105 protein-coding genes, 2 tRNA genes and 1 rRNA gene (1 of these 108 running past the window's edge) are annotated in these 96,166 nt (G+C 62.2%); 50 read left to right on the forward strand and 58 right to left on the reverse strand.

The window, feature by feature from the left end:
* From EA473_RS12895 to EA473_RS22315, 8 genes are all read right to left on the reverse strand, one after another.
* Positions 1-821, reverse strand: partial view of a DUF354 domain-containing protein gene (locus tag EA473_RS12895; protein WP_124196072.1) — the 5' portion only. 220 nt of this gene lie to the left of the window's left edge; the window shows 821 of its 1,041 coding nt (coding positions 1-821); it begins with the start codon at positions 819-821; its stop codon lies beyond the left edge, outside the window.
* A 173-nt stretch (positions 822-994) separates the two neighbouring features.
* Entirely contained in the window at positions 995-2,233 is a 1,239-nt protein-coding gene (locus EA473_RS12900) for a GNAT family N-acetyltransferase (RefSeq protein WP_124196073.1), read from the reverse strand.
* Positions 2,230-3,075: a polysaccharide deacetylase family protein gene (locus EA473_RS12905; protein WP_243645254.1), complete on the reverse strand. Its 846-nt coding sequence runs from the start codon at positions 3,073-3,075 to the stop codon at positions 2,230-2,232. The genes EA473_RS12900 and EA473_RS12905 overlap by 4 nt, the downstream gene beginning before the upstream one ends.
* Positions 3,068-4,123 (reverse strand): glycosyltransferase family 2 protein, encoded by a 1,056-nt coding sequence (locus EA473_RS12910; protein WP_124196074.1) that lies wholly within the window; start codon positions 4,121-4,123, stop codon positions 3,068-3,070. The genes EA473_RS12905 and EA473_RS12910 overlap by 8 nt, the downstream gene beginning before the upstream one ends.
* A complete protein-coding gene (locus tag EA473_RS12915; protein WP_124196075.1) occupies positions 4,123-5,466 on the reverse strand; it encodes a nucleotide sugar dehydrogenase in 1,344 nt (447 codons plus the stop codon). The genes EA473_RS12910 and EA473_RS12915 overlap by 1 nt, the downstream gene beginning before the upstream one ends.
* A gap of 558 nt (positions 5,467-6,024) precedes the next feature.
* Positions 6,025-6,098 (reverse strand) — tRNA-Lys (locus EA473_RS12920).
* An 80-nt stretch (positions 6,099-6,178) separates the two neighbouring features.
* Positions 6,179-6,880, reverse strand: coding sequence for a DUF7119 family protein (locus EA473_RS12925; protein WP_124196076.1), 702 nt, complete (start codon positions 6,878-6,880; stop codon positions 6,179-6,181).
* 35 nt (positions 6,881-6,915) lie between these two features.
* Positions 6,916-7,068 (reverse strand): hypothetical protein, encoded by a 153-nt coding sequence (locus tag EA473_RS22315; protein ID WP_165875285.1) that lies wholly within the window; start codon positions 7,066-7,068, stop codon positions 6,916-6,918.
* Between the two features lie 522 nt (positions 7,069-7,590).
* Here EA473_RS22315 and EA473_RS12930 point away from each other — a divergent pair.
* The 8 genes from EA473_RS12930 (at position 7,591) to EA473_RS12965 (ending at position 15,596) form a co-directional block, all read left to right on the forward strand.
* Positions 7,591-8,085 (forward strand): DUF892 family protein, encoded by a 495-nt coding sequence (locus EA473_RS12930; RefSeq protein WP_124196077.1) that lies wholly within the window; start codon positions 7,591-7,593, stop codon positions 8,083-8,085.
* Between the two features lie 405 nt (positions 8,086-8,490).
* Positions 8,491-9,951 (forward strand): sodium-dependent transporter, encoded by a 1,461-nt coding sequence (locus EA473_RS12935; RefSeq protein ID WP_124196078.1) that lies wholly within the window; start codon positions 8,491-8,493, stop codon positions 9,949-9,951.
* Complete coding sequence (locus tag EA473_RS12940; protein ID WP_124196079.1) at positions 9,951-10,268, forward strand: hypothetical protein; 318 nt, start codon at positions 9,951-9,953, stop codon at positions 10,266-10,268. Before EA473_RS12935 ends, EA473_RS12940 begins: the two co-directional genes overlap by 1 nt.
* 191 nt (positions 10,269-10,459) lie before the next feature.
* Entirely contained in the window at positions 10,460-10,936 is a 477-nt protein-coding gene (rimI, locus tag EA473_RS12945; RefSeq protein ID WP_124196080.1) for a ribosomal protein S18-alanine N-acetyltransferase, read from the forward strand.
* A gap of 76 nt (positions 10,937-11,012) precedes the next feature.
* Entirely contained in the window at positions 11,013-11,426 is a 414-nt protein-coding gene (locus tag EA473_RS12950; RefSeq protein WP_124196081.1) for a DUF5810 domain-containing protein, read from the forward strand.
* Between the two features lie 25 nt (positions 11,427-11,451).
* Positions 11,452-11,862, forward strand: coding sequence for a DUF5809 family protein (locus tag EA473_RS12955; RefSeq protein ID WP_124196082.1), 411 nt, complete (start codon positions 11,452-11,454; stop codon positions 11,860-11,862).
* An 85-nt stretch (positions 11,863-11,947) separates the two neighbouring features.
* Positions 11,948-12,571, forward strand: a complete 624-nt coding sequence (locus EA473_RS12960) for an NUDIX hydrolase (protein ID WP_124196083.1) — start codon at positions 11,948-11,950, stop codon at positions 12,569-12,571.
* Between the two features lie 283 nt (positions 12,572-12,854).
* The gene (locus EA473_RS12965; RefSeq protein WP_124196161.1) at positions 12,855-15,596 is read left to right on the forward strand and encodes a heavy metal translocating P-type ATPase; all 2,742 of its coding nucleotides are present in this window, start codon (positions 12,855-12,857) and stop codon (positions 15,594-15,596) included.
* Positions 15,597-15,744: 148 nt separating this feature from the next.
* Here the strand turns inward: EA473_RS12965 and EA473_RS12970 are convergent, their stop codons facing one another.
* Both EA473_RS12970 and EA473_RS12975 read right to left on the reverse strand, forming a co-directional pair.
* Positions 15,745-15,978 (reverse strand): preprotein translocase subunit TatA, encoded by a 234-nt coding sequence (locus EA473_RS12970; RefSeq protein WP_124196084.1) that lies wholly within the window; start codon positions 15,976-15,978, stop codon positions 15,745-15,747.
* Between the two features lie 39 nt (positions 15,979-16,017).
* Positions 16,018-16,773, reverse strand: coding sequence for an MBL fold metallo-hydrolase (locus EA473_RS12975; RefSeq protein ID WP_124196085.1), 756 nt, complete (start codon positions 16,771-16,773; stop codon positions 16,018-16,020).
* Between the two features lie 135 nt (positions 16,774-16,908).
* Between EA473_RS12975 and hisG the strand changes: the two genes are divergently transcribed.
* Positions 16,909-17,760: an ATP phosphoribosyltransferase gene (gene hisG / locus EA473_RS12980; protein WP_124196086.1), complete on the forward strand. Its 852-nt coding sequence runs from the start codon at positions 16,909-16,911 to the stop codon at positions 17,758-17,760.
* 103 nt (positions 17,761-17,863) lie between these two features.
* Here hisG and EA473_RS12985 read toward each other — a convergent pair whose 3' ends face one another.
* Together EA473_RS12985 and EA473_RS12990 are read right to left on the reverse strand one after the other, a co-directional pair.
* A complete protein-coding gene (locus tag EA473_RS12985) occupies positions 17,864-18,880 on the reverse strand; it encodes an ion channel (RefSeq protein ID WP_124196087.1) in 1,017 nt (338 codons plus the stop codon).
* Positions 18,881-19,146: 266 nt separating this feature from the next.
* Entirely contained in the window at positions 19,147-19,707 is a 561-nt protein-coding gene (locus EA473_RS12990; RefSeq protein ID WP_006671604.1) for a TATA-box-binding protein, read from the reverse strand.
* Positions 19,708-19,965: 258 nt separating this feature from the next.
* Between EA473_RS12990 and EA473_RS12995 the strand changes: the two genes are divergently transcribed.
* Positions 19,966-21,027, forward strand: a complete 1,062-nt coding sequence (locus tag EA473_RS12995) for a methyltransferase domain-containing protein (protein ID WP_124196162.1) — start codon at positions 19,966-19,968, stop codon at positions 21,025-21,027.
* Positions 21,028-21,144: 117 nt separating this feature from the next.
* Here EA473_RS12995 and EA473_RS13000 read toward each other — a convergent pair whose 3' ends face one another.
* The 3 genes from EA473_RS13000 to EA473_RS13010 all read right to left on the reverse strand — a co-directional run bounded on the left by EA473_RS13000 (position 21,145) and on the right by EA473_RS13010 (position 22,492).
* A complete protein-coding gene (locus EA473_RS13000; RefSeq protein WP_124196163.1) occupies positions 21,145-21,582 on the reverse strand; it encodes an acyl-CoA thioesterase in 438 nt (145 codons plus the stop codon).
* Positions 21,583-21,710: 128 nt separating this feature from the next.
* Complete coding sequence (locus EA473_RS13005; protein WP_124196088.1) at positions 21,711-22,199, reverse strand: hypothetical protein; 489 nt, start codon at positions 22,197-22,199, stop codon at positions 21,711-21,713.
* The gene (locus EA473_RS13010; RefSeq protein WP_124196089.1) at positions 22,199-22,492 is read right to left on the reverse strand and encodes a UPF0175 family protein; all 294 of its coding nucleotides are present in this window, start codon (positions 22,490-22,492) and stop codon (positions 22,199-22,201) included. Before EA473_RS13010 ends, EA473_RS13005 begins: the two co-directional genes overlap by 1 nt.
* A gap of 513 nt (positions 22,493-23,005) precedes the next feature.
* Between EA473_RS13010 and EA473_RS13015 the strand changes: the two genes are divergently transcribed.
* The 4 genes from EA473_RS13015 (at position 23,006) to EA473_RS13030 (ending at position 25,460) form a co-directional block, all read left to right on the forward strand.
* Positions 23,006-23,524 (forward strand): DUF7342 family protein, encoded by a 519-nt coding sequence (locus EA473_RS13015; protein ID WP_124196090.1) that lies wholly within the window; start codon positions 23,006-23,008, stop codon positions 23,522-23,524.
* Between the two features lie 88 nt (positions 23,525-23,612).
* Positions 23,613-23,957, forward strand: coding sequence for a hypothetical protein (locus tag EA473_RS13020; RefSeq protein WP_207890181.1), 345 nt, complete (start codon positions 23,613-23,615; stop codon positions 23,955-23,957).
* Between the two features lie 297 nt (positions 23,958-24,254).
* Positions 24,255-24,509, forward strand: coding sequence for a GNAT family N-acetyltransferase (locus tag EA473_RS13025; protein ID WP_279387664.1), 255 nt, complete (start codon positions 24,255-24,257; stop codon positions 24,507-24,509).
* Positions 24,510-24,632: 123 nt separating this feature from the next.
* Positions 24,633-25,460, forward strand: coding sequence for a 23S rRNA (uridine(2552)-2'-O)-methyltransferase (locus EA473_RS13030; RefSeq protein ID WP_124196092.1), 828 nt, complete (start codon positions 24,633-24,635; stop codon positions 25,458-25,460).
* Between the two features lie 115 nt (positions 25,461-25,575).
* Here EA473_RS13030 and EA473_RS13035 read toward each other — a convergent pair whose 3' ends face one another.
* Together EA473_RS13035 and EA473_RS13040 are read right to left on the reverse strand one after the other, a co-directional pair.
* Positions 25,576-25,752: a CopG family transcriptional regulator gene (locus EA473_RS13035; RefSeq protein WP_124196093.1), complete on the reverse strand. Its 177-nt coding sequence runs from the start codon at positions 25,750-25,752 to the stop codon at positions 25,576-25,578.
* Between the two features lie 95 nt (positions 25,753-25,847).
* Positions 25,848-28,181, reverse strand: a complete 2,334-nt coding sequence (locus EA473_RS13040) for a twin-arginine translocase subunit TatC (RefSeq protein ID WP_124196094.1) — start codon at positions 28,179-28,181, stop codon at positions 25,848-25,850.
* 151 nt (positions 28,182-28,332) lie between these two features.
* Between EA473_RS13040 and EA473_RS13045 the strand changes: the two genes are divergently transcribed.
* Entirely contained in the window at positions 28,333-29,481 is a 1,149-nt protein-coding gene (locus tag EA473_RS13045; RefSeq protein ID WP_243645255.1) for a twin-arginine translocase subunit TatC, read from the forward strand.
* Positions 29,482-29,627: 146 nt separating this feature from the next.
* Here EA473_RS13045 and EA473_RS13050 read toward each other — a convergent pair whose 3' ends face one another.
* The 3 genes from EA473_RS13050 to EA473_RS13060 form a co-directional block, all read right to left on the reverse strand.
* Positions 29,628-30,758: an ORC1-type DNA replication protein gene (locus EA473_RS13050; protein WP_124196095.1), complete on the reverse strand. Its 1,131-nt coding sequence runs from the start codon at positions 30,756-30,758 to the stop codon at positions 29,628-29,630.
* Positions 30,759-30,829: 71 nt separating this feature from the next.
* Entirely contained in the window at positions 30,830-30,997 is a 168-nt protein-coding gene (locus tag EA473_RS13055; protein WP_124196096.1) for a DUF1059 domain-containing protein, read from the reverse strand.
* 66 nt (positions 30,998-31,063) lie between these two features.
* Positions 31,064-33,226 carry a MutS-related protein gene (locus tag EA473_RS13060; RefSeq protein WP_124196097.1) on the reverse strand — a complete coding sequence of 721 codons (2,163 nt, stop codon included), beginning with the start codon at positions 33,224-33,226 and terminating at the stop codon, positions 31,064-31,066.
* Positions 33,227-33,307: 81 nt separating this feature from the next.
* Here EA473_RS13060 and EA473_RS13065 point away from each other — a divergent pair, with 81 nt between their 5' ends.
* Both EA473_RS13065 and EA473_RS13070 read left to right on the forward strand, forming a co-directional pair.
* Complete coding sequence (locus EA473_RS13065; RefSeq protein WP_243645256.1) at positions 33,308-35,014, forward strand: SagB/ThcOx family dehydrogenase; 1,707 nt, start codon at positions 33,308-33,310, stop codon at positions 35,012-35,014.
* Positions 35,015-35,160: 146 nt separating this feature from the next.
* Positions 35,161-35,385 (forward strand): hypothetical protein, encoded by a 225-nt coding sequence (locus EA473_RS13070; protein WP_124196098.1) that lies wholly within the window; start codon positions 35,161-35,163, stop codon positions 35,383-35,385.
* Positions 35,386-35,524: 139 nt separating this feature from the next.
* Here EA473_RS13070 and EA473_RS13075 read toward each other — a convergent pair whose 3' ends face one another.
* Positions 35,525-36,304, reverse strand: coding sequence for an MOSC domain-containing protein (locus EA473_RS13075; RefSeq protein WP_124196099.1), 780 nt, complete (start codon positions 36,302-36,304; stop codon positions 35,525-35,527).
* A gap of 295 nt (positions 36,305-36,599) precedes the next feature.
* Positions 36,600-37,463 carry a sulfurtransferase gene (locus tag EA473_RS13080; RefSeq protein ID WP_124196100.1) on the reverse strand — a complete coding sequence of 288 codons (864 nt, stop codon included), beginning with the start codon at positions 37,461-37,463 and terminating at the stop codon, positions 36,600-36,602.
* 282 nt (positions 37,464-37,745) lie between these two features.
* On the opposite strand from EA473_RS13080, the gene EA473_RS13085 reads away from it, so the two are divergent.
* Entirely contained in the window at positions 37,746-38,540 is a 795-nt protein-coding gene (locus EA473_RS13085) for a sulfurtransferase (protein WP_124196101.1), read from the forward strand.
* Between the two features lie 126 nt (positions 38,541-38,666).
* On the opposite strand, the gene EA473_RS13090 is transcribed toward EA473_RS13085, so the two are convergent.
* A complete protein-coding gene (locus EA473_RS13090; RefSeq protein ID WP_124196102.1) occupies positions 38,667-39,284 on the reverse strand; it encodes a metal-dependent hydrolase in 618 nt (205 codons plus the stop codon).
* A 338-nt stretch (positions 39,285-39,622) separates the two neighbouring features.
* On the opposite strand from EA473_RS13090, the gene EA473_RS23395 reads away from it, so the two are divergent.
* On the forward strand, positions 39,623-39,973 hold the full coding sequence (locus EA473_RS23395) for a DUF7344 domain-containing protein (RefSeq protein ID WP_449289216.1): 351 nt from the start codon (positions 39,623-39,625) through the stop codon (positions 39,971-39,973).
* Positions 39,974-40,218: 245 nt separating this feature from the next.
* On the opposite strand, the gene EA473_RS23245 is transcribed toward EA473_RS23395, so the two are convergent.
* The 11 genes from EA473_RS23245 to EA473_RS13145 form a co-directional block, all read right to left on the reverse strand.
* Complete coding sequence (locus EA473_RS23245) at positions 40,219-40,653, reverse strand: PAS domain-containing protein (RefSeq protein WP_124196167.1); 435 nt, start codon at positions 40,651-40,653, stop codon at positions 40,219-40,221.
* Positions 40,654-40,771: 118 nt separating this feature from the next.
* Complete coding sequence (locus EA473_RS13105; RefSeq protein WP_124196104.1) at positions 40,772-41,662, reverse strand: CPBP family intramembrane glutamic endopeptidase; 891 nt, start codon at positions 41,660-41,662, stop codon at positions 40,772-40,774.
* A gap of 90 nt (positions 41,663-41,752) precedes the next feature.
* Entirely contained in the window at positions 41,753-42,598 is an 846-nt protein-coding gene (locus EA473_RS13110) for a hypothetical protein (RefSeq protein ID WP_124196105.1), read from the reverse strand.
* A gap of 329 nt (positions 42,599-42,927) precedes the next feature.
* A complete protein-coding gene (locus EA473_RS13115; RefSeq protein ID WP_124196106.1) occupies positions 42,928-44,262 on the reverse strand; it encodes an MFS transporter in 1,335 nt (444 codons plus the stop codon).
* Between the two features lie 207 nt (positions 44,263-44,469).
* A complete protein-coding gene (locus tag EA473_RS13120; protein ID WP_124196107.1) occupies positions 44,470-44,691 on the reverse strand; it encodes a DUF7130 family rubredoxin-like protein in 222 nt (73 codons plus the stop codon).
* 79 nt (positions 44,692-44,770) lie between these two features.
* Positions 44,771-45,628 (reverse strand): hypothetical protein, encoded by an 858-nt coding sequence (locus EA473_RS13125; protein ID WP_124196108.1) that lies wholly within the window; start codon positions 45,626-45,628, stop codon positions 44,771-44,773.
* A 132-nt stretch (positions 45,629-45,760) separates the two neighbouring features.
* Complete coding sequence (gene panB / locus EA473_RS13130) at positions 45,761-46,594, reverse strand: 3-methyl-2-oxobutanoate hydroxymethyltransferase (protein WP_124196109.1); 834 nt, start codon at positions 46,592-46,594, stop codon at positions 45,761-45,763.
* A 140-nt stretch (positions 46,595-46,734) separates the two neighbouring features.
* Entirely contained in the window at positions 46,735-47,019 is a 285-nt protein-coding gene (locus EA473_RS13135; RefSeq protein ID WP_124196110.1) for a hypothetical protein, read from the reverse strand.
* An 88-nt stretch (positions 47,020-47,107) separates the two neighbouring features.
* Positions 47,108-47,230 (reverse strand): hypothetical protein, encoded by a 123-nt coding sequence (locus tag EA473_RS23075; protein WP_279387661.1) that lies wholly within the window; start codon positions 47,228-47,230, stop codon positions 47,108-47,110.
* A 325-nt stretch (positions 47,231-47,555) separates the two neighbouring features.
* Positions 47,556-49,079: a dihydrolipoyl dehydrogenase gene (locus EA473_RS13140; RefSeq protein ID WP_124196111.1), complete on the reverse strand. Its 1,524-nt coding sequence runs from the start codon at positions 49,077-49,079 to the stop codon at positions 47,556-47,558.
* Between the two features lie 261 nt (positions 49,080-49,340).
* The gene (locus EA473_RS13145; RefSeq protein WP_124196112.1) at positions 49,341-49,562 is read right to left on the reverse strand and encodes a type II toxin-antitoxin system HicB family antitoxin; all 222 of its coding nucleotides are present in this window, start codon (positions 49,560-49,562) and stop codon (positions 49,341-49,343) included.
* Positions 49,563-49,699: 137 nt separating this feature from the next.
* On the opposite strand from EA473_RS13145, the gene EA473_RS13150 reads away from it, so the two are divergent.
* Positions 49,700-51,082 carry a signal recognition particle protein Srp54 gene (locus tag EA473_RS13150; RefSeq protein ID WP_124196113.1) on the forward strand — a complete coding sequence of 461 codons (1,383 nt, stop codon included), beginning with the start codon at positions 49,700-49,702 and terminating at the stop codon, positions 51,080-51,082.
* 77 nt (positions 51,083-51,159) lie between these two features.
* On the forward strand, positions 51,160-52,122 hold the full coding sequence (locus tag EA473_RS13155; protein WP_124196114.1) for a hypothetical protein: 963 nt from the start codon (positions 51,160-51,162) through the stop codon (positions 52,120-52,122).
* Positions 52,123-52,313: 191 nt separating this feature from the next.
* On the opposite strand, the gene EA473_RS13160 is transcribed toward EA473_RS13155, so the two are convergent.
* Together EA473_RS13160 and EA473_RS13165 are read right to left on the reverse strand one after the other, a co-directional pair.
* Positions 52,314-52,727 carry an RNA-binding domain-containing protein gene (locus tag EA473_RS13160; RefSeq protein WP_124196115.1) on the reverse strand — a complete coding sequence of 138 codons (414 nt, stop codon included), beginning with the start codon at positions 52,725-52,727 and terminating at the stop codon, positions 52,314-52,316.
* Positions 52,724-53,371, reverse strand: coding sequence for an AAA family ATPase (locus EA473_RS13165; RefSeq protein WP_124196116.1), 648 nt, complete (start codon positions 53,369-53,371; stop codon positions 52,724-52,726). The genes EA473_RS13160 and EA473_RS13165 overlap by 4 nt, the downstream gene beginning before the upstream one ends.
* Before the next feature lie 147 nt (positions 53,372-53,518).
* Between EA473_RS13165 and EA473_RS22320 the strand changes: the two genes are divergently transcribed.
* From EA473_RS22320 to EA473_RS13215, 12 genes are all read left to right on the forward strand, one after another.
* Positions 53,519-53,659, forward strand: a complete 141-nt coding sequence (locus tag EA473_RS22320; protein WP_165875286.1) for a hypothetical protein — start codon at positions 53,519-53,521, stop codon at positions 53,657-53,659.
* 274 nt (positions 53,660-53,933) lie between these two features.
* Entirely contained in the window at positions 53,934-54,350 is a 417-nt protein-coding gene (locus EA473_RS13170; RefSeq protein WP_243645258.1) for a hypothetical protein, read from the forward strand.
* 204 nt (positions 54,351-54,554) lie between these two features.
* Positions 54,555-54,932 carry a YccF domain-containing protein gene (locus tag EA473_RS13175; RefSeq protein WP_124196117.1) on the forward strand — a complete coding sequence of 126 codons (378 nt, stop codon included), beginning with the start codon at positions 54,555-54,557 and terminating at the stop codon, positions 54,930-54,932.
* 136 nt (positions 54,933-55,068) lie between these two features.
* Positions 55,069-55,172: transfer RNA gene (locus tag EA473_RS13180), tRNA-Arg, on the forward strand.
* Between the two features lie 169 nt (positions 55,173-55,341).
* Entirely contained in the window at positions 55,342-55,581 is a 240-nt protein-coding gene (locus EA473_RS13185; protein ID WP_124196118.1) for a DUF7563 family protein, read from the forward strand.
* Positions 55,574-55,708, forward strand: a complete 135-nt coding sequence (locus EA473_RS23080; RefSeq protein WP_279387662.1) for a hypothetical protein — start codon at positions 55,574-55,576, stop codon at positions 55,706-55,708. The genes EA473_RS13185 and EA473_RS23080 overlap by 8 nt, the downstream gene beginning before the upstream one ends.
* A 225-nt stretch (positions 55,709-55,933) precedes the next feature.
* The gene (locus EA473_RS13190) at positions 55,934-56,449 is read left to right on the forward strand and encodes a hypothetical protein (RefSeq protein ID WP_124196119.1); all 516 of its coding nucleotides are present in this window, start codon (positions 55,934-55,936) and stop codon (positions 56,447-56,449) included.
* Positions 56,446-56,955, forward strand: coding sequence for a DUF488 domain-containing protein (locus EA473_RS13195; protein ID WP_124196120.1), 510 nt, complete (start codon positions 56,446-56,448; stop codon positions 56,953-56,955). Before EA473_RS13190 ends, EA473_RS13195 begins: the two co-directional genes overlap by 4 nt.
* Entirely contained in the window at positions 56,955-57,155 is a 201-nt protein-coding gene (locus EA473_RS13200) for a hypothetical protein (protein WP_124196121.1), read from the forward strand. The genes EA473_RS13195 and EA473_RS13200 overlap by 1 nt, the downstream gene beginning before the upstream one ends.
* Positions 57,152-58,771 carry a DUF7845 domain-containing protein gene (locus tag EA473_RS13205; RefSeq protein ID WP_124196122.1) on the forward strand — a complete coding sequence of 540 codons (1,620 nt, stop codon included), beginning with the start codon at positions 57,152-57,154 and terminating at the stop codon, positions 58,769-58,771. The genes EA473_RS13200 and EA473_RS13205 overlap by 4 nt, the downstream gene beginning before the upstream one ends.
* Before the next feature lie 336 nt (positions 58,772-59,107).
* Positions 59,108-59,662, forward strand: coding sequence for a hypothetical protein (locus tag EA473_RS13210; protein ID WP_124196123.1), 555 nt, complete (start codon positions 59,108-59,110; stop codon positions 59,660-59,662).
* 436 nt (positions 59,663-60,098) lie between these two features.
* Positions 60,099-60,353 carry a DUF7692 domain-containing protein gene (locus tag EA473_RS13215; RefSeq protein WP_124196124.1) on the forward strand — a complete coding sequence of 85 codons (255 nt, stop codon included), beginning with the start codon at positions 60,099-60,101 and terminating at the stop codon, positions 60,351-60,353.
* A gap of 9 nt (positions 60,354-60,362) precedes the next feature.
* On the opposite strand, the gene EA473_RS13220 is transcribed toward EA473_RS13215, so the two are convergent.
* The 7 genes from EA473_RS13220 to EA473_RS13245 form a co-directional block, all read right to left on the reverse strand.
* A complete protein-coding gene (locus tag EA473_RS13220) occupies positions 60,363-60,746 on the reverse strand; it encodes a hypothetical protein (RefSeq protein WP_124196125.1) in 384 nt (127 codons plus the stop codon).
* A gap of 166 nt (positions 60,747-60,912) precedes the next feature.
* Positions 60,913-62,094, reverse strand: coding sequence for a hypothetical protein (locus tag EA473_RS13225; RefSeq protein WP_124196126.1), 1,182 nt, complete (start codon positions 62,092-62,094; stop codon positions 60,913-60,915).
* The gene (locus EA473_RS13230; RefSeq protein ID WP_124196127.1) at positions 62,087-62,887 is read right to left on the reverse strand and encodes a hypothetical protein; all 801 of its coding nucleotides are present in this window, start codon (positions 62,885-62,887) and stop codon (positions 62,087-62,089) included. Before EA473_RS13230 ends, EA473_RS13225 begins: the two co-directional genes overlap by 8 nt.
* A complete protein-coding gene (locus tag EA473_RS13235; RefSeq protein WP_124196128.1) occupies positions 62,884-63,675 on the reverse strand; it encodes a hypothetical protein in 792 nt (263 codons plus the stop codon). The genes EA473_RS13230 and EA473_RS13235 overlap by 4 nt, the downstream gene beginning before the upstream one ends.
* A 29-nt stretch (positions 63,676-63,704) precedes the next feature.
* Positions 63,705-65,339, reverse strand: a complete 1,635-nt coding sequence (locus EA473_RS13240) for a hypothetical protein (RefSeq protein ID WP_124196129.1) — start codon at positions 65,337-65,339, stop codon at positions 63,705-63,707.
* 121 nt (positions 65,340-65,460) lie between these two features.
* The gene (locus tag EA473_RS23085; protein ID WP_279387663.1) at positions 65,461-65,586 is read right to left on the reverse strand and encodes a hypothetical protein; all 126 of its coding nucleotides are present in this window, start codon (positions 65,584-65,586) and stop codon (positions 65,461-65,463) included.
* A 13-nt stretch (positions 65,587-65,599) separates the two neighbouring features.
* A complete protein-coding gene (locus EA473_RS13245; protein WP_124196130.1) occupies positions 65,600-66,037 on the reverse strand; it encodes a hypothetical protein in 438 nt (145 codons plus the stop codon).
* A 113-nt stretch (positions 66,038-66,150) separates the two neighbouring features.
* Between EA473_RS13245 and EA473_RS13250 the strand changes: the two genes are divergently transcribed.
* From EA473_RS13250 to EA473_RS13260, 3 genes are all read left to right on the forward strand, one after another.
* Positions 66,151-66,336, forward strand: a complete 186-nt coding sequence (locus tag EA473_RS13250) for a hypothetical protein (protein WP_124196131.1) — start codon at positions 66,151-66,153, stop codon at positions 66,334-66,336.
* 245 nt (positions 66,337-66,581) lie between these two features.
* On the forward strand, positions 66,582-66,842 hold the full coding sequence (locus EA473_RS13255; RefSeq protein ID WP_124196132.1) for a DUF7386 family protein: 261 nt from the start codon (positions 66,582-66,584) through the stop codon (positions 66,840-66,842).
* A gap of 292 nt (positions 66,843-67,134) precedes the next feature.
* Positions 67,135-67,485: a winged helix-turn-helix domain-containing protein gene (locus EA473_RS13260; RefSeq protein WP_124196133.1), complete on the forward strand. Its 351-nt coding sequence runs from the start codon at positions 67,135-67,137 to the stop codon at positions 67,483-67,485.
* Between the two features lie 207 nt (positions 67,486-67,692).
* Here the strand turns inward: EA473_RS13260 and EA473_RS13265 are convergent, their stop codons facing one another.
* From EA473_RS13265 to EA473_RS13275, 3 genes are all read right to left on the reverse strand, one after another.
* Complete coding sequence (locus EA473_RS13265; protein WP_124196134.1) at positions 67,693-68,457, reverse strand: hypothetical protein; 765 nt, start codon at positions 68,455-68,457, stop codon at positions 67,693-67,695.
* A 326-nt stretch (positions 68,458-68,783) separates the two neighbouring features.
* Positions 68,784-69,239: a hypothetical protein gene (locus tag EA473_RS13270; RefSeq protein WP_124196135.1), complete on the reverse strand. Its 456-nt coding sequence runs from the start codon at positions 69,237-69,239 to the stop codon at positions 68,784-68,786.
* 55 nt (positions 69,240-69,294) lie between these two features.
* On the reverse strand, positions 69,295-69,555 hold the full coding sequence (locus tag EA473_RS13275; protein WP_124196136.1) for an ArsR family transcriptional regulator: 261 nt from the start codon (positions 69,553-69,555) through the stop codon (positions 69,295-69,297).
* Between the two features lie 588 nt (positions 69,556-70,143).
* Between EA473_RS13275 and EA473_RS22325 the strand changes: the two genes are divergently transcribed.
* From EA473_RS22325 to EA473_RS13290, 5 genes are all read left to right on the forward strand, one after another.
* Positions 70,144-70,314 carry a hypothetical protein gene (locus tag EA473_RS22325; protein WP_165875287.1) on the forward strand — a complete coding sequence of 57 codons (171 nt, stop codon included), beginning with the start codon at positions 70,144-70,146 and terminating at the stop codon, positions 70,312-70,314.
* Positions 70,315-70,429: 115 nt separating this feature from the next.
* The gene (locus EA473_RS13280) at positions 70,430-71,482 is read left to right on the forward strand and encodes a tyrosine-type recombinase/integrase (RefSeq protein WP_124196137.1); all 1,053 of its coding nucleotides are present in this window, start codon (positions 70,430-70,432) and stop codon (positions 71,480-71,482) included.
* 319 nt (positions 71,483-71,801) lie between these two features.
* Positions 71,802-72,041, forward strand: coding sequence for a DUF7563 family protein (locus tag EA473_RS22810; RefSeq protein WP_124196138.1), 240 nt, complete (start codon positions 71,802-71,804; stop codon positions 72,039-72,041).
* The gene (locus tag EA473_RS22330) at positions 72,025-72,168 is read left to right on the forward strand and encodes a hypothetical protein (RefSeq protein ID WP_165875281.1); all 144 of its coding nucleotides are present in this window, start codon (positions 72,025-72,027) and stop codon (positions 72,166-72,168) included. Before EA473_RS22810 ends, EA473_RS22330 begins: the two co-directional genes overlap by 17 nt.
* Before the next feature lie 545 nt (positions 72,169-72,713).
* On the forward strand, positions 72,714-72,923 hold the full coding sequence (locus tag EA473_RS13290) for a hypothetical protein (protein ID WP_124196139.1): 210 nt from the start codon (positions 72,714-72,716) through the stop codon (positions 72,921-72,923).
* Positions 72,924-73,202: 279 nt separating this feature from the next.
* Here EA473_RS13290 and EA473_RS13295 read toward each other — a convergent pair whose 3' ends face one another.
* Together EA473_RS13295 and EA473_RS22815 are read right to left on the reverse strand one after the other, a co-directional pair.
* The gene (locus EA473_RS13295) at positions 73,203-73,691 is read right to left on the reverse strand and encodes a hypothetical protein (protein WP_124196140.1); all 489 of its coding nucleotides are present in this window, start codon (positions 73,689-73,691) and stop codon (positions 73,203-73,205) included.
* A 1,507-nt stretch (positions 73,692-75,198) separates the two neighbouring features.
* Complete coding sequence (locus EA473_RS22815) at positions 75,199-75,438, reverse strand: hypothetical protein (RefSeq protein WP_243645259.1); 240 nt, start codon at positions 75,436-75,438, stop codon at positions 75,199-75,201.
* Between the two features lie 406 nt (positions 75,439-75,844).
* Between EA473_RS22815 and EA473_RS13305 the strand changes: the two genes are divergently transcribed.
* Positions 75,845-77,089, forward strand: a complete 1,245-nt coding sequence (locus EA473_RS13305) for a NosD domain-containing protein (RefSeq protein ID WP_124196141.1) — start codon at positions 75,845-75,847, stop codon at positions 77,087-77,089.
* A 480-nt stretch (positions 77,090-77,569) separates the two neighbouring features.
* Here the strand turns inward: EA473_RS13305 and EA473_RS13315 are convergent, their stop codons facing one another.
* Positions 77,570-77,875, reverse strand: a complete 306-nt coding sequence (locus EA473_RS13315) for a HalOD1 output domain-containing protein (protein ID WP_124196143.1) — start codon at positions 77,873-77,875, stop codon at positions 77,570-77,572.
* Positions 77,876-78,021: 146 nt separating this feature from the next.
* Positions 78,022-79,011 (reverse strand): aldo/keto reductase, encoded by a 990-nt coding sequence (locus tag EA473_RS13320; protein WP_124196144.1) that lies wholly within the window; start codon positions 79,009-79,011, stop codon positions 78,022-78,024.
* 152 nt (positions 79,012-79,163) lie between these two features.
* On the opposite strand from EA473_RS13320, the gene EA473_RS13325 reads away from it, so the two are divergent.
* Complete coding sequence (locus EA473_RS13325; protein WP_124196145.1) at positions 79,164-79,814, forward strand: HAD family hydrolase; 651 nt, start codon at positions 79,164-79,166, stop codon at positions 79,812-79,814.
* A 62-nt stretch (positions 79,815-79,876) separates the two neighbouring features.
* Here EA473_RS13325 and EA473_RS13330 read toward each other — a convergent pair whose 3' ends face one another.
* From EA473_RS13330 to EA473_RS13355, 6 genes are all read right to left on the reverse strand, one after another.
* A complete protein-coding gene (locus EA473_RS13330) occupies positions 79,877-80,185 on the reverse strand; it encodes a bacteriophage holin (protein WP_124196146.1) in 309 nt (102 codons plus the stop codon).
* A 276-nt stretch (positions 80,186-80,461) separates the two neighbouring features.
* On the reverse strand, positions 80,462-82,819 hold the full coding sequence (locus tag EA473_RS13335) for a DEAD/DEAH box helicase (protein ID WP_124196147.1): 2,358 nt from the start codon (positions 82,817-82,819) through the stop codon (positions 80,462-80,464).
* A gap of 246 nt (positions 82,820-83,065) precedes the next feature.
* Positions 83,066-83,347: a hypothetical protein gene (locus EA473_RS13340; protein WP_243645260.1), complete on the reverse strand. Its 282-nt coding sequence runs from the start codon at positions 83,345-83,347 to the stop codon at positions 83,066-83,068.
* A 170-nt stretch (positions 83,348-83,517) separates the two neighbouring features.
* Complete coding sequence (locus tag EA473_RS13345) at positions 83,518-84,126, reverse strand: hypothetical protein (protein ID WP_124196148.1); 609 nt, start codon at positions 84,124-84,126, stop codon at positions 83,518-83,520.
* Positions 84,127-84,288: 162 nt separating this feature from the next.
* The gene (locus tag EA473_RS13350) at positions 84,289-84,801 is read right to left on the reverse strand and encodes a PH domain-containing protein (RefSeq protein ID WP_124196149.1); all 513 of its coding nucleotides are present in this window, start codon (positions 84,799-84,801) and stop codon (positions 84,289-84,291) included.
* 247 nt (positions 84,802-85,048) lie between these two features.
* On the reverse strand, positions 85,049-85,738 hold the full coding sequence (locus tag EA473_RS13355) for a YqjF family protein (protein ID WP_124196150.1): 690 nt from the start codon (positions 85,736-85,738) through the stop codon (positions 85,049-85,051).
* Between the two features lie 251 nt (positions 85,739-85,989).
* Here EA473_RS13355 and lipA point away from each other — a divergent pair, with 251 nt between their 5' ends.
* The 6 genes from lipA to EA473_RS13385 all read left to right on the forward strand — a co-directional run bounded on the left by lipA (position 85,990) and on the right by EA473_RS13385 (position 93,988).
* Entirely contained in the window at positions 85,990-86,961 is a 972-nt protein-coding gene (gene lipA / locus EA473_RS13360) for a lipoyl synthase (RefSeq protein WP_124196151.1), read from the forward strand.
* A 332-nt stretch (positions 86,962-87,293) separates the two neighbouring features.
* The gene (gene pdhA, locus EA473_RS13365; protein WP_124196152.1) at positions 87,294-88,424 is read left to right on the forward strand and encodes a pyruvate dehydrogenase (acetyl-transferring) E1 component subunit alpha; all 1,131 of its coding nucleotides are present in this window, start codon (positions 87,294-87,296) and stop codon (positions 88,422-88,424) included.
* Between the two features lies 1 nt (position 88,425).
* The gene (locus tag EA473_RS13370) at positions 88,426-89,412 is read left to right on the forward strand and encodes an alpha-ketoacid dehydrogenase subunit beta (RefSeq protein WP_124196153.1); all 987 of its coding nucleotides are present in this window, start codon (positions 88,426-88,428) and stop codon (positions 89,410-89,412) included.
* Position 89,413: 1 nt separating this feature from the next.
* Positions 89,414-91,042 (forward strand): dihydrolipoamide acetyltransferase family protein, encoded by a 1,629-nt coding sequence (locus tag EA473_RS13375; RefSeq protein ID WP_124196154.1) that lies wholly within the window; start codon positions 89,414-89,416, stop codon positions 91,040-91,042.
* 135 nt (positions 91,043-91,177) lie between these two features.
* Complete coding sequence (gene lpdA / locus EA473_RS13380) at positions 91,178-92,665, forward strand: dihydrolipoyl dehydrogenase (RefSeq protein WP_124196155.1); 1,488 nt, start codon at positions 91,178-91,180, stop codon at positions 92,663-92,665.
* A gap of 156 nt (positions 92,666-92,821) precedes the next feature.
* Positions 92,822-93,988, forward strand: a complete 1,167-nt coding sequence (locus EA473_RS13385; RefSeq protein ID WP_165875288.1) for a multicopper oxidase domain-containing protein — start codon at positions 92,822-92,824, stop codon at positions 93,986-93,988.
* 187 nt (positions 93,989-94,175) lie between these two features.
* On the opposite strand, the gene EA473_RS13390 is transcribed toward EA473_RS13385, so the two are convergent.
* The gene (locus EA473_RS13390) at positions 94,176-94,466 is read right to left on the reverse strand and encodes a DUF7521 family protein (RefSeq protein WP_124196156.1); all 291 of its coding nucleotides are present in this window, start codon (positions 94,464-94,466) and stop codon (positions 94,176-94,178) included.
* Positions 94,463-94,840 carry a winged helix-turn-helix domain-containing protein gene (locus tag EA473_RS13395; protein ID WP_124196157.1) on the reverse strand — a complete coding sequence of 126 codons (378 nt, stop codon included), beginning with the start codon at positions 94,838-94,840 and terminating at the stop codon, positions 94,463-94,465. The genes EA473_RS13390 and EA473_RS13395 overlap by 4 nt, the downstream gene beginning before the upstream one ends.
* An 893-nt stretch (positions 94,841-95,733) precedes the next feature.
* Between EA473_RS13395 and EA473_RS13400 the strand changes: the two genes are divergently transcribed.
* Positions 95,734-96,166 (forward strand): 16S ribosomal RNA (locus tag EA473_RS13400); the annotation flags it as partial.

The following is a 96,166-nucleotide window of genomic DNA, read 5'->3' on the forward strand; positions in this document are numbered from 1 at the left end:
GGCGAGATGTACACCGCGGGCGTCCCGAGGACGGCGGATTCGCAGGCCATCGTTCCGCTCTCGCCGACGAAGAGGTCGGCGTAGTACATCAGATCGTGAATCTTGTGTACGGGAATGTCGACCCGATACTCCGCTAAGTGTCCGGGCGTCTCGGCTTCGGAAGTCAACAGCACCTCCGTGCCCGTCGACTCGAGGCGGTCGATGATCGATTTGGTATCCTCGATACCGGAGTAGCCGATATCGTGTGCTGCCTCCCAGGAGATCAACCGCACGATCACGAACGAGTCGCCGGGATCGACGTCCAGCGTCTCGAAGACGGATGGATCGGGAGAGAACTGATTCGGGTGCAGGTAGGCCAGTTCCTGATAGCCGGGATACCGGACCTGATTGCTCCCGAGGTCGTCCCAGAAGTACTCGTGCGTACACAGTCGGTCGACGAACGGAACGGACAGCTTTCGCTCGAGGGTTCCATGTTCGTTGTTCTGGAAGGTGAGCGTTGGGATCCCCAGCAGTTGCCCGACGTGGCCGAGCGCGACGCCGCCTTTCCCCAGCAACAGATCCGGCTGGAACTTCCTCGCGACGTTCAGGATGTTGTATTCCAGTTTCAACTGCCGCACCCATCCCTGCGGATACTTCGGATTCGTCGTTCTGTCGTCCATCACCAGTTCGTAGGCGAAATCGTAGCTCTCGAGGAGATCTATCGTGACGTCCTTGTCCTTGGCGACGATACAGATCTCAGCGTCTCGTGCGGTCATCTCCCTGATGTAGTTTTTGAACAGGTGGACGTGACCCGGGTGAAATACCTGAACGATGATCCTCATATACGTTGTAGACGTGATAAATATTACTTAGGAACTTCGATTCTATTATACCATCCTGCGGAGATAATAGTTAGTGTGTGTACGGTCAGCGTTTCTACGGTTTACTGTACGTCAGTACCGGCGTACCCGCCGCCTGATTGGAGTGTGCCGGTACATCGGTACAGCAATCCGTATCACACGACGTCGTACATGGAGACAACCGGCGGCATCACGCTGGCGACGGAATCATCCACATCTCTGTCGTGGTCGTTCCACATGACGACCTGTCGGTCGACCGATGCCCACTCCGGTCCCGGCTCACGCTGTGAAACCATCACGACCAGGTCGTACCCCCGAGCGGCGGTAAGGCGCTCCAGTTTCGAGACCAGTTGTCGGTAGATCGCGGGCGACGGCGCGAGGAGATCCAACACTCTCGCCTCTCGAACGCCGTCGGTTTCGTAGGGACCGACGACTGCGAAGCCAACGGGGTCCCCCTCCTCGAAGACGAGTAGCGCGTCGGCGTCAGGATACGCGAGCATGTGCTCGATATCTCGGCGTTCTCGGCGAAACGAGGGGCTGCCGGCACGGACGAACCGGGCGAGATCAGTCACCGCCGTAACAGTCTCTACGGAAAACGCGCCCGGATCGACGACGTCAACGTCGACAGCGGCTTCACTCGACTCGAGGTCGTGATCGTGATTCGGTGACACCACCGAAAGTCCGCCACTCCTCGATAACAACTGGCGACTCCCCGTTAAGACCGCCGCCGGCAGGGAGGCGTTACTGGCCTGTTCGACGAGGCGTGCGATCGCCGTCGCGTCCGCATGCACCTCGAGCCGTCTCCGGCCGGGCGTCGGCGTTTCGCCGAATATTTCGGAGACCACGACCGGCTGAGTGGGGGTTTGAAGAACTACCCAGTCGCCGACCGTCCCGATCGGTTCGGTCAGTCGTGACTCCGCCGGGAGCGCCCGATCGGCGTACGTCTCGAGGACGGTCGTGTAGGAGTGGACGAGCAGCTTCAGCGGTAAGACGCTGTAATTCCAGCCGCGGCGCACTTTCGTATCGAACGTGACGTTTCCCGTGTGGTTGTACGTCACGGAGACGCCCGCGGCGACGTTTCGAGAGTACGCTCCAGTTCGGGCCAGGAGTTTCGAGTAGAGTCCCTCGCCACGGTGATCTTCGCGAACGGCGGTGTCACCGAACACTGTCGCTCGAACCCGCTTGCCATCGACGACGAGTTCCTTCGGAAACACGCGCCGAAACGCGGCGAGGTCGTCGTCCGCGACGTAGTAGCAGTGGTCGTCGGGATCGAAGCCTGGGTACTGCTCGTACTTCCAGTCGAAAAGCCGCTCGTCGCCCCACCCGTCGAACGTCTCCTCGAGGAAGGCGTGTACGGCTCCACTGTCTACCGGTCCCGACTCAACGTCCGTCATGGGGTCTGACGCTCCGTGCGTGATCGCGCGTAGATTTCGTTCATCGTCACGAACTCGTAGCCGTCCGACCGGAGTCGCTCGAGGAGTCGACGAAGCAGCTGCTCCGACCGGGACATGTTCCGGTCGTAGATCGCCCGCTTGAGCCGCGGGATCCGGTCGTGGGAGTCGGTCCGGTAGATGTCGTGGAGGTGCGTGTTACAGACTACCACCGGCGGCAGCGAGGCGTACTCGAGATACGTCGCGAACGGCCGACCGAGCAGTTTCAGGTAGCTCAGTGAGATCGGGATCCGAGTTCCCGGCGTCGCCCCGATCGGAATCTCGAGAAGTTCCTCCGTTCCCGGCGCACGGTAGGGAGTCAGCGGGGCGTGGACGTTGTTGTACACGCCCGGCCGATACGACGGAAAGACACTCGAGTCGAACCGGAACCCCTCCTCCTCGAGGATGCGAAACTCCTCGGGTTCGATGTTGCCTTGCGGTGCCCTGTATCCGTCTGGTTCGTGTCCGAAGTGAGCCTCGAACGCCTCCTTTCCGTCCCGAATCTCGGTCCGGAACTCGTAGGATTTCGACGTATCGTGCTGGTAGGAGTGAAGGTGAAACTCACACTCGAGTCGGTCGGTGAGCGTGTCGATCACGTCGGGAAAGCGTTCGATCGTCCGGCCGACGGCGAAAAACGTCACCGGAACGTCGAGATCGTCGATCAGGTCGACGTAGTCGTCGACGTACTCGAACGTCAGGTGGTCGTAGCCGGGTTCGTCGAAGTACCAGTCGTTTTCCAGATCCAGCGTGAGACAGGCGATCCGGTCGGTACCGTCGCCGACCCGGGCGTCCGCGAACTCACTCACGGATCTGGACCTCCCTGTCCTCGTTTGCCTGCATGTCGAACAGCATCGCGAACAGCACGAACATGCTTCCGAGCGAAAACACCAGCAAGCTCGAGGATGCACGAACGAACAGCGGATCGCCGAACTGGACTTTCGCGAACAGCGACCAGACGCCACCTGCCAGTCCGAGAACGGTCGTGGCCACACCGAAGAGATAGAAAAACGCCAGCGGATGAAAGTCGAGAACGAGGTACTTGACCTTCAGCCGCCAGAGGAAGTCCCGAAGCAACAGCCACGACACCTTCCGGATGTACGTCGAATAGGTGATACTCGACTCCTCGTCGCCGTAGACTGCCGGCATCGCGACGTCGGCGACCCGCATTCCCTTCGCGTTTAGCTTCACGAGCAGGTCGTTGCAGTAGCCGTAGTACTCGTAGAGGTTCTCGACGCCGACGTTGGCCAGCGCGTAGTGAGAGATCGCCGTGTAGCCGTTCTGCGGGTCCATCAGCTTCCAGTAGCCGCTCGCGATCTTCGTCAGGAAGGTCAAAATCGCGTTGCCGACGAAACGAAACGTCGGCATCGCCGACCGAAACTCCCGGTAGAGCAACCGGTTCCCTTTGGCGTAGTCCGCATCGCCTTCGACGATCGGATCGAGCAGCCGGGACATCTGCGAGAGGTCCATCTGTCCGTCGCCGTCGACCGTCACCGTCACGTCCACCGCGTCCTCGAGGGCCGCCAGGTAGCCGGTTTTGATCGCGCCGCCGGCACCGCGGTTCTCGCGGTGCTGGATCGGGACGACGCGATCGATACGATCGTGTACCGTCGCCCGCCGCGAGAGCGCCGACGCTCCCCCGTCGGTCACGAGCGGCTCTCTGGGGTCCGCTTCGTCGGTAGCCTGATCACCCGCTCGAGCCGCCTCGAGCACTTCGTCCCACGTCCCGTCGGTCGAGCAGTCGTCGACGACGAAGATGGCGTCGACGTACGCCGGCATCTCCCGGATGACGTCGCCGATGAACCCCTCCTCGTTGTACGCCGGGACGACGACGCCGATCGAGTGGTCCCTGTACATTAGAGCCCTCGATAGACGAACCCGTGTTCGCTCGCCCGCGTTTCGAACGCGCCGTCGACGTCGATCAACACGGGATCGTCGTTCGCCTCGAACGCGATGTCGGCGAAACTCAACCCGTAGAACTCGTCGTGGACGGTTCCGAACACGATCCCGTCGACGCCAACCGCGGAGAACTCCTCGTGGACCTCGATTCCGAACTCCGCCTCGACGAGATCGTTCTCGGCGTGTGGATCGAACCCGGCGACGGAGACGCCGTACTCCTGAAGCGACTCGATTACGCCTCCGATTTTCGACGTTCTGATATCGGCGACGTTCGGCTTGTACGAAAGCCCCGCGACCAGCACGCGACTGTCCCGTAACACCTTTCCAGCCTCGTTGAGCGCCCGGATCGTCAGTTCAGCCACGTGGTCCGGGACGTACTCGTTGACCGATCGGGCCGTTCGGATCAACTCCGGTGTGAAGTCGTTCCGTTCGCTCTCGTAGATCAGGTAAAACGGATCCACGGGGATGCAGTGTCCGCCGACGAGGCCGGGTTCGTACTCGTGGAAGTTCCACTTCGTCCCGGCGGCCTCGAGGACTGCATCCGTCTCCAGTCCGAGCGTATCACAGGCGACGGCCAGTTCGTTGACCAGCGCGATGTTGAGGTCTCGCTGTGTGTTCTCGACGCACTTTGCGGCCTCGGCGGTTTCGATCGACGGTGCTCGATGGACGCCCGCGTCGACGACCGACTCGTAGAGCGCGGCCACGTCGGCGAGCGTGTTGTCGGTCAACGCGCTGACGATCTTGACGACGTTTCGCAGCCCGCGTTCGTCGTCGCCGGGCACCATCCGCTCGGGCGAGTAACCGACGCCGAACGTCTCCCCCGCCGTCAGCTCGGAGGTGTCTTCGATCGCCGGAACGAACACCTCTCGCGTCGCACCCGGGTAGACCGTCGACTCGAGGACCACCGTCGCTCCGGGCTGGAGGTGTCGACCGACGGTGCGACCGGCCGACGCGACGAGATCGAGGTTCGGATTCTCGAGGTCGTCGACCGGCGTCGGCACCGCGACGACGACGTACTCGGCGGTCGCGATCGCTTCCTCGTCGGACGTAAACTCGATACTACTCTGCCCGATCGCCTCGTCGCCGACGTCCCCGGTCGGATCGATGCCCGACTCGAGGGTATCGATCTTCTCCGGATCGATATCGTAGCCACGGACGTCGTGACCCTCGTCGTCGAACTCGTACGCCAGCGGAAGGCCGACGTAGCCGAGGCCGACGACCGATATCGACGCGTGGGCTGGTGACGTCTCCGGTTCGCGCTCGAGCAGCGTCTCGTGATGTGATCGTTCCTGATCCGTCATAGCTGTGTCACTGAATCGCTCCCGAAGCCGAGAGAGTCGAGATATATTCCGAAACAACCGATTTCGGGCCGGTCCACCGATCGAACGGTGCGCTGTCTTCCATTCCCGACAGTTTTATCCACACTGATCAGAAGATCATTCCGGAACACTCACTATATAACTATCGAATGAATCCGAATTATTATTTTACGATGGTAGAAGATATTTACCTCGTTCGAGCACGAACAGAGGTGGGAGCGATCTCGAAGAAGCCGACCCGGAGGTGGCTGCCCGTCCCGCAACGTCGACTGTCCGCTCTACTGGGTGGGTTGTCTACGCTCCGCTGGTCGGATTGCCTACGCCCTCCTGGTCGAGTCGTGGTTTGCACTCCCTCGAGACGGTCCAGTTGTTCCCCCGAAAACGGTCACGAGCGAAGTTTGCTCGTGGCAAAAGCGGGCCGGGTGCGATTTGAACATCCTCGGAAGGCGGTCGCTCACTGCGTTCGCGCTGCGACTTCCGGGCGTTCAAATCCCGCCGGTTCCGTTACCTGTCGCTCACGAATTGTTCGCGACAGGAAAGCGGGCCGGGCGCGATTTGAACACGCGACCGTCTGGTTAAAAGCCAGACGCTCTGCCGGACTGAGCTACCGGCCCCGTGGCTTCAACTATCGGTGAGTAGTGGTTAAACGTTTTCTTTCTCCCGCCAGCGGGACACCGATTCCGCTCGAGACGATCTACTCTTCCTCAAAGTACGCTTCGAGCGCTTCTGTGACGATCTCACCGGGATCGACGCCGTCGATAGACGCCCGTCGGCGGAGGTCGCGGTAGGTCGTCGGCGAGAGGGAAACCTCGAGTCGACCGAGTTCGACGCCGTACTCGGCCAGCGCTCGGCGGATCGAGGTGCCGTCGTTGATCGTGCTCGCGATGCTTCGGACCTCGCGAACGGTGAGTTCGCCGTCGATCGCGGCCCACGCGAGCAGGAGTCTTGCCTCGCCACCGACGCGGGCGATGTGTTTGGCAGCCGTCGGCGCGATCTGCCCGAGTGCCACCTGCTTGCGGACCGACCGCGGAAGATCGTGGACTCGCGCCCACTTCCGGATGAACGAGACCGTCGCACCGTCGCCCGCCCGTTCGGCTGCGGCCTTGTACGATCCCTCGCCCCGAACGAGCGCGGCACAGGCGGCCGCACCGCGAAGCATGTACAGGTGGTCGTCGTTGGTCGCTCCGTTCGCAAACTCGCCGACGGTTTTGGCGGCCTCGTCCAGACTCTCGGGGTCGTCCGGATCGAACTGAACGGCCCGGCGCGCTCGCGTCCCGGTGACCGATTCGTCTCCGCGAATAACCGGTGCGCCGACGGGGGACTCTCGATCCGTCGGAACCGACCGGTCGGGTTCGTCACGGCCGCGCGGGCGATCGTCGGGCCGGTTGTCAGTCATGGCTTTCGATAAGGGCCAGAGTATCAAAAAACTCGCTACCTGGTCGCGTCGCGCTCCTCGCGTTTCTCGGCGAGATGCTCCCAGATTTCCGTACAGCCAGCACCTTCCTCGAGGTCCTCGAGGTGAGCGTCGTCGCGTTCATCGTCCCGCTCGGTCGTCTTCGGTGAACACTCGGCCGAATCGGTCATTGCCCCCCGTTCACCCTCTATTTTCATAAGTCACTCTTCCGGCGCAAACAATACCCCTGCTCTGTCTTAACGGCTATCGCTGCCGCTATCTCTGACGGCAGTCCGGTTCCAGACCGTATCGCCTGCGTGCGATTTTGGGCGGTATACGCGTCACACGATCGAACCGCCGCTCGGAGAGCTTCAAAATGGGAATCGGACCGTCAACCGAGGTGTTTCGTCGGTCGCTCGCCGTCTCGTCCAGTAGCCGTCTTATCAGTTGTCACCGTCTGTAGGTTTCGCCGAGCACGTTCGTCGAATCGCTCGACTGTTCGGAACCGATACCTACCCGTCTCGTCCGCCCCATCGACAGGAGGTGTGCGGTTAGCGGAAAATATGGCCGGTAAGTAACACGGGGATTTCCGACTCACTGGGGATCTGTAGAGAGCGAATCGGACCTCGTCGCGGGGTCCGAATCGATGTGAGTGCACCTGCTTTCGCAGGCTCTCGGCTTTTTCGAGTCGCCGGTGAACGACAGTCCGGATCATGAGCATCGACACCATTCACGATCTGTTCGAGCACGGACTCGAGGACATCTATCACGCGGAACACCGGCTTCTGGAAGCACTGGAAGACCTCGAGGAGAACACCGAACGCGAGGAGATCGCGAACGCGTTCGCCGACCACCGCGAGGAAACCCAACACCAGATCGAGCGTCTCGAGGAGGTCTTCGAGATGTTCGGCGAGCCCCCGGAGAAAGAAGAGTGTGAAGGAATCGAGGGAATGATCGAGGAGTACGAGGAGTTCACGTCGATGGAGCCCGATCAGGCGGTTCTCGACTATCACAACATGGCCGCCGCGGAAAAGACCGAGCACTACGAAATCGCCGCGTACGGCAACCTCATTCCGCTTGCCGATCAGCTCGACATGAGCGAGGCCGCCGACCTCCTCGAAGAGAACCTCCGCGAGGAACAGGAAGCCCTGGAGGAACTCAAGGAACTGACCGAAGAGTTCGAAATCGACGCGATTCCGGCTGAGTAAGACGCATCGGTATCGCGTTTTACCGGTATTCACTCGGACGGGGTCGGTGATCACCCGTACCGACCGACAACGCATCGGTACTGGCCGACAACGCATCGGTACTGACCGACAACGGTCTGTATGAGCGTGCCCGCGGGCGATGATCCAGGTTGTGACCACGGGTACTGATCCCGACGTCGAGGGGGGCTGATACGGATTACTGTAACTGTGTACCGGAGCGACCGGCCGCAGTCCCGCGGTCGCTCCGGTAACGACTTACAGTAAACCGTATGACTGTTTGTTCGGTCACGGTCGTTGCGATCACCCGCTCGAACTCGAGTACCATCTCGGTAACTGAACGTTCCGTGCTGGCACGCACCAAACATATAGGTCCCTGCGAGTGGTGGATCGGCCAGTGATTCGACGATGGCAGACGTGCCAACGAAGACGGCTCGAGCCGAGTGGGGTACCCGCTTTGGGTTCCTGATGGCGATGATCGGCGCCATGGTCGGTGCCGGGAACATCTGGCGGTTCCCGTACGTGATGGGGAACAACGGGGGCGGGGCGTTCGTCCTCGCCTTTCTCGTCCTCCTGTTTCTCCTCGCGGTCCCGGGATTGATGGCGGAGGTCGCGCTGGGCCGGTACACGAACAAAGGCGTCATCGGGGCGTTCAGGGAGGTCGTCGGTCGCGGCGGGATGGTCGGATTCGGGATCGTCGTCTTGCTCGTGAACGTCGCGTTGATGTCGTACTACTCGCCGTTGATCGGCTGGACGCTTTATTATGCAATCCACTCGCTGTTGTTTACGTTCACGGCAGCGGGGTTCGAGGCCGAGACGTTCATGGAGAGTTTCTTCGCGAACCCGCCGTTGATGATCGCGCTTCACACGATCGTCATGGGGGCGATCGCGGCGGTCCTCGTCCTCGGAATCCGTCGCGGGGTCGAGCGCCTCGTCGTCTACGCTGTGCCGGCACTCGTCGTCGCACTCGTAATCATGACGATCCGCGGACTCACGCTCCCCGGTGCGAGCGAGGGGATCGCCTTCACCTTCGGTATCCAGTGGGAGTACCTGACCTTCAGCGATACCTGGATCGCCGCGCTCGGTCAGGCGCTGTTCTCGACCGGACTGGGGTGGGGAATCGCACTGACCGTCGGGAGTTACCTGCGGGAGTACGACGACGTCCCGCTGGGCGGAGGCGTCTTCACGGCGATCGGCGAGTCGAGTATCGGCATTCTCGCCGCGCTCGCAATCTTCCCGGTCGTCTTCGCCGTCGGCGTCGAACCCGACGCCGGTGCCGGACTCGCGTTTATCTCGCTCGTTCAGGTCTTCCCCGAGATCCCGCTTGGCGGAATCGTCGCGGTCGTCTTTTTCCTCGGATTTTTCCTCGCGACGTTCACCTCCGGACTGCTCATCACCGAAGTGAGTGTCACGACCGTCAGCGAGGAGACCCGGCTGAGCCGCACGCAGACGGTCCTCGGAATCTGTGGCGGCATCTGGTTGCTCGGCCTCCCCAGCGCCTACTCCGCGGACGTCCTCGATTTCCTCGATTTCGTCTTCGGGAACTGGGGACTGCCGCTTGCGACCCTCGCTATCATCGGCGTTATCGGGTGGATCCTCGGCCCCGAACGGCTCCGATTGCTCGCAGTCAACCGCAACGCCGGCATCTACGTCGGGAAGTGGTGGGATCCGGTGATCAAGTTCGTCATTCCTGCGGTCATGCTCTTTATCATGGGCTACTTCGCCTGGGAGAACTTCGGCGAACCCGAGATGATCGCCGGCATGTTCGTAATCGTCCTGTTCCCGATCGTCGGCTACGCGATCATGTCCGTCGTCGAGGGTCGCCACGGCGAACCCGATTCGGCCGGCGTGACGGGGGGTGACGACTGATGGCGCTCACCCCAGCGGTCCTCGGCATGCTCGCGTTCACGCTGCTCGCGTTCTGGGGCGTCGCGCTCTGGGCGCTCGCCAGGACCCTGCGCCAGGAGGGGCGCAAAGTCGACATACTGAAACAGCAAAACCGGATGGACACCTACTCGCCGAAGGCGCTCGCGGAGTTGCGCGAGTGGATCGAACAGAACCCGGACGATCCGCTCGTCGATACCGCTCGAGAACGGTACAACGAGTGCGTCGAAGTCCTTCGACAGACCGATACCCACTACTACGACTGGTCGGACGAGGAGATCGCACGCCTCGAGAGGGTTTGAGAGCTTGACGAGACGGATCGAGACAGTTTGGGCTTGACGAGACGCCTCGAGGGGTCGACGAGTGATGTGCGGAGGATCGAGAGGTCGACGAGTGATGTGCGGAGGAGAGGTTGACGAATAATATGAGGAGGTGTCGGTCGTGACCTCGATCGACGCGACCGCTTTTATCGTTGGACGACCAATCACGGGACGTGACGATACCGGCCTCGGAGGAGAACGGCGGCGGGGTGTCGATCCGACCTGCAGAGCGTGCGGATCTCCTCGCGGTCACGCACATCGAGAACGCGTCGTTCTCCCAGCCCTGGCCGTTCGACGCGTTCGAGCGGTTTCTCGGCGAGCCAGGATTTCTGGTCGCCGAGTACGAGGGCGACGTGGTCGGGTACGCCATCGCCGACGTCTCCCGGAACTTCGGACGCCGACTCGGTCACCTCAAAGACATCGCCGTCCATCCCGACCGCCGCGGGGTCGGCGTCGGATCCGCCCTCCTCACTCGAGCGATCGCCGTCGTGACGGCACAGGGTGCCGATTCGGTCAAACTCGAGGTTCGACGCTCGAACGACCGGGCCAAGCGCCTCTATCGGGAGTTCGGGTTCGAACCGCTCCGACGCGTCTCCGGGTACTACGAGGACGGCGAGGATGCGATCGTGATGCTCAACAAACTCGAGTGATGCTCCGGGCGAGCGGAGGTCTCGACCGCCACGAGAGTGCGGTGGCGTTTTACCGCTCCCGGTCGCAAGGGAGCGTATGGGATACGCCTGTCCGGTCTGTGACGTCGAACAGGCCGACGCCAGACACCTCGCGAACCACCTCGCGGTCACCGCCTCGCTCGGCCGCCGAGACCACCTCGAGTGGCTCGAAGAGCGTGCGCCCAACTGGGCGGAGTGTGGCCCGGACGAACTCGGCGAGATCGTCGCCGAGTACGCCCCCGAAACGGACGCGCCGACGTTCGAAGGAGAGGATCACGCTCACGGTCACGAACCGGGTCGTCCCGGTGGGTTCGAGGACGGTCTTGCTAGACAGACTCGCGGGAGCGGACGCGGGGAGTTGACCGGTGAAGCCGCCGGCGTCCTCGAGGAGGCCCGGGAGCTAACGCGGCGGATGCACGACGACGAGAGCGACGGACGGAACGAAAACGCGTCGCGGAACGAAAACGCGTAACTGTTCGACGGGCGATGGGGTCGATATGCAGACGGTTGGTACGTTCGAGTTCGAGTCGGTCGCGGAGGCTCGCGACGCCTACGAGTCGGTCGGGCCCGCGGCCCAGACCGTCGTCCGCGAGGTCGCGAAAGTCATGGAGTTCGACCGGGAGGAGTACGACGAGCGCGTCACCGGCGAGGTCGTCGAGACCGCTCGAGATGCACTCTTTGCGAGTCTCCTTCGCGTCTCGGTCGGTTCCCGTGAGGAGTACGACGAGTGGCGCGAGTCCTACGACGGCGAGGTGACGGAAGTCGGCCACGAGCGCGTCGACAACGTGGTCTGGCACGCCGGACCCGAAAACGGGGCCGTCGCTGCCACGTTCCAGAACGAAGAGGACGCAGCGGTCGCCACGCTCCGCCGGCAGGCGTTCGGTCGACTGTACCGCGACCGCTTGTGAGGGATTTCGCCGCCGTTCCGGTTCTCGAAGGTGCGGTTGACTCGAAACCAGCACTCCTTATCCACTCGAGCGCCAGCGTTCGCGTATGACCGACGCAGACGAGTGGACCCTCCTCGAGGAGGTCACCGAGTACGAGACGGGCTGGTACGACGGCGGATACGACCTGCTCGAGCAACCCGATGGAACCGAGAAGCGCTACTACTGGGCGGAGTTACCCTCCGCAGTCGTCGTGGTCGCCCGCGTCGACGGCGAACTCGTCGACACCCTCGAGAGCGGCGACGACTCCGGCGGCGGGAACGATACCAACGGTGCTGCCGGCGGGAGGACCGAGGGAGACCACCTCCTTTTCGTCGAGCAGTACCGGCCGCCGATCCGCGAAACGCACCTCGAGTTGCCCGCCGGAATCGTCGAGGACGGCGAATCCTACACGGCTGCGGCCGCGCGCGAACTCGAGGAGGAGACCGGCTTCCGTCCCTCGAGTACGGCGCTCCTCCAGGAGTACGCCGTCGCGACCGGCGTGTTGCGCCACGACCGCGGCGTCGTCTACGCCGAGGGGCTCGAACTCGGTCGGCGGGAACTCGACTCGAACGAGTTCCTCGAGGTGACGACGGTCCCGATTTCGGAAGCGCTCGAGCGCGCCCGCGAAGGGCCGGCGAACGACTCGACGCTGTCGGCGCTGTTGCTCGCCACCGAGGACGGATTGTTGTAGGGTAGCCGGTCGGGGTCGCCGACCGTCGCCGCTCGTGTTGCCGATCGTCGCCGCTCGCGTCGACGCTCCCCGCCGCTCGCGTCGATACTCCCCGGAAACGATCGCGGACGGACGGCGTGCGAGCGCACTTTGGTTTCCACAGTTTGCACTTTTACCGACTTTCGATCCTTTCGCTACGCGTCGGAAAGACTGCGGTTCTCGTAAGGACAAACCGCTTGAAGGAGTAGTCCCATAGTAGTACACAGGTGACCACACTGTGAAATCTACCGTCTCTATCTCGGGGATGTCGTGTGCGACGTGTGCCGGAGCGGTCGAAACGGCCGTCTCCGACCTCGAGGGGGTCGAGACCGTCGACGTCAACGCCGCGACGGACGAGGCGACCCTCGAGTACGATCCCGCGACGGTGTCACTCGCCGAGATCTACGCGGCGATCGAGGGTGCCGGCTACGAACCCGATCGGCGGACGTCGACGATCGAAATCGCGGGCATGTCGTGTTCGACGTGTGCAGAGACGACGGCGGACGCGGTCGAGGACGTTCCGGGGGTGCTCTCGGCGTCGGTCAACTACGCGACCGAGGAGGGGACCGTCGAGTTCAATCCCAACGGGACGTCCTTGCCGGCGATCTACGACGCGATCGAGGACGCCGGCTTCGAACCCGACCGGCGCGTCGACGAGGGCGGAGATCTGACCGAGCAACGCGAAAGCGCCGTCGAACGCGAACTTCGGACGAAGCGAACGTGGGTGATCGTCGGTGGCCTTCTGGCGATCCCGTTCGCCCTGGTGATGGGACAGATGGTGACCGAGTGGCTCTACGACGCGGCCTTCCTGCCGGCCTGGTTCGACTGGGTGGAGTTCGTCTTCGCGACGGCACTGATGGCGACGCTCGGCCGGCACTTCCTCGAGGGAGCGTACACAGCGCTGGTGAACAACCGACAGGCGAATATGGACACCCTCGTCTCGGTCGGCACCAGTGCGGGTTACATCTACAGTACGGCCGTCCTGCTCGGCGTCGTCTCGGGGGGGCTCTACTTCGAGGCCGTCGCGTTCATCCTCTGGTTTATCTACCTCGGCGTCTGGCTCGAGGCCCGCTCGAAAGCCCGTGCCAGCGCGGCGCTCCGGGAACTGCTCGAGATGCAGGCCGAAGAGGCCACGCTGGTCGAGTGGGAGACCGCTGAGGACGGTCGGGCGGACGACGACGGACGCGCCGAAGAGGTCGTGGTCCCGCTCGAGGCGGTCGAACCGGGCGACGTGATGAAGGTTCGGCCGGGCGAACAGATCCCGACCGACGGTGTCGTCGTCGACGGCGAGAGCGCGGTCGACGAGTCGATGGTGACCGGCGAGTCGGTCCCGGTCGAAAAGCGTGAGGGCGACGAGGTCGTCGGGTCGACGATCAACGAGAACGGCGTGTTGCTCGTCGAGGCGACCAACGTCGGGGAGGAGACGGCGATCCAGCAGATCGTCGAGCGCGTCAAGGAGGCCCAGGCCCGCCAGCCGGACGTTCAGCGGCTGGTCGACAGGGTCAGTGCCTACTTCGTCCCCGCGGTGATCGTCAACGCCGTCGTCTGGTCGATCCTGTGGGCGGCGTTCCCGACCGAACTGTACGCCGTCTCCTCGACGCTCGGCTCGTGGATCCCGCTGCTCGAGCCCGTCGGCGGCGGTCCCGAGGTCGCCGTCCCCGTCGCCGACGCGGGCGTTCCGGTCCTCGAGTTCTCGATCGTCGTTCTCGCCTCGGCGATTCTGATCGCCTGTCCCTGCGCGCTGGGGCTTGCGACGCCGATGGCGACGATGGTCGGCTCGACGATCAGCGCGAAAAACGGCGTCCTCTACAAGGGCGCGGACATCCTCGAGAAGGCTCGGGGCATCGACGTGGTCGTCTTCGACAAGACCGGAACGCTGACCCACGGCGACATGCGGTTGACCGACGCCGTTCCCGTCGACGACGCAGTCGAGGAGGAACGCGGCGGGCCGGTCGCTGACGGCGGCTCGTCGACGTCGGTCACCGACGGCGGCGCACTCGAGCGCCCGGTCGACGAGGACGGCGACCTCGAGAGCGCGACGCGAAGACTACTCTCGGTTGCTGCGAGCGCTGAATCCGGCTCCGAACACCCGCTCGCGCGGGCGATCGTCGAGGGCGCAGAAGAACGCGGCCTCGATCTCGAGGAACCGACCGAGTTCGAGAACGTTCCGGGGCACGGCATCCGGGCGACGATCTCGGCGGGCGACGTCCTCGTCGGCAACCGGAAGCTCATGGCGGACAACGGAATCGATCCCTCCCCCGTCGAGGGAACGATGGAGCGACTCGAGCGCGAGGGCAAGACGGCGATGCTGGTCGCACTCGAGGGCGAGCTCCTGGGCGTCGTCGCCAACGCGGATACGGTCCGCGAGAGCGCGAAAGAGACGATCGACGAGTTACACGCTCGCGGGCTCGAGGTGATGATGCTCACGGGAGACAACGAGCGAACCGGCCGCGCGGTCGGCGAGCGACTCGGGATCGATCCCGACAACGTCCACGCGGAGGTTCTGCCCGAAGACAAGGCCGACGAGATCGAGTCGATCCAGTCGGCCGGTGAGCGATCCGACGGATCGCGATCCTCGTGGGGCCGACGGTCCCACGGCGGGAAACGGGCGATCATGGTCGGCGACGGCGTCAACGACGCGCCCGCGTTAACCTCGGCTCACGTCGGCGTCGCAATCGGCTCCGGCACCGACGTCGCCATCGAGAGCGCCGACGTCACGCTGATGCGCGACGATCCGGCCGACGTGCTGAAAGCGATGCGGGTCGCAGACGCCACGATTTCGAAGGTTCGACAGAACCTCTTCTGGGCGTTCGTCTACAACGCGACGTTGCTCCCGATCGCGTCGATCGGCCTTCTCAACCCCGCGCTGGCGGGGATCGCGATGGCCGCCTCGAGCGTCTCGGTCGTCTCGAACAGTCTCGCGTTCGTCGGGTGGGATCCCCACGACGACTACGTCTTCGCGCCGTTCCGGCCGTTCGTCTGGGTTCGCGACCGACTCGTCGGATAGGGGGGAATAACCGGTGAAACTACGACTCACCCGAAGTTTCACCGGTAAACCGGTACAGCAATCCGTCTCAGACGGTCTGCTATGAGTCTTTACCGGTCGATCGCAGAACGGTGGGCGATCGACCGGCAATCAGTCATAGCAAACCGTATCAGTCGTTTCCGCGCTCGACGTCGTTCGTCCGTTCCGATTCCTCTCGAGGTTCGGCGTCCGATTTCAGCTCCTCGACTTGCCGCTCGAGTTCTTCGATCCGCTGTTCGTCGCCGGTGTTCGATCCCCGCTGGAGGAGGTAGACGATACCGGCGATGATGGCCACGGGTATCAGGAAGATGAACAGGATGACGACGAGCTCCGGACCGCCCGGCACCTGTAACGGAGTCGTCATACAGCGAGTATCGTTACTCGGCCGTATAAAGGTGCGTCACTACCGTTCGTCGAGAACGACCGGGACGCCGCGGCTCGCGACGTCTCCCGCGAACGCTTTCGAGTCGGCCTCGAGATCGGGGAACGTGTTGTAGTGGATCGGGAGGACGAGGTCGGGCTCGAGGCGCTCGGCGAGGTCCGCGGCCCCGTGGCGATCCATCGTGAAGTTCGACGCGATCGAGGGCAGGAACAGCGACACCTCGAGGTCGGCGTGTTCCTCGAGGACGTCCGAGTCGCCGGTCCAGAAGCAGGGAACGCCGTCGACGGTCAGAACGAAGCCACAGCCGAACCCCTCCGGATGGATCGGTTCGCCGCCCGGTGCGTTCGGCCCGTCGGGGTGGTTGTAGGCGGGGACTGCGCTGACCGTCACGCCGTCGATCGTCATCTCGTCACCCTCTCCGATCCGCTGAACGTCGTACGGGAGCGACTCTGGTTCGACGACGTCCCTGCCGTTTGCCCCGATGCGATCGGCGGAGACGGCCTCGTAGACGACGACCGTCGCGTCCTCGCTGGCGACCCGCTCGATACCGTCGTCGTCGTAGTGGTGGTCGTGCGTGACGACCACGATGTCGCCATCCCGGGCCTCGTAGGCTTCGCCGCTCGGATGCGGTGCGTCGCCGTACTGTCGAGACCACGTCCCCTCGAGAGTGCCGTAGCGGCCCGGATCGGTGTAGACGACGGTGCCGTCCGGCGCTTGGATGCGCGTCGTCGCGTAGCCGAGCCAGGACACCTCGAGGCCCTCGTGTTCGATCGACATGCGCACTGAAACGGCGGCAAACGGTAAAAATACTCACAGTGCGAACTCGGTACGGAACGATCCGAGTCGCCGAGATGACGACTTGAGTGGCCGAGATGAAAAGACAGTTGCCCACCGACGCCGAACACCGGACAAATGCGAATCGCCGTTCCCAACAAGGGCCGCCTGCACGAGCCGACGATCGACCTTCTCGAGCGGGCGGGGCTCCACCTCGAGAACGGTGCCGACCGAAAACTGTACGCCGACACCGTCGACCCGGACGTCTCCGTATTGTTCGCGCGTGCGGCCGACATTCCGGAGTACGTCGCCGACGGCGCGGCAGACCTCGGAATTACGGGCTACGACCAGGTCCGCGAGGCGCGCGCTGACACCGTTTCCGAGCTACTGGACCTCGAGTTCGGCCGCTGTCGACTCGTCCTCGCCGCGCCGGAAGACGGCGACATCGAGACGGTCGACGACCTGGCGGGCGCGACCGTCGCGACCGAGTTCCCGAACATCACCCGCGACTTCTTCGCCGAGACGGGCGTCTCCCCCGACATCGTCGAGGTCTCGGGGGCGACGGAACTCACGCCACACGTCGAGATGGCCGACGCCATCGTCGACATCACGAGCACGGGGACGACGCTAAAGATGAACCGGCTGGCCGTCGTCGACGAGGTGCTCTCGAGTTCCGTCCGGCTGTTCGGCCGCGAGGACGTCCTCGAAGAGCCGAAAGTCAGGGAGGTCCGGACCGCGCTCTCCTCGGTCATACAGGCCGAGGGAAAACGATACCTGATGATGAACGTCCCGGAAGATCGGCTCGAGGCGGTCCGAGACGTCATCCCCGGCATGGGCGGGCCGACGGTGATGGACGTCGCCAACGGCGGCGGGAAAGTCGCCGTCCACGCCGTGGTCGACGAACGCGACGTCTTCGAGACGATCACCGAGGTCAAAAAGGCTGGCGCGAGCGACATTTTAGTGACGGAGATCGAGCGTCTGGTCGAGTGATTCAACGACGAGAGGTGACGAACAACCAGGCGACGAACGGTGACGAACAACCAGGCGACGGGAGTGGACGACCGCTTTTCGGGTAGGGACGATCAGACGGACGTTAGTTTTCCACTGGCGGCCAACTCCAGGCGTCAGCTCGGACGACCCCCAGCAGTCTTCGCCGTCGTTCCGATAGCTCCTCGAGTGCGGCTGTGAATTCCTCGTCGGAAACCGTGGGAACGCCGTCCTCGCGCAACCGATCGAGGTCGGGCTCGGGTGGGGTTTCGTCGGCGGGTTCGATGAACGCCGCATCGAGGGTGTCGAGGTAGCTTCCCACGCTCGAGCGGGTGTCCTCGATCAACACCGGGTCCGGCCCCTCGTCGTCCGGCACCCCGTGGCGATACACCGTCAGCGCCTCGTCCAGGATCGGAACGGCCATCGCTGAGGCGTCCGCGCCGTCCTCGCTGTGGTAGTAGTGCAGGATCGGATACGATCGGTGTTGCTCGGCGAGCAAGGAGAGCTGGGACGACAGCGACTCGAGGGGAAGCTCGAGGCCGCGAAACCCCTCGACTGCGTCGTCGCCGCGACCGGACCAGCCAGTGCCGACGAACGCCTCGCTGCGCTCGCCGAGTCCGGTCACGGTGCTCGCGAACGACCGCTTTTGCGAGACCGCGCTCAGGACGGACAGAACGTATGAGACGCCGAGGGTGACGAAGGCCATTCCGGTCGCGGTCGTGAACGAGCTGGCGATCTCCCAGCGACCGCTGGTCGGCGTGTAGTCGCCGTTTCCGTTCGTGAACATCGTGTAGGCGACGTAGTAGAAGCGGCCGGTCCAGTCCGCCTGGTCGCCGGTGTGAGTGCTGACGAGTGCCGGCGAACCGCCCGCGAACAACAGCGTCCAGCCGAGCCAGAGGAGCGCGATCCACATCGCGAGCGTGAGCGCGAGGATCGAGGGTCCCGCGAGGCTGAGCACCCGCGAATCGTCCCCGCTCGCGCGTCGAAGACCGCGCCAGACGCCCGTCGACAGCCGACCGGAAAGCGGCCCCGATCCGCCGTCGACCCACAGCGTCGTCCAGAGGATGTCCACGATGACGATTCCGAGCAGGACCGTTCCAGCGACGAGAAACAACGGCTCCATTTCCCACGACGTTCGGTCTCCAGCGCTGTCAACGGTTCCCCGGCGAATCGCAGCCCCTTCGAAGCACGCGACGGGAATCGGCGCGAGACGAGCGGGGTGGGCGGACGCAAAGCGCAGGCACTCGAGGGAAGTGTAGACGGGGAAACGGAGACGAGGGAAGTATAGGCGGGGAAACGGGGATGGGGGAAGCGCAGACGAGGGAAACGGAGACGAGGGAAGCGCAGGTGCTCGAGAGCTGTTGTGACTGAGCGGAGAGATCGGAAACCTTACTCGAGCAGACCGAGGTCCTCGAGTCGGGAGACGATCTTGTCGACGGCGTGTTCGGCGTCTTCGGGTTTCTTGCCGCCGGTGATAACGAGTTTACCCGAGCCGAAGAGCAAGGCGACGACTTCGGGTTCGTCGAGTCGGTAGACGAGGCCGGGGAACTGCTCGGGTTCGTACTCGATGTTCTCGAGTCCCAGCCCGATCGCGATCGCGTTCAGGTTGAGGTTGCGGCCGAGGTCGGCCGAGGTGACGATGTTCTGGACGACGATCTCGGGGTCCTCGTTGACCTGGATCTGGAGTTCGCGAAGCTTATCGAAGACGATGCGCAGACTCTCGTGGACGTCGTCGGTGCTCTTCGCGCCGGTGCAGACGATCTTCCCGGAGCGGAAGATGAGTGCAGCGGATTTGGGGTTCTGGGTACGGTACACGAGGCCGGGGAACTGCTCGGGGTCGTAGTCAGCCCCCTCCAGGTCCATCGCGACGCTCTGGAGGTCGAGTTCCTGGCCGATGCCGGTCGACGCCACCACGTTTTCGATGTTGATGGTGTCCTTCGGGTCCGTCATAAGTCGCTTAAAAAGACGTATTTAAGGTTTATAAAGGTTAGTACCGCCACCTGATATGTCCGGTATAATTCGGACAACGGGTTCTCCGGCGCTCTATCGACCGTTGGGGTCCGGGCCGATCGATACCGATACTCGGTTGCCGGTCAGGTTTCGTCCCCTCGGGAGACCGAATCGCTCGAGGATCGTCCCTCGAGTGACGCCGTCGATCGACGGGAGACAAGCGGTAGGCTCATGGCCGGTCCCGAACGACGGACGAACGTGTACCTCCTCGAGTTCGCCGGCGAGGACGACGCGTTCGCATCTCGCGAGGCGGAAAGCGCCGCGTCCGACGTGCGCGCGATCGCCCCTGGACTCGCCGTCGCACACGCAATCTCCACAGAGCGGGTTCGCGGACTGGCGTTCACCCGTCGCGCGAGCGACCTCGTGGGCCGAACCGACGCGGACGTCGAGAGCGCCCGCGCGCTGCTCGAGGCCGCACCGATCGACCGGGATCGAGACGGTACGGTTGCGGTCCGTGCGACGGACGTCCACGGATCGAGCGGCGTCGACACTGCCCGCGCCGAACGCCGCCTCGGTCAGGTGCTCGTCGATCGCGGCTTCTCGGTCGACCTCGAGGAACCGGATCACCTCCTGCGAGCGGTGTTTTCCGAAGGGGAGCCGGGCCAGACGAGCATCGAAGACGACGCGGACGAAACGGAGACGGTCTCCGTCTGTGCACTCGGCTGGCTCGAGGTCGAGAGCGTCCGCGATTTCGGCGACCGTGCGCCGACGGACAAGCCGTTCTTTCAGCCGGGGAGTATGGATCCACTGCTCGCACGCGCCGTCGCGAACGTGGCGGGCGCGCGACCAGGATCGACGATACTGGACCCGATGTGTGGCACCGGCGGCGTCCTCGTCGAGGCCGGCCTCGTCGGTGCGGACGTGATCGGCACCGACGCTCAGCGGAAGATGGTCGGTGGCGCGCGCGAGAATCTGGATCACTTCCTCGAGCCGCACGGACCATCTCCGGTGGGCACAGATCGCGGCACGTGGCACGTCGCGCGCGCCGACGCCACGCGGCTCCCGCTCGCAAACGGGGCGGTCGACGGCGTCGTCTTCGACGCACCCTACGGTCGCCAGTCGAAAATCGCGACGCACCGCCTCGAGGATCTCGTCTCGGGCGCGCTCGCGGAGGCCCGGCGGGTCGCCCCGCGTGCGGTCGTCGTCGCCGACCGATCGTGGGCAAGCGAAGCGCACGAGGCGGGCTGGACGCTCGAGAAAACCTTCCACCGGCAGGTTCATCGATCGCTGATCCGTTACGTGCACGTCCTGTCAGAATGAGCGGAGTCGGTCGCGGTCGCCGCATCTCGGTTCCATACGGATTGTTGTACCTGTGTACCAGAGACCGCGGGACTGCATCCGGTCGCTCCGCTAACGACGTACAGTAAACCGTCTCAGTTAGAATCCGTTCTCGAGCGCGCGCTCTCGGAGTCGCCGGCCCTCCTCGCTGTCGACTGCGAGGTCGGGAACAGAACGCGGTTTTCCGTCCTCGTCGATCGCAACGAAGGTGAACGAGGACTCGGTCGTCTTTTCGGTTTCGCCGGTTCGGGGTTCCTCGCGCCACGCCCGAAGCGCGACGTCGACGCTCGTTCGGCCCGCGTCGTAGACGTAGGCCTCGACGAGGGCCGTATCGCCGATTCCGATCGGACGTTCGAAATCGAGTTCGTTCACCCGGGCAGTCACACAGGTCTCACCCGCAAAACGCATCGCAGACATGGCGCTGACCTCGTCGAGCCACTTCATGAGGTTCCCGCCGTGAAGCGTATTGTTGTTGTTCGCGTGGTTCGGCTGGACGCGAAACCGGTTCCGGATGTGCGTCTCGAGGACGGTCGGCATACGAACGCGTTCGCTCGAGAGCATAAAGAAAACACCCGCTCGTTCCGGGACTCACCCGCTCGTTCCGGGAATTCGATTACCGGCTTTCCCGCGTCCGCCTCGAGGGCGAAAGCGACGCATTTTCACCATCACGTCCCCAGCTCTCGGAGTTTCTTCTGGACTCGCGCGTAGACCGTTGGGTGGAGGTTCATTCTTCCGTCCACGAGATCGTACAGGATATCAGTTGCTTCGTTCGCTGTCACGTCCTCGTCTTTCGTACACCGAAGTAACAGCGTCGTCACCCACCAGCATTCGACACCGTGACTTCGGGCGACCTCGATCAGTCCTTTGTCGTTAGCAACGAGTAATTCTTCGCCAGCCTCTGCCAGCAGAATTACCGACGCGTCGGCCACTGCGATTCCCTCCATCGACGCAACCTCGTCGGCTTCGGCTGGTGTTTCGTGAATCGCCACGTCCTCCAGAAACTCGTCGAGTACTGCAGTACCTCGTTTGCCCTCAGTGAGGACTTCCTCCCTGACCTCCACTGTTGTTCGGATGTCGTCGAATGCGGTCGTGAGGAGATCGAGCCGCCCGATCCACGCGAGCGGAATTAGCGCGGAGGAATCGACGACGACCATCAGATGCGTTCGAGGTCGCGTTCGAGGTCGTCAGTCGTGTACCCTACGTCGATCCCTTCTTCCGAGGCGAGAGTTAACATCTCGACGTACGAGACGTCCGCAAGCTCCGCCGCTTTTCGCAGCGTAACGCTGTGGTCCCGAAGCTGCTCGAGTGCTCGTTCCGTGCGCCAGTCGTCGAGTCCCTGGCGGATGAGACGACGAAGTACCTCCGACCGGTCGGCACTCATTTCCTCCTCTATCTCGGCGAGTGCCGCTTCATCGTCCTCCGGGAGGCGCGTAGTGACCGTCTTCATCGTTACGATAGACTACGTTACGATACGCTATAGATGTAACGGGTGACTGTACTCGACACTGGTGGCGCGTCGCCGTTTGCTTTTGCAAGACTGCTGGCGACCGATCGAGACGATGGAGCAGACCGGACTCCCCTCGAGGGCGCTTCCCAGAGTGGCTTTCCAGACGGCACCTATCCGACGGGCCTTTCTGAGTCGACCGTCTCACGGACACTATGAACACGAATTCGTCGGTGACGTCTGGCCGACCTATCTCAGTAACCTCGGTGAGGGACACGTGACACGAAAAGACCACTACTACAACTACTCCTCCCGGCCTGTTTGACCTACTAATTCGTAGCCGTCCGCTCCCACTCGTCGAACGCGTTCGTTCAGTCGTTAATAGCGGCTGAGGCTCGATGGCGGAGGTAAAACGGAATCGGAACGTGATGGCGTAGATGAGGGCAAACGATCGGAATCGGACAATATATTTTGGCCAAAAAAAGAAATATGTGTGTTAGGCCCGTTGCAACGAGTATGACGGACGATGACCGACGCGACGGCCCGCCCCCATTCGATAGACCGTTCGAAGACGAAGACACGAAGCAGCGCGTGTACGGCGCAGTGCTGCACACCCGAGAGCCAATGACGGCTGCCGAGATCGCCGACCGGGCGGACTGTTCGGAGGAGTCGTCGCGGACACACCTGTCCTTCTACGCCGACCTCGGCATCGTCATTCGGCACGAGGGCCGGCCAGTCAGGTACGAGCGCAACGACGACTACTTCGAGTGGCGGCGGGTGAACGAACTGGCGCGGGAGCACACCGTCGACGAGTTACAGACCCGCGTATCGGAGCTGACCGACCGGATCGAGGAGTATCGCGACGAGTATGACGCCGATTCGCCCGCCAAAGTCGATGTCCTCGAGTTCGACGCGGAGCGCGTCGACGACGTGTACGTGGAACTCGGTGATTGGGCCACCGTTATCGAAGAGCGTCGGCTTCACGAACGCGCTCGGAGGAAAGCCGCTGGCTCGACGGCTCCGTCGCACAGTTGACATGGTGCCGGCAAACGACGGTGCGAGCCCTGCGCCGATAGACCGGTCAGTGTTGGAGCGCATGCAGTCACGATTCGTCGGGCGCCGCATGTTCGAGTCGGCGGAGATCGTCACGGAGGGGAACCTGCACCTCCGTGTCGAAGTGTCCGGGGACTACTACCCCAGTGAGGTGTCCGTTCGCTTCGAGATTCGCTGGTATCGAAACGACGACTTCAACGCCCACTATCAAGAGGAACGGCGGGACGGTGCGTGGAAGTGTCGATGGGATCGGCATCCGAACGCGCACAACTCGCGGGATCACTTCCATCCGCCGCCGGCCGCTGGTCGCACCGACGCGGAGGACGCCCAGTGGCCGAACGATCACCGCGACGTGACCCGTCTCATCCTCGATCGCATCGAGGAGCGCATCGAGACGCTGTGGGAACGACAGTAGGCGAAGGCGTCACCGGCGACGATCAGAGCGGTGGTGGGCAGTTCCGATTCTTCGTCAGTCGTAGCGTGCACTACTCCGGATGACACGTAGCCAGCGGAAACCCACCTCTCAGGGGAGGGTGCAAGCGACAACACGGCTCACGACTGGAGCACTCACAGTCGCGGTAGCCACACGAGAAGCGGACGAACCGGACTTCCTGAGTTTGTTGCATAAAGCGCATCGAAGCGGCCGGTCGGACCGACGTTCAAGCGTCTCGAACGGCGCGGGCTGGTCGCACACCGCGGACGCTACTGGGAGATCGCCGACGCCGAACACGCGACCACCTCTGCCGGATTACTCGGCACTGCGACGGCCGACGAAATCGTCGTAGACGACTCTCACAGGAAAGAAGGGTACGGTACGAGACTTGTCAAGTTCGTCGAGGAGTGGGCGAAAGAGAACGATTGCGAGTACGTTGCGCTCGCGTCACCGCTGGCGAAAGACGATGTCCATCAATTCTACGAGGACAGCGACTACGAAAAGTGGGGGTACGTTATCGAGAAACAGCTTTGATCTCCGAACAGTCAACGTTGTATCCGACGTGCCTTTCCGCTTCGACCGTGTCACAGTAAATATGAACGCGATTTCGTCGGCAACACGCAATCGAAACGTATCATCAAATTTGGAGAGGTATCCATGACACGAAAAGACCACTACTACAACAAGGCAAAACAGGAGGACTATCGCTCCCGATCGGCCTACAAGCTCAAACAGCTCGACGACCTCGAGAACGTCATCTCTGGCGGCGACACGGTCGTCGACCTCGGAGCCGCGCCCGGTGGCTGGCTGCAGGTCGCGGCCGAGAAAGTCGGTCCGGAGGGCAACGTCATCGGCGTCGACCTCCAGCGGATCAAAGACCTCGAGGATCCCGACCTGGCCGAACGCGTGGAGACGATCCGCGGCGACATGACCGAAGATCGGACCCGCGAACGGGTCCTCGAGGCCGCGGGCGGTGACGTCGACGGGGACACCACTGGCCCGGACGCCTCCGGCGGTCCCGTCGACGCCGTCGTCTCCGACATGGCCCCCAACATGTCCGGCGAGTACTCGCTCGATCAGGCTCGGTCGCTCCACCTCGCTCGACAGGCGTTCGAAACGGCTCTCGAGCTACTCGACACCGGCGGCGACTTCGTGGTGAAGGTCTTCGAGGGGCCCGACGTGGACGAGTTCCGGGCCGACGTCGGCGACGCGTTTCAGTACGTCCGCGCGACGACGCCCAAGGCCACCCGCGACGAATCCTCCGAGATCTACCTGATCGGCAAAGGGCGAATCACGGCCCCGATCGACGCGGGCGACGAACTCGAGGTCGAGATCGTCGACGTCGGCGGCGAGGGCGACGGCATCGCCTCCATCGACGGCTATCGGCTGTTCGTCCCGGGAGCTGAGCAGGGAGAAACCGTCACCGTCCGCGTCGAGGACGTCAAACCGAACTTCGGCTTCGCCCAGCGGATCGACCGGGACTGATACGGACTCGCCCTGCTCTCGAGCGCTCGGGCTCATACGGATTACTGTAACTGTTTACCGGTGCACCCGCCGCCCGGGTCGCGGGTGCGCCGGCAATGACTTACAGTAAACCGTATCACTCCTCGGTCTCGAGGCGGTCGTGGCGCGCGTCGATCTCGTCTAAGATGTCGAGATTCTTGCGGATCGACGAGCGGATCGCGTCGCTTCTGTTGACGAACTTGCCGTCGTCGCCGACGTGATCGTCGAGGTCGTCGAGCAGTTCCTGGGGAATTTCGACGCTGATTTTGGGCATACGCAGGCGTTCGAACGCCGGATGCATAATTCGTCCCGTCTCCGATTGCTACCCGAATTACGTCTCTCAGTAGAGATGAATACGGTCGCCGCCGGTCACCGACCGAGGAGCCCGTCCTCGAGGTTGGGGCCGCCGCCGCTGCCGCCGAAGAGCCGCCCGCCGGCGGTGAGCACGTAGAGGACGGCGAGCCCGAGGACGTAGGTTAGCGCGATAGGGATCGCAAACAGGAGCATCGTCAGAATCCCCTTCGGACTCGCGACGGCCGCGACGACGAAGACGCCGACGACGACCGGCCGCCAGTGGGCGAGCATCGAGCGGTAGTTGACGATACCGCCGACGTGAAAGAGTGCCATCGTGACGATGATGTTAAACAGGAAGCCGATGCCGACGGTCGTGAAGATGACGAGCCAGAAGAAGCTACTGATCCGGTAGGAGACGACCATTCCGTTGGTGATCGCATCGGAGACGAGATACGAGATGACCGCCGGCGCGATCCAGAAGAATCCGAGGTACGTACCGAACGCGAACCCGCCGAGCAGCGACCCGCCCCAGACGATGAATATCCGACGGTCGCCGTAGACCAATCCGCGCTCTTTCATCGCCGGCCAGGCGTAGTACAACACGAGCGGGAGAACGGCGACGATCGCCGCGAGCACGCTCACCTTCACCTCGAAGATCAACACCTCGACCGGGTGGAGCGCGATGACGATGTCCATCTCCATGATGAGTTCACGAAACGTCAGCCCGACGGGGTCGACACCGTTGCGAAGCGCGACTTCCTCCAGAACGTACGGCGGGACCCGTGCGAGGAACGTCTCGAGCACCCGCCCGAGTCCGCCCATGTAGAGCCAGAAGAACGTCCCGCCCATGACGATCATGAACAACCCGACGAGGCGGAACATCTTCGAGGTGAGGCTGTTGAAGACGAAGGCGATATCGTAGGCGTAGCCGCCGATGTCGTCCTCGGTCGTCTCCTCTTCGGTGAACGGATCGAGCATGCCGGCTGCGGTGCTCGCAAAGACGCTATCGTCTTCGCCGTCGGCCTGCGGCCCTGCGCTCGAGGGGGCTCCATCGCCTCCCGAGGCGTCGTCACCCGGCGTCTCACCGTCGCTTGCAGCTTCCTCCTGGAGTGTATCGAACCGGTTCAGGATCGCCTGCGCCTTCGGCCGGTTGTCGTCGTACATCGCCTTCCGGGAGTACTCGAGGGCCTCCTCTTCTTCCATGGCGAGAAAGACCTGTGTCGGCACGTCCTCGATGTCGTCGGCCGCGAGCGTCTCGAAATCGACGTCGTCGGGATCGTCCGCGCGCCGGAGGTCGTCCTCGCGGGGGTAGACCGGGGCCTGCAACACCCGGGCGGTGTAGCCAAACAGGATGACGAGCCCGACGCCGGCGGCGATGGCCAGTCCGACCGCGACGTCGCCGAGGAGGCCGTACTCGATTGCGATCGCCTCGAGGGTTCCGCCGTCTTGTGGCCGGACGTACTCCGGGAACAGCGGGTAGATCGACTCCTCCATGTACTCGAATCCGCCCTGATTGACGAACGCGGCTGTCGCGGCGGTGACGACCGTCAGTGCGCCAACGAACCGGACGACGATCTGCTTGATGTGACCGGCACCCGTGCCGTCGCTTTCGGCGGCCCCGCGCCGGCGGACGTTCGTGACGACTTTCGCCAGCCCGAGGCTGAAGACGTAGAGGGCGACCATCGGCATCGCCCACATGACGAGCGTCAGCGGGTCCGGTGGCGAGAACAGCGCGCCGAAGACGGTGACGCCGACGATGGCGTGTCGCCACTTGTCCCGGAACGTCTCGTAGGGGACGATCTCGGTGTAGGCGAGTACGCCCATGAGCAGGGGCAACTGGGCGGCGAGCCCGAACGACAGCGTCAACAGCGCGATGAACTCGGTGAACTCGGTGATACCGAAGCTGGGTTTGACGCCCGCACTGACGGCGTTCGACGCCAGGAAATCGAAGGCGTACGGAAAGAAGATGGTGTAGGCGTAGACGACGCCGACACAGAACAGGACGAGCGAACTCGCAGCGAAGCTGGCGAGGTAGGCCTTGGAGATCGGGACGGCACTATCGTACCCTCGTCGTCGTAACGCGTTCCGTGAGAGGTACAACAGGGCGGGAATCGCCACCAGTATCCCTACGAAGATGCCGATCTTGGCCTGTAACAGGATGACTTCGAACGGAGTCCTCGTGATGAGATCGGTCGAATCGGCGACGTACGGTTCCATCTCGGCTTTCGCCGTCGCCTCGAGGAAGTCCCAGATCCAGATCCGCAGGGCGTAGAAGGTGCCGATGAATCCGATGACGAAGACGATAAACACCTTCTGGAGGTGGGTCTGCGCGCTCGAGAGTAGCGTGCCGAGGGTCTCCCGACCGCTCGCGACGGCCTGGATAGTATCCTCGCCGACGGCAGAACTCATTTTGCTGTCTCTGGTTAACTGACATCCGGTTATCAACCTTTCGAGTAGACGATGGCACCGCCGACGAGTCGACGTTCGCTCGCCTTGTCACTCTCCATCGGTGCTCGTAAGAAAAAGGCCTATAACTGGCGGCCTATCTATATCCCGATAGATGTCGGAGGAGCCGGCGGACGAGGGGAACCCCGAGGATCCCGAAGCGTCGCGTACGAGCCCCGACGAGAGCGAGGTATCGGACGAGCGCGGGCCATCGGACGGCCCTGAATCATCCGCCGGCCAGGAGTCGTCGGAAGCGGACCTGGAATCGTCGGAAGCGGACCTGGAATCGTCGGAAGCGGACCTGGAATCGTCGGAAGCGGACCTGGAATCGTCGGAAGCGGACCAGGAGCCGGCGGAGACAGACCAGGAGCCGGCGGAGACAGACCAGGAGCCGGCGGAGACAGACCAGGAATCGTCGGCCAGTGAGCCGCCGCTCGAGACCGACGGCGAGGGCGTCGTCGGAGGTGGTCACGAGCCCGACGCCGCCGAGCCGTCGTATCCCGATCCTGCCGACGACGACATCGGCGGGATCTCGACGCCGCCGGACGACGAGGAGATGCCGCTGGCGGATCACATCGAGGAGATGGTGTTGCGACTCGCCGTCGTCTTCCTCGTCGGCGCGGCCGGTACGGCGATCGGATTGCTGTGGGCATCACAGACGATCGAGCACGTCTGGCTCAACGTCTTTCCCTACGAGATCGAGCAGGTTCCGCCGCCACACGTCTACCATCCGCTCGAGCTGTGGCTGACCCGGATCAAACTGTCTGCGCTCCTGGGAATCATGCTCGCGCTTCCCATGCTCGTCTACCAGTGTTACCTGTTCATGCGTCCCGGGTTGTACCCGAACGAACGGAAGTACTACCTCGCGGCGGTGCCCACGAGCGTCATACTGGCGGGCGTCGGAATGCTGTTTTCGTACGTGCTCGTCCTGCCGATTCTCTTCCAGTACTTCACGTTCTACGCGGAGGGGAGTGCGGGTATCGCGTACGCGCTCGGCGAAACGTTCGACATGATCATCACGCTCACCGGTCTCCTCGCGGTCGTCTTCCAGATCCCGCTTTTTATCATGCTCGCGATCATGATGGGCGTCACGACGCGACGCTGGCTCGCCGACAAGCGACTGTACTTCTGGGCGGCCTTCGCGGGGCTGTCGTTCATGTTCGCGTTCGATCCGACCGGGATGGCACCGATCCTCGTCGCGATCACGATGATCTTCCTGTTCGAGGGGACGCTCCTGGTCCTGAAGTGGGTCGGCCGGGAGTGATACCGTCGGACAGCAACCCGTTAGACATCGGTTACGGATTCGCGGCCGTCTCCGATGTCGACGGCCACACGAGGGGACCGCTCTTCGAATACTCCGTATAAGAGACTGCCAGCCTGAACCGCTGTGACGGGCTGAACTGTGTTATCTCACTCGAGCCGATCCAGCACGGCGTCTTTCTCGTAGGACAGCGACAGCGAGCGCGAGCGGCCGCGGCCGTCGACTTCCGTGTACTCGGCGTCGATCAGCCCCAGTTGGTCGAGTTTGTTGACGATCTCGGAGTAGCGGGTGTAGCCGAGGTCGGTCTGCTCGTGGAACGTCTCGTAGACGTCGCCGGCCTGATCGCCGTCCTTGTGGGCGATCACCTCGAGCAGCGTCCGTTCGGTGTCGGCGAGCCCCGAGAGCGACCGCGAGAGGTTGATGTACTTCGATTTCTCGTAGGCCTCCTCGACGTCCTGTCGCTCGACGGTTCGGCTCGCCCGCATCTCGGCGTTGAGTCCGGCCCGCCGCAACAGGTCGATTCCGACTCGAAGATCGCCGCTGTCGGCGGTAAGTTCTGCGACGTACTCGAGGGTGTCCCGGGCGATGACGTCGTCGTGAAACCCACGCCGCACTCGTTCGTCGAGGATGTCGACGATTTCGGGCTCGTCGTAGACGGGGAAGTAGACGTCCTCGGGCCGGAAGACGCTCTGTACCCGCGAGTCGAGTTCGTCGATCACGTTCAGGGTGGGATCGGACGAAACGACGATGACGCCAATCTTCGCGCCCGGATGCTCCTCGTGAGCGCGCAACAGCGAGTAAAGCGTGTCTGAGGCCTCGTTTTCGTAGAAGAGGTAGTTGACGTCGTCGAGAGCGACGACCAGCACCCGATCCTCCTCGACGAGTTTCTCCGCGATCTGGCCGAACAATTTTTTAAACGAGATACCCGACGACGGGGGCTCGTAATCGAACGTTCCCTCGAACAGTCGCGAGAACACCGAGTATCGGGTCGCGTTCACCTGACAGTTGACCCGGATCGTCCGGATCTCGCTGGTCTGTGCGCCGACTTCGTCGAACAGCTTCTGGATGGACGTGGTCTTCCCGGTACCGGGGGGACCGCGAACCATCACGTTGAGCGGACGCGAGCCTCGAACCGCCGGACGAAGCGCGTACGTCAGGCTCTCAGTCTGGCTCTCGCGGTGTTTGAACGTCTCGGGAACGTAGTCGATTTCGAAGACGTGTTCGTTCCGGAACACGGACTCGTCCCACGACAACATCCCCCCGTCGGGGTCGTCTGCCATCACTTTCACCACGCTGTCGTAGCTACTTAGTTGTTCGCCGTGTCGGCCTCAGACGGGGTCGACCCGGTGGCTTACGCGGGTTCGACGCGATCGATGTTCCGTTCGAGGTCGACCGGCGCGATCCGTCCGCGGTGAGCCGTCCGGACGTGTGCCCGAACGAGTCGCTGTACCTCCTCGCTACTGCTCGAGCGGACGAGAAACTGACACCCTCCGTTCGAACACTCGAACTGGTAGGCCATACCGTACCGAACGGCGCGTCGCCGGGAAGTGGTTACACTTGCACACGGAGGTGTGCGGGTGGTGGCTCACTCGAATTTCTCGAGCAAGCGATCGTAGAATCCGGGAACGGACTCGCCTCGAACGTCGCCGCCGTTGGCCGCGATCGGCTCGTCGTCGGCCTCCTCCGCCAGCTTCTCGACGATCAACTCCGGCGTGGACCGGGCGAGGTGGTCTTTTACCGGCGAGCGGTTCACCTCGAGTTCGCCGTCGATCAGTCCGACGGCCTCGATGCCGTCGACGGTGACGTCGAAGCCAGCCATCTCCCGAATTTCGTCGGCGAGGTGGGAGACGAACACGGCCGTCGCCCCGTTTTCGGACAGCGCCTCGAGTATCCCGGCGATGATCTTCGCCGACGCGCCGGGTTCGGTGATGCTCTCGAGTTCGTCGACCAGGACGAGCGATCCCGCGCCGCGGTCGGCGAGCGTCGCGAACTCCCGGACGGTCGACTCGAACGCGCCCGCGTCGAGGGTCCCCTGGGTCTTGGCGTGGTAGTGAAGCGAATCGAACCGGCGCAGTCGAACCCGCTCCGCCGGAACCGGCAGCCCCATGTGCGCGAGGACGACGACGCTCGCGACCAGATCCAGCGTCGAGGTCTTCCCGCCGCTGTTGACTCCCGACAGCAGGGCGACGCCGCCGACCCCGTAGTCGACGGGATCGATTCGCTCGAGCGGTTCGTCCAGAAGCGGGGAGCGTCCCCCTTCGATCTCGAACCCGGTCTCGCGGGGCCCAGCGTCGGCGTCGATCCCGTCACCGTCAGGGGCATCCTCGCTCACCCCGTTGTCACCGCTCACCCCGTCGTCACCGCTCACTCCGTCGTCGTCACCGCTCACCCCGTTGCCACTTCTCATTTCGCCGTCCCAGACGAACTCCGGCATCGTACAGCCGAAGTCCGCGGCGAACCTCGCGATCGCGAGTTCGACGTCGAACTCGAGTGCGTCCTGGACGAGCTGGCGCGCGTGATCGCGCTGGTCGGCCAGATCGGCCGCGAGATCGCGCTTGAGCCGGTCGGCTCGACGCTCCCTCGCGCCGGTCAGTTCCTCCCGAAGCCGACCCAGCGGCTCCTCCTCTCGTTCGACCGGAAACGTCGGCTCGTCGGCGAAGATCCGGCGGGCGATCTCGGCTTCCCCGGACTCGAGGTCGAGCGACTCGATCAGGTGCTCGCGGGCGGCCGTGACGGCTGCCGCGTACTCGTCGGAGAGCTCCCGCGAGAGCAACGAATCGACGCCCGCCCCGCGTTCGACCAGCGAGAGCAGGTCGGCCCCTTCGATCGTGACGTCCTCCTCGCGAATCGCTTCCCTGAGGTGGTCGTTGGCGACGCTCTCGGCCGTTCCGACCGCGGCGTCGAGGTCGTCGACCGCTGTCGCGAGCCGATCGAGTTCGTCGTCGCCCGCGACCGTCCCGTCCGTCTCGAGGCGCGAAAGGGCGTCTTCGAGGCCCTCGAGATCGCAATCCGTCTCGAGGCCGGCGTGGCGGTGGACGTCGATCGCGGCCGTAATCGCGTCCCGGTTGCGCGCGAAGAAGGCCAGCGGTCGCTCCGGAACGGTTTCGGCGGGGGTTTCAAGCGCGTCGGGTTCGACCCGGACGTCGCCTTCGACGGTCACGCCGGCGAACGATTCGTCGATGGCGACCACCGTCGAGTACCCCCGGGCGAGTTCGGCCAGCCCCTGTGCGTCCTCGACGATCTCGACCGAAAGCTCCGGAATCGCCTCGCGAGCCTCGCTGTAGCGTTCGGCGTCGGTCGTCGCGAGACACCGCTCGCGAACGCGAACGTCGCGCGGACGATCGAGCGACGAGACGCCCTCGAGCGCGTCGAGGACGTCGGGGTTCGGCTCGCGCTCGAGGGCGTCTGCGGCGAACGCCCGAACGTCTTCGATGCGTGACTGTCGGGGACTCGGAAAGATCGTCTCGAGTCGCTGGGCCGCGTAGTCGGTGACCGTCCGATCGGCGAGCAACTCGAGGAGTTCGCGGTAGATCTCGCGGGCGCGATCGGTCGCGAGGAAGCCGCCGGGATCGTCGTGCTCGCGTCGAATCGCCGCGCGCGCGATCCGGGCGGCCCGCCCCCGACTGATCCCCGGTGCGTTCGCGATCGCCGCGACGTCCCCCGTTCGCAGCGCTCGCTCGGGATCGTCGAGTTCGGCCAGCGCACGGGCGGTCTTCTCGCCGACGCCCGGAATCGACTCGAGGTCCATTGCTTCTCGAGCGGCGTATCAAACCCCAGTGAGAAAAAGTTCCCGCCCGGCTTTTTCGCCTTCCGCGTGCTACCGTCGTGCATGCTCATCGGTGCGCTCGAGTACCACGACCGGACGAAGCACTCGCCCAGAAGCGTTCGAGAGGGAAGCAGTCGGCTGAACTTCGACAACAAACCGACGCCGTACAAGGAGTATCTCGATCTGCCGACGGTCGCGATGGCCGACCGCATTCGGCCGCCTCAACAGCCGGCGCTCTCGGCGATCGCGGAACCGACGCCGAACGGCGATCCGAGACGACCTCGAGACGTCGACCTCGAGACGCTCACGACCCTCTGTTACTACGCGGCGGGCATCACCAAGGAGATCGACCTCCGCGATCGATCGGTGCCGTTCAGGGCGGCGGCAACTACCGGCGCGCTCTACCACGTCGACCTCTATGCCGTCTGTACCGACCTCGACGGTCTCGAGGCCGGCGTCTATCACTTCGATCCGCGAACTCTCTCGCTGGACGTGCTCAGGACTGGCGACTACCGGTCCGTGCTCGCGGCGGCGACGAACCGCGAGGCCGTCGCGACCGCGGCGCTGTCGATCGTTACGACGTCGACCTGGTGGCGAAACGCCTGGAAGTACGCCGACCGGACGTTCCGACACGCCTTCTGGGACTCGGGCACGACGCTCGCGAACCTGCTCGCGACCGCCCACGCACTCGAGTATCGCGCGGAGATCGTCACTGGATTCGCGGACGACCCGGTCGTCGACCTGCTCGGCGTCGACCCGGAGCGCGAAGCGCCCCTCGAGGTCGTTCCGATCGGTACGAACCCCGGGCGAGCGGCCGAGTTCGACGCACCCGAGGTCGAACCGATCCATCCGGACACCGCGCCCCTCTCGCCGAACGAGAGGACGTTTCCGTTGATCCACGAGGCGTGGCGCGCCGGGATACTCGAGGACGGTGCCGCCGCCCAATCGTGGCGAACCGGCGCGTCGACGGCCGCCCCCACCGTCGGAACTCGAAACGGCGGCGACGGCGAACGAATTTCTCTCGAGCCGGTCGACGACGAGACGGCCTCGAGCCGCCCGCTCCATGAGACGATTCGCCGCCGGGGTTCCTGTCGCGAGTACGCCCGCGATCCGGTCAGCTTCCGCAAACTCTCGACCGTGCTCGACCGCGCGGTTTGTGGCGTTCCGATGGACGTGCGGTACGAGGATGAGCGAAGCGAATCCTCGAAAAAGCGAGCGGGAGGTACGGGAGTCGAACGAAGTGAGAGTCCCGATAACGCGAACGGTGAAACCGTGAGCGAGAGGCGACACGCGAGCCACGAGGATGAGCGAAGCGAATCCTCGGAAACGCGCCGCTCGAGCCGCGAGGACCACCCGCCGCTCTCGTTCGTCGACCCGTACCTGATCGTCAACGGCGTCGACGGGCTCGAGTCCGGAGCCTACCACTACCACCCCGGCGACGGCGAACTCGAGCGACTCCTGTCTGGCGAGTTTCGCGAGGAGGCGGCCCACCTCGCGCTGGATCAACGCCTGGGTGGCGACGCCGCGGCCTGTCTGTACTTCCTCTCGGATCTCGAGGAGGTCGTCGACGCCTACGGCGATCGCGGCTATCGGGTCGCACAGCTCGAGGCGGCCGTGACCGCGGGTAGGCTCTATCTCGGAACCTACGCCCACCGGACGCTCGGCGGGACCGGGTTGACGTTTTACGACGATCTCGTGACCGACTTCTTCGCGCCGCGAAGCGAGGGCCAGACGCCGATGTTTCTGTACACCATCGGACGGCCCGCCTGATCGGATCCCCACCCGGTGCTCGGTCGAATCTGACCTCGCTCCCTTGCAGCGCGCTCTCACCCCTCGAAGTTCGCGTCCTCGAAACCCACCGTTTTGCTTGCGCGATCCGGCGGTGGCGTTATCCCGTCGACTCTGCAAGAACAGGTATGGTACTCAAGAAACTACTCGGCTCGAGAGCGACTCGGTCACTGACCGTCTTCTCGGTGCTCGCGGAGGCCAAACGCGCGTTCGGTCGCGGTCGGCGCACGCGCGGACTCCTGTTGCTCGGCGTCGCCGCGCTCGCCTGGAAGTGGACGGTCATCGGCCTGGTCGCACAGGGAATCGTCGGCGTACTTCGTCGCGGCCGCTCCGGCGGCTCGAGTCCGTCGTAATCGCGTTCTGCTCGGAGACGTATCCTCGAGCCAACGGCCCGCACTCCCATACGGACCGGTATCTGACGGTCTGTCCTCCACTATTTCTCGGGACAGCGACTTCCCGGCAGTCCTACGGGACGCCGGTCCAGCAGTCCAATCAATCGTCGACGATCGTCACCGAATCGCCGACCGCAAGGGAGCGTTGACGATCGGATTCCGGCACTCGAGCGATCACCATGAGGGTGTAGTAGTGGTCGAAGGCAGCCTCGTCTGCCCACGCCGGAAACGTTTCCCGGCGTTTCTCGGCGAACCGTTCCCGGAAGTCGTCGATCCGCTCGCCCGTATCGGGATCTCGCTGGGGGACGACACACCGAGCACACGGCGTCACGCCCTCGAGGCGGACGCCGCTGGCGTCGAGTGTCGCCGCGTCCTGGCCGACGAGCCGGTCTTCCCAGAACGGCGGGACGCCGGCTATCTCGACGTTCGCCCGGAGCCGTCGCCGCGCACCGTCGACCGTCATCCCGTCGAACCACGACGCGACGGTCCGAAGCGAGGCGGTACTGACCACGGACGGGCCCATCTCCCGGCGGTCGACGAAGCCCAGCGAGCGGTCGCGCTCGAGGGTCACCGTTTCGTCGAAGTACTCGCCGAACCAGTGTTCGGCCCGTTCCCGCCCGTGTGCCGTCTCGAGGTCGAACCGTCGCGGCTCGTCGGCCGGCGATTCGACGACGAGTTCGCCGCTCGACGAATCGAAGTCGGTCGAGAGGTCGTGGATCCGCGCCGTCCGCTTGCCGTTGATCACGTCCCCCTCGTCGTCGAAGAGCGCGAACTCCCGATCCTTGGAGAGCGTTCCACCCTCGAGTACGGTCGCCTCCTCGAGGTCGATCCCGTCGAGGCCCTTGACGGGATAGACGGTGAGCCGTTCGATTCGTGCCATCGGCCGCGTCTTGGCCATCCGAACACGTATAGTTGTGCTCTCGACCGTGCCCGATAGGGGTTCGACGGATCTGGCGGCTTGCTGTACCGGTGTGTCATACGGGTTACTGTCCCTGTGTACCGGCGCACTCGCGACCCGGTCTGCGGGTGCGCCGGCAATGACGTACAGTAAACCGTATCAGTGGACCGCAGACGGGTTCCGGTCCCACCGGTGATGAGCGAAAACAGACCGCTTCTTTCGGCGAGTTCGACTCGAGACGTCGAGTCGTTCCGCTACGAGACCTCCTTTGCGTTGCTCACTCGGCCTCGCCTGTCTCCACCGGGGCGTTCACCAGATTCCCCCACTCGGTCCAGGAACCGTCGTAGTTGACGGCGTCCTCGTAGCCGAGCAGTTCGTGCAGGGCGAACCAGGCGACCGACGATCGCTCGCCGATTCGGCAGTAGGCGACGGTCGTCTCGCCGCCGGTGATGTCCTCCTCGGCGTACAGCTCCTCGAGTTCCTCGCGGTCTTTGAAGGTACCGTCGTCGTCGGTGACCGCGGCCCACGAGATGTTCTTCGCACCGGGGATGTGGCCGCCGCGCTGGGCGGTCTCCTGCAGTCCTGGCGGGGCGAGGATCTCGCCGCTGAACTCCTCGGGCGAGCGAACGTCGACGAGCGGCACGCCGCGCTCGATCGCGTTCTCGACGTCCTCGCGGTAGGCGCGGATGTTCTCGCGCGGGCCGGCGGCGTCGTACTCGACCGCCGAGAAATCGGGTTCCTCGTCGGTCGTCGGATAATCGTTCTCGAGCCAGTACTCGCGACCGCCGTCTAACAGGTAGACGTCCTCGTGGCCGTAGTACTTGAGCTGCCAGTACGTGTAGGCGGCGAACCAGTTCGAGTTGTCGCCGTAGAGGACGACTGTGGAGTCCTCGCTGATGCCGTGGCTGCCCAGCAGTTCCTCGAGGTCCTCGGTCGAGAGGACGTCGCGTCGCGTCTGGTCTTGTAGTTGCGTCTCCCAGTTGAAGCCGATCGCGCCGGGTGCGTGGGCCTCTTCGTAGGCTTCCGTGTCGACGTCGACCTCGACGAGTCGGAGGCCGGCGTCGTCGCTTTGGAACTCCTCGAGTCGGTCCTCGACCCAGTCGGCGGTGACGAGTACGTCGTTGGCGTATTCTGTTGCCATACTCGACCGGACGGGTGGAACGGTCATAGTGGCTCTCGATGCGGACAATTCGGACGCCGCTCGACCGTCGCGGAGAGGGTTGCCGCTACCTCGGACGGCGGGCCGACGACCGAGATCGCCCGCCCTCCACGCCGAGCGTTTTATAGCCACCACCGTCACGCGTGTGTTTCGAAACGCCAACGTATTCGGCCGGCGGGGGCAAGTATTGCCACCAGCTCGGTACCCAGGGGAGACGTGCCGGGAACGGTGCGTTATCGGCGGTCCGGAGCCACGGATCGATCGATGGACGAATCCGTCGTCGTCTCGCCGGACTGGGTGGCAACGCGACTCGAGGAACCGGGAGTTCGCATCGTCGACGTCAGAGACCCCTGGGAGTACGACGGGATCGGCCACGTGCCCGGTGCGGTCAGCGTCCCGTTCGACAGCTACCGCGACGAGAGCGACGTCGACCGCGGCACGCTTCCGGGCCCGGCGGCGTTCGGCGAACTGTTGTCGGGCGTTGGTATCGCACCCGACGACACGGTCGTCGCCTACGACGACACGCACGGTGTCTTTGCAGCCCGGTTCGTGCTCACCGCCCTCGAGTACGGCCACGACGACGTCCGCCTGCTCGACGGCGATTACAGCGCCTGGAACCGCGCCCACGAGACGACGACCGACGAGCCCGACCTCGAACCGACGGCGTACGAACCCGATCCGCTCGCGCGCGAGGAGAGTCCGCTGGTCGGGCTCGAGGCGGTCGAGGACGCCTTAGCGCGCGATGCGCTCTTCGTCGACACGCGCGAGGAACACGAGTTCGCGGAGGCCCACCTCCCGGGTGCCGTCCGATTCGACTGGCGCGAAGTCGTCGACGACGAGACGCGACGGCTGAAATCGGGGGGCGAACTCGAGGACGTACTCGCCGCGTACGGCATCAGCCGCGATCGCGAGATCGTCCTCTACTGCAACACCGCCAGACGGATCAGTCACACGTACGTCGTCCTTCGGGCGCTCGGTTACGACGATGTCGCCTTCTACGAAGGGAGTCTGACGGAGTGGCTGGCGAACGACGGCGAGGTCGAGACGGGACTCGATTGATCCGGCGCGAACGGGCCGTCTGCCGGTCGTGTGTGCCGAACTTCGTCGCTCACCGTCTGGGACTCGTCGAAACCCTCGAGCGGCGATCTATTTCTGGCCATCGAGCGTGTATCCACCAGAGCCTGTTCACCGATTTTGATCGGCGGGTCTCCAACTCGCGACTCGACGGAAAAGTCGCTTCAGTTCCACGAGACACTCACGGAAGACAGGAGCACCATCGTACAACCACAGCAGCAATGTAAAGACTCCCATCCCGATCTGAAGCCAGATATACGTCGAGAGATCGCCCGCAAGTAACTCTCTCTGGTATCGCGCGAATAACACCACAAATTCGTCGACGAACCCGTGATGGTGTCCGTGGGTTTCTCCACGGGCGATTGGCCAGAGCAAGATCCCGAAATCGAGTTCACCGCTCCCTCTCACGTAGCCGTCGATCACGTCGGCCGGAAGATGGAGGAGATAGCCTATCCCGAAGGCGATCCCCGCTTGTGAGTGCCCACGTGATCGCGCAACCATTCCGACGACGATCGTCAGTGGGACGGCAAAGAAGATCGAGTGTCCGAGGGCGTATCCCGTCTCGAAGACGCCGAACTCCCACGCCAGTGGTTTATCGATGATATCCGGAAGTACGGAGCCGAACACAACCGCGAACGCTTCGAGTCCGCCGGGCGAATCGCGGTAGTACAGGTGGCAAAACAGTGAGTATACGAGGTAACCCATGATTGCGTGTTCCCATGGCCACATAACCGAAGACAGCCCGATTTCGATAGTAGTTATTCTTCACATAATCGCCGTACTCCGCGTACTCTCGGCCCAGAATTATAATCGCCACTGCACGTCGATGCACACCCGATCGCCAGACGGATCGGCGATCGGTGTGTGAATCATTTCAGTTGTTACTATAGAAGAGGAGTTCAGCACGACAGCTACGTCATTTCACGTCAAAGTCGGTGCCCACACGAGCAGAAGAGCTGGGAATCGAACATATCATAAGAAGGGAGCCAGTGTGTGCAAGCATACCAAAACGGTTAGACAGCACCGCTTTGACCCTCTGAGACTCTACACCAAATGGGATGGACCAGATGGAGTCATTTCGTATCCTCGCCAGCGCTGATCGGCAGTTGGTACTCCACGAGTTAGTCGAGAGAGACGAGTCGATCTGTATAGAGGAACTCTCACGAAAGGTGGCCGCTCGGCGACATCAAATCTCCTCCCAACGAATCAACGATACGAAGGTTGAACGTGCCCAAATCCGATTGGTTCATGATTCCCTGCCACAGCTACAAGAGAAAGGGGTTACCAACCTGAATTGGGCGGAGAACGAAGTTTCACTCGCCAGGGAACCAAAAGTAGAGCAACTGTTCGATGCTGCCGAAGAGTTAGAAAGTTGGCCTCCGGATGATTTGCTGGAACATCCATCTCGTAGAACGTAGTTCACCTGTTCCGAGCACCGACTGCTTTCGCGGAGTGGTCTGAACCACGTACGACGTTCGCGGCCCGTAGTCATCGGACCGGCTGTCTCAACTGCTGACGGTTTCAATGGAGTCGGTTCGTCGCTTCGCTCGAGGGTCGTGGGAATCCGGCCGGTCCGGAACGGACGATCGGGTGCGGAGACATCATCACAGCTGACCGCATCGAGAAGCCGTTGCTTGCTGACCAGCCGATCGGTGACGAGCAATTATCGAGATGTCCACACCGCTGACGGTCCCGTCGGGGACGAGCAGCGCGATCCGCAGGTCACAGGAGATGACGTCGCAGTCGGCGTTTCGACGATGATCTCGTGCGCTTGGACGGGATCGTCGTGATCTCCCGCCTCGAGTCGCCGCCGGAAACCGCGTTCGATGCGCTCGACGGACGCGTCGTCGAGGGCGACCGAGACGTGCTCGCCGAGCAGGTCGTCGCGATCGTACCCCGTCGTCTCGAGGATCGTCTCGTCGACGCCGACGAAGCGGCCGCGGGCATCGAGTTGATAGGTGCCGTCGCCGACCGCGTCGACGAGCGCTCGAATCCCGCGAGCGCGTCCGCGTCGTCGACGTGGCCCCAGACGGAATCGTCGCCGGATCGTGCTCGGTCGCTCATCGACACAGTAGTGGTCGGCGACCGAGATAAGGATCCGTGTCGGTAATTCGAACTATCGGGTCGATGGAGGTGTGCTCGTTTCCGAGGCGGAACGGACCGGGTCGGCATCTCGCGACGTGCCGGACGGGCGAAGCTACCTCCCGGACCGAGCGTCAGTTCGTCCGCTCGAGCGCCCACTCGGGAAGTGGTCGCGGAACGTCCCGCCCCCGGAGCGATCTCGGACCCCAGCCGACGACGAGGACGACTGCGACGAGCGCTGTTCCGAGGTGGACGATCGGGTAGAGTTCCGGGCTGAAGCCCATCAGTTCGCCGGTCAGGTTGCCGCTGAAGTGGAGCGCGATCACGGCGAGGACGCTCCGTCGAGTGTTGTTGTAGACCCACGTTCCGAGAATCGCGGTCAGTACGATGCTCGGCAGCCACCACCAGAGCGCCGGCTGGAACGTCGCGGCGGCGAAGTAGTCGGCCACGAAGACGAGCGGCGCGTGCCACGCGGCCCACGCCGTTCCGAGGACCAGGCTGGCCGTGAGGGCGCTCCACCGCGCCTGAAGCTGGTCGAACCAGTAGCCCCGCAACCCGATCTCCTCGACCGCGGGAAACGCGAGCGCGACCGCGAGCAGGCCGACCACCGCGACCGGATCGAGCAGTCGATCGGCGGTCGCGAACTCGAGCGGCGTCGACGTGATTCCGGCCGCGACCGCGACTGCCGCCATCGCGAGGGTAAACAGCGGATAGAACAGGAGCGCGATCAGCCACCACCGCAGGCCGATTCGGGCGCGCTCGAGCAACCGTCGTCGCAGGTCGCGATAGCCTCGACGTCCCTGCCTCATCCACAGGAGAAGTAACCCCGCGAGCAGCGGGCTCGCGCCCCCGACGAGGAAGAGGACGACGTTCGGAACCGACCAGACGGACTCCCCCGACGCGACGACGGGGAGCCACCACAGGTAAGCCCAGCCGAGGTAGAGCGCCGGAAACCCCCACGGGGAGACGGCGCGAGCCGCCGACTCGAGTCGCGTCCCTCGTCGACGAGTCTTCCCACGCTCCATGCCGAAACGTAGGTCGGTCCGCTGCAAAAGGGGTGCGTCTGCCCGCACCGGTTCGGTGGAATCGATTCGGTTGGATCCGATCGATGGCGGTTACGGTTCGGGATCGGCGGCCGGTTCCGACCCCCTCGAGTCGGTTCGGTCGACGTACTCCGCGAGGCCGACGAACGCGACCGCCCAGACGATCACGGCGAGTGCGGCGACGGGGCCGAGGCTCGAGCCCTGCTCGAGACCCGGGAACGCGAGCGAACTCGCGGCGAAGAGGGCGGCTATCGCGGCGGCGGCGTACGCGAGGGCGCGCCATCCGACCGGCCGGAGGGCCGCCAGGAGCGCGAAGAGGCCGATCGACACCAGCGCGAAGGTCATGAACTCGTAGTGGCCGAACAACACGTGTTCGTCGCCCAGGGTCGCGTGGCTCGCGTACTCGCCGACAGCGACGACCGCGAACCCGAGCGCGCCGACGATCGCGAGGCCGAGCAGGCGTGTATCCGCCCGCTCGAGGCTCGGGACGAGTTGGTCGCGAGCGGGGTGCAAGGCGGCGATGACGAGCACCGGAACGAGGAACACCAGTAGTCCGCCGGCCGCCGCAGGGCCGGACGCGACGAGCGTGACGACGAACGCCGCGATCGCGAACGTGACCGCGGCCTGGAGCGCCCCGACCCGCTTCGCCGGTCGGTACAGCTGGACCGCGATCGTCGCGGCGAAGACGGTCAACATCCCACCGATCATCGCGTGGTGAACCCGGTGTCCGGGGAACGCGTACTCCGATCCCCACGCGGTAGCGGCCATCGCCATCGATTCGTTGAGCGCGAAGACGAGGAACGCGAGGAACCCGGCCGTGACGAGGTAGAACGCGGGCTTTCGAACGCGGCCGGTCCCGTACCTGGTCGATCGTCCGATTCGGGTACCGACGCTGGTCGCCGATGACGCGAGGCTCATCCGACACCTCCGCCGAGTGATAACTCCACTGTCGATACTGTCTGCTGAGAGATCGTTCTCGGGATCATTGTGATCGAAACTAGTACGCCTTATCACACGATAAACATATCTCAGGAAATTACGATTGTCCGGGATTCAGCCGGACGGATCGTTCCGCCCGGAGTTGTGAGCGTCAGTCGTCGGGGACGATCGATTACATCACGTATTTGCCACCTAGTCGGCGGCTACCCGTGCCAGCACGGAGCGGTTCAGGAGTGACGAGCGAACTCCGACCGGGTGTAGCGCGCCGGCGATCGGAGCGGATCGGCAGACAGTCGGTCGCGTGGCGCTCACCGGTAGGCGTCGAACTCCTGTCCGTAGATCGCGAAGTAGGCGACGCCGATCAGGCCGACGACAGAGGCGATCGTGAACGAAACTTCCGGATCGACGAACTGCCAGAGGAAGCCGCCGAGGACGCCGCTCGGGATCACGATCGCGCCGCGGACGAAGTAGTACGAGCCGGTCACTCGTCCCCCGGCACCCCGTTCTGCGGGCCCGACGATCAGGGCCTTGTGCGCGGGGAGTCCGGCGAATCGCAGCCCCGAGAAGGCGAACAGCGCGATCAGGAGCCACGTCTGGTCGGCGGCTGCGACGAACTGCGGGGTGAAGATCAACAGGATCGGAAAGGCCGCGTAGACGAAAAAGCCGAGCCCGACGATCGGTTTGAGGCCGACTCGCTCGGCGAGCTTGGCCGCGGGAGCCATCGTGAGCAGCGCGACCAGCATCTCGATGCTCAGGAGGACGGCGAAAAAGGCGGCGGGCGAGAGGTCGATCGTGCCGACGACGGGAAGCGTCGCAGTCAGTCCGATCTCGAACACCTGCGTGATCACCAGGATGAAGAAGGCGTACACCATCCCGTTGGCGAACCTGATGAACGTGTCCGCGACCAGCAGCGGGCGAAGCGCGGCGGGAAGCGCCCGCAGATCGTCGACGATCTGTCCGAAGCCCTGGAACTCCTTTCCGACGGTGTCCTCGTCGGCCTCGTACAGCCAGTGCTGGACGAACGTACCGAAGAGGGCGAAGACGATCCCGAGGACGAGCACCCACAGGAATCCGGGCATGAGCTGGTCGGCGACGAGGACCGCCACGATCAGCGGGGCGATGAGGAACGCGGTCCGGCGGAACGTCTCCGTGCTGGCGAACCCTCGAGCCAGCCGATTTGGCTCGGTCGCCTGCTTGACGATGGCGTAGTGGCCGCCGATGCCGAAGGACTTCCAGCACTGGGCCAGCAGCAGGCCGACGAAGATCCAGACCCACGGCTCGAGGACGATCACGCCGAGGTCGGTCGCGGGAACGTAGTTGGCGGCCAGCCAGATGCCGAAGCCGAACGTCGAGAGGAAGCCGAAGACGGTCAGGGCGTACCGCGAGCCGACGCGGTCGGAGACGACGCCGCCGTAGTAGGGGTAGACCGCCCCGATGACGTTTCCGAGCGTCGCGAACACGCCCACGACGAAGCCGGTCGCGCCGAGATAGAACAGGTACTCCGGGAGAAACCGGTTGGTCATCTGGAAGCCGAGACTGAACGCAAACATCGCCAGCGAGAGCACCATCACGTCCCGCTGGAGGGAGAAAAACTGCCGGAACGCGTCGAGCGGACCGGGGACTTCGGCTCGCTTCTGTGACATACGGTACCTCGTTCGAACTGGAAGAAAAATCCGGTGGCAGTGGCAACTCCTGGTTCGGGTCGACGCGTCGTCGCGTTCCCGGCGGATGATGGTGGCAGTCGAACGACGTTCTCACAGCTTGTCCCGACCCGCAGGCTGGCTGCTCACGATCCCGAAGGCGAGTAATCTTCGCCCACGCAGCCGGTCAATTTTCGCCCACGCAGCTAGTCAGTCCTCCTCCCAGTAGTACAGTTCTTCTCTCGGCGCAGCACACGACGGACAGGTTTCGGGCAGTCTCTCCTCGAGTCGCCCCATCTCGCCGCAGTTCCAGCATCGCCACATGCTGACCCCGCGGCCGGCGGAATCGAGCGGTTCGCCGATGGGAATCTCCGTCTCCTCCTTGTTTCTGAGTTCGTCTCGGCCTCGGCGGCGCTCGCGTTCGTAACGCATAGTGATGCCCGTACGACTCGAGGAGTGTTAAATGGTAACAGTGGTCGTTCATCGTGACTGATCGGACCGCTGATACCGTTCACACCGCGGTGTAGCGCACTCGTTCGTGGCCCTCGCCAACGACGACGACGAGTGTCGGCTCCGACCGGGTGACGTCGCAGTCCTCGCCGCGTTCGACGGCGAGCGCGAGGTCGTCCGTCCCGGCGTCGAGGGCGAACTGGGCCGTGAGGTCGGCGCTGTACGCATCGTTTCCGCCGACGGCCTCCGGCTGCTGGTAGCTTCCCGGGTCGTACCTCACGTGTACGCGTTCGTCCGCGATTTCGTCCGTCCCGACGACGCAGCCGCGTACGGAGGGCATATCGAGCGGTCGAGTGAAGACGAACTCGTTCGTCGCCGTAACGGTCCCGAGGTGCGTGTCGACTCGAACCGGGCTCTCGTCGTCTGTGACGTCGTCGGGGGCGGCGACGGTGACGCGCTCCTCGAGGTCCGCCTCGTACGTGATACCGCCGCCGGCGACGTCGGCTCCGACGAGGACGAGGCTGACGGCGAACAGGGCGACGACGACCAGGCCTGCGGTCTTGAGAGGGACCGTCAGCCGGTACTCGCGGACCCCGTAGCCGAGGCCGATAAACAGGGCCGCAGAAACGGTGAGGACCAGAAAAATCCCCGTCTCACCGAACTCGTAGCGACTGATCACGTACCACAGGAAGACGGCGTAGGAAATCGCCGCGAGCGAGAACGCAACGACGTCGAGGACGTCGCGCTCGAGGACGAGTCCGGCGAGAAAGAAGGCGACGAACAGGACGAACAGCAAGGCGGCGGTCACCGTGATCGAGAGGCCGAACACCACGTCGCGAACGAAGTAAAGCAGCGCACCGACCGCGAACGCGATACCGAGCGCGTACAGTACCTTCCCGGCGTCGAGGTCGAGATTCATGGAGGGTATCTATACATTTCAGTCGGCTTCAATGAGCATTGCGGTGCTGGTCAACCGCCTCGGGGTCACACATACCGGCGAGGCAGTCGTGGCTGTTTACTCGCCGTCGTCGATATGGCAGGTCGCGGCCGTTCACTCCTCGTCGTCGATCACATCGAAAACCTCCTCAGAGGCGGGGAACGCGCCACTTCGAACGTCGTCTACGTAGGATTCGACCGCCTCTCGGACAATCGAGTTCAGGTCGGCATACTGCCTCGAGAGCTTGTACGACTTCTGACTCAATCCCAGTACGTCAGTGATGACGAGTACCTGTCCGTCTACATACCGTCCCGCCCCGATTCCGATAGTCGGCACGTCTACTGCGTCGGTGACTTCCTTTCCGGTTTCTTCGGTGACGGCCTCGAGGATGATCGCGAAGGCGCCGGCCGCTTCCAGTTGCTTTGCCGTCTCCACCAGCGCATCGACCGTGGCCGAACTTCCGTCGCCCCGTCCCTGTACGTAGCCTCCGCCGATCTGGTTCATTCGCTGGGGGGTCAATCCGATATGACCGACGACGGGCATTCCGAGTTCGGTGAGCCGAGAGACGATTTCGATGGTCGTTTCCCCGTAGGGTGCCGTCTCCAGTTTCACGGCGTCGGCCCCTGCTTCCTTCATAAATCGGCCCGCGTTCGTGACTGACTCTTCGATCGACGTTCCGTACGATAGAAACGGCATATCGCCGATTACCATCGCCTCTTCTACGGCCCGGTCGACGGCGGCAGTGTTCGACAGCGATTCCTCGAGCGTCACCGGCAACGTGTCGTCGTATCCGAGGTGATTGTCACCGGCACTGTCTCCGACCAGAATCATATCGACGCCACCGCTGTCGACTTGCCGGGCGATCGGCGCGTCGTACGCGGTCAACATCGTGAGGGGCTCTTCGTTTTCGTACTTCTCACCGATGTCCGGAATTGACGTGCGGCCCATATCGACTGATTCTCACATACCACCGTATACCGTTCGCTCTCGGTCTGGCGCACACCGGTCGAACCGACGCGGCCGCCGGGACGGTCGACAGTCGCCGAAACACGTGGCCGGATTTCCGACGGGTCGTCCGCCACTCGATTTCACCGACTCCTGTCGAACTCCGTCTCGAGTATGCGGTAGCGATACGAGCCACTGTATCCTCGAGACCACTTCTCCAGGTACGGGCGACTTTCACAGAACATCCCGAAGAGTTCGAGCGAGAACCGGTCGTCGATGTCGGATTTCACCCCGCTGTACAGATCCCGTGATTTAACGTACGGACCTCGAGTCGGGTGCTCGAGGTACGCGGTTTTCAGGTGGGATCTGACGACCTCGTCAGTGGTCTCGAGGTCGAACTCCCGCAGCACGTCCGGAACATCACACATCTGTTATGTACCCTCTCTCGTTTCGTATCGTCGTTTCGCCGGTCCGATGGTCCCAGTCCGTCGTGGTCGGTCGAGTCGCCGACGACGGTTACGGAACGCTGAAGACGAGCAAAAAACCGCCGCCGATCACGAACCCTAACCACGCAACAAAGATGACTGCTGCCTGGTTTCCGGTGAGCGACCCGCCGTTGAGGAACTCGGTAACCCCCATTACTCACTCGGAGGGATCGCTCGGTAATTGTGGTCGACGCCGGTTCCCAGTTTCCGGGAAACGGCTCACTATTGAATTCGAATCGGTCCGTCACAGTACGGAGTGAGCGAGTGACGATCTGGGGTTTCATACGGATTGCCGTACCCGTGTACCGGAGCGACCGGCTCCGTTCTGCGGTCTCTCCGGTAATGGCTGACAGCAGTCCGTCTCAGGTACGATCGTCGGCCGAACGGAGGCGTTTCGTCGGATCGCGTGCTCGATCGAGCGGACCGATTCGATCGGTCCGCCCCGTGGTTCCACCGGGACATCGGTACACCAGCCCGTCTCAGCCGCCGACGTCGCGCCAGTCCGGTGCCGTCGAGTACGGGTTCGTCGATAACTCGTCGAACGCAGCGTAGACGACCTCCGAGAGCGCCGGGTGGACGTGAACCGGCTCCGCAACGTCCTCGACGGTCCCCTCGCCGCGCTCCATCGCGACCACGACCTCCTGGATCAGGATCGACGCCTGCGGGCCGACGACGTGACAGCCCAGGATCTCGCCGTCCGGCGACGCGAGCGCTTTCACGAAGCCGTCTGTCTCGAGGACGACCCCGAGCGGCGCGACGTCGAACGGGACCGTCGCCGACTCGTACTCTCGGTCTGTCTCCTCGAGTTCCTCTTCCGTCGCTCCGACGCTTGCGACCTGCGGTGAGGTGAAGATCGCGTGGGGCATCGCATCGTAGTCGACCTCGCGGGCGACGTCTGCGTCGAGGCCGTCACACGCCTCGAGGACGTTTGCCGAGACCACCTGTGTCTCGTAATCCGCGGCGTGTTTGTACGGCTGTTCGCCCAGCACGTCCCCGAGCGCCCAGACGCCGTGACAGGTCGTCTCGAGGGTCGAATCGGTCTCGACGTATCCCCGATCGTCGGTTTTCACGCCCGTCTGTTCGAGGTCGAGCGTATCGGTGTTCGGCCGACGGCCGGTCGCGAGCAGGAGTCGATCCGCCTCGAGGTCGACCGATTCGTCTTCGTCAGTGCCGTTCCCGGACTCGTCTTCGCCAGTTCCGTTTCCGGACTCGTCCCCGCCATCTCCGTTTTCCGTCCGCTCGGCGGTCACGACGACTCCGCCGTCGGTAGACTCGACCGACGACGCTTCGTGACCCGTGTAGACGTCGCAGTATCCCTCGAGCGATTCGGTGACGAATTCGCTGACCGCGCCGTCCTCGCGCGGGACGAGGACGTCGCTGCGGCCGATCAGCGAGACGTCGGTCCCGAGCGCGGCGAAGAAGTAGCCCAGTTCGGCCCCGATGTAACCGCCGCCGACGATCACGAGCGAGTCCGGCTGCTCGTCGAGAAAGAGCGCGTCGTCACTGGTCAGGAACTCGACGTCCTCGAGGCCGTCGATCGGCGGGATCAGCGGCCGACTTCCGACTGCGACGACGACGTGGTCGCCCCGAATCGTGTCCGGATCGTTCTCACCGGAACCGTCTCCGTTCGGATCGATCGCGACCGTCCGTTCGTCGACGAACCGCCCTTCGCCGCGGTACAGCGCCACGCTGTCTGCGTCCTCCAGGCTCCGCTCCTGACGGGCGGCCTTTTCGTAGACCCAGTCGCGGATCGAGGCCGTGAACTCGCCGTAGGCGACTCCCTCCAGCGTGGCCTCGAGTCCGACCTCGGGGGCCCGCCGTAGCTCCTCGGCCACGTCCGCGCGGTGGATCAACGCTTTCGAGGGCACACAGCCCCGCGTGATGCAGGCCCCGCCGAGCGGGCCGCGTTCGATCACGGCCGCCTCGAGGCCGCTGTCGGCCGCGGCGGTCGCGACCTGGCTGCCAGAGCCGCCGCCGATCACGACGACGTCGTATTCCGTCATAGATTACGTAACCACGGACGGCGTGGTAAAACGGCCGTGTGCTGTCGCCGGGCGCTCGAGTCAGACGGATTGGTGTCGCGTTTTTCCGTTGACCGCTCGGACGGGGTCGGCGATTATCGGCTCTGCCGGTGGGGATGGGATGGATGCGGTTGTACGGAAACGACGGTCAGCGCCCGTCTCATACGGATTGGTGCAACTGTTTACCGGAGCGACCGCGGGACGGCACCCGGTGGCTCCGGTACTGACTTGCAGTAAACCGTATCAAAGCCAGTCGTCGCCCGTCTCGTCTTCGGTCGCTTCCCTGTAGGACTCGAGAGCCGCCGCGAGGTTCTCGAGGGCCGCTTCGGGCGTCTGGCCCTGACTCGAGACGCCGGTTACGTCGTCGTCGGCGATGTGGAGGCCGTGGTCGTTTTCGTGTATCGTGACTTCCGCCTCCTCGAGGGCGGGAAAGTCGTCGAGGTCGACGTCGCCATCGGAACTCATGGGTGGGGGTAGATCGGGTCGCGTGAAATACCCTCCGACGCGGCCGGTGAGTTCGTTCGTCCCCGACTGGCCGAGGCGGACGAGCCGTGTCGGCCGTAGAAAAAGCCTTTAACGCCGTCGCCCCGTAGACCGAGCAAATGGTACTCGACGATCTCGGCAGTTCTCTGCGGGGCACTCTCGACAAACTCCGCGGGAAGTCACGACTCAGCGAGGAGGACATCGAGGAGATCGTCAAGGAGATTCAGCGCTCCTTGCTCTCGGCCGACGTCGACGTCTCGCTCGTGATGGAGCTGTCGGACAACATCAAAGAACGATCACTCGAGGAGGAGCCGCCGGCCGGAACGCCGGCCCGCGATTTCGTCCTCAGCATCGTCTACGAGGAGTTGGTCGACCTCATCGGCGAGTCGACGGAGTTGCCCCTCGAGGAACAGACGATCCTGCTCGCGGGGCTGCAGGGATCCGGTAAAACGACCTCCGCCGCGAAGATGGCCTGGTGGTTCTCGACGAAGGGGCTGCGTCCGGCGGTCATCCAGACGGACACCTTCCGTCCCGGTGCGTACGATCAGGCCGAGGAGATGGCCAGTCGCGCCGAGGTCGACTTCTACGGCAACCCCGACAACGACGACCCGGTCGAGATCGCACGGAAGGGCCTCGAGGAAACCAGCGAGGCCGACGTCCACATCGTCGACACCGCGGGTCGCCACGCCTTAGAGGACGATCTGATCGACGAAATCGAGCAGATCGAGGGCGTCGTCGAACCGGACACGTCGTTGCTCGTCCTCGACGCGGCGATCGGACAGGGCGCGAAAGACCAGGCCCAGCAGTTCGACGAATCGATCGAGATCGAGGGCGTCGTCATCACGAAACTGGACGGAACCGCGAAAGGTGGCGGTGCCCTGACGGCGGTCGACCAGACCGATTCGTCGATCGCCTTCCTCGGGACCGGCGAAGAGGTCCAGGACATCGAGCGGTTCGAGCCCAACGGGTTCATCTCCCGGCTGCTCGGGATGGGTGATCTCGGCCAACTCGCAGAGCGCGTCGAGCGCGCGATGGATCAGACCCAGATCGAGGAAGAGGACTGGGACCCCGAGGACATGCTCTCGGGACAGTTCACCCTGAACGACATGCAAAAGCAGATGGAGGCGATGAACAACATGGGGCCGCTCGATCAGGTGATGGACATGATCCCCGGCTTCGGCGGCGGGATCAAAGACCAGTTGCCCGACGACGCGATGGACGTCACACAGGAGCGGATGCACACGTTCAGCGTCATCATGGACTCGATGACCGACGCCGAAAAGGAGTACCCCAAAGCCATCGGCGCGAGCCAGATCGAACGCATCGCGCGCGGTTCCGGCACCAGCGAGGACGAAGTTCGCGAACTGCTTCAGCAGTACAAAATGATGGAAAAGACCATCAAGCAGTTCCAGGGTATGGGGTCGGACCAGGAGATGCAACGGATGATGCAACAGATGCAACAGCAAGGCGGCGGCGGTATGGGCGGGATGGGGCCGTTCTGAACTCCTCGAGTCGATGGCCACCGGCGACGGAAGGCGGCAAATAACTTGAAGCCCCTCGAGTCGCATCGTCGGATCGAATGCAACGGCGACAGTATCTCCTCGGTGGAACCGTCGCGATGGCGGCGGTCGTGGGGTGTCTCGACGACGAAGGGGGCGCGAGCAGTGATGTTGGTGCCGAGGACCGAACCGGTGAACGGGCGTTCAGTCGGGCGGTCGGCGGGTTGAACGACGCGGCGATCGCGCTGCGCGAAGCCGAAGACCTCGATGACCCCGAGTCCGTCGACTTCGATCCGGAGGTGCCGCGAAATCACCTCGAGACTGCACGCGGACACCTCGAGACGGCAGACGAGGAACTCGGCGACGAACGCGGGGCCGACCTCGAGGAACTGCGGACGTACGCGTCCGTCCTCGAGGCCGCGATCCACGTTGCGGCGACCGTCGCTGACGAGACGTTGTTCGACGACGTTGAGGCGGTCGAACGCGCACTGGACGACGATGGCGACCGGTCGGAGGCGACTCTCGTCATCGACGAACGGGAGAGCGACCTCGAGGCGGCCGACGTCCACCTCGATGATGGGAAGGCGGCGCTCGCGGAGATTGACGCGGATCGGTTCGCCGACCTCCCGACGGCCGATCTGGCGGATCTCGAGGCGGGTGTCTCGACGCTCGCGAACGTACTTCGGGCGCAGTCCGCGCTCGCTGCCGGCTACGCGTCGACGCTCGAGGGTGACGACCGTCTCGAGCGTGGGCGAGAGTACGCGGACGACGGGTCTCACGACGAGGCCACCGAGGAGTTTACGGCGGCCAAGGCGGCGTTCGACGAGGCAATTCACACGTTCGACGACGGAGTGGACGACGCCCCGGCCGATCTCGTGGCCGCTCTCGAGACGGGACGGTGTCGAAGCGAGAATCTACACGATGGAGCCGCACACCTGGCCGCGTCGTCGGCTGCTGCGGACGAGGGGAACGTCCGCACCGCACGAAACCGTCAGTCAGACGCCGAATCGGCTTTCGCGGCCGCCGAGGACTGTGGCGAGTAGCGTAGTTCGATCTCGAACGGAAGCCGGATTCGTACGGACTGCTGACAGTCGTTGTCGTAACAACTGAAACGATGTACACACCGATCGCCGATCCATTCCGCGATCGGGTGTGCAATGACGTTCAGTAGCTACTATGCCAGTACGATTGCGGTATCTGCAGTCGCTCCAGGAACGACGTACAGTAAACCGTCTCAGCCCTCGACCGGTCGGCCGTCCTCGGTTGGCGGAGCGACGTGGTCGACGTACTCCTCGAGGCTCGGTTCCTCGACGCGAACCCGCACGCTGATCTCACCGAGTTCGTCCGGTTCGCCGACCGAGAAGTTGACGCGATCCTCGAAAGCGGCCTGTTTTTTCAACGCGAACGAGAAGACGTTCCCCTCGCGATTCGCGAAGAACTCGCCGCGGGCCGTATCGAGGATCTCCTGGCGGTGAAGCAACTCCGAGAAGTGGTCCATCGAGTGTGCGTCGGCCCTGATCTCGCCGAAACTCTCCTCGAGATCGGCGTTCGGGAAGACGTTGACGATCGCGTCGGCGACGCGACTGGTTACCTCGGTGTCGTAGACCGGTGCGGTGATCTCGACGTCGACGCGGTAGACGTCGGTCATCGGTGAACCCCTCCTCCGGAATCGGTTTCGGTGGCCGCGTCGGATACGGTTTCGGTGGCTGGCTCGGACGCGTTCTCGCCGGCTGACTCGAGTGTCTCGGTTCCGCCCCGGACGATCGCTCGAATTCGCTCGTGAAACGCCTCGAGCGAGTCGGTGTTCTCGACGACGGCGTCCGCACGATCCATCGCGTCGTCCATCCCGAAGCCGCGCTCGCGCTCGTCGCGGGCGGCCAGTCCCTCGCCGCCGTTCGCTTCGCTCGCATCCCGGCCGCGGGCGTCGATGCGCTCGGCACGCACCTCGAAGGGAGCCTCGATGCTGACGAGCGTAAACGTCTCGCCGAAGCGCTCTTCGAAAACGTCGACCTCGACATCGGAGCGGAGGCCGTCGACCAGCACCGCCTCGTGATTCTCGAGGCGATCCTCGATCATCGGTAGCGAGCGCTCGGCGATCGCGGCCGGTCCGTTCTCTTCGCGAAGCGCTTGCGCGACGGTTCCGTGATCCGACGCGGGGTCGAGCCCGCGATCGGCGGTCTCCTGGCGGACGACGTCGCCCATCGTCACCACCGGGATACCTTCCTCGCGTGCGACGGTGGCGGCTTCGCCCTTGCCGCTGCCGGGCAGCCCCACCGTTCCGATGACGTGCATCGACTCGAGATTACAGTGAGAACTGCTTAAGGGCTGTGCCTCGAGTCGGCGCGGATGCCGGTCAGTCGATGCGGAAGTCCATCGAACGAATCGACGGGGTGCAAGCGGTCCCCCTTCTACTTTGGACCCACGGAGTGACAACCGCGTATGCGACCTTCCACGTACGTGATCGTCGCCGCCGTCCTCCTGATCGTGATTCCGATCCCGGTCCTGCCGCCACTGGTCGGGACGATTATCGGCATCCTTGCGCTCCTCGTCGGACTCTTCCTCCGATTTCTCGGAGTGTAGTCCTCGAGTGGAGTACTGGCCGGGGCGTCGTCGGATCGATCCGGTACGACGAGTCGGCATTCGGCGTGGTCATTTCGAGTCGATTTACCCGAATACGAATTTTTACTTCAATTCAAAATTAAATCCTATACTGGCTGGGAACAGAAGATATGAAAACTCTCTGCCCTCGAGAGCTGGTTTTCGACAGTCGTAAACGAAACCCGAAACCGCAAAACGGAAGCTAATTTTCCGCACAAAATCGAATGTATTATTTGTGGTTCGTTTCTCGGTACTGATGCCGCCCATGAAAGACAACTCGCTTACCAGGCGTCGATTCGCGACGATCGTCGGCGCAGGTACGATTGCTGCGATCGCCGGTTGTAGCGACGACGAAACCAGCGCCTCCGACGACCCCGACGAATCCGGAGACGACGGAACTGACGAACCGGACGATAGCTCCGACGACCAATCCGATGACCCTGATGCGGACGACGAAACTGACGAACCGGACGAAGACGGCGACGATACCGACGAAGAAAGCGACGACTCGGAAGACGAATCTGACACCGACGACGATTCGGACGAAGACACTGACGACGACACCGACGACGATTCGGACGACGACACTGACGACGATTCGGACGACGACGCCGACGATGGGGACGAAGACACCGACGCGGACGACTCCGACGACGAATCGGACGCGAGTTAACGCAGACCGCCGTCGGCTTCGACCCGGTAGATAGCCCGTCGGGCTCTCTCAGGCGGGTGTTTTTGCCCTCGAGAGTGGATCTCGTTCGAATTCAGATCTCGTTCGAGAGCCGATCGAACTGACTCGTCCGTCGATCGACGGTTTTCCCGTTCTCCCGGCCTGGATTTCAGTGACTACAACCGTGGCGGTGCCGTATCTCGTCGTATGACCCAGCACTCGCTGCTCGTGCGTGGCATCTGGTTCGTACTCGTCGGCTGGTGGCTGACGCCGATCGTGGTCAACATTGCGTGGGCGCTTACCGTCACGATCGTCCTTGCACCGATCGGAATCAAACTGCTCAATCTGGTGCCGACGGTCCTCACGCTCCAGGAATCGCGGTCGTTTACGAACCCCGAACTGGCTCGAGGCCAGCACTCGTTGCTCGTCCGGGCGGTGTATTTCGTCCTGGTCGGCTGGTGGCTGAGTTTCATCTGGGCGAATCTGGCGGCATTCCTCGCGATCACCGTGATCGGGCTTCCGATCGCCATCTGGATGGCAAACCGGTTGCCGTTCGTTACGTCACTGTATCGGTTCCACGGGTAGTACCCTCCCAAGCGCCGACTGATGGGCCAAAGCCTGTTGTGCGGGTCGGTTTGACCCATCGGTCGACGGCTGGAACGGTACCAGGCGACCGGAAATCCACACTGCTTATGCCGATCGGTCGGTGATACGTACTCGAGGGCACGTAGCTCAGTCTGGAAAGAGCGTCGGACTTCTATCCCCGTCGCTGTTGCGGTGGGGGAAGACATCCGACGGTCGTGGGTTCAAATCCCATCGTGCCCGTGCGAAAACTATCGGATCAGTACCTCTACCGCAGCGTTAGCGTTGGTTGGGTCACTCGCCGAAATTCGGCCGATAGTCTTCTCGAATCCCTCCCTGAGAATCTGGATTCCGTTCAACAGTTGAACACCCCCTTTCGCAGTCTGTCGATTTTCATTGTCGGGAATTGGGGGTGGTCGGCGTGAGTTCCAGCCCCCTGACGTCGGCCGAGACGTCCTCCTGTCGACACTGTGGAGCCCATGTTACCAACCAGTTCGAACGGGTCTTCGGTGACGATCGCGACCGCGCCCACCGCTGTGGCAAGTGCGACAGTTACGCCCGACTGAGCCGAGGCTCTGCCGCCGGACTCGAGGTCCCGATCCCCGATCCGGAGACCTCGAAGGGGCGTCACGGAGGTGAGCCAGATGCGTGAGGCGCTGTTCGTTCCAGCGAGTCAGCTGTACGACGTCTCGAGCGGGACGTCCGTCGTCCATCCTGCTCACCAGGCGACCGACGCCGACGTTCGCCGTGCCCTCGAGAATCGAGGTGAAGGCGCGTGAGCGGGGAATTCTCGAGCGGTACTGAACGGACCGAGTGTTGGAAATACGGGTACCAGCGTCTCATCTTCGAGGCCTGTCCCAAGTGCGGGGTCTATGGCGGGGGTTCGCGATGAGCCGCCTTGTCGAATCCGACGAGTGTGAGCGGTGTGATGCCGCCGTTCCAGCAACGCGCCGCCTTTGCCCTGAATGTGCTCGCGAGGTGCGTCGCGCTCGAGGTGGTCCGCTGTGAGTTCTCGTACGTCGGAACTCGAGAGTCCGAAAGCGAGCGGTGACGCGCTCGAGGCGGAGTTGATCCAGACGATCGACGCCCTGGAGTACGTCGGTGATCGGACGGCCACTTGGCACGATGCGCGAACGACCACGCTTCTCGAGCCGGCTTTGAGTCTCCCGTTCTACGGGATCGTCGTCGTCGAGGCGGACGTTCCGGTCGAAATCAAAGGGTGTCAGATAGAGACGAGCAACGGAGCCGGATCGACTCACGGCCGCTTCTACGTCAAACGCGAGGCTCACCAGCAGTTGCTCGAGGCGGCGGGAATGTACCTCTTCGTCGTCTACGTTCCGCGACCGGGGTTGCCCCAGGTGGCGCGGGCGGTTGTCCCGGCGACGATCGTCGACGAGTTGCTCTCCGATCGGTGGTACGACGTCGGCGGTTCGCGCTCGGAGAACGAAGTGGCGAAACTCGCCTGGTCGCACGTCATCGATCCGGGGACCGTCGATCCCGTCGGGGGTGGGCGGCCGTGACGGTCCATACGACGTACTTCGGCGGAGTCAGCCAGTACGGCCCGGGCGAGAGCGCCGACGTCTTCGGAGTCGTTCGCTACCCGAAGGACTTCGTCGAGCGGGTGACCGACCGGAACATCCCGGCGGTCGCACCACCGAAGGACCTGCTGAACGCTTACAAGACCGTTGAGGAAGCCGCCGAGGAAAACGGCGAGCCGAATCCCGCGGCGATCGCCTGGAACTCGGTCAGCTACGAACGTCGCTACTTCGATCACCTCGAGGGACCGGGACAGCAAGCAGTCCTCGCCGAACTGGCCGAGCGCGCTCGAGAGCGTGATATCTGGCTGGTCTGCTGGGAAAAAGACGCCCGCTGGTGTCACCGACGGTTACTCGCGAACGCGGTCGTCGCCCAGCTGGAAGACGTCGACGTCGTCCACCATCCCGATCCGACGACGATCGCCGTCGACGAAGATAGCGACGACGAGAGTGGCCCCACACTGGCCGACTTCGCGTCCGGAGGTGCCTGATGGTCGACCTGACCGCCTTCGGCCTCGAGCCGCGGGAGCCGTCGGACGTTGACAACGACGACGACCTCGAGGGCGAGTCCGACTCGGTCTGGTCGGAGTGCGTCGGCTGTTCGTACGCCGGCTACGAGGTGAAATGCCGTCGGCAGAGTGAGATCCCCCTCTGTCCGGACTGCTTCGCCGAGCGGGAAGGGTTGCAATGAGTCAGGTCGCGACGACGCCCCACGAGATCGAAGGCCGCTGGAAGTGGCCTGACTGGGGTCGTGGTCCGTACGACGCGCTCTCGTCGATCATGCTGGGGCCGCCGTTCGAGGGATACCTCGAGGTGACCGTCGACGTCGACGGCGAGCCGTGGCTGGTGAAAGTCTCGTACAGCAAGTCCGGGTTCGCTCCCCGACTGTCCGACGGGATCAACGCCGAACGGCTCTACGAGTGGGACATCGTGGGCCGTGGGCCGGGCGAGAAGAAGGCGTCGTACAACATTTCGCCACGGTTTCCGAACATGCGCCACTGGGAGACTGGCGAGCCGATTCAGCTTCCCTGGGAAAATCAGGTCGGCGAGGTCGACGGCATCGACGTCGAGTTCCACACCAGTAACATCGAAGCCGAGCGCGGCCTCGAGCTACTACCGGAGTTCTACGCCGCGGCCTTCGAAGAGGCCGGCGAGCGAGTTCACCGCGAGTACTTCCGAACGGACCCGCACGAAGCGAGCCGGATGTGGGCGTACGAGCGTTACGTCCGGATCACCCGCAACTGGGCGGAAAAGCTCTCGTCGGCCGGCGTTCTCCAGAAGGTGACGCACTTTCTCTCCGACCAGGAGGGAGTCAAAGCCGAGTTGCACATCAACAACAAGGAGGTGACGAACCACCAGAACCGGCTCATTCTCGACCCGGCATCGGCTGGCGAGTTGCTCTCCGGTCACACCTACGGCCGGAAGTTCGAAATTTACCAACTACGGGACCCGGATGCGGTGTCGAAGGATCACCCGTCGTACCATCCAAAAGTCGAGGTTCTGGTGAACAAGAAGATGAACGACGGCGAGGCATGGGCGTGGGCCGATCGTCACGAGGTCACCGAGGAGATCGACGAGATGCTCTTGAACGCGCTTCACTGGGAAGACATTCCGCTGGCTCCCGACGGAAACGGTGTCTACGTCCCTGACGATCACTTCGATGCCGTTTCTCGAGACGACCGAGTGGAACTCTACGAAGATCCGACGCCCCGCCTCGAGGCGAAGACGGACCACCTCTTGATGACGACGCTGCGAGACATGGGTGACACCGCTCGCGACGTGACCGAGACGGTCGCGACCGATGGCGGAGCGACGGTCGACGATCTCGCCGACGAGCTGGGGAAACATCCCGCGACGATCTACCGCGCGATCGAGGACCTCGACGAGATTCTCAAGCTGGATCGAGGCGACGTCTCGTTTCGCGTTCGAAAGTACCGCGAGGAATTACGTGCGCTCGTCGAGTCGGCCGAGTACGCTATCGAGAGCTTCGCCGACCGGATTCAGCACGTGATGGGACTCGCGGATCTCATCGCCGAGTCCTCGCCGTTCCAGCAGTGGCTCGCGGAGAACGGCGCAGAGATCGATTTCGACGAGAGCGGCGACCCGAAACACGTCCGAATCGATACGATCCTCTCGCAACTGAAGTACGGCAGTTTCGAGAACGTCCAGACGATCGCCGCCGAAGCCATAGAGAAGTGGCGGAAGTCGGGTAACGATCCGTCGGTACTCCGACGAGCGCAGATGACCTGGAAGGCTCCCGGCGGTGGAACCGAGGTCGGGTACGTGGGTTCGATCGCCGACCGCTGAACCGACCTCGGTAGTGGCAACGCTATTCCGACCCCTCTTTTCAGCAAGTTCGATTGTACTCCAGGCGTTACTGTTCAATTCTGGTTGCAGTTCTCCCCTCGAGGGGAGGGTCACCGGCGCGATCGCGCCGGGACGCCTGCGGGGTCGTTTCGCGCTGCGCGCGAACGCCCCCTTGGCGGGTGTCCCCAAGGGGACAGAGGCAAAAAATTACACCGCCCCCGCTCCGCCTCCGCCCGCGAATCTCCAGTTGAAGCACACGAAATGATGGTTCGATAATTCTACAACAGACTCTTGCAGTAGGTAAGATTTCATATGTGGTAACCTCAAACTTCGATTATGATCGAAACGCTTGCTATAGGCATAGTTGGTGGATTTCTCTCAGGTGTTGGTGTGTATGTGGTACGCCAGAAGCGGAGGGCAGACAGGCTACGACAAGCCATTGCTACGGAGATACGAAGATCCACCCCCGTTGGAAACTTCAAGGCGGCTGTGATGGGGCCTGATTCTCTGCAAACTCCGATTATCGATGCTAACCTTGACAAATTATACTTGCTGAATTCATATGAAATCGAACTCGTTGCGAAGTATCATCAGCACATGACACGGGTAAGGGAATACAATAAACGTAACAGCGATGATGATCTCGTATCCATCTCTCCGGAATTACAGAGATTAGGGGGAGAAATTGCAACGCATACAGCGGAGACCCTTGAAGGAAATGTCCTCACTTTCCCAAAACAATTTGAATTTGTAAAGTCACGGTATAGAGGAGAGAGAAACAACAAACCGCCTACGACGGAACAGGAGATTGAAGAAAAACGGAAGGAGTTAATTGAAAAAGCAAAGACGAAGCGAGAGAGTATAGATACGGCTGAAAATCAAGAATATTGAGTGTTTCATGTGGATCTCACAATGCCCCTAAGGGGGCAGGCAATTGCGCGACGCGCAGAGCGCGCGCCGCGCTAGCCCAAAGATGGAGCGGCCGATTCTGGACGGTAGAGTAGGTATGGCCCCACTGATAGGATGGTAGAGGACCTCGACAACCGGTGTTATCGAGTTCGCTTAGAAGGGAGAAGAGCCTCGAGTTACCGCCGTTGCCGGTAGTAGGCTCGGGGCTCACGGTGAGTCGGTCAAGTCGCTGTCGCTGCTGGTGGGCCATCTCCAGCGTCTCACGAGCGTCTTCACAGGCTCAGAGTGCGACAGCTGCGTTGTTCAGTTGGTTCTGCGCTCGTTTGAGTGTGGTGATGCGGTTGTGCATCATTGACATGTACTTGTTGGATGCTCAAATCTCATTGGACAAAAGAAGAATATTACGATATGTAGGAGTGTGAATATATCGCGTGCTATCCTTGAACATGCATCCCTCCCAGGGGTCGCACAGTTCTACGACTGCAACCGATCGAACGCTGTCGCGTTCGCTTGCGAAGACGTCAGCAAGCTCGTCCGAGCGGTCCGCCATGTCCTCGAGCGGGACGACCTGACTCGAGAGCAGCGCCGGGAGATCGCCGAGACGCTCTCGACTCGAGCCGTTACCTTCGACGGCGAAACGTCGGTGACTGTCACACGGAAAGGCGACGAGTAACGGCTTCCGTCAGAAAACGTCTGAAATCGCTACTTTCGCTTGCTCAGTCTCACGGTGTTTCCCCCCACCGTGCCACTTGAGTAGCGGCAGATTCTCGGCCTTGCACATCCGGTCTTTCAGAATTGTACATCCAGACCGGCCGTGTGGCCGATAAACGACGAAACAGTACCAGCCGTCGGCCCGCCGGAGACGATCGTGGTAGGCCCGATAGATTTTGAAGTTGCCGGGCTGGCCGTCGGAGTGCTCGAGCATGGTGCTCTTGATTTCGACGGGCGTTCCGTTCTGGAATCGGGCGTCGTGCCACGACGATCGCTCAAGAGTGAAGCGCCGCTTCTTCGCCATCCTCTTTTCGCAGATCGTCCCAAAATGGTTGGCTCGCTTCGAGCGATTCACGCAGACCACGCGCTACGCGCGCCGATATATATCAACTCCTCCGTGGAGATCGCCGTCCGCCCATCGGACGCCTCGCGACTGTCGGGAGCGAGCGATGGGCATGGGCGGATGGGCTGTACACTAACGGGGGGTGTGTAACCGTAACCAGCTAACCACCCCGTCGCTGTCATCCGATTACCTCTTCGACCTTGCCAAGCGTTTCAGTGTGCAGACCCTCGTTCCGGTACTCGTTCCAGCGGGAATTGACCCATCCGTGGCTGTACGGTACGAACCGAGCGGTTTCACGATCCGTCATGCCGTCCTCTTTGCACCGGATCACGGTCCAGATCGCCGTCATCTTCGCGGCCTCATCAGCCGCGAGATCGTCGGTTTCGTCGCCGTACGCAGACCACGACCAGTCCGACGCCTCTTTGGTGTTGTACCGGAAGTCCGTCGGCGGCACGCCTTCGACCTGTCCGTGAATGTCGGCCAGTTCCGCGTTCCGGATCGAATCGGCGATGACGGCTTTTTTCTTCGAGACCTTCTTGACGATCGTGCCGACGCGCCACAGCATCGGATGGATCGATCGTTCGCCGTGAGCGATGTAGATCAGTGCCCCACCGTACTTGCGGATCTTGTAGACGAGCGGAGCCATCTTCTGCCGGGTTTCGTAGCCCTGCTTGCCGGTTCCGCTGGCTGCACTCGAGAACTCGTCGCCGATGAACAGCTTCGGCCGCTGGCTGTGCTCGAGGGGATCGCCGTCCTGTTCGACCCACTCCATGAGGGTGCCGTAGTCGGGAATCCAGCCGTCTTGAACGTCGCCGTCGTCGTCTACCCAGCGGTCTTTCTCTTCGAGACTCTGGATATTGGTCCCGAGTATCGACTGTCCCGAGTGTAACGCGCGCCACCGCTGGGCGAGCAGACAGGCGAAATCGGTCTTTCCAGCCCCCATTTCGCCGAGTACGACCACGACGGGAGCGGGGCCATCGATGAGTTCGTCTACCTTCCCGATCGCTTTGAGTCCCGAGATGTCCGCCCGCTGTGACGAGTCACCGACCATGTGCTTGATTGTGGGTATATCGCCGTTCTCGAGCGCGTTGCGGAAGGTTTCAGTCCCTTCGACCAGCCGGATTTGGCGGTGCTTCTCGAGGTCTTTCGCCTGGCCGGGCATCTTGTCCGGCCGGTCGGCCTCGAGGGGATCGTAGTGAATCGATCGGATGGACATCGCCCGCGAGACGTGTTCATCCCGAACGATGCCACCGTGATCGTGAATCTCCCGGTTCTCCCGGTCGCTGTACCCTTCTTGGTGCTCGCGCGCCTGTGCGGTCGTGAACAGTGCTTGCTGGTCTGCTGTAGAATCGTCACTCATTGTGTCCTCCGTCGGTCGCCGCGGCCTGCTGGCCGGTGTCCATCGTGATCGGTTCCATCGGCTCGGTCGGATCGAAGTCGTGTTCGTAGTCGCCGACGTCTTTGATTTCGTCGCTGGACCACTCGTCGGCGTCGTCTTCGGCTGCCTCGAAGCGTTCCTTCACGCTGGTTTTCTGGGTCATCAAGCCGCGTTCGTCGGCTTCAGCCTGAGCGTTGATCGAATCCCGTTCGATCTCGACACCCATCTTCGAGATTCTCCCACGGAGCCGATTGTAGGCGATCGCCGTTCGAATGAGGTCGCCGTGAACGTCCTCGAGCATGGCCTTGACGGTGGTGAGCTTGCTGTCAGCGAGTCGGCTGAAGAAACAGCCGGTGACGACGAGCGTTTCCGTGTCTTCGTGCCAGTCGAACTCGCGGACTTCGAACGCTTCGTTATCGTTGCAGCGGTACGGAGACGGCCCCTCGACGGTCTTTTCGTCCCACACACCGGGTTCGACGTAGTACTTCTCTCGCTCGTCGGTGACGCCGTTGATGTGGTAGACTTCGACCATCCGCCGGTTGCGGAGCCAGCGCGCGCCGGTGACGAACAGGGCGAGCAGCGGCGGCCCCAGAAGCAAGAGCGCGGCCAGCCAGCCGTAGACGATCGGCGGAATGCCGGGAATCGACGGACGAATCCAGACCAACGCCGCACCGAGCGAGACGAGTACGCCGAGTACGACGAGCTGGCCCTCGGCAGCGATGTACGTCAGCCGGTCCGACCAGGAGCCGAACGTTCCACTCAGTCCGTCGCTCACGCTTGGACCACCCCGCTTTCCTCGCCACGAACGACGATGACAGCGCCGAGCGCGGCCAGCCCGGTGGTCATCACAACGCCGGAGAACAGCCCGCTCGTGCCGCCGAAGTGACGGAATGGATCTTGCTCACCCTGCGTACCGGTACTGATGTACGGTCCGCGCTGTTCTTCCATCGAGAGCGGGGTCGCGAACGACAGCGCCACACCGTCGTTTTCACCGGCGAAGGTGTTCACGTAGACCGTGTTATTCCCCTCATCGACGTCTTCGACCATCGTCCGATACTCACCGCTCCCTTCCTCCCAGTCAGCACTCTCGGCCATCGTGATCGTCGTCGGCTCGAGGGCGAAGATGTGGACGACGAACTGGCCGTCGGTGAACTCCCAGTCGGTGATGTACGTCTCGGAGTCGATCTCACGTACATAGTCGTCAGGAATCCGGTCGTCGGGATCGGGAGCGGCCGCTAACCACGCCTCGAGTTCCTCGCGTTCATCGTCGGTGAGTTCGTCGCGCTGGTCGTCAGTTGCCCAGCTTTCGACCGTCTCGACCTGCTGGTACGATGCATTCTCGGCGTCGGTCCGCTCGAGAATCGAGTGCAGGTTGCTCGAGTCGTTGGCGTTGTCTTCGTCACTTTCTGGATCGTCACGTCCCTCCTGGTCGTCCTCGAGCAGGCCGCGGATCTGGTCGACAACACCGGCGTCGGTTTCGTTCGTCTCGGTGCCATCGTCGGCGATCGCGGTTGCCGCGGCCATACTGCCCATGCCCATCGCGAGCACCACGGCTACGACCATCGAAACAAGAAAAATCCGTTTCATACGAATCAGGTCCACGGAAGGATGTCAGTCACGAACCCGACGACGAGGAACACAACTCCGACGACGATGACCAGTCCGACCATCACACCGCTGTACTCGCCGAGGGCGTCCTCGATGTCACCGACGCCCGGAAGCGTCACACCGTCGTTGCCGTCGTCACGGTCCTCGAGTTCGTCGTGTAGCTCCTGAATCTCCTCGATGAGTTCGACGTACTCACTCGAGTTGTAGGTGTCGTAGGACGGTCGATCCCAGGCGACGTCGTGGACGGGATCACCGGCCGCATCATACATTTCGTCGATCGTGAACTCGCCGTGTTCGAAGTAGATCGACTCACTCTCGGTCACCATCATGAGGGTGCCGTCGAGGTCGTCTGTGTGATACGATTCGTTCACCTCGAACCCGCCATCGGGGACATCGCCAGCGAACAACAGCCCGTCGTACGATTCCGAAACGTGGCCGGAATAATTCGCTTCGCGGGTTTCAGCCGATTCGTTCCACTCGTACTCGATGTCGGTGTAGCCGTCATACGAGACGACCATCGTGGTATCGAACTCAGTGTGTTCGAGGCCGAGAACCGACGAAAGGGCGATCTGGAACCGTTCTTCGGTGACGTCCGAATCACCGGACATGTAGCGGACGGTTCCTTCAGCGCCACGGACGTCTTCGGGATCGATTTCGCCCTCGTCAAGTGCGGTGTAGAGGTCGTCGACGAACTGTTCGTCGTAGTTCTCGACGGCGACCTGTGCCTGATCGTGGAGTTCGTCGAGTTTGTCATCGGGATCGGACAAGTCGTACATAACCCGACTCTCGAGATTATATTCGGGTTGATTCAGCGTGACTGTCTTGCCGTTCCATTCGACACTATTGGAGGTATGGACGATTTCGAACGAAGGCGAGTCGTAGTTCCCTCCAAGTTCGGGTGTCCACGTAATATCATCACTGTACGAGTTGTCACGTTCGTCGATATAGCCGTACATCACGGGCATCTCGTACTCGTGGACGGTCCCGTTGCGCAGGTCGTACGTTGCATTCCCCGATTCATGTGTGTAGTAGAACTCCTCGAGTGTCCCGTCGTAATACCCAAGCGAGCCTGCGGGATGGACCATATCACCGTTTACATCGTCTGTTTCGCGAGATTGGTTTTGCTGGTAGGCGAGTTCATGCTGGTGAGCAGACGCCTCTTCGATCACCTGGATCTGGAGCCGACTGTAGTAGTCGTTGATCGCCTCTTTCGCAGCAATATCGGCCTCGTCGACATCGTCGCCCTCTTCCCACGAGGTCGCAATCGCATCACGCGCCTCGAGGGAGGCGATCGTCGGCGTGTCCTCCATGTAGTTGCCGAGAAGGACTTCCGTCGACTCCCACGACTCGCCGGTCTGGCGAGCGTTCAACCAGATGTCCGCCTCGATTTTGTCGGTACTCTGGGAGCCGTCAACGTCATCGAGATCGGCGACCCCGCAGGCGTAGCCGTAGACGAACCGCGCCGGGGAGTCGCAGACTTCCTGTACGGTGTCGTCGGTGAGGCTCCCGTCGTCGGCCGCCGTAGGTGTCATCGCCGCTGGTGCGACGAGCGAACCGACCAGCAAGCAGACCAGCAACACCGTCCCGAGACGGTGGGCTGTGGGCAGTATGGGCCGCACTCAGATCACCCCCGCCGCACCCGCGAGAACCAGTGAAACGTAGCCAGCGCAGCCGCCAGCCGTTGCGATACCGAGTGCCGCAAACAGGTCGTAGGTCGCTCGCGAGAGACTGTCGGGCACTTCAGACCACCCCCGTCGCCATCAGTGCGGTCAGGCCGATCGAGACGGCCGAGGCGGTGACGATGTACCCCGTCATCACGGAACTGTACCACTCGACGCTCTTGCCGTGGAATAGTGGTGTTTGCATGATTCGATCCCTCTTACTTGTACGCGAGAATCCAGAAGCCGGCCCCGTTGAGCATCACCATGAAAACGCCGAAATACCACAGTTCGGCGATCGTCTCCGACACGGCGGGAACGAGAGCGATCAGGATATTCAGGATGAACATCAGCAACACGATGACGAACTCCATGTCGGTGAGTTCCGTGCGCGTCACCTGGCCGTTGGTGAGCCAGGCAGTGACGATGACGACCATCGTCACGATGAACGCCCAGGTGATTTCGGTGCCGTGCGCGCTCCAGAGAACGCCATCGAGCGACCAGTTCCACGGCAGCGTGCCCGTCTCGAGGACGAACAGGCCGGTCATCGAGATGGTGGCGATGACGAAAAGCGGCGCGAGCAGGCTGTCTGTCAGGTCGATTCCATCGTCTCGTCTGAGTCCGTTCGGGACCCACTTCGTTGGTATGCTAAGTGCCATAGCGCGCACAGCCGTCGCACCCGTCCACTCGAAAAGCTGAGTGAAACCTTGGCGAAACCTTGGTAAAGCTGATAGTCAGCAACCTTTATACCAAGGCGGGTTGCCCGCCGAATATGGCACTGAACAAGATACGCCGGTTGGACCGCAATTCGTACGGTATCACGCTCCCGAAAGGCGACCTCCGCGTTGAGGGGTTACTCGACGAAAACGGTGAACTCAGAGACGAACACCACCTTCACATTCGTCACGTCGGCGACGGCGAGTGGAGCCTCGAGCGCGTCGAGGAGATCGAAGCGTGAGCCAGAACTGTGAAAGGGGGTCCTCGAGGCCGACCCCACGGGGTTGCTCGAGGATGTATCGGGCATCCCGGATGTATGCACCTGCGAGCCGTGGGCGGTGGGCCGAGGTGCATCAAATTGAACCCGACCGACCTGGCTGCCGCCACGATCGACGCGACGGCCGACACCGACCACTTAAAGAAACGGTCCTTCAGTCACCCGAGATCGACGCGATTCGACCCCCCGTGCATACGCTCGCTTAAACCATGTCCCGACGAACCAGCCTCAAACTGACCGACGAACGTGAGCGCCTGCTCGAGCAAGCCAGCGAGATCGTTGCCGCCGACGAGTACGACGACCCACCCATGTCGGTCGTGATCGACGCCGCGCTCACACACCTGGTGGAATCGAAAGAGAACATCGACGACGCCCGTGGCGACGTCGACCCGGAGACGATTCAAATGGTCGCGAACACGTCCGTGATCGGCCTTCGCTACCGGACGAGTGTTGAGAGTAAATTCCGCTAATTCCGCTTTCCGAGGTAGTCGGACGGAAATCGCTGTTTTTGGTTCTCCTGATTGGGTTTCCCAACGACGAGACCCCGCTAACCGTCCGACTTTCACTCCTTAGCGGACGTGGTTTGACCGACTATTCGGTGTTAACGGGCTACTGATTTACCGATCAATATAGGTTCACAACTTTTCGAAGAAATATGCCGATTGGAAAAAGTCTCAGCGGTCGACAAGATCGTATCAGCCACGTTGGCCGGAAGACCTTAGTTTCACTAAAGCAACCTTTCCGCTACGACAGTTACTAAAGATGAAACTCCGTCAGCCAACAGACTTTCTCATCCTTGAGGAACTCGAAGACAAAGGTCGGAACGTTGCGACGAATTTAGCCTCTCACACGGGAAAGAGTCGCAAGAATATCAACACGCGATTGCCGATGCTTGAAGACTATGGCCTCGTTCAGAAAATTGGTCCGTCCGAACGATCAGGACTATATGAAATCACGTCTGGCGGGAAGGCAGTACTTCTCTATCAGGATCAGTACGATCAGGTGGACAACTTCGAGGAACTAATCAAGGGAACTAACACCACAATCGCCGACAACACCGACAATCCCCAAGCGAGTTTCGCTCGCGGGGAAGCTAAAAGCGAGGACACCTGAGCGACTCTATGGAAACCCTCACACGGTGAACCGTACTGCAGACAGAGCGTGAATGTGGCACAACGGCCAGGTGAATTTGAAAGGTATCATTCGGTCAGTCCAGGGTGCGTAGTTAACAAATCGGATGTCAAACTTCCAAACTATTCCCAAATCGTTTCTGGATTTAGGGGAAGGACTTGATTCGATGGGATGATTGCAGAATCAAAATCATACCGGACGTAGTTCAAAATAGTCTATTTCAAGTTCCTGCTCGCCTCTACTGCCTGTTTGCTCAAATATAACATATAGCTGTCTATCTTTGATCTGCCCTTCAGTGTACTGACTGATGTTTTCCCCAGGGTTTAAATCATCCAGTTGAGGTGGTAACCCACCTTCTGGCTCTCCCTCCTCGTCTACCAAATATGCCTCATAATTGTTTAACGCACCTCCACTGGTCCCCTCACCAATGACTAACTCAAATTCATAATCACCACTGGCAGATTGTACTGGTAGGCGAAATCCAACTCTTGTCTGTTCTCCGCCGGGAGAAATTGCAGTCGAAGAGTTCCCATCTCGGCTGGCGACATTCTCTGGGTTTTCGATAGTTCCACTGGGGTCTTCCGGTTGTACCGCGTCTCCACTCTGTCCATCTCTGTAATTTGTTTCATCACCTGGATCGTAGACCACCTCACACGTCACCTGAATTGAACGTGTTATTTCCACAGAAAGGCTACCGCTGCTCGCAATGATTTCAAATACTGCATCGGCGTCCGAAACGTCAGAATCGCACGAAAGTTCTCCCGTTACCGCCTCAGTGTCTCCTGCACCGAGGGAACTTGGCGATTCAATATTGACGACATCAAGGTCACCGTTCCCTGTACTTGCGTGTGTGACCGATATTGAATCGATGGTTTTATCGAATCGGTTTGTGACCGAGAATAATCCAACAGAATCACCACTCTCCCCATTGGGGCTTTTTTCCGAGAATCCCAATAATGCATTCGTATCGGCCGCTGTGCTAATATGTAGTGGCCTATTCGCAGATACTTGGTCAAACGCGCCGGTTGCATATGCACCACCCAAAGCGACGGAACCTAACCCTACAACCACAGCACGACGGCTCAAAGTGCCTCGAGGCCCCCCTCTGGATCGACGGCGACTTCGGCCCATATATAAACAATTCGACTTCAGTATATAAGAGCATTTGCAAAATAAGATGTGCGAACCTACCGAGGTATCGAGCCCCTTCTATAGTAACTTGCAGTCAGTGCAAACATCGAATCTGTAGTGCACGCTCAAGAGTAAGTAGTGATAAAGGGTTAGGCTGCAACGGCTGAATCTACTTCTACGTAAGAGTCCCCGTAGATGGCATAGACAGTGAATGAGTCGCCGAACTCCACGTCGTCAACATCCATCACACCATCATCGTCGAAATCAGCAATATCGTAGTTGCCATCTTCATTTACTGCTTTCACTTCTTCACCGTTGTATTCTATCGACATGGCACTTGCATCACCTAATTCCACAGAAACAGATACAGAATACCCTACTGGCCTGCGATCGCCTACAAAAATCGCTGCATCAGTTTCGTTTTCATCTTCTTCCTCACCGTCATCGTTCTCTCTGGTTGGTTCTGAATGGTTGGTTGATGGAGTTGCAAGATCATCAAGCGACTCATCGTCATCGCCAGAATTCTGCTCAAAACCGTCCAAGCACCCAGCAGAGGCCGTCACAAATACAGACGCACCGATCACTAATTTTCGTCTTGTTGGCATGATTAAACACTGACACCACCAATATATTAGTGTTGCTAAGAGCAGTTAGTGATACTTACTCAAGGTCACCTTTTTCCAGCTCACCCGCGAGGTAGGCTCGACCTCGGTCCGTTATTTCATAATAACCCCGTTTCTCGTCGACCTTCTCGAGAAGCCCATGTTCCACCAGTATTGGCAGGCGACGGTCGATTGTAGATCCAGATACACCTACAATATGATAATCTACAACTCCTGGAGGGATGGCTAAGCCAGCCTCCTCGAACACTTCGAGTATAGCCGGGTCGGATTTAGTCATCCACGACACCAGCGGGCGCATTGAGTCTGCGGACTCGCTTGCGTACCATAATTTGATGGGACACACTCCAACTCAATAGGGTATGGAACCATAATGGGGCTAAATAACCCCATTCTTTATTACAGGGCAGTGTCTTATGCTCGTCAATAGAGAATCCACGTGCACCTGACTGCCACTGAGATTAGAAGGAAGTGAAACCCGTGTTGGGGCACGGGTTCGGGTGGTTCTCTATTAGGCAAGAACCATGCAATCAAGCGACCTGCGGGGAGATAAGTCCCCCGCTCGAGCAGACGTACAGACTGCCAGCCACGTTTTCGGAAACAGTTTCGGAAATAGCCAATTCGAACGGTTCGAGAGCCAAGAGGTTGGATTTCTACACAATGGTGAGTTATCGGAAGAATCGGAAACAACCCCGTGGCGACTAAGTGTCGGTGGTGATGACAGTACAGATGACCAACGGACAGCGGCCGCACGCGCCTGGTGGTCCAACACAAGGGCGCGCGCGGTGAGTCCGTGGTCCCACAGAAGTGAGACCATGCAATACGAAACACGCATCCACGGTAAGAGTACCGGATTCTGTAACGGGAGTAATAGCTCCGAGGTGGGACGATGAGTTCCAAACCCGCCCGGATCGGCGGCTGTGATACGCCGACGTGCGACGGCGACGCCGAGACGATCACACCGGACGGATACGTCTGCGAATCCTGCGCGGCGAAGATCGCTGTCGAGTACGAACAGGTTCGCGAGCGAGATCTCGAGGCTGGCGGTGGTCAAGCATGAGACGATACGAGTTTCACACCCCGGAGGACCCGCCGGAGATCGTGATGGCTGAACGAGTCGAGGCCATCGCCGCCGACCTGGAACGAATCGCCGACGCGCTCGAGGAGGGAGAGTGATGAGCGGCGATCTCGAGCCGATCCCACCGGCTGAAGCTGTCGAGATGTACCACTACGCCATGCGTGACGAGCACGCAGCAGCGACAAGGAAAAGCGCCAAACACCGGTTACAGTCGTTCATCCAGTTCTGCGAGGAAAAGGAGATTGACAACCTGAACGACGTCTCTGGCCGAGACCTGTACCGATTCCGCATTTGGAGACGAGAAGGCCACGGAGATGGTCGTGAGCCGATTAAGCTGGTCACGTTGAAGGGGCAACTCGCGACCCTTCGTAGTTTCCTTCAGTTCGCCGCGAACATCGACGCCGTGCGACCGTCCCTGTACGAGCAGGTGACGCTACCGACGATGAAACACGGGGAGGATGTTTCCGATTCGACGCTCGAAGCAGATCGGGCGATCGCCATCCTCGAGTACCTTGAACTCGCGGAACCTGCCTCTCGAGAACACATAATTTTGCTACTGCTCTGGCGGACGGGAGCACGTACCGGAGCGATTCGGGGACTGGATCTCCGCGACTTAGATCTTGACGGATCGCACCCGAAAGTCAAAGGCCCGGCAATTCGGTTTGTACACCGACCTGATAGCGGCACACCGCTGAAAAATCAGGAGGACGGGACTCGGTGGAATCGAATCAGTGAGATGACGGCAAAGTATCTCGAGGACTACCTTGAGTATCACCGTCAAGACGTCACCGACGACCACGGACGAAAGCCGGTAATCACGACCCGGTACGGCCGTCCGGCAGGGAATACGATTCGAAAGACGCTGTACAAGATCACCCGCCCTTGCTGGCGCGGTGAATCCTGCCCACACAACCGAGACGTAGCAGAGTGCGAGGCAACGCACCTCGATCAGGCGAGTAAGTGCCCGTCGTCGAGGTCGCCACACGACGTGCGGAGTGGTCGGGTCACCTACTACCGAAGCGAGGACGTCCCCCGCCGAATCGTGCAGGATCGACTCAACGCCAGCGAGGACATTCTCGATCGACACTACGACCGACGCACAGACCGCGAACAGGCCGAACAGCGCAGCGACTACCTTCCAGACCTATGAAATCCATGAACGACAATCAGCAGGAAGAGCCATCCGCATCACTAATGCCCATCGTGCCCGTTATCTGCGAACAACGTGAGCAGTAACGGCACCGGGATTTGAATCAGGGAGCAGTTTGCTGCGACCGTGGTTCAAATCCCATCGTTCTCGTGCGAAAACTATTGGATCAGCACCTCTACCGCAACGTTAGCGTTGGTTGGCTCACTCACCGAAATTCGGCCGATAGTCTTCTCGAATCTCTCCCTGAGAATCCGGATTCCGTTCAACAGTTGAACACCCCCCTTCGCAGTCTGTCGATTTTCGTTGTCGGGAATTGGGGGTGGTCGGCGTGAGTTCCACGCCCCTGACGTCGGCCGAGACGTCCACCTGTCGTCACTGTGGAGCCCATGTTACCAACCAGTTCGAACGGGTCTTCGGTGACGATCGCGACCGTGCCCACCGCTGTGGCAAGTGCGACAGCTACGCCCGACTGAGCCGAGGGTCTGCCGCCGGGCTCGAGGTCCCGATCCCGGACCCAGAGACCTCGAAGGGACGTCATGGGGGTGAGCCGGATGCGTAAGCCGCTGTTCGTTCCTGCGAGCGAACTGTACGACGTCTCGAGCGGGACGTCCGTCGTCCACCCTGCTCACCAGGCGACCGACGCCGACGTTCGCCGTGCCCTCGAGAATCGAGGTGAAGGCGCGTGAGCGGGGAATCCTCGAGCGGTACTGAACGGACCGAGTGTTGGAAATGCGGGTACCAGCGTCTCATCTTCGAGGCCTGTCCCAAGTGCGAGGTCTATGGAGGGGGTTCGTGATGTCCTCAGACGGTCTTTATCGGTTCGAATATTCGTCCAGGCGTCGAATTGTTTCATTCACAACTACGCTAAGAAAGAGGAAAACGCTGACAAACACCAGTGGGAAATACAACAGAATTGCGAAAACGGATAGCTGGATTGCTATCCCGATCAGTAGAATATCTTTTTCTCGGTTAGGGGAATCTGCCATTTCTATAGATTCACGTCAACCAATCTATATTCTTTCTGTTCTGTTCGCCATCCACTGGTCACTACACGCGGCTACTGATCACTCGGTTGCACAATCTGAGAACTCGAGCGGAAACGGAGGGGGTTCGCGATGACCCGCCTTGTCGAATCCGACGAGTGTGAGCGGTGTGAGGCGTTCGTTCCACCAACGCGCCGTCTTTGTCCTGAGTGTGCTCGAGAGGTCCGACGCGCTCGAGGTGGTCCGCTGTGAGGTCTCGCACGTCGGAACTCGAGAGTCCGAAAGCGAGCGGTGACGCGCTCGAGGCGGAGTTGGTCCAGACGATCGACGCCGAGGCCATAGAGAAGTGGCGGAAGTCGGGTAACGATCCGTCGGTACTTCGACGAGCGCAGTTGACCTGGAAGGCTCCCGGCGGTGGAACCGAGGTCGGATACGTGGGTTCAATCGCCGACCGCTGAACCGACCTCGGTAGTGGCAACGCTATTCCGACCCCTCTTTTCAGCAAGTACGATTGCACTCGAGTCGTTACTGTCCAATTCTGGTTGTAGTTTGTGACTCGAGGGGAGGGTCACCGGCGCGATCGCGCCGGGACGCCTGCGGGGTCGTTTCGCGCTGCGCGCGAACGCCCCCTTGGCGGGTGTCCCCAAGGGGACAGCGCAAAAAATTACAACGCCCCCACCCCACCTCCACACGCGGATCTCCAGTTGAAACACACGAAATGCGGGTGTCCTGATTGTCTACAGGATCTGTTGGACAACACTTGCTCCCGGGAAGAAAATTGCAGCAATTATTTGGATTAGGAACCCCAGAGACAGCCATATAAGACCAATATTTGTTAAAACAGTATTTTCCGCTAATCTCTCGGCCTTTTGAACGTCTAAGCGTTTTCTCCCGCCGTATGTCGCACCAGTAGAGTATTCAGACTGGGTAGCAATTGAAAACCGATCTAAAAGATCGGTGTGAACCATTAGAAACCATGTGCCTGTCATACTTAGGACCAGTCCATAGACAACTGCAGGTATATGAAATACGACGTCAATCAACAAGACTGGTAGAACTGATTTCAGTATACCTGAAATAAAGGTCGTTCCTTCAGCCAAATACGCTTCTGCAAGTAGCTGTTCAACCTCTTCTAAATGCTGTTCCTTTGCATCACCTGTTGATCTCTGATCCAATCGTGGCAGTAGGTACGATTTCACGAACTCAACTTTCCGGTCTTCAGTCATAGATAGATGATAGTCATTCAATCGGAAATATCATACCCATACTGACCTGTCCGAGGTATGCCCCTAAGGGGGCTGGGTAATCTTGCGGCGCGCAGAACGCGCGCCGCGCTTGAGGAAAGTCAGGCCGGCCGGTATCGGATGTCAGAGTGGATCTACCTGCTGATAGAGTATTACAGGACCCCGATAACCGTGATTGTCGGATACGCTTACGAGGGTCTATCATTGAGGGTGCAGCCAAAGACGGGCGTATTGCGACATCCACAGGACGTCCTAGTGATCGTGTATGCACTCGCATCGATTGCTCAGGCGTACAAGAGTATTCAGAAAGAAGACTGTGCAGACTACTGTATACAGTGTATGGACGTGTTTAGAGTAGCTTTGTTGCCATCACTCGGTATACCGATTCACACTGGACACATTTGATATTTGAGCTCGATTCCTCTTCGTCGCTATTGTGGGTGATTTTGTTCCCGCATTCACAGTGAATTTCGTGTTTCATAGCTGTGACTGTACATTGAACGAGGATGAACACGAGCCCGACAAGCACATTGAGTGACCTGAAGGATCGGGCCAAATGAGTTGTCACAATTTAACTGTGATCACCCCCAAACCCCCTATGCCCTTATACAAGGGCGCGAGGAACGGGAGAGAGTAGCTTGATGGGTACGCTCTCCCGTATGCACTATTTCAAGTGCAGTGACATTGTAGCATATCTTGACTATTCAATTTTGGGTTTTTCCGCCAGCTATAACCCTGTTAAGGCCATAGGCTAATCCCAATATCTTCCAGCAATCACTATTAGATACTATACATAATTGTGGGAGTAATACGTATGAGTGAATTCAATAATATGACTAGAACAGAGCCATAAATATAATAAATAGACAAATTCAACCTGAAAGACAGTTTTAATATGATGAAGAGCCATGTAGGACTTGCGAGGGGGTGGGCGCTCTGTCGTTGCCAGACAAAGCGTTTCCGTTCGAGACATCAGCCCTTCCTCGCCACTACGTACCCCCGGTTTCTCCGAACCAACTATCAGTCAATGTGGATGGAATTCTACGATAGAGAAGAGCGGAACCCATTGCCAGGAAGCAGTTATCTACGGCAAGAGCGAGTACGACATTTCTTGTACCACCCTAGGACTCACACGTCGCGAAGACCTCACCCGAGAGCAGCCCGAGGAGATCGTCGAGGCACTCTCGACTCAAGCGGTGACCTGCGATGTCGAGACCTCGATGACCCTCACACGAAAAGGAGACGAATAGCCCGTTTCAATCCCGGCGACCGATACCCGACCCCCTCCCCCGCCACCCCTGGGGCTATGCGCGCGCACGAGAGACACGCGATGCCGGGGATGTTGTCAACGAGTTAGTCCGCCGCCGCGATCTTCTCGTCTGCAACGACTCGAGCGAAGTCCTGAGCGTCCGTGTACTGCTCGAGTTCCCGTACTTCGTCGTCACTCCTGCCCATTCGGCGTAGTTCCTCGCAGGCTTCCTCGTGGCCGTCATCGCAGGCTTCTCGAGCCCGGCGCGCTGGCTCTCCCTCGGCTCGTTCGACCTCGGCGATCAGCTCGTCCTCCGCCGCGTCGGTGTCGTACCTCGTCGAGGCGATCGCCCTGGATAGACTCCCGATTCGCGTCGGCCAGCGAGACGTGTTCCGTCGGCTCGAGGCGGTGGTCGTAGATCGCCGGCCAGTCGTCGATCCCTTCCGCCTGGAGCGTGGTTTTCGCGCTCCTGGCGTGCATTACGTTCGTCCGCGTGAAATCGAGCCGGTTGCGTTCGGACTTCGTGAGCGGGGTTTGTCCGGAACCAGAGGCAGACACCCTCGAGTCGGCTGCTTTCCCGGAGACGAGCGTTTCCGTTGACAAACTCGGCGTCTTCTGCGAGAACGATCACCGCGGATCGCCGATCGTCGCTCGGGGCCAGCTCGTGCCCGGTATCTGCGACCAGAGTGAGCAGTAACGCCACCGGGATATGAATTACCCCGAGTTCTGCGAGCCGGCGAGCGGGTTCTCGGTATAGTTCAACTCTCGTCGCACTTGCTGACCGGCCAGCCGGTTCGTGTACCTGCATATCCGGGTTCGGTCAGAGAACTTCCACGACGCATCGAACTATGTGAATCGATCGCGTGAGAACGGTGGTGAATCTCCTATGGAAGATACGAAACTCGAAGTTTCGCGGAGAGCGCTACTGAAATCCGGCGCAGTCGGCGGGGTGACACTGGGAACGATCTCGTCAGTCGCTTCCGACCGAGCCGAAGGCGTCGAGATCGACTCGTGTTCGACGATCACCGAACCGGGAACGTACGAACTGACCGCAGACGTTTCCGCGTCGAGATTCGATTGCATCCAGATTCGCTCCGATGACGTCGTGCTCGACGGGAACGGGTACGAACTGGCACTCGAGGAATCGGCCAGAGCACGCTTCGAGGCGATGGGGATCCCCTCCCGGGGGAACCGATTGTACGGAACCGGCGTCGGTGCCAGTGGGGGCATCGAGAACGTTACGGTGAGGAATCTCACCGTCTCGACGTGGGACACCGGCGTGTGGTTCGAAGACGTCACGGACGGCTCGATCGACACCGTGACCGCGACAGGAAACGCCGATGGAATAGCCGTCGACGACTCCACCGGAACTACTGTCAGTGGATCGGTCGCCACGAAAAACGTCGCGGAGGGAATCGTGTTTTACTCCACGAACGAAAGCACCGTCGTCGAGAGCGTCGCAGACGGAAACTCCCGCGCTGGAATCGCGCTTATCGATTCTGCACGAAACACTGTCCGTGACGTGGCCGTCGCCGGGAACGGGGGTGACGGCCTCGTACTCGAGGGTGCCGACCACAACGATCTTTCGGCGCTCACCGCCAGTGAGGACACCGCGGGAGTCACGCTCGTCCACTCCCGGGGAAATCGCGTCTCCGACGTCGGGATCGATCGGAGCGGGTTCGCAGGCATCGCGCTCGGATACGCGCCGGAGAACGAACTGACCGGGGTAACCGTTTCGGACACGGGTGGCGACGTTCGGTTGGAGGAAGCCCCCAGCGCGATCTGGTTGTACGCAGCCACCGGGAATCGCTTCGAGGAAATCCGGTCGGTGCGCAACGACGTATGGACGATCTACGCGAGGGACGAATCGGTCGCAAACCGGTTCGAGGACGTGACGATCGACGGTGGACAGCCGTTCTCGATCACTGTCTCGGACGAAGCCGTCGACCGACACGGAAACGTCTCGCCGGTTCTCGGGGAGGACGACGGGTCCGTCCCACTTTCGGTGTCCACCCGCCGGTCACTCGAGGGAACCGACCGAGAGACGTTGTCGGCCCCGAGACAGCGGGGGAACGTAAACCAAAACGGGGGACGAGGATTCTCTCACTCTGAAGCTAGTAGAAGCGTTTAACCTCCTATATTGCCGATATGGCGCACAGACGGGGCTGGAGGATGGACGAAGCAACCCAGGAAGAAGTCGAGAAGGCGATCCTGAAACTCGAACAGGACGAGGAGAGCGACATACTCATCGCGGACGAGTAGTGGCGCAGAGACGGTCGCGTGAGCGGTATTTTCCTCTCGTTTTGGTTCGCTCACCTGCCAGGAGTATAGTAGCCACTGGAAGTCAATGCACACCTGATCGCACGACAGCTGTGCGATCAGTGTGTAAATAGTTCCAGTTGTTACTATAGTAGCCACTGGAAGTCAATGCACACCTGATCGCGGGATGGATCGGCGATCGGTGTGGAAATCGTTTCATACGGTTTACTGTAACTGTTTACCGGCCCACCCGCCGCCTGGGTCCCGGGTGCGCCGGCAATGACTGACAGTAAACCGTATCAGTCGTTACTGTAGGGAGTCAGGGCTTGGACGTCACCGCCGGTTTTCCCACTCAGCAATACGGCGTGTCGTTTCGGTGTGAGGGCCCTTCCGCCTGACTCGTGGCGGGCCGATCGGCAGTGGCCTCGAGGTCAGTGATCGTTATCTCGGCGTCCGCGTCGACGCGGACGGTGTACTCGTCGTAGGTGAATTCGACCGCGGACGGCCGCCGGTCGGCGTCGTCCGGTGTGAAAAGCGCATCTAGCGCGTCGGTTTCGATCGCGTCGTGAAGCGGTGGATGCAGTTTTTCGGGGGTGGTGCCGTCGTGTTCGGCGATTGCCTCGACGATTTCGAGACAGATCGACTCCTCTCGACTCATAGTCACCGCTGCCATACTCGAGTATATAAAGATCGGTGTTTCTTCACTGACGCGGGCATGCCGCACGTCTGACACCTATGTGTTCCCTGATAGTAAATCGGTGGGGCGAACGCGAGTTCGACGGACGAAACGAGGTGGCGAACCCGTCACTCGTGGCCGTCGATCGGGACCGAATCGTAGGGTTCCTCGAGGTAGGCGAGGTCGCTGTCCGAGAGGTCGATCTCGAGCGCTTCGACCGCGTCCTCGAGGTGTTCGACGCTGGTCGTGCCGACGATGGGTGCGTCGACGGCGTCCTGGTGGAGGAGCCACGCGAGGGCGATCTGGGCCATCGTCACGCCGTTTTCGTCCGCTAACTCTTCGACCCGTTCGTTGATCGTCTCGCCGCCACCGGCGCGGTAGGTGTCGATCCGGTCGGCGAACGATCCGTCGCTCATGTACTCGCCCCGAACCGTCTCGAGGAACGCGTCGTGAGGACGTGCGAGGTAGCCGCGTGCGAGCGGACTCCACGGAATGACGCCGACTCCCTCCCGTTCGCACAGCGGGAGCATCTCGCGTTCCTCCTCGCGGTAGACGAGGTTGTAGTGATTTTGCATGGAGACGAACCGCTCGAGGCCGAGGCGGTCGCTCGCGTGCAACGCCTCGGCGAACTGGTGGGCCCACTGCGAGGAGGTGCCGACGTACCGGACCTTCTCGCGGCGAACGGCGTCGTCGAGCGCGCGAAGCGTCTCCTCGATGGGGGTGTCGTCGTCCCACCGGTGGGTCTGATAGAGGTCGATCGTGTCCATTCCCAGCCGGTCGAGACTGGCCTCGAGTTCCTGTTCGATCGTCTTGCGCGAGAGTCCGCCGGAGTTTGGATCGTCCTCGTCCATCGGGTGGTAGACTTTCGTCGCGACCACCTGCTCGTCGCGGTCGTAGTCCGCGAGGACGTTCCCGAGAACCCGTTCGGACTCGCCGTTCGAGTACATGTTCGCGGTGTCGAAGAAGTTGATTCCGAGGTCGATCGCCCGCTCGATGATCGGCCGACTCTCCGCTTCGTCTAACACCCACTCGCGCCAGTCGCTCGAGCCGAAGCTCATACAGCCCAGACAGATGCGACTCACCGTCATCCCCGTGTTCCCGAGGGTCGTATACTCCATGACCGATCGAATCGGTAACCGTCTACTAAAGGCTACCGTCCCGGAATCGGGCGATTTCGCTCGCACGGACCGCTGTTTCGATCTCCGGTTGGGGCCTCGACCCCGACCGCCGGCCAAACGGCTAAACGCGTCCCTCGAGTACCACACCGTCGATGACAGCAGTTCTGTTCGACATGGACGGCGTCCTCGTCGACAGCGAGGACTACTGGGTCGAGTTCCAGCGCGAGGAGATCTTTCCCGCCGCCGTTCCCGACGACGACGTCGACGTCGCCGCCGTCACCGGGATGAACTACCGCGAGACGTACGACTACCTCGAGGCCGAGTACGGGACCGAGATCTCTCGCGACCGGTTCGAAGAACTGTTCGAGGAAGCCGCACGCGATATTTACACCGAGCGCGTGACCGTCCTCGACGGTCTCGAGGATCTCCTCGAGCGACTCGACGATCGGGACGTGCCGACCGCGATCGTCTCCTCGTCCCCTCACGAGTGGATCAACTGGATGACGGGTCGGTTCGATCTCGAGGATGCGTTCGATCACGTGATCAGCGCCGAGGACGTCGACGCCGGGAGCAAACCGGAGCCCGACGTGTTCGAGTACGCTGCCGCCGAAGTCGGCGTGCCGGCCGAGGAGTGTCTCGTCGTCGAGGACTCCGAAAACGGGATCGAAGCGGCTGCCAGGGCCGGAACTCACGTCGTCGCCTACCGGATCGACGCCCACGACGACGTCGACTTCTCGCCGGCCGACGTGGTCGTGGATTCGCCGGCCGAGTTGCGCGAGACGGTCCTCGGGCGGGCGCTGTGACCGCGCTCGAGTGACCGTCGTGACTGCATCCGAGACTCCGTCGCTCGAGACGCGCTCGAGGCTCAATCGCGGCGGAACGCGTTGTAGAGCCAGCCGACGGTGACACCCGCCGCGAACCCGTCCAGTCCGCCCCAGGCAATTCCGGCTATCGTCCCGCCGTCGTCCGCTTCGAATCCCGGATACGCGTCGGCGAGCATGAGGCGCCAGCGTTCGGCCCATCCGAGTCGCGAGACGACGCCGACGAACCCGACGCTCGCCGCCATCGCGGTCCCGATCGCGAACCCGAGCGCGAGCGGATCGAGGCGGCTGCTTCGGTCGTTCGCCGATACCGCTGCCAGTTCCGGTTCTCGGTGTCGGTTCCGTGATTGCATCGACGGATCGTTCTACGGACTGACTGAAAACCGTTGGACGTGTGTGTGCGCGCCGAGTGGAGGACACGGAACGAAGAGGGTCGACGATTCGCACGGAAGCGATTCGGACGGCAGCGACTCGGTCGGATTCTGTAACCGCGTACCGGTGCGAACGAATTCCGTTCGCGCTCGCACGGCACCGACGGAGAATAGTCCGTATCATACGGTTTACTGTACGTCGTTACCGGAGACCGGGCGCATTCACGCGGTCTCGGTACACAGGTACAGCAATCCGTATCAGTTCACGTCGACGGTTCGACGTTCGACGACCGGCACCAGTGGCTCCTCCGGAAAGGCGACGCTGACGGCGAACTCGAGTTCCTCGGCGTCGGCTCCGAAAACCCCGACCGGCATCGTCTCGGTTCCGCGGAGGTACGTCGACGTGCTCGTCATCTCGACGCCGTTGACGGTCACGCGTATCCCCGCTCGAGCGGCTTCGCCGACGTTTCGGACGGTGACCTCGCAGACGTCGTTTTCGCCCGCGCCGATCGCGTCCGGAAAGGTCCCCCAGTCGATCTCGATCGCGGGAAGTGACTGGGAACCCTCGTAGACGCGCTTTGCGACCCCCTCCGAAAGGCCCGCGTCTTCGAGTTCGTCGATGCCGGCGCTTACGACGTCACCGGGCGTCGACAGCCCTTCTTTCGCCAGTTTGCTCGCCCGTCCCGGACCGACGCCGTCGATCGCCGTCAGGCCGACCGCGTCCTCGGCGACGCCGTTTTCGATGCGCGCTTCGGTTCGGCGGGCCAGATTTGCCGCGTGCGGTCCCGCAAATCGGTCGAGAAACGCTCCTAGCGCGGAGACGAGCCGCGTCGCGTTGCGCCGAATGACCCAGGCGTCGCTTCGCAACTCCGCGGGCGTCGTTGCGCTCGCTGCACTCCGGAGGATCGCGAGGACCTTCCGCTGGCCGGCCGAGAGGTCGCCCGTCTCCATCCCGACGAGCACCGCGTCGATGGCGTCGCGTTCGTCCTGGCGAGCCGACACCGAATCGAACTCCGTCGCGGTCGCGACCGCCTCGAGGACGTCGTCGGTCGTGAGATCGACAGTTCCCGCTTCGACCCGGTCACAGAGTTCGGCGAACGTCGCCGCGGTCTCGAGTCGAAGGTAGTACTTCGAGGTGAGTACGCCTCTCGCCGTCGCCTCGATCGAGAGGTCGTCACCGGTTTCGACGAAGCCGCGATCGACCAGTTCCTCGAGGCAGTCTCGTACCCGCTGGCGGAGGTTCGGGAAGTCGTACTCTTCGGGTTTCGACTGGCCGCGGACGTAGTAGAAGGTCGTCTCGAGCCAGTCCATCACGTCCTCTAAGTCGGTGATGGTCCCCATCGCAATCTCGGCGTTGAGGTGGGTCTCGAGGCTCTCTGCCAGTCGCGACTCGATCTCCTTTCCGTCCCGCAACAGCTGGCGGTACTTGTCGGCCTCCGCGGTGTCACAGACGACCCAGCCGTATCCGACGTCGTCGTATCCCGGTCGCCCCGCGCGGCCGAGCATCTGCAGGACGTCGAGCGGGCTCATGTCGACCTCGCCCTCGAGCGGATCGTGGAGTTTCGTATCCCGGATCACGACGCACCGGGCCGGGAGGTTGACCCCCCAGGCGAGCGTCGAGGTCGAAAAGAGGAGTTCGATCAAGCCCTCCTTGAACCACTCCTCGACGAGGTCGCGGTCGTTCTTCGAGAGGCCGGCGTGGTGGAAGGCCACCCCGTCGAGCACGGAGTTTCGAAGGGTGTCGTTCTCGAGTTCTTTCGACTCGGTGTGAAAGTCGTAGTCGCCGCGGGCTCCCATCGGGACGTCGCGTTCGGCGATCTCGTCTCTGGCCTTCTTGGCCGCCTGGACCGTGTCCTGTCTCGAGGCGACGAACACGAGCGCCTGTCCGTCCTCGCGGAGGTGGGGCTCGGCGAGGTCGAGCGCACGGTAGAGTCGGCGGTACTTGTCTGCGAAGGTGTTCTCGCCGTGGGTGTAGGTCTTGACGCCGGCGTTGAGGTCGACCGGTCGGTACTCCTCGTCGAACTCGAAGGTGGTTTCCTCCGGTGCGTCGAGCCACGCCGCCACATCGTCGACGTTCGGCATCGTCGCCGACAGCGCCACGACGCGCGGATCGCACAGCCGACGAAGACGCGATATCGTCACCTCGAGGACCGATCCCCGCCGGTCGGCGTCTAACAGGTGGACCTCGTCGATGACGCAGACGTCGACGTCGGTGACGAAGTCGTAGCGGCGCGAATCGTGTTTTCGAGTCGCCGAGTCCAGTTTCTCGGGCGTCATCACGAGGATGTCCGCCCGTCGCGCGCGCCGCGGGTTCAGGTCCCGCTCGCCCGTGACGACGTACACCGAGTAGTCGAGTTCCTCGAAGCGGTCCCAGTCGTCTTCTTTCTCGTTGGTCAGCGCGCGCAACGGGGCGATAAACAGGGCGGTGCCGCCGTCGGCGAGTGCCTTACAGATCGCCAGTTCGGCGAGTGCGGTCTTGCCGGAGGCAGTCGGCGCGCTCGCGACGACGTTCTCCTCGCGCTCTAACAGTGCGGGCAGGGCCTCGCGTTGCATCCGGTTGAACTCCTCGAAGCCAAACGCGTCGGCAAACTGTGGGAGAACCTCGGCGACCTCCATCACACGGAAACGAGGTGTGCCGGGTCAAAGGCGTTTCCTTCCGATCCCGTCTCGCGGGCCACGTTTCGTGTCACTGTCTCTCTACTGCGCGCTCTCGAGAGCGGCCGCTGACCGAATCGATGCCGGTGAAAAAGCGGAGTTCGCTGCTATAGTAGCCACTGGAAGTCAATGCACACCTGATCGCACGAAGGCTGTGCGATCAGTGTGTAAATAGTTCCAGTGGCTACTATAGTTCGTCGGCCGGTTCTAAACCGTCACTTCGCCGCTGTTGATTTTTCCAGCCTGGATATAGGCGTCCGCCGCGGCACCGATGTGGAACAGCGGTGAGAGGAACATCACGAGGAACCCGATGAACAGAAACATCAGGATGAACGTGAGGATCCAGAAGGCGATGTAGCCGCCGAGGAAGATCAGGCCTCGCTGGGTCTGTCCACTGTAAATCTGTCCGACACCGGGGATGAAAAACGAGATGATCGCCGCCAGTATCTCGTTGACTTCGTCGTTTCCTGTTGTAGCTGCTTCTGCCATATTGGATTTCCAGATTCGAATACCGATGCAAACTATTTATATTCTATGGGTTAGTGATATGTCTCTCGTACATACTGGTCCGCCTCAGGTGGGGCTGTGGAAACCCATCGACCTGATCTCAGGTTCTTGGCCGAGAAATTATCTCTCCGGTTACATTGCCAGTGGTAACGTCACTCCTCCTGGCGACGAGCGAGTACCGCCACGAGTATCGATCCTGCGGTCGCGAACACCAACGGATAGAGGATGCCGGCCAGAACGACCGACGGAACGAGTGCAGGCCCCATCGTCCCCGTCGCTTCGATACCGAAAAACGTGGCTTCGGTACTCGATTCGGTGACGACGGCACCGAGGCCCATCATCACGACGTAGCCAATAGCCACCGGCGCGCCGACGAGGACGGCCTCTCCGATATCGCGGACGTCGAGTCGGTGTGCGAGAATCGCACCGGCCCCGAGCAGGACCACCGGCGGGACGACGTAGAGAAGCGACGCGCTCGTACTCCCCGACTGGGCGATGAAGTCGACCGTTCTCGTCCCCCCGAACGAGCCGATCTCGCCGCTCGCGTGGACGTCGACCGCGTGGGCGTTGTAGTAGTACCAGCCGACGCCTTTCCACTCGGCGACGGATTCGCCGAGCCCCTCGCGGACTTCGCCCGCGACCAGCAGGTACGCAAGCAGGTACCCGATCGCGGCGGCGAGAACGCCGAGCCCCGCACTCGCCGCGACGCTCGTCGTATGTGATACCCGTCGTGTCGTGGAGACCCGTCGCTGTCGCGTCATTGTACGGAGTCAGTTTCCCGTTTATGTAATAGGCTTTGTGTTCGGACGAAGTGATTATCGCTCGAACTGACTCGATCCGTCTCAGACGGTTTACTGTACGTCGTTACCGAATACCGCGAGACGACGCCTGGTCGATCCGGTAACCAGTTACAGCAATCCGTATCAGACCGAGGATCCGCCGGCGTTCGCCTCGAGCCGATCGCTCAACACGCTCGAGGCGGCTTCTGGGCGGGGAACGCGTTCGAACGTCAGCTCGGGATCGCCGGAACCGGCCGTGAAGACGGTCAGGTCTCCGTACCCGAGGAGGCGTCCGACCATCGTCTGCTGGAGGCTCGTGTTCTGGACGCGATCGAGGCGAAACTGGGTAACGTCCCGGGAGACCATGCCGCGTTTCTTGTACAGTTCGCTCGAGGTGATCACGTAGCGAGTGTTCGTCCAGACGAGATACCGAGCGAGGACGACGGCAGTTCCTACGAGGACGAGTGTCGCTCCGATCAGCGTCAAGAGGCCGACCCCACCGGATGCGGTCCAGCCGGCGACGAACAGTCCGAGGAGCACGACGCCGATGCTGATGGGGACGCTCGACCCCATCGCGATCGGATGCGGTCGACTCTCCCAGACGACCTCTTCGTCGTCGCTGATGTGAAACCAGTCGGGGGTCGTACCGAACGCCATCGCTCGCCGCTATTCCACTGGCTCCCGTAAACCTATCGGGGGTATGTACTGGTTACCCGACCGAACCGCTTCCGCGTCGGCCAGGATCGGCCGGGTTCGCCGCTCGAGAACGTTGGATTCGGTGCTCGAAAACGGTAGATCCGCCGCTCGAGATTGGACAGATTCACCGCTCGAAACCGGTAGATTCGCCTCTGCAGGTCCGTCAGACCCGTTCGCTGGAGGACGTTGGATTCGCCGTCGAAACCCGTCAGACCCGTTCGCTCGTCGATGCCCGGACCTCGAGTCCCGGACTGTAGTAGTAGACCGGTTCCGCGGTCGGCACGTCGAATCCGTTCGCCGAAAGCACCGTGTTCGTCTCGACCTCGGCGGCCGCGGGGTAGAGCGTCCACGGCTCGTGTTCGACGTCAGTGTAGCGCACCGTCCCGTCCGGCGCTTCGGTGTAGAATCGGTACCGTTCGACGAGAAACCGCGCGAGCGGGTCTTCCGGTGCGGAAATCGGCTCACCGGTCGGCCAGTAAGTCGCCTCGTACTCCGCCGGCCGCGCGCCGGGGTGGAGCCGACGGCTCGAGAACTGCGTGCGGCCGGCTCGCCACTCGAGGGAGATGCGTGCGTAGTAGTACGGAAGGTGGTGGAAGAGTCGCGCGCCGAGGACGCTCGCCACTCCCTGTGCGTCGAGGCTGAAAAAATACACCGCGGGGTCGCCGTCGCGGGTGACGTACGTCCTGAGGTTGATCTCGGGGAGACGGATTCCGAACCGTTTCGGAACACCGTCCGGTCGGACGGCGACGTTGGTGAAGGGGACGACGGAGAGCCACGCCGCGCCGTCGTACTCGTCGACGCTCAATCCGTCCGGTACGTGCGCCGCGACCGTCTCCGGATCGACGGGCCAGTTCTCGAAGAGGAGCCGACGCCATCCCATCCGCAGGGGGACCACCATACTGGATTCACCGCAGGTCAGCCAGTTAACCGTATCGTCGACGTCCGGTACCGCTGCGTAACGGGGACGGAGGTGGGGTCCGTCCTCGATACACCCTATATCAACACAGGAACACGAACACACCGGCCGCCCTTCGAACTCACGTGCTCCGGAACTCCCGGCGACGTTCGCCGAATCCGTTCGTGACAGTCGGGTGATGTCATGGTCGGTCGATGATCACGGTTTTCACTGATGAGCGCTAGCGGTACCCTATGAGCAGCGCAGGCAAGCCCGACTGGTTGAAGATGCGGCCGCCGTCGGGACGGGAGTTTACGGACATCCGGGAGACGCTGCGGGAGCGAAACCTCAACACCGTCTGTGAGGAAGCGAACTGTCCGAACCTGGGCGAGTGCTGGTCCGGACGAAACCGACCCTCGAGCGACGGCGACGGGGGCGGCGGGACGGCGACGTTCATGCTGATGGGCCACCGGTGTTCTCGAGGCTGTAACTTCTGTGACGTCGAGACGGGCGGGATGGAGCCGCTCGATCCCGACGAACCGGAAAACGTCGCCGAGGCGGTCGCCGAAATCGGGCTGGACTACGTCGTCCTGACGAGCGTCGACCGCGACGACCTGCCCGACCAGGGTGCGGGCCACTTCGCGCGGACGATCCGCGAGATCAAAGAGCGCCACCCAGGCATCCTCGTCGAGGTCCTGATTCCCGACTTCCAGGGCGAGGAGCGTCTCGTCCGGAAGATCATCGACGCCGATCCGGACGTGATCGCACACAACGTCGAAACCGTCGAACGACTGCAGTTTCCCGTCCGCGACCGCCGGGCGGGCTACGAGCAGTCGCTGTCGGTCTTAGAGCAGGTCGATCGCGAGAGCGACACCTACACTAAGACCTCGATCATGCTCGGTCACGGCGAGTACGACCACGAAGTGTACCAGACCCTCGCCGACTGTCGCGAGCGCGGCGTCGACATCGTCACCCTCGGGCAGTACCTCCAGCCCTCGAGAAGCCACCTCGAGGTGAAACGCTACGATCACCCGGACAAGTACGAGACGTGGCGGCGGGTCGCAGAAGACGAGTTAGGCTATCTCTACTGTGCAAGCGGTCCGATGGTGCGCTCGTCGTACAAAGCCGGCGAACTGTTCGTCGACGCGGTGTTGCGGGACGGCCAGAGCGTCGAAGAAGCCCGCCAAAATGCTCGTAGTGGGGCCGGCGTGTCGGTCTCGGAGTGAAGGCTCACCGCCTCCCGCTCCACTGTTTTTCGTTTCACTCAGCGAACTATTTCGACCGGACGTGTAAAACCGACGTGTAAACCCGCTCGACGCTCTCCGTCGTCGTCGGTACCGTTCAGTCATCCCTAACGTGGCTGTATCGTACGTGATTTTTGATGATCGTAAAGATGCCTGTTCGAAACGGCCTGAATGATGGCCGAATGTTCATTTTGACCTCATATTAGAGAATTACCTTTTCTCAGAGCGTGAAAATGTCTTCGATAGTAAACCTTTTACGAAAATCCTTTAACGTGAGCGATATATCATTGGGGTATGTGCAGGTGGGTCTTCCCGTGAGCACGATACAGCGCGATCCTCGAGAGCGAGTACAGATCCTCGACGAGGCGGGTCGAGTCCTCGAGGGTGCAGACGTCCCCGACCTCTCCGAGGAGACGCTCGTGGAGATGTACGAGCAGATGCGCCTGGCTCGACGATTCGACGAGCGGGCGGTGAGCCTCCAGCGCCAGGGGCGGATGGGGACCTATCCTCCGCTGTCGGGTCAGGAGGGATCGCAGGTCGCCAGCGCACACGCCTTGGACCAGGAAGACTGGGTGTTTCCCAGCTACCGCGAACACGGTGCCGGACTCGTCCGCGGGCTCTCACTCGAGCGCACCTTGCTGTACTGGATGGGCCACGAGCGGGGCAACTACGTGCCCGAGGACGTCAATATCTTCTCGGTCGCGGTGCCGATCGCGACCCAGATCCCCCACGCGGTCGGCGCGGCGTGGGCCTCGAAACTGCGCGACGAGGAGAAGGCCTTCCTCTGTTACTTCGGTGACGGCGCGACCTCGGAGGGGGATTTCCACGAGGGACTCAACTTCGCCGGCGTCTTCGACACGCCGAACGTCTTCTTCTGTAACAACAACCAGTGGGCGATCTCGGTCCCCCGCGAGCGCCAGACGGCGAGTGCGACGCTCGCCCAGAAGGCCGAGGCCTACGGCTTCGAGGGCGTCCAGGTCGACGGCATGGATCCGCTCGCGGTCTACACGGTCACTCGAGACGCCGTCGAGAAGGCGAAACACCCCGAGGCGGTCGAGGACGAGTCGCCGGGACGGGCGACCCGCCCGACGCTGATCGAGGCCGTCCAGTACCGTTTCGGCGCGCACACGACCGCCGACGATCCGTCGGTGTACCGGGACGAAGCGGAGGTCGAGCGCTGGAAGCAGAAGGATCCGATCCCGCGTCTCGAGACGTACCTCCGGCACAACGGCATCCTCGACGACGAGCGCGTCGACGCGATCGAGAACCGGATCGAGCAGCAGGTCGCCGACGCGATCGACGCCGTCGAGGGGACCGAACGACCGGATCCCGAGGAGATTTTTGCACACGTCTACGAGGGAATGCCAAAACGATTACGGCGACAACTCGAGTACTTCGAATCGGTTCGCGAACGCCACGGCGACGACGCGTTACTGGAGGGATAACATGGCTGCAGAATCGGAAAATCTCACCCTGGTACAGGCGGTTCGAGACGGATTGCACGCGGAGATGGAACGCGACGAGGACGTCGTCGTCATGGGCGAGGACGTCGGCAAAAACGGCGGCGTCTTCCGCGCGACCGAGGGCTTATACGAGGAGTTCGGCGAGGACCGCGTCGTCGACACGCCGCTTGCGGAGTCGGGCATCGTCGGGACGGCGATCGGGATGGCGGCCTACGGGATGCGTCCCGTTCCGGAGATCCAGTTTCTGGGTTTCATCTATCCCGCCTTCGACCAGATCGTCTCTCACGCGGCGCGCCTGCGAACGCGCTCGCGCGGCCGATTTACGTGCCCGATGGTCGTTCGAGCACCGTACGGCGGCGGCATCCGCGCGCCCGAACACCACTCCGAGTCGACCGAGGCGATGTTCGTCCACCAGCCCGGGCTCAAGGTCGTCGTCCCTTCGACCCCCTACGACACGAAGGGGTTGTTGACCAGCGCGATTCGGGACCCCGACCCCGTGATCTTCCTCGAGCCGAAACTCATCTACCGGGCGTTCCGCGAGGAGGTTCCCGACGACTCCTACGAGGTGGCCCTCGGCGAGGCTGCCGTCCGCCGCGAGGGCTCGGACATCTCGGTGTACACGTGGGGTGCGATGACCCGGCCGACCCTCGAGGCCGCCGACAACCTCGAGGGCGAAATCGACGTCGAGGTGATCGACCTGCGGACGCTGTCACCGTTAGACGAGGAAACGATCGTCGACTCCTTCGAGAAGACCGGCCGCGCCGCCGTCGTCCACGAGGCACCGAAAACGGGCGGGCTCGGGGCCGAGTTGATCGCGACCCTCCAGGAGGAGTCGCTGCTCTATCAGGAAGCGCCGATCGAGCGCATCACCGGCTTCGACACGCCGTTCCCGCTGTACGCACTCGAGGACTACTACTTGCCGGAGGCCGCTCGTATCGAAGACGGCATTCGGGACGCAGTGGAGTTCTAACATGGTTCGCGAGTTCGAACTTCCGGACGTCGGCGAGGGGGTCGCAGAGGGCGAACTAATCTCCTGGGTCGTCGAGGAAGGCGACGAGGTGAGCGAGGATCAGCCGGTCGCCGAAGTCGAGACGGACAAGGCCCTCGTCGACGTGCCAGCGCCGGTCGACGGCACGGTGCGAGAGCTGCGCTACGAGGAAGGCGACGTCATCCCCGTCGGCGAGGTGTTCGTCACGTTCGACGTCGCAGGCGAGACCGAACCGGAACCCGGCGTGGCGGACGCGCCCGACACCGGGGAGACGTCGACGGAGGCGGCCCACGAACCCGCAGACGCTGCGGGCAGCCCCGGCGCGACAGGCGGCGAGATCGACGAGGTCGCCACGCCCGAAGACCGCGTTTTCGCACCACCACGCGTGCGCAGACTCGCGCGAGAAGCGGGAATCGACCTCTCGAGACTCGAGGGGAGCGGTCCCGGCGGCCGGATCACCGCGGGAGACGTCCGGGCCGCCGCCGACGACGGTCCGACTGCGGTCGAACAGGACGTCCAGGCGGAGACCGAAGCGACCGACTCCGGCGAGACCGACGCGCCGGACGCGGCGGTCGACTCGAGCGGGACGGAACCGTCGGCCACAGCCGCGGGGTCCGTCGGCGGGGCCTCGAGTTCCGACGCGGCGGACGATCGGCCCGTACAGGTCGACGCCGCCGACCGCGACCGGACGCTCGCCGCCCCGGCGACCCGCCGGATCGCACGCGAGGAGGGGATCGAGATCGACGCCGTTCCTGCAACGGAAGAACGCGACGGAGAGGCGTTCGTCACCCCCGAGGCCGTCCGCGAGTACGCCGACACACAGCGGCGTGCCCAGGACGCCGACCGCGAGGCCCTCGAGGCGGGCGAGCCGGTCAGCACGGGAACGGCGTTCGCCGAGGGCGAACGCGAGCGCCGCGAGCCGTTCCGCGGGGTCCGCAAGCGTATCTCGGAGGCGATGGTCGAGTCGAAGTCCTCGGCACCGCACGTCACCCACCACGACGAGGTCGACGTCACGGAACTCGTCGAGACCCGCGAGCGGCTCAAACCGCGCGCCGAGGAGCAGGGGATCCGGTTGACGTACCTGCCGTTTATCATGAAGGCGGTCGCCGCCGCGCTGTCGGAGTTCCCCGAGATGAACGCGGTGATCGACGAGGCGAACGAGGAGATCGTCTACCGCGACTACTACAACGTCGGCGTCGCGACCGCAACCGACGTCGGGCTGATGGTGCCGGTCGTCGAGGATGTCGACCGGAAGGGACTCCTCCAGCTCTCTTCGGAGATGAACGAGCTGGTCGAGAAGGCCAGAGAGCGCTCGATCGCCCCCGGCGAACTGCAGGGCTCGACGTTTACGGTCACCAACGTCGGCGGTATCGGCGGCGAGTACGCCACGCCGATCCTGAACTACCCCGAATCGGGGATCCTCGCGATCGGCGAGATCAAACGCAAGCCACGCGTCGTCGAGCGCGACGGCGAGGAGTCGATCGAGCCCCGCTCGGTGATGACGCTCTCGCTGTCGTTCGACCACCGACTGATCGACGGCGCGATCGGTGCACGGTTTACGAACGCGGTCATGGAGTATCTCGAGAACCCCGATCTGCTGTTGCTCGAGTGAACGCCGCGACCACGACTTGTCGGCTCCTCGAGGCGGTGGCATCGATGGACACGCGTTTCGGTCACTCCGCTCACGAATTATAACTATACTGACTGATTGCAACAGCTACACCGTCTTCGACGGCAAAGAGCGACTATGGTCGTTGGAGACGTCACCACCGGAACGGACGTACTGGTCGTCGGCGCTGGGCCCGCAGGCTACGTCGCGGCGATTCGTGCAGGACAGTTAGATCTGGACGTTACGCTCGTCGAGAAGGACGCCTACGGCGGGACCTGTCTGAACCACGGCTGCATTCCCTCGAAGGCGCTGATCACCGCGACGGACGTCGCCCACGACGCTCGCCACGCCGAGGAGATGGGAATCCACGCCGATCCCGCGATCGACCTCGCGGGAATGATCGGCTGGAAGGACGACGTCGTTTCCCAGCTTACCGGCGGCGTCGAGAAACTCTGCAAGGCAAACGGCGTCAACTTACTCGAGGGAACGGCTCGTTTCGCCGACGATCACACCGTTCGCGTCTCCCACGGCGGCGACGGTCAGGGATCGGAGAGCCTCGAGTTCGAACACGCGATCGTCGCCACGGGTTCGCGCCCGATCGAGATTCCCAACTTCTCGTACGCCGACGACCCCGTCCTGAACTCGAAGCAGGCGCTCGCCCTCGAGTCGGTCCCCGACTCGCTGGTCGTCGTCGGCGCGGGCTACATCGGAATGGAACTCGCGAGCGTCTTCGCCAAACTCGGAACCGACGTGACGGTGATCGAGATGCTCGAGTCGATCCTGCCGGGGTACGACGACGACCTCAAGCGCCCGGTCGAACAGCGCGCCGGGGATCTCGGCATCGAGTTCGAGTTCGGCTACACCGCGTCGGAGTGGCACGAACGCGACGGCGACCGGATTCGCGTCGTCGCCGAACCGGCCGGCGAGGCCGCGGCCGACGGCGGAACCGCGACCGGCGACGCCGAGGCCGAATCCGGGGGCGCGGACGACCCGCTCGAGCTAGACGCCGAGAAGGTCCTCGTCGCCGTCGGTCGCGAACCCGTCTCGGATACGCTCGACCTCGAGGAGGTCGGCGTCGAGACGAACGAGCGCGGCTTCATCGAAACCGATTCGCGCGCACGAACGAACGTCGAGCACGTCTTCGCCGTCGGCGACGTCGCCGGCGAACCGATGCTCGCTCACAAGGGCAGTATGGAGGGACAGGTCGCCGCCGAGGTGATCGCGGGCGAACCGGCCGCGATCGACTATCAGGCGATGCCCGCGGTCGTCTTCACCGACCCCGAAATCGCGACGGTCGGGATGACCGAAACGGAGGCCGAAGAGGCCGGCTTCGACCCCGTCGTCGGCCAGTTCCCGTTTCGGGCCAGCGGCCGCGCGCTGACGACCGGCGACGCCGAAGGGTTCGTCAAGGTCGTCGCCGACGAGTCGGAGGGGTACGTCCTCGGCGCTGGCATCGTCGGCCCCGAAGCGTCCGAACTGATCGCCGAACTCGGCCTGGCTATCGAACTCGGCGCGACCCTCGAGGACGTCGCCTCGACGGTCCACGCCCACCCGACGCTATCCGAATCGGTGATGGAAGCCGCCGAAAACGCACTCGGCCACGCGATTCACACCTTGAACCGGTAAATCGCTCGAGCCGGTACCGCTGAATCTCCCTCCAGCCGAGCGAACGCAGGTATTTTCATCGGCTGGGAAAACCCGATCATGTTCACTCGAGTTCTCGGTCGCCGGGAACAGACTTGATAACCCTTCATCCGTCGGCTCCGAGTGTCGGATAGCACGATGACATCCAACACGTCTTCCGGCGTTCGCCGCCGAACCGTCCTCTCGATTGCCGGTGCCGGTACGCTCGGATCGCTCGCCGGCTGTCTGTCTACGCTCTCCGGCGACGATGGCAGCAGTACGCCGGAACCGGAGGAGACCGACGACGGCGACGAAACTGACGACTCGGGACCGCTGACGGACTACCAGTACACGGAACCGCCCCAGATCGTCGACCTCTCCGAACAGGGGTACGAGTCGACGCTCCGGACCGTTCCGGCCCGCCACCAGCTCGTCACCGACGACGCGCCCTCTGGGCCCGTCGAACTCCCCGAAGTGTGGGCCTGGCAGGCCGACGACTTCGGCCCCTCCGTTCCCGGGCCGATCTATCGACTGAGAGAAGGTGAGACGTTCGAACTCACCTACGACAACAGCGACCACGACCGGCCCCACACCGTCCACGTTCACGCCCTCGGAAAGTCCTGGGCTGACGACGGTGCCCCAGTCACCAACCGCGAATTCGTCGGCCCCGGCGAGAGCCACACGTACTCGCTCGAGGCCGACGTCCCCGGCACCCACGTCTATCACTGTCACTACCAGACGCACAACCACCTCGATATGGGGATGTACGGGATGATCCGGGTCGACCCCGCCGACTACGAACCGCCGGACCGCGAGTACTTCTTCACGCTCCGGGACTGGGACACCCGTCTCCACGAACGCGAGGCGGGCGGCGACGCCGACTACGATCCGCTCGAGCGCTCCTCGGACACCTACACGATAAACGGCCGGTGTGCGCCGACGACGTTCCACCCCGAACTCGGCACGCCGCTGATCGTCTCGAAAGGCGACACCGTCCGCCTCAACGTCGCGAACAACGGCTACGAGTCACACCCCTTCCACACGCACGGCCACCGGTTTACCGTCGTCGCAAAGGACGGCTCGCCGGTTCCCGAGTCGGCCCGCTACGACGAGGACGTGATCAACATCGCGCCGGCCGAACGCTACACCCTCGAGTTCGAAGCCGACGCCGATCCGGGCATCTACCCCGCTCACTGTCACAAGGTTCACCACGTCACGACCGAGGGCAGCTACCCCGGCGGGATGGCGACTGCGATCGTCTACGAGGAGGCGATGGGAACCGAGGAATTCGCAGAGATCATGGAAGACGCCGGCTACGAAGGGTAACAGTACAGACCCCTCTCGGGTGGCTGTCGAATCGATTTGCTGCCCGTCGTCGCCGTCGGCCGCGAACCGGTTTCGACTCTATAGTAACAACTGAAACGGTTGACACACCGATCGCCGATCCGTCCCTCGATCGGGTGTGCAATGAATTTCAGTGGCTACTATATTGAGACAGCGACGACGATCCGTCTCACTGCACGTACAGCGAGTACGCGATCACGAGAAAGCCCGCGAGGACGAGGAGGCTCTCGAGTAAGATTCCCATCGCCAGCGGGACGTTGATGATCTCATAGAGCATTCCCGCAAGAACGAGGCCGAGCGTGACGAGGCCGAACCCGGCTGCGAGAAAGCCCAGAGCCCGCTGTCTGGTACGTCGATACGCCTTGTACGCGAAGTAGGTGATCACGCTGCCGACGACCAGCACGAGCGTCTTCACGACCGCAAGCGCCATCGCGAGTTCGGTTTCTCCGAGGAGTGTCATGTTTCCTTTCGCACCTCCGACCACAACTCGGCCAGTCGCTCGTCGGCCGTCCGTGTCGGTCGTTCGATCTGGACTGCGAGGTTCCGTTCGTCGTCGAGGACGAGCGTAATCTCGTCGAACGCGACCGAGTACTTGCTCGCGTGGTGGCCGTCGCGGCGGATGTCGGTCGACTCCTCGAGCAGCGTCGAGTCGGTCAACAACTCGAGTTTTCGATACAGCGTCGACTGTGGAATGTCACACCGGCTGGTTAGCTCAGAAGCCGTCATAGGTTCCTCGAGATTCCGGATAATCTCTCGGCAGTCGGGATCGTCGAGCGCAGCACAGATCTCCTCCGCCGACGGGGTCGACTCCGAGGCGATCGGGTCCCGAACCATTCGTTCGTCCCTTACGACCCACGTGGTTTATTCGCATCGATGCGTTCTGGCCCGAAACGGGACTCTCCCGTCTCGAACGGGCCGTCGGACTCGGCCACTCTCGTCGCTGACCCCCGGATACGAAGGGTTCTTGCGCGTGCGTACTCGATGTCCGACTACGCGGGCATCATCCGGTCCGACCGCGTCTACAAGGGCGGGATGACCGACCGACCTCCTCCCGCGTGATATCTCGCCGACGAGCACCGGCGCTCTCGAGTGATGATCCGGGTCGGTCCGGCACGCGTTCCGTGCCGACCAGACGCATGGTACTGGTTTCCGATGCACCGCTCGTTCGACGGCCTTATGTATGGACCCGGTCCTCGAATTGAATGCAACAGACGCGGCGTACTTCGCCGCGCCTCCGGCCGAACTCCGGCACGGAGGACAGTACATCCACGTCACTCGAGACTGGGAACAGCGACCGACGCTCACCCCATCAACGGCCGACGATTTCGGCGCACTGGGTACGATGCCCTTATATAGACAGGGCGCGTCTTCTACGTTGCGCACAATCCCCCGCCGGATGCGGTTTTCGGCGCGGGATCGATCCGACGCCCTTAAGTACTCGAGGCGTTTCGGATGTGAATGCAATCGACGGCTCGCGGGCATCGCCGGCGAGCCGGACTGGACCGTCGGCGTCCGAAGGGGTTTTATACCCCGGATGGCGTACGATTTGGTCCGAAGGAAATGAGGATCCTACCCCTGCGGTCTTCCGTACAGATGGGATCTGATGTGAGCCTTGGTAGTTCGGTGACGCCAGATCGGTCGGCGATCGGCTGTCATCGAACGTGGACCCATATTTGTGTGAGTGCATAGCATTCACCGCCAGACCCCCCGAGCTCTGCTCGGGGACCATTCCGGTTGATCCTGCCGGAGGTCATTGCTAGTGGAGTCCGATTTAGCCATGCTAGTTGTACGAGTTTAGACTCGTAGCAGATAGCTCAGTAACACGTGGCCAAACTACCCTATAGATCCAGATAACCTCGGGAAACTGAGGCTAATCCGGAATAGTACTCTCAGGCTGGAACTGCAGAGAGTGTGAAACGCTCCGGCGCTATAGGATGTGGCTGCGGCCGATTAGGTAGACGGTGGGGTAACGGCCCACCGTGCCAGTAATCGGTACGGGTTGTGAGAGCAAGAGCCCGGAGACGGTATCTGAGACAAGATACCGGGCCCTACGGGGCGCAGCAGGCGCGAAACCTTTACACTGCACGCCAGTGCGATAAGGGGACTCCACGTGCGAGGGCATATCGTCCTCGCTTTTCTGTACCGTAAGGAGGTACAGGA

The organism is Natrarchaeobius chitinivorans (assembly GCF_003841505.1).
In the GTDB taxonomy this organism is placed as follows: domain Archaea; phylum Halobacteriota; class Halobacteria; order Halobacteriales; family Natrialbaceae; genus Natrarchaeobius; species Natrarchaeobius chitinivorans.

Bases quoted from the DNA above. Each gene is read 5' to 3' on its own strand.
- EA473_RS13275 (WP_124196136.1), bottom strand. From the start codon at position 69,555: ATGCGCCCGCTGGTGTCGTGGATGACTAAATCCGACCCGGCTATACTC.
- EA473_RS13055 (WP_124196096.1), bottom strand. From the start codon at position 30,997: ATGGCCTACCAGTTCGAGTGTTCGAACGGAGGGTGTCAGTTTCTCGTC.
- EA473_RS12975 (WP_124196085.1), bottom strand. From the start codon at position 16,773: ATGTCGATCGAACACGAGGGCCTCGAGGTGTCCTGGCTCGGCTACGCG.
- EA473_RS13370 (WP_124196153.1), top strand. From the start codon at position 88,426: ATGGCTGCAGAATCGGAAAATCTCACCCTGGTACAGGCGGTTCGAGAC.
- EA473_RS13030 (WP_124196092.1), top strand. From the start codon at position 24,633: ATGACACGAAAAGACCACTACTACAACAAGGCAAAACAGGAGGACTAT.
- EA473_RS13105 (WP_124196104.1), bottom strand. From the start codon at position 41,662: ATGGAGCGTGGGAAGACTCGTCGACGAGGGACGCGACTCGAGTCGGCG.
- EA473_RS13390 (WP_124196156.1), bottom strand. From the start codon at position 94,466: ATGACACTCCTCGGAGAAACCGAACTCGCGATGGCGCTTGCGGTCGTG.
- EA473_RS13385 (WP_165875288.1), top strand. From the start codon at position 92,822: ATGACATCCAACACGTCTTCCGGCGTTCGCCGCCGAACCGTCCTCTCG.
- EA473_RS13175 (WP_124196117.1), top strand. From the start codon at position 54,555: ATGACCCAGCACTCGCTGCTCGTGCGTGGCATCTGGTTCGTACTCGTC.
- EA473_RS23085 (WP_279387663.1), bottom strand. From the start codon at position 65,586: ATGCAAACACCACTATTCCACGGCAAGAGCGTCGAGTGGTACAGTTCC.
- EA473_RS13015 (WP_124196090.1), top strand. From the start codon at position 23,006: ATGACGGACGATGACCGACGCGACGGCCCGCCCCCATTCGATAGACCG.
- EA473_RS13155 (WP_124196114.1), top strand. From the start codon at position 51,160: ATGCAACGGCGACAGTATCTCCTCGGTGGAACCGTCGCGATGGCGGCG.
- EA473_RS12930 (WP_124196077.1), top strand. From the start codon at position 7,591: ATGAGCATCGACACCATTCACGATCTGTTCGAGCACGGACTCGAGGAC.
- EA473_RS12940 (WP_124196079.1), top strand. From the start codon at position 9,951: ATGGCGCTCACCCCAGCGGTCCTCGGCATGCTCGCGTTCACGCTGCTC.
- EA473_RS13315 (WP_124196143.1), bottom strand. From the start codon at position 77,875: ATGAGTCGAGAGGAGTCGATCTGTCTCGAAATCGTCGAGGCAATCGCC.
- EA473_RS13250 (WP_124196131.1), top strand. From the start codon at position 66,151: ATGGCACTGAACAAGATACGCCGGTTGGACCGCAATTCGTACGGTATC.
- lipA (WP_124196151.1), top strand. From the start codon at position 85,990: ATGAGCAGCGCAGGCAAGCCCGACTGGTTGAAGATGCGGCCGCCGTCG.
- EA473_RS13330 (WP_124196146.1), bottom strand. From the start codon at position 80,185: ATGCAATCACGGAACCGACACCGAGAACCGGAACTGGCAGCGGTATCG.
- EA473_RS12950 (WP_124196081.1), top strand. From the start codon at position 11,013: ATGGGATACGCCTGTCCGGTCTGTGACGTCGAACAGGCCGACGCCAGA.
- EA473_RS13375 (WP_124196154.1), top strand. From the start codon at position 89,414: ATGGTTCGCGAGTTCGAACTTCCGGACGTCGGCGAGGGGGTCGCAGAG.
- EA473_RS13260 (WP_124196133.1), top strand. From the start codon at position 67,135: ATGAAACTCCGTCAGCCAACAGACTTTCTCATCCTTGAGGAACTCGAA.
- EA473_RS23080 (WP_279387662.1), top strand. From the start codon at position 55,574: ATGCGTGAGGCGCTGTTCGTTCCAGCGAGTCAGCTGTACGACGTCTCG.
- EA473_RS13335 (WP_124196147.1), bottom strand. From the start codon at position 82,819: ATGGAGGTCGCCGAGGTTCTCCCACAGTTTGCCGACGCGTTTGGCTTC.
- EA473_RS13295 (WP_124196140.1), bottom strand. From the start codon at position 73,691: ATGACTGAAGACCGGAAAGTTGAGTTCGTGAAATCGTACCTACTGCCA.
- EA473_RS13280 (WP_124196137.1), top strand. From the start codon at position 70,430: ATGAGCGGCGATCTCGAGCCGATCCCACCGGCTGAAGCTGTCGAGATG.
- EA473_RS13205 (WP_124196122.1), top strand. From the start codon at position 57,152: ATGAGTCAGGTCGCGACGACGCCCCACGAGATCGAAGGCCGCTGGAAG.
- EA473_RS22320 (WP_165875286.1), top strand. From the start codon at position 53,519: ATGCGACCTTCCACGTACGTGATCGTCGCCGCCGTCCTCCTGATCGTG.
- EA473_RS13060 (WP_124196097.1), bottom strand. From the start codon at position 33,226: ATGGACCTCGAGTCGATTCCGGGCGTCGGCGAGAAGACCGCCCGTGCG.
- EA473_RS22315 (WP_165875285.1), bottom strand. From the start codon at position 7,068: ATGACCGATTCGGCCGAGTGTTCACCGAAGACGACCGAGCGGGACGAT.
- EA473_RS13170 (WP_243645258.1), top strand. From the start codon at position 53,934: ATGCCGCCCATGAAAGACAACTCGCTTACCAGGCGTCGATTCGCGACG.
- EA473_RS12960 (WP_124196083.1), top strand. From the start codon at position 11,948: ATGACCGACGCAGACGAGTGGACCCTCCTCGAGGAGGTCACCGAGTAC.
- EA473_RS13090 (WP_124196102.1), bottom strand. From the start codon at position 39,284: ATGTGGCCATGGGAACACGCAATCATGGGTTACCTCGTATACTCACTG.
- EA473_RS23395 (WP_449289216.1), top strand. From the start codon at position 39,623: ATGGAGTCATTTCGTATCCTCGCCAGCGCTGATCGGCAGTTGGTACTC.
- EA473_RS13010 (WP_124196089.1), bottom strand. From the start codon at position 22,492: ATGAAGACGGTCACTACGCGCCTCCCGGAGGACGATGAAGCGGCACTC.
- EA473_RS13245 (WP_124196130.1), bottom strand. From the start codon at position 66,037: ATGGCACTTAGCATACCAACGAAGTGGGTCCCGAACGGACTCAGACGA.
- EA473_RS13120 (WP_124196107.1), bottom strand. From the start codon at position 44,691: ATGCGTTACGAACGCGAGCGCCGCCGAGGCCGAGACGAACTCAGAAAC.
- EA473_RS13035 (WP_124196093.1), bottom strand. From the start codon at position 25,752: ATGCCCAAAATCAGCGTCGAAATTCCCCAGGAACTGCTCGACGACCTC.
- hisG (WP_124196086.1), top strand. From the start codon at position 16,909: ATGCGAATCGCCGTTCCCAACAAGGGCCGCCTGCACGAGCCGACGATC.
- EA473_RS12970 (WP_124196084.1), bottom strand. From the start codon at position 15,978: ATGACGACTCCGTTACAGGTGCCGGGCGGTCCGGAGCTCGTCGTCATC.
- EA473_RS13020 (WP_207890181.1), top strand. From the start codon at position 23,613: ATGTTCGAGTCGGCGGAGATCGTCACGGAGGGGAACCTGCACCTCCGT.
- EA473_RS13000 (WP_124196163.1), bottom strand. From the start codon at position 21,582: ATGCCGACCGTCCTCGAGACGCACATCCGGAACCGGTTTCGCGTCCAG.
- EA473_RS12925 (WP_124196076.1), bottom strand. From the start codon at position 6,880: ATGACTGACAACCGGCCCGACGATCGCCCGCGCGGCCGTGACGAACCC.
- EA473_RS23075 (WP_279387661.1), bottom strand. From the start codon at position 47,230: ATGGGGGTTACCGAGTTCCTCAACGGCGGGTCGCTCACCGGAAACCAG.
- EA473_RS13005 (WP_124196088.1), bottom strand. From the start codon at position 22,199: ATGGTCGTCGTCGATTCCTCCGCGCTAATTCCGCTCGCGTGGATCGGG.
- EA473_RS13040 (WP_124196094.1), bottom strand. From the start codon at position 28,181: ATGAGTTCTGCCGTCGGCGAGGATACTATCCAGGCCGTCGCGAGCGGT.
- EA473_RS22815 (WP_243645259.1), bottom strand. From the start codon at position 75,438: ATGCACGCCAGGAGCGCGAAAACCACGCTCCAGGCGGAAGGGATCGAC.
- EA473_RS12910 (WP_124196074.1), bottom strand. From the start codon at position 4,123: ATGTACAGGGACCACTCGATCGGCGTCGTCGTCCCGGCGTACAACGAG.
- EA473_RS13325 (WP_124196145.1), top strand. From the start codon at position 79,164: ATGACAGCAGTTCTGTTCGACATGGACGGCGTCCTCGTCGACAGCGAG.
- EA473_RS13150 (WP_124196113.1), top strand. From the start codon at position 49,700: ATGGTACTCGACGATCTCGGCAGTTCTCTGCGGGGCACTCTCGACAAA.
- EA473_RS13115 (WP_124196106.1), bottom strand. From the start codon at position 44,262: ATGTCACAGAAGCGAGCCGAAGTCCCCGGTCCGCTCGACGCGTTCCGG.
- EA473_RS13070 (WP_124196098.1), top strand. From the start codon at position 35,161: ATGGTACTCAAGAAACTACTCGGCTCGAGAGCGACTCGGTCACTGACC.
- EA473_RS13140 (WP_124196111.1), bottom strand. From the start codon at position 49,079: ATGACGGAATACGACGTCGTCGTGATCGGCGGCGGCTCTGGCAGCCAG.
- EA473_RS13270 (WP_124196135.1), bottom strand. From the start codon at position 69,239: ATGCCAACAAGACGAAAATTAGTGATCGGTGCGTCTGTATTTGTGACG.
- EA473_RS13200 (WP_124196121.1), top strand. From the start codon at position 56,955: ATGGTCGACCTGACCGCCTTCGGCCTCGAGCCGCGGGAGCCGTCGGAC.
- EA473_RS13085 (WP_124196101.1), top strand. From the start codon at position 37,746: ATGGACGAATCCGTCGTCGTCTCGCCGGACTGGGTGGCAACGCGACTC.
- EA473_RS13225 (WP_124196126.1), bottom strand. From the start codon at position 62,094: ATGAGTGACGATTCTACAGCAGACCAGCAAGCACTGTTCACGACCGCA.
- EA473_RS13235 (WP_124196128.1), bottom strand. From the start codon at position 63,675: ATGGTCGTAGCCGTGGTGCTCGCGATGGGCATGGGCAGTATGGCCGCG.
- EA473_RS22325 (WP_165875287.1), top strand. From the start codon at position 70,144: ATGAGTTCCAAACCCGCCCGGATCGGCGGCTGTGATACGCCGACGTGC.
- EA473_RS13255 (WP_124196132.1), top strand. From the start codon at position 66,582: ATGTCCCGACGAACCAGCCTCAAACTGACCGACGAACGTGAGCGCCTG.
- lpdA (WP_124196155.1), top strand. From the start codon at position 91,178: ATGGTCGTTGGAGACGTCACCACCGGAACGGACGTACTGGTCGTCGGC.
- EA473_RS13355 (WP_124196150.1), bottom strand. From the start codon at position 85,738: ATGGTGGTCCCCCTGCGGATGGGATGGCGTCGGCTCCTCTTCGAGAAC.
- EA473_RS13110 (WP_124196105.1), bottom strand. From the start codon at position 42,598: ATGAGCCTCGCGTCATCGGCGACCAGCGTCGGTACCCGAATCGGACGA.
- EA473_RS13210 (WP_124196123.1), top strand. From the start codon at position 59,108: ATGATCGAAACGCTTGCTATAGGCATAGTTGGTGGATTTCTCTCAGGT.
- EA473_RS12915 (WP_124196075.1), bottom strand. From the start codon at position 5,466: ATGACGGATCAGGAACGATCACATCACGAGACGCTGCTCGAGCGCGAA.
- EA473_RS13305 (WP_124196141.1), top strand. From the start codon at position 75,845: ATGGAAGATACGAAACTCGAAGTTTCGCGGAGAGCGCTACTGAAATCC.
- EA473_RS13145 (WP_124196112.1), bottom strand. From the start codon at position 49,562: ATGAGTTCCGATGGCGACGTCGACCTCGACGACTTTCCCGCCCTCGAG.
- EA473_RS12935 (WP_124196078.1), top strand. From the start codon at position 8,491: ATGGCAGACGTGCCAACGAAGACGGCTCGAGCCGAGTGGGGTACCCGC.
- EA473_RS12965 (WP_124196161.1), top strand. From the start codon at position 12,855: ATGTCGTGTGCGACGTGTGCCGGAGCGGTCGAAACGGCCGTCTCCGAC.
- EA473_RS13395 (WP_124196157.1), bottom strand. From the start codon at position 94,840: ATGGTTCGGGACCCGATCGCCTCGGAGTCGACCCCGTCGGCGGAGGAG.
- EA473_RS13165 (WP_124196116.1), bottom strand. From the start codon at position 53,371: ATGCACGTCATCGGAACGGTGGGGCTGCCCGGCAGCGGCAAGGGCGAA.
- EA473_RS13080 (WP_124196100.1), bottom strand. From the start codon at position 37,463: ATGGCAACAGAATACGCCAACGACGTACTCGTCACCGCCGACTGGGTC.
- EA473_RS12955 (WP_124196082.1), top strand. From the start codon at position 11,452: ATGCAGACGGTTGGTACGTTCGAGTTCGAGTCGGTCGCGGAGGCTCGC.
- EA473_RS13075 (WP_124196099.1), bottom strand. From the start codon at position 36,304: ATGGCACGAATCGAACGGCTCACCGTCTATCCCGTCAAGGGCCTCGAC.
- EA473_RS13045 (WP_243645255.1), top strand. From the start codon at position 28,333: ATGTCGGAGGAGCCGGCGGACGAGGGGAACCCCGAGGATCCCGAAGCG.
- EA473_RS13350 (WP_124196149.1), bottom strand. From the start codon at position 84,801: ATGGCGTTCGGTACGACCCCCGACTGGTTTCACATCAGCGACGACGAA.
- EA473_RS12985 (WP_124196087.1), bottom strand. From the start codon at position 18,880: ATGGAGCCGTTGTTTCTCGTCGCTGGAACGGTCCTGCTCGGAATCGTC.
- EA473_RS13065 (WP_243645256.1), top strand. From the start codon at position 33,308: ATGCTCATCGGTGCGCTCGAGTACCACGACCGGACGAAGCACTCGCCC.
- EA473_RS13125 (WP_124196108.1), bottom strand. From the start codon at position 45,628: ATGAATCTCGACCTCGACGCCGGGAAGGTACTGTACGCGCTCGGTATC.
- EA473_RS13050 (WP_124196095.1), bottom strand. From the start codon at position 30,758: ATGGCAGACGACCCCGACGGGGGGATGTTGTCGTGGGACGAGTCCGTG.
- EA473_RS13340 (WP_243645260.1), bottom strand. From the start codon at position 83,347: ATGGCAGAAGCAGCTACAACAGGAAACGACGAAGTCAACGAGATACTG.
- EA473_RS12900 (WP_124196073.1), bottom strand. From the start codon at position 2,233: ATGACGGACGTTGAGTCGGGACCGGTAGACAGTGGAGCCGTACACGCC.
- EA473_RS13160 (WP_124196115.1), bottom strand. From the start codon at position 52,727: ATGACCGACGTCTACCGCGTCGACGTCGAGATCACCGCACCGGTCTAC.
- EA473_RS13135 (WP_124196110.1), bottom strand. From the start codon at position 47,019: ATGTGTGATGTTCCGGACGTGCTGCGGGAGTTCGACCTCGAGACCACT.
- EA473_RS12990 (WP_006671604.1), bottom strand. From the start codon at position 19,707: ATGACGGACCCGAAGGACACCATCAACATCGAAAACGTGGTGGCGTCG.
- panB (WP_124196109.1), bottom strand. From the start codon at position 46,594: ATGGGCCGCACGTCAATTCCGGACATCGGTGAGAAGTACGAAAACGAA.
- EA473_RS13320 (WP_124196144.1), bottom strand. From the start codon at position 79,011: ATGGAGTATACGACCCTCGGGAACACGGGGATGACGGTGAGTCGCATC.
- EA473_RS13345 (WP_124196148.1), bottom strand. From the start codon at position 84,126: ATGACGCGACAGCGACGGGTCTCCACGACACGACGGGTATCACATACG.